This window comes from Pseudoxanthomonas indica (assembly GCF_900167565.1).
GTDB lineage: Bacteria > Pseudomonadota > Gammaproteobacteria > Xanthomonadales > Xanthomonadaceae > Pseudoxanthomonas_A > Pseudoxanthomonas_A indica.
The window spans coordinates 2,000,076-2,115,418 of the sequence record NZ_FUZV01000001.1 but is presented as its reverse complement, the minus strand read 5'-3'; the positions used below and the strand labels follow the sequence as shown (position 1 = coordinate 2,115,418).

General features: G+C 66.2%; 91 protein-coding genes and 1 tRNA gene (2 of these 92 cut by a window edge). 50 read left to right on the top strand and 42 right to left on the bottom strand.

Annotated elements, in window-relative coordinates:
- From B5X78_RS09735 to B5X78_RS09720, 4 genes are all read left to right on the top strand, one after another.
- On the top strand, positions 1-354 hold the final stretch of the coding sequence (locus tag B5X78_RS09735) for a translocation/assembly module TamB domain-containing protein (protein WP_079724200.1). The gene continues 3,450 nt to the left of window position 1, outside the view; the window shows 354 of its 3,804 coding nt (coding positions 3,451-3,804); the start codon falls outside the window, past its left edge; it ends in the stop codon at positions 352-354.
- Between the two features lie 30 nt (positions 355-384).
- Entirely contained in the window at positions 385-1,137 is a 753-nt protein-coding gene (locus B5X78_RS09730) for an SIMPL domain-containing protein (RefSeq protein ID WP_079724199.1), read from the top strand.
- Positions 1,137-2,222, top strand: coding sequence for a winged helix DNA-binding domain-containing protein (locus B5X78_RS09725; protein WP_079724198.1), 1,086 nt, complete (start codon positions 1,137-1,139; stop codon positions 2,220-2,222). The genes B5X78_RS09730 and B5X78_RS09725 overlap by 1 nt, the downstream gene beginning before the upstream one ends.
- 107 nt (positions 2,223-2,329) lie before the next feature.
- Positions 2,330-4,492, top strand: a complete 2,163-nt coding sequence (locus B5X78_RS09720; protein WP_079724197.1) for a S46 family peptidase — start codon at positions 2,330-2,332, stop codon at positions 4,490-4,492.
- 47 nt (positions 4,493-4,539) lie between these two features.
- On the opposite strand, the gene B5X78_RS09715 is transcribed toward B5X78_RS09720, so the two are convergent.
- The 3 genes from B5X78_RS09715 to B5X78_RS09705 all read right to left on the bottom strand — a co-directional run bounded on the left by B5X78_RS09715 (position 4,540) and on the right by B5X78_RS09705 (position 8,385).
- Positions 4,540-5,361 carry a nucleotidyltransferase domain-containing protein gene (locus B5X78_RS09715; RefSeq protein WP_079724196.1) on the bottom strand — a complete coding sequence of 274 codons (822 nt, stop codon included), beginning with the start codon at positions 5,359-5,361 and terminating at the stop codon, positions 4,540-4,542.
- A gap of 46 nt (positions 5,362-5,407) precedes the next feature.
- The gene (gene mnmG / locus B5X78_RS09710; RefSeq protein WP_079724195.1) at positions 5,408-7,297 is read right to left on the bottom strand and encodes a tRNA uridine-5-carboxymethylaminomethyl(34) synthesis enzyme MnmG; all 1,890 of its coding nucleotides are present in this window, start codon (positions 7,295-7,297) and stop codon (positions 5,408-5,410) included.
- Between the two features lie 431 nt (positions 7,298-7,728).
- Entirely contained in the window at positions 7,729-8,385 is a 657-nt protein-coding gene (locus tag B5X78_RS09705; protein WP_176140816.1) for a hypothetical protein, read from the bottom strand.
- A gap of 149 nt (positions 8,386-8,534) precedes the next feature.
- Between B5X78_RS09705 and B5X78_RS09700 the strand changes: the two genes are divergently transcribed.
- Genes B5X78_RS09700 through B5X78_RS09690 form a run of 3 tightly spaced genes read left to right on the top strand, consistent with a single transcriptional unit; the run spans position 8,535 to position 10,593 of the window.
- The gene (locus tag B5X78_RS09700; protein WP_079724194.1) at positions 8,535-9,494 is read left to right on the top strand and encodes a pyridoxal-phosphate dependent enzyme; all 960 of its coding nucleotides are present in this window, start codon (positions 8,535-8,537) and stop codon (positions 9,492-9,494) included.
- Positions 9,491-10,108, top strand: a complete 618-nt coding sequence (locus B5X78_RS09695; protein ID WP_079724193.1) for a YdcF family protein — start codon at positions 9,491-9,493, stop codon at positions 10,106-10,108. The genes B5X78_RS09700 and B5X78_RS09695 overlap by 4 nt, the downstream gene beginning before the upstream one ends.
- Before the next feature lie 56 nt (positions 10,109-10,164).
- On the top strand, positions 10,165-10,593 hold the full coding sequence (locus B5X78_RS09690) for a ketosteroid isomerase-related protein (protein WP_079724192.1): 429 nt from the start codon (positions 10,165-10,167) through the stop codon (positions 10,591-10,593).
- Between the two features lie 4 nt (positions 10,594-10,597).
- Here B5X78_RS09690 and bioC read toward each other — a convergent pair whose 3' ends face one another.
- The 4 genes from bioC to bioB form a co-directional block, all read right to left on the bottom strand.
- Positions 10,598-11,482: a malonyl-ACP O-methyltransferase BioC gene (gene bioC, locus B5X78_RS09685; protein WP_079724191.1), complete on the bottom strand. Its 885-nt coding sequence runs from the start codon at positions 11,480-11,482 to the stop codon at positions 10,598-10,600.
- A gap of 63 nt (positions 11,483-11,545) precedes the next feature.
- Positions 11,546-12,331, bottom strand: coding sequence for a pimeloyl-ACP methyl ester esterase BioH (gene bioH / locus B5X78_RS09680; RefSeq protein WP_079724494.1), 786 nt, complete (start codon positions 12,329-12,331; stop codon positions 11,546-11,548).
- Between the two features lie 12 nt (positions 12,332-12,343).
- On the bottom strand, positions 12,344-13,540 hold the full coding sequence (bioF, locus tag B5X78_RS09675; RefSeq protein WP_079724190.1) for an 8-amino-7-oxononanoate synthase: 1,197 nt from the start codon (positions 13,538-13,540) through the stop codon (positions 12,344-12,346).
- A gap of 132 nt (positions 13,541-13,672) precedes the next feature.
- Positions 13,673-14,743, bottom strand: a complete 1,071-nt coding sequence (gene bioB / locus B5X78_RS09670; RefSeq protein WP_079724189.1) for a biotin synthase BioB — start codon at positions 14,741-14,743, stop codon at positions 13,673-13,675.
- Between the two features lie 60 nt (positions 14,744-14,803).
- On the opposite strand from bioB, the gene B5X78_RS09665 reads away from it, so the two are divergent.
- Positions 14,804-15,508, top strand: a complete 705-nt coding sequence (locus B5X78_RS09665) for a ComFC family protein (RefSeq protein ID WP_079724188.1) — start codon at positions 14,804-14,806, stop codon at positions 15,506-15,508.
- A gap of 6 nt (positions 15,509-15,514) precedes the next feature.
- Here the strand turns inward: B5X78_RS09665 and ubiA are convergent, their stop codons facing one another.
- Complete coding sequence (gene ubiA / locus B5X78_RS09660) at positions 15,515-16,414, bottom strand: 4-hydroxybenzoate octaprenyltransferase (RefSeq protein WP_079724187.1); 900 nt, start codon at positions 16,412-16,414, stop codon at positions 15,515-15,517.
- A gap of 81 nt (positions 16,415-16,495) precedes the next feature.
- Between ubiA and B5X78_RS09655 the strand changes: the two genes are divergently transcribed.
- Positions 16,496-16,572 (top strand) — tRNA-Arg (locus tag B5X78_RS09655).
- 63 nt (positions 16,573-16,635) lie between these two features.
- Here B5X78_RS09655 and B5X78_RS09650 read toward each other — a convergent pair.
- Positions 16,636-19,371, bottom strand: coding sequence for a TonB-dependent receptor (locus B5X78_RS09650; protein WP_176140815.1), 2,736 nt, complete (start codon positions 19,369-19,371; stop codon positions 16,636-16,638).
- 289 nt (positions 19,372-19,660) lie between these two features.
- Here B5X78_RS09650 and B5X78_RS09645 point away from each other — a divergent pair, with 289 nt between their 5' ends.
- Positions 19,661-21,112, top strand: a complete 1,452-nt coding sequence (locus B5X78_RS09645) for a glycoside hydrolase family 30 protein (protein WP_079724185.1) — start codon at positions 19,661-19,663, stop codon at positions 21,110-21,112.
- Between the two features lie 57 nt (positions 21,113-21,169).
- Positions 21,170-22,183, top strand: coding sequence for a LacI family DNA-binding transcriptional regulator (locus B5X78_RS09640; protein WP_079724184.1), 1,014 nt, complete (start codon positions 21,170-21,172; stop codon positions 22,181-22,183).
- A gap of 94 nt (positions 22,184-22,277) precedes the next feature.
- On the opposite strand, the gene B5X78_RS09635 is transcribed toward B5X78_RS09640, so the two are convergent.
- The 7 genes from B5X78_RS09635 to B5X78_RS09605 all read right to left on the bottom strand — a co-directional run bounded on the left by B5X78_RS09635 (position 22,278) and on the right by B5X78_RS09605 (position 30,873).
- The gene (locus B5X78_RS09635; protein ID WP_079724183.1) at positions 22,278-23,843 is read right to left on the bottom strand and encodes a sodium/sugar symporter; all 1,566 of its coding nucleotides are present in this window, start codon (positions 23,841-23,843) and stop codon (positions 22,278-22,280) included.
- 263 nt (positions 23,844-24,106) lie between these two features.
- Positions 24,107-24,571 carry a hypothetical protein gene (locus B5X78_RS18430; RefSeq protein WP_139381482.1) on the bottom strand — a complete coding sequence of 155 codons (465 nt, stop codon included), beginning with the start codon at positions 24,569-24,571 and terminating at the stop codon, positions 24,107-24,109.
- 39 nt (positions 24,572-24,610) lie between these two features.
- Positions 24,611-26,731, bottom strand: a complete 2,121-nt coding sequence (locus B5X78_RS09625) for a S9 family peptidase (protein WP_079724181.1) — start codon at positions 26,729-26,731, stop codon at positions 24,611-24,613.
- A gap of 45 nt (positions 26,732-26,776) precedes the next feature.
- On the bottom strand, positions 26,777-28,597 hold the full coding sequence (locus B5X78_RS09620; protein ID WP_079724180.1) for a hypothetical protein: 1,821 nt from the start codon (positions 28,595-28,597) through the stop codon (positions 26,777-26,779).
- Between the two features lie 19 nt (positions 28,598-28,616).
- Positions 28,617-29,546 (bottom strand): ABC transporter ATP-binding protein, encoded by a 930-nt coding sequence (locus tag B5X78_RS09615; RefSeq protein ID WP_079724179.1) that lies wholly within the window; start codon positions 29,544-29,546, stop codon positions 28,617-28,619.
- Between the two features lie 20 nt (positions 29,547-29,566).
- Positions 29,567-29,977, bottom strand: coding sequence for a GntR family transcriptional regulator (locus B5X78_RS09610; protein ID WP_079724178.1), 411 nt, complete (start codon positions 29,975-29,977; stop codon positions 29,567-29,569).
- 146 nt (positions 29,978-30,123) lie between these two features.
- Complete coding sequence (locus B5X78_RS09605) at positions 30,124-30,873, bottom strand: GntR family transcriptional regulator (protein ID WP_079724177.1); 750 nt, start codon at positions 30,871-30,873, stop codon at positions 30,124-30,126.
- Between the two features lie 132 nt (positions 30,874-31,005).
- On the opposite strand from B5X78_RS09605, the gene zwf reads away from it, so the two are divergent.
- From zwf to B5X78_RS09580, 5 genes are all read left to right on the top strand, one after another.
- Positions 31,006-32,487, top strand: a complete 1,482-nt coding sequence (zwf, locus tag B5X78_RS09600) for a glucose-6-phosphate dehydrogenase (RefSeq protein ID WP_079724176.1) — start codon at positions 31,006-31,008, stop codon at positions 32,485-32,487.
- Between the two features lie 4 nt (positions 32,488-32,491).
- Complete coding sequence (gene pgl, locus B5X78_RS09595) at positions 32,492-33,202, top strand: 6-phosphogluconolactonase (RefSeq protein WP_079724175.1); 711 nt, start codon at positions 32,492-32,494, stop codon at positions 33,200-33,202.
- A gap of 183 nt (positions 33,203-33,385) precedes the next feature.
- Positions 33,386-33,904, top strand: coding sequence for a c-type cytochrome (locus B5X78_RS09590; protein WP_079724174.1), 519 nt, complete (start codon positions 33,386-33,388; stop codon positions 33,902-33,904).
- Positions 33,905-34,059: 155 nt separating this feature from the next.
- Complete coding sequence (locus B5X78_RS09585) at positions 34,060-35,493, top strand: ExeM/NucH family extracellular endonuclease (RefSeq protein WP_079724173.1); 1,434 nt, start codon at positions 34,060-34,062, stop codon at positions 35,491-35,493.
- A 176-nt stretch (positions 35,494-35,669) separates the two neighbouring features.
- Positions 35,670-39,377 (top strand): indolepyruvate ferredoxin oxidoreductase family protein, encoded by a 3,708-nt coding sequence (locus tag B5X78_RS09580; protein WP_079724172.1) that lies wholly within the window; start codon positions 35,670-35,672, stop codon positions 39,375-39,377.
- Between the two features lie 45 nt (positions 39,378-39,422).
- Here the strand turns inward: B5X78_RS09580 and B5X78_RS09575 are convergent, their stop codons facing one another.
- A complete protein-coding gene (locus tag B5X78_RS09575) occupies positions 39,423-40,265 on the bottom strand; it encodes a hypothetical protein (RefSeq protein ID WP_079724171.1) in 843 nt (280 codons plus the stop codon).
- Positions 40,266-40,570: 305 nt separating this feature from the next.
- Here B5X78_RS09575 and B5X78_RS09570 point away from each other — a divergent pair, with 305 nt between their 5' ends.
- Together B5X78_RS09570 and B5X78_RS09565 are read left to right on the top strand one after the other, a co-directional pair.
- Positions 40,571-41,299, top strand: coding sequence for an iron-containing redox enzyme family protein (locus B5X78_RS09570; RefSeq protein ID WP_079724170.1), 729 nt, complete (start codon positions 40,571-40,573; stop codon positions 41,297-41,299).
- A gap of 10 nt (positions 41,300-41,309) precedes the next feature.
- Positions 41,310-41,729, top strand: a complete 420-nt coding sequence (locus tag B5X78_RS09565) for a VOC family protein (RefSeq protein WP_079724169.1) — start codon at positions 41,310-41,312, stop codon at positions 41,727-41,729.
- A 26-nt stretch (positions 41,730-41,755) separates the two neighbouring features.
- Here the strand turns inward: B5X78_RS09565 and B5X78_RS09560 are convergent, their stop codons facing one another.
- The 5 genes from B5X78_RS09560 to B5X78_RS09540 form a co-directional block, all read right to left on the bottom strand.
- A complete protein-coding gene (locus tag B5X78_RS09560; RefSeq protein ID WP_079724168.1) occupies positions 41,756-43,654 on the bottom strand; it encodes a M61 family metallopeptidase in 1,899 nt (632 codons plus the stop codon).
- Between the two features lie 231 nt (positions 43,655-43,885).
- Positions 43,886-44,479 carry a DUF938 domain-containing protein gene (locus B5X78_RS09555; protein ID WP_079724167.1) on the bottom strand — a complete coding sequence of 198 codons (594 nt, stop codon included), beginning with the start codon at positions 44,477-44,479 and terminating at the stop codon, positions 43,886-43,888.
- Complete coding sequence (locus B5X78_RS09550; protein WP_079724166.1) at positions 44,479-45,330, bottom strand: NYN domain-containing protein; 852 nt, start codon at positions 45,328-45,330, stop codon at positions 44,479-44,481. Before B5X78_RS09550 ends, B5X78_RS09555 begins: the two co-directional genes overlap by 1 nt.
- A gap of 138 nt (positions 45,331-45,468) precedes the next feature.
- Positions 45,469-47,568 (bottom strand): M13 family metallopeptidase, encoded by a 2,100-nt coding sequence (locus B5X78_RS09545; RefSeq protein ID WP_079724165.1) that lies wholly within the window; start codon positions 47,566-47,568, stop codon positions 45,469-45,471.
- 111 nt (positions 47,569-47,679) lie between these two features.
- A complete protein-coding gene (locus B5X78_RS09540) occupies positions 47,680-48,159 on the bottom strand; it encodes a winged helix-turn-helix transcriptional regulator (RefSeq protein WP_079724164.1) in 480 nt (159 codons plus the stop codon).
- A gap of 166 nt (positions 48,160-48,325) precedes the next feature.
- Between B5X78_RS09540 and B5X78_RS09535 the strand changes: the two genes are divergently transcribed.
- The 3 genes from B5X78_RS09535 to B5X78_RS09525 all read left to right on the top strand — a co-directional run bounded on the left by B5X78_RS09535 (position 48,326) and on the right by B5X78_RS09525 (position 51,322).
- Positions 48,326-49,633, top strand: coding sequence for a D-amino acid dehydrogenase (locus B5X78_RS09535; protein ID WP_079724163.1), 1,308 nt, complete (start codon positions 48,326-48,328; stop codon positions 49,631-49,633).
- Positions 49,612-50,685, top strand: a complete 1,074-nt coding sequence (gene alr / locus B5X78_RS09530; protein WP_079724162.1) for an alanine racemase — start codon at positions 49,612-49,614, stop codon at positions 50,683-50,685. The genes B5X78_RS09535 and alr overlap by 22 nt, the downstream gene beginning before the upstream one ends.
- A gap of 310 nt (positions 50,686-50,995) precedes the next feature.
- Positions 50,996-51,322 (top strand): I78 family peptidase inhibitor, encoded by a 327-nt coding sequence (locus tag B5X78_RS09525; protein WP_079724493.1) that lies wholly within the window; start codon positions 50,996-50,998, stop codon positions 51,320-51,322.
- A 78-nt stretch (positions 51,323-51,400) separates the two neighbouring features.
- Here the strand turns inward: B5X78_RS09525 and B5X78_RS09520 are convergent, their stop codons facing one another.
- Complete coding sequence (locus tag B5X78_RS09520) at positions 51,401-52,519, bottom strand: DNA topoisomerase IB (protein ID WP_229730896.1); 1,119 nt, start codon at positions 52,517-52,519, stop codon at positions 51,401-51,403.
- Positions 52,520-52,607: 88 nt separating this feature from the next.
- Here B5X78_RS09520 and B5X78_RS09515 point away from each other — a divergent pair, with 88 nt between their 5' ends.
- The 4 genes from B5X78_RS09515 to B5X78_RS09500 all read left to right on the top strand — a co-directional run bounded on the left by B5X78_RS09515 (position 52,608) and on the right by B5X78_RS09500 (position 59,527).
- Entirely contained in the window at positions 52,608-52,985 is a 378-nt protein-coding gene (locus tag B5X78_RS09515) for an I78 family peptidase inhibitor (RefSeq protein ID WP_079724160.1), read from the top strand.
- A gap of 89 nt (positions 52,986-53,074) precedes the next feature.
- Positions 53,075-53,398: an I78 family peptidase inhibitor gene (locus tag B5X78_RS09510; RefSeq protein ID WP_079724159.1), complete on the top strand. Its 324-nt coding sequence runs from the start codon at positions 53,075-53,077 to the stop codon at positions 53,396-53,398.
- 210 nt (positions 53,399-53,608) lie between these two features.
- Positions 53,609-58,066: a glutamate synthase large subunit gene (gltB, locus tag B5X78_RS09505; RefSeq protein ID WP_079724158.1), complete on the top strand. Its 4,458-nt coding sequence runs from the start codon at positions 53,609-53,611 to the stop codon at positions 58,064-58,066.
- Positions 58,067-58,081: 15 nt separating this feature from the next.
- Positions 58,082-59,527, top strand: a complete 1,446-nt coding sequence (locus B5X78_RS09500; protein WP_079724157.1) for an FAD-dependent oxidoreductase — start codon at positions 58,082-58,084, stop codon at positions 59,525-59,527.
- A gap of 85 nt (positions 59,528-59,612) precedes the next feature.
- Here the strand turns inward: B5X78_RS09500 and B5X78_RS09495 are convergent, their stop codons facing one another.
- Positions 59,613-60,674 (bottom strand): NAD(P)-dependent alcohol dehydrogenase, encoded by a 1,062-nt coding sequence (locus B5X78_RS09495; RefSeq protein ID WP_079724156.1) that lies wholly within the window; start codon positions 60,672-60,674, stop codon positions 59,613-59,615.
- A gap of 125 nt (positions 60,675-60,799) precedes the next feature.
- On the opposite strand from B5X78_RS09495, the gene B5X78_RS09490 reads away from it, so the two are divergent.
- The 3 genes from B5X78_RS09490 to B5X78_RS09480 all read left to right on the top strand — a co-directional run bounded on the left by B5X78_RS09490 (position 60,800) and on the right by B5X78_RS09480 (position 63,406).
- Positions 60,800-61,669 carry a methylglyoxal synthase gene (locus tag B5X78_RS09490; protein ID WP_079724155.1) on the top strand — a complete coding sequence of 290 codons (870 nt, stop codon included), beginning with the start codon at positions 60,800-60,802 and terminating at the stop codon, positions 61,667-61,669.
- Positions 61,666-62,832, top strand: coding sequence for a benzoate/H(+) symporter BenE family transporter (locus tag B5X78_RS09485; RefSeq protein WP_079724154.1), 1,167 nt, complete (start codon positions 61,666-61,668; stop codon positions 62,830-62,832). The genes B5X78_RS09490 and B5X78_RS09485 overlap by 4 nt, the downstream gene beginning before the upstream one ends.
- A 121-nt stretch (positions 62,833-62,953) precedes the next feature.
- Complete coding sequence (locus B5X78_RS09480) at positions 62,954-63,406, top strand: PepSY domain-containing protein (RefSeq protein WP_079724492.1); 453 nt, start codon at positions 62,954-62,956, stop codon at positions 63,404-63,406.
- Between the two features lie 79 nt (positions 63,407-63,485).
- On the opposite strand, the gene B5X78_RS09475 is transcribed toward B5X78_RS09480, so the two are convergent.
- The 5 genes from B5X78_RS09475 to folE all read right to left on the bottom strand — a co-directional run bounded on the left by B5X78_RS09475 (position 63,486) and on the right by folE (position 68,131).
- Positions 63,486-64,733, bottom strand: coding sequence for a TCR/Tet family MFS transporter (locus B5X78_RS09475; protein WP_079724153.1), 1,248 nt, complete (start codon positions 64,731-64,733; stop codon positions 63,486-63,488).
- A gap of 54 nt (positions 64,734-64,787) precedes the next feature.
- Complete coding sequence (locus B5X78_RS09470) at positions 64,788-65,663, bottom strand: D-hexose-6-phosphate mutarotase (protein WP_079724152.1); 876 nt, start codon at positions 65,661-65,663, stop codon at positions 64,788-64,790.
- A complete protein-coding gene (locus B5X78_RS09465; RefSeq protein WP_079724151.1) occupies positions 65,660-66,961 on the bottom strand; it encodes a lytic murein transglycosylase in 1,302 nt (433 codons plus the stop codon). Before B5X78_RS09465 ends, B5X78_RS09470 begins: the two co-directional genes overlap by 4 nt.
- Positions 66,962-67,059: 98 nt before the next feature.
- On the bottom strand, positions 67,060-67,455 hold the full coding sequence (locus tag B5X78_RS09460) for a YchJ family protein (protein ID WP_079724150.1): 396 nt from the start codon (positions 67,453-67,455) through the stop codon (positions 67,060-67,062).
- 76 nt (positions 67,456-67,531) lie between these two features.
- Entirely contained in the window at positions 67,532-68,131 is a 600-nt protein-coding gene (folE, locus tag B5X78_RS09455) for a GTP cyclohydrolase I FolE (protein ID WP_079724149.1), read from the bottom strand.
- Between the two features lie 88 nt (positions 68,132-68,219).
- On the opposite strand from folE, the gene B5X78_RS09450 reads away from it, so the two are divergent.
- Positions 68,220-69,422, top strand: coding sequence for a glycosyltransferase (locus B5X78_RS09450; protein ID WP_079724148.1), 1,203 nt, complete (start codon positions 68,220-68,222; stop codon positions 69,420-69,422).
- A gap of 1 nt (position 69,423) precedes the next feature.
- Here B5X78_RS09450 and B5X78_RS09445 read toward each other — a convergent pair whose 3' ends face one another.
- Entirely contained in the window at positions 69,424-70,758 is a 1,335-nt protein-coding gene (locus B5X78_RS09445; protein ID WP_079724147.1) for a HAMP domain-containing sensor histidine kinase, read from the bottom strand.
- Complete coding sequence (locus B5X78_RS09440) at positions 70,755-71,495, bottom strand: response regulator (protein ID WP_079724146.1); 741 nt, start codon at positions 71,493-71,495, stop codon at positions 70,755-70,757. Before B5X78_RS09440 ends, B5X78_RS09445 begins: the two co-directional genes overlap by 4 nt.
- Before the next feature lie 273 nt (positions 71,496-71,768).
- Between B5X78_RS09440 and B5X78_RS09435 the strand changes: the two genes are divergently transcribed.
- From B5X78_RS09435 to B5X78_RS09425, 3 genes are read left to right on the top strand one after another with little or no spacing between them, the layout of a single operon-like run.
- Positions 71,769-72,803, top strand: coding sequence for an alpha/beta fold hydrolase (locus B5X78_RS09435; RefSeq protein WP_229730892.1), 1,035 nt, complete (start codon positions 71,769-71,771; stop codon positions 72,801-72,803).
- 9 nt (positions 72,804-72,812) lie between these two features.
- A complete protein-coding gene (locus B5X78_RS09430) occupies positions 72,813-73,517 on the top strand; it encodes a cytochrome c biogenesis CcdA family protein (protein WP_079724144.1) in 705 nt (234 codons plus the stop codon).
- Positions 73,518-73,519: 2 nt separating this feature from the next.
- A complete protein-coding gene (locus tag B5X78_RS09425; RefSeq protein ID WP_079724143.1) occupies positions 73,520-74,110 on the top strand; it encodes a thioredoxin family protein in 591 nt (196 codons plus the stop codon).
- On the opposite strand, the gene B5X78_RS09420 is transcribed toward B5X78_RS09425, so the two are convergent.
- Positions 74,055-74,879 carry an AraC family transcriptional regulator gene (locus B5X78_RS09420; protein WP_079724142.1) on the bottom strand — a complete coding sequence of 275 codons (825 nt, stop codon included), beginning with the start codon at positions 74,877-74,879 and terminating at the stop codon, positions 74,055-74,057. The genes B5X78_RS09425 and B5X78_RS09420 overlap by 56 nt on opposite strands.
- Before the next feature lie 119 nt (positions 74,880-74,998).
- On the opposite strand from B5X78_RS09420, the gene B5X78_RS09415 reads away from it, so the two are divergent.
- The 5 genes from B5X78_RS09415 (at position 74,999) to B5X78_RS09395 (ending at position 82,274) form a co-directional block, all read left to right on the top strand.
- Positions 74,999-75,427 (top strand): organic hydroperoxide resistance protein, encoded by a 429-nt coding sequence (locus B5X78_RS09415; protein WP_079724141.1) that lies wholly within the window; start codon positions 74,999-75,001, stop codon positions 75,425-75,427.
- Between the two features lie 31 nt (positions 75,428-75,458).
- A complete protein-coding gene (locus tag B5X78_RS09410; protein ID WP_079724140.1) occupies positions 75,459-76,403 on the top strand; it encodes an alpha/beta fold hydrolase in 945 nt (314 codons plus the stop codon).
- Between the two features lie 141 nt (positions 76,404-76,544).
- Complete coding sequence (locus B5X78_RS09405; protein WP_079724139.1) at positions 76,545-77,423, top strand: hypothetical protein; 879 nt, start codon at positions 76,545-76,547, stop codon at positions 77,421-77,423.
- 151 nt (positions 77,424-77,574) lie between these two features.
- Positions 77,575-79,899: an arylsulfatase gene (locus B5X78_RS09400; RefSeq protein WP_079724138.1), complete on the top strand. Its 2,325-nt coding sequence runs from the start codon at positions 77,575-77,577 to the stop codon at positions 79,897-79,899.
- Positions 79,896-82,274 carry an arylsulfatase gene (locus tag B5X78_RS09395; RefSeq protein WP_079724137.1) on the top strand — a complete coding sequence of 793 codons (2,379 nt, stop codon included), beginning with the start codon at positions 79,896-79,898 and terminating at the stop codon, positions 82,272-82,274. Before B5X78_RS09400 ends, B5X78_RS09395 begins: the two co-directional genes overlap by 4 nt.
- A 31-nt stretch (positions 82,275-82,305) precedes the next feature.
- On the opposite strand, the gene B5X78_RS09390 is transcribed toward B5X78_RS09395, so the two are convergent.
- Together B5X78_RS09390 and B5X78_RS09385 are read right to left on the bottom strand one after the other, a co-directional pair.
- Positions 82,306-84,414, bottom strand: coding sequence for a mechanosensitive ion channel domain-containing protein (locus tag B5X78_RS09390; protein ID WP_079724136.1), 2,109 nt, complete (start codon positions 84,412-84,414; stop codon positions 82,306-82,308).
- Positions 84,415-84,533: 119 nt separating this feature from the next.
- A complete protein-coding gene (locus tag B5X78_RS09385; RefSeq protein WP_079724135.1) occupies positions 84,534-84,806 on the bottom strand; it encodes a metal/formaldehyde-sensitive transcriptional repressor in 273 nt (90 codons plus the stop codon).
- A 47-nt stretch (positions 84,807-84,853) separates the two neighbouring features.
- On the opposite strand from B5X78_RS09385, the gene dmeF reads away from it, so the two are divergent.
- Both dmeF and B5X78_RS09375 read left to right on the top strand, forming a co-directional pair.
- Positions 84,854-85,906: a CDF family Co(II)/Ni(II) efflux transporter DmeF gene (dmeF, locus tag B5X78_RS09380; protein WP_079724134.1), complete on the top strand. Its 1,053-nt coding sequence runs from the start codon at positions 84,854-84,856 to the stop codon at positions 85,904-85,906.
- Between the two features lie 143 nt (positions 85,907-86,049).
- Positions 86,050-86,727: a hypothetical protein gene (locus B5X78_RS09375; protein WP_139381481.1), complete on the top strand. Its 678-nt coding sequence runs from the start codon at positions 86,050-86,052 to the stop codon at positions 86,725-86,727.
- 39 nt (positions 86,728-86,766) lie between these two features.
- Here the strand turns inward: B5X78_RS09375 and B5X78_RS09370 are convergent, their stop codons facing one another.
- From B5X78_RS09370 to B5X78_RS09350, 5 genes are all read right to left on the bottom strand, one after another.
- On the bottom strand, positions 86,767-87,567 hold the full coding sequence (locus B5X78_RS09370; protein WP_139381480.1) for a hypothetical protein: 801 nt from the start codon (positions 87,565-87,567) through the stop codon (positions 86,767-86,769).
- A 47-nt stretch (positions 87,568-87,614) separates the two neighbouring features.
- On the bottom strand, positions 87,615-89,465 hold the full coding sequence (gene recD / locus B5X78_RS09365; RefSeq protein ID WP_079724131.1) for an exodeoxyribonuclease V subunit alpha: 1,851 nt from the start codon (positions 89,463-89,465) through the stop codon (positions 87,615-87,617).
- Positions 89,462-93,052, bottom strand: coding sequence for an exodeoxyribonuclease V subunit beta (gene recB, locus B5X78_RS09360; RefSeq protein WP_079724130.1), 3,591 nt, complete (start codon positions 93,050-93,052; stop codon positions 89,462-89,464). The genes recD and recB overlap by 4 nt, the downstream gene beginning before the upstream one ends.
- Positions 93,049-96,333: an exodeoxyribonuclease V subunit gamma gene (gene recC / locus B5X78_RS09355; RefSeq protein ID WP_079724129.1), complete on the bottom strand. Its 3,285-nt coding sequence runs from the start codon at positions 96,331-96,333 to the stop codon at positions 93,049-93,051. Before recC ends, recB begins: the two co-directional genes overlap by 4 nt.
- A gap of 84 nt (positions 96,334-96,417) precedes the next feature.
- The gene (locus B5X78_RS09350) at positions 96,418-101,094 is read right to left on the bottom strand and encodes a putative Ig domain-containing protein (RefSeq protein WP_176140814.1); all 4,677 of its coding nucleotides are present in this window, start codon (positions 101,092-101,094) and stop codon (positions 96,418-96,420) included.
- Between the two features lie 358 nt (positions 101,095-101,452).
- Here B5X78_RS09350 and B5X78_RS09345 point away from each other — a divergent pair, with 358 nt between their 5' ends.
- Genes B5X78_RS09345 through B5X78_RS09320 form a run of 6 tightly spaced genes read left to right on the top strand, consistent with a single transcriptional unit; the run spans position 101,453 to position 105,579 of the window.
- Positions 101,453-102,259, top strand: coding sequence for an ABC transporter ATP-binding protein (locus B5X78_RS09345; protein ID WP_079724127.1), 807 nt, complete (start codon positions 101,453-101,455; stop codon positions 102,257-102,259).
- Positions 102,259-103,011, top strand: coding sequence for an MlaE family lipid ABC transporter permease subunit (locus tag B5X78_RS09340; RefSeq protein WP_079724126.1), 753 nt, complete (start codon positions 102,259-102,261; stop codon positions 103,009-103,011). Before B5X78_RS09345 ends, B5X78_RS09340 begins: the two co-directional genes overlap by 1 nt.
- A gap of 4 nt (positions 103,012-103,015) precedes the next feature.
- Positions 103,016-103,561, top strand: coding sequence for an outer membrane lipid asymmetry maintenance protein MlaD (gene mlaD, locus B5X78_RS09335; protein WP_079724125.1), 546 nt, complete (start codon positions 103,016-103,018; stop codon positions 103,559-103,561).
- 23 nt (positions 103,562-103,584) lie between these two features.
- The gene (locus B5X78_RS09330; RefSeq protein WP_139381524.1) at positions 103,585-104,235 is read left to right on the top strand and encodes an MlaC/ttg2D family ABC transporter substrate-binding protein; all 651 of its coding nucleotides are present in this window, start codon (positions 103,585-103,587) and stop codon (positions 104,233-104,235) included.
- Positions 104,219-104,518 carry an STAS domain-containing protein gene (locus tag B5X78_RS09325; RefSeq protein ID WP_079724123.1) on the top strand — a complete coding sequence of 100 codons (300 nt, stop codon included), beginning with the start codon at positions 104,219-104,221 and terminating at the stop codon, positions 104,516-104,518. Before B5X78_RS09330 ends, B5X78_RS09325 begins: the two co-directional genes overlap by 17 nt.
- Before the next feature lie 29 nt (positions 104,519-104,547).
- Entirely contained in the window at positions 104,548-105,579 is a 1,032-nt protein-coding gene (locus tag B5X78_RS09320; protein ID WP_079724122.1) for an MlaA family lipoprotein, read from the top strand.
- 159 nt (positions 105,580-105,738) lie between these two features.
- Here B5X78_RS09320 and B5X78_RS09315 read toward each other — a convergent pair whose 3' ends face one another.
- A complete protein-coding gene (locus tag B5X78_RS09315) occupies positions 105,739-107,100 on the bottom strand; it encodes a DNA recombination protein RmuC (RefSeq protein ID WP_079724121.1) in 1,362 nt (453 codons plus the stop codon).
- 150 nt (positions 107,101-107,250) lie between these two features.
- Here B5X78_RS09315 and B5X78_RS09310 point away from each other — a divergent pair, with 150 nt between their 5' ends.
- Both B5X78_RS09310 and fabV read left to right on the top strand, forming a co-directional pair.
- Positions 107,251-108,681, top strand: a complete 1,431-nt coding sequence (locus B5X78_RS09310) for an amino acid permease (RefSeq protein WP_079724120.1) — start codon at positions 107,251-107,253, stop codon at positions 108,679-108,681.
- A gap of 101 nt (positions 108,682-108,782) precedes the next feature.
- The gene (gene fabV / locus B5X78_RS09305; RefSeq protein WP_079724119.1) at positions 108,783-110,000 is read left to right on the top strand and encodes an enoyl-ACP reductase FabV; all 1,218 of its coding nucleotides are present in this window, start codon (positions 108,783-108,785) and stop codon (positions 109,998-110,000) included.
- 84 nt (positions 110,001-110,084) lie between these two features.
- Here the strand turns inward: fabV and B5X78_RS09300 are convergent, their stop codons facing one another.
- Positions 110,085-111,254: a class I SAM-dependent rRNA methyltransferase gene (locus tag B5X78_RS09300; RefSeq protein WP_079724491.1), complete on the bottom strand. Its 1,170-nt coding sequence runs from the start codon at positions 111,252-111,254 to the stop codon at positions 110,085-110,087.
- Positions 111,255-111,497: 243 nt separating this feature from the next.
- Between B5X78_RS09300 and B5X78_RS09295 the strand changes: the two genes are divergently transcribed.
- From B5X78_RS09295 to B5X78_RS09285, 3 genes are all read left to right on the top strand, one after another.
- Positions 111,498-112,457 (top strand): TerC family protein, encoded by a 960-nt coding sequence (locus B5X78_RS09295; RefSeq protein ID WP_079724118.1) that lies wholly within the window; start codon positions 111,498-111,500, stop codon positions 112,455-112,457.
- Between the two features lie 85 nt (positions 112,458-112,542).
- On the top strand, positions 112,543-113,328 hold the full coding sequence (locus B5X78_RS09290) for a rhomboid family intramembrane serine protease (RefSeq protein WP_079724117.1): 786 nt from the start codon (positions 112,543-112,545) through the stop codon (positions 113,326-113,328).
- A gap of 88 nt (positions 113,329-113,416) precedes the next feature.
- Positions 113,417-114,550, top strand: coding sequence for a glycoside hydrolase family 18 protein (locus tag B5X78_RS09285; RefSeq protein ID WP_176140813.1), 1,134 nt, complete (start codon positions 113,417-113,419; stop codon positions 114,548-114,550).
- A 58-nt stretch (positions 114,551-114,608) separates the two neighbouring features.
- Here B5X78_RS09285 and B5X78_RS09280 read toward each other — a convergent pair whose 3' ends face one another.
- Positions 114,609-115,343, bottom strand: partial view of a TonB-dependent receptor gene (locus B5X78_RS09280; RefSeq protein WP_079724115.1) — the 3' portion only. The gene runs 1,536 nt beyond the window's last position; only the last 735 of its 2,271 coding nucleotides appear in the window; the start codon falls outside the window, past its right edge — the gene reads right to left on this strand; its stop codon occupies positions 114,609-114,611.

The window sequence follows — 115,343 nt, the reverse complement described above, 5'->3', positions numbered from 1 at the left end:
CTGTCGTACCTGGTCCTGGGTCGTCCGCTGGGCTCGACCAGCACCGACGAATCGCAGCGCATCAACGCGGCCTCGTCGGCTTTGTCGGCCGGCGCCGGTCTGCTCGCCTCGCAGCTGGGCGCCAAGATAGGTCTGGATGATGCCGGCGTGCTGGAATCGCGCACGCTCGGTGGTTCGGTGTTTGGCGTGGGCAAGTACCTCTCGCCCAAGTTGTACGTGAGCTATGGCGTGTCCATGGTCGGCGCCGGCTCGGTGGTCACGCTGAAGTACCTGCTGCGCAAGGGCTTCGATGCGGAAATCGAGTCCAGTACCATCGAGACTCGCGGTTCCATCAACTGGCGCAAGGAAAAATAAGCCACGCGCCATCACACAAAGGGGACGTGTATGGGCAGGAAGTTGCAGGGAAGTGCCGGCGCGCTGTCGGCAGCGATGGTGACAGGGGCGATGGTGTTGACGATGGGATTGGCCGGCACGGCGTGGGCCGGTACGGCGCTGCCGGACGGGCCGCATATTTCGGTGTCCGGCGAAGGCAAGGTAAGTGCGAAGCCGGATCAAGTCCGCCTGGTCTTCGAGTTCGAGAGTCGAAACGCCCAGGTACTGCCTGCCAAGCAGAGCGTCGACAACGCCGTCAACAAAGTGCTGGCCTTGCTGCCGGGATTCGGAATCGAGGATGCCGATGTCACCGCCAGCGAACTCAGCGCCTCGGAAGACATCGACTACAGCAATAGCGGCAGGCGCATCAGCAACGGTTACGAGGCTTCGCGTCGCGTGACCGTGGTGCTCAAGGACATCGGCCGGGTGAACCAGTTGATCGATGCCGGCCTGGCCGCAGGCGCCAGCGGGTTTGGCGGTGTGGATTTTGAATCCTCGCAAGCCGAACAGCTGCGCGAGCAGGCGCGTGCCATGGCGGCGGAAAATGCACGCAGCAAGGCCAGTGCCAGCGTCAAGCACTTTGGCGCCACGCTGGGTCCGATCTACAGCATTGGCAGCGTCAATTCGCAAAGTCCCGATCGCTATGGCGCGACCTTGGATGCCGTTACGGTCTCGGGATCCCGTCGCCGTTCGGAAGGCGTGTACCTGCGACCCAGCGTTGAGTTCGTCGAGACCGTGCAGGTGGTGTTCGACGTGAAGCGCTGATGGCCAGGACGTCCGCCGCGTCTTCGCTGCTGGCCCGGCGCCTGGCAACGCAAGGCGTCAGCCAGTCGCTGGGCGGTAGCGTGCTGGAAAGCGTGCGTCACCTGCTCGCTGTGCAGGCGCAAGATCACTACGCCTCGCTGTGGGCGCTGGGATTGCGCACGCGCGACGCGGACGAAGCCACCGTGGAGCGCGCCGTACGCGATCGCCTGATCGTCCGCAGCTGGCCGATGCGCGGCACTCTGCATCTGGTCGCCGCCGAAGACCTGCGCTGGATGCTGTCGTTGATGGCTGCGCGCATCATTGGCCTGGACCGCGCCCGCATCGAGCGCGATTTCGGACTGCACGAACAGGCCCTGGGGCGGTGTCGAGACGCTGTCGTTCGCGTACTGGAGGGCGGACGTGCATTGTCGCGGCCGACCCTGTACGCCGCTCTGGCCGCGCGCGGCATCGACATCGCCGGCCCGCGCGGCTTGCAGATCCTCGGCCGACTCGCGCATGAGGGATTGATCTGCCAGGGCCCGCGCGAAGGCAAACAACCTACCTTCGTGCTGCTGGATGAGTGGCTGGCGCCGCAGCCGACGCTGGATCGCGACGAAGCCCTGGCCATGCTCGCGCGCCGCTATGTCGCCGGCCACGGTCCGGCCAGCGTGCGGGATCTGGCCTGGTGGTCGGGCCTGACCTTGAGCGATGCCCAGCGCGCGTGGGATCTGGCGAGATCTGATCTGGAAACGCTGCAGCACGACGGGGTCGAGTATGCCTTCGTCGAACGCGGTCTGGCCGAAGCCAAACCCGCTATCTACCTGTTGCCCGCCTTCGATGAATACCTGGTCGGTTATGCGGATCGCGCACCGATGATCCCGCCACAGCATCATCGCCGCGTGGTCTGCGCCAATGGCCTGTTCAATCCCACGGTGATCATCGGCGGCCGCGTGGCGGCGACCTGGAAGCGCGAGCTGCGCAAGGATCGCGTCGACATCACCCTCGCGCCACTGCGCGCTCTCAACGCCAGCGAGCGCAAGGCCATCGCCCGCGCCGCCAGGGACTATGGCCGCTTCCTCGGCCTGCCCGTTCAGCTCGACACCTGATCGCCCACACCATCACGCAACGGCGCACAAGTATCCAAGGCGCAATTGCCGCGCTGGTTGCGGGCCGCTAAGGTCGCAGGCTGACTCGCCTACGGAAAACGCCGCCGATGACTTCGCGCACTCCGCTTTCACTGCTTGCCCTGGGCATCGCCCTGGCCCTGCCCGCCCATGCCTACGAAGGCATGTGGATGCCCTCGCAGTTGCCGGAGTTGGCCAAGCCGCTGCGCGAGGCCGGCTTTGAAGGCGATCCCGCAAGCCTGGCGGATCTGACCCGGCCGCCGCTCAATGCGGTGGTCAAGGTGGGCGGCGCCACCGGCGCGTTTGTTTCGCCCGATGGCCTGGTGTTGACCAACCACCACGTGGCTTACGGGGTGATCCAGTACAACTCCAAGCCGGAGAAGAACCTCATCGACGAGGGTTACACGGCAGCGGATCGCGCCAGCGAACTGCCGGCCAATCCGGACTATCGCGTGCTGGTCACGGTCGGCTTCGATCGCGTCACCGATCAGGTGCTGCAGGCGGCGCAGGGCAAGACCGGCCGCGCCTACTACGATGCGGTGGAAGCCACCAACAAGCGCATCGTCAGCGAGTGCGAGCAGGAAGCCGGCATGCGCTGCAGCGTGGCAACGATGTACTACGGCGCCGACTTCTACCGCATCAAGCAACTGGAACTGCGCGACATCCGCCTGGTCTACGCACCGCCGCGCGCCATCGGCAACTACGGCGACGAAATCGACAACTTCATGTGGCCGCGCCACACCGGCGACTTCACCCTGCTGCGCGCCTACGTGGGCAAGGATGGCAAGCCGGCCGCGTACAGCCCGGACAACGTGCCCTACCGCGCACCCGCACATCTGCAGATCGCCACCGATGGCCCGAAGGAAGGCGACTTCGCCATGCTCGCCGGTTATCCGGGCGTGACCTATCGCCACCGCTTCGCCAGCGAGTTCAAGGAGCGCATCGAGTGGGGCCTGCCCGCTTCGGTGGAAGTGCTCAATGACTTGATCGACATCGTGCAGCAGCGCGGCAAGACCGATCCTGCCGCCGGCGTGAAGTACGCCAGCCAACTGTCCAGCCTGAAGAACAGCAGCAAGCGTTTCAGCGGCGAGCTGGAAGGCCTGCGCCGCTCCAACGCCATCCAGGTGCGCGCCGATGCGCAGCAGGCGATGTATGCCTGGCTGGCCAAGTCCGGTGGCGATGCCAAGGCCACCCGCGCCAACATCGACCAGGCGCAGGCTCTGCTGGATGGCGCCAGCGCCATGCGCGAGCGCGATCTGCTGCTCAACCTGCTGCCGCTGCAGACCCAGTTGTTCAAGACCGCGCTGACCGCGCAGCGTTGGGCGCAGGAGCGCGGCAAGCCGGATGCCCAGCGCGAATCCGGTTACCAGGATCGCGATCTCGCCTTGATCGAAGGCCAGTTCAAGCAGGTGCAGCGTCGCTACGACGCCGGCATGGAGCGCGCCCTGCTGACCGAACTGCTGGGCCGCTACCAGAAGCTCCCCGATGCGCAGCGCCTGCCCGAGTTCGACGCTGCGTTTGGTCGCGACGCCGCCAGCCTGGCGGCGACGCTGGAGCGGGTTTACTCCGGCACCCGGTTGGGCGACGAAGCTACCCGATTGGCCTTGCTGAAAGCCGATCCCGCGACGATTCAGCAGTCGGACGATCCCCTGCTGGCCCTGGCCGCGCAGCTGCAGCCGGCGTTCCTGCGCAAGGAAGAGCAAGGCAAGCAGCGCGAAGGTGATCTGCTGCGCCTGCGCCCGGCCTACATGCAGGCGTTGATGGGTTACTACCGCAGCCAGGGCCGCTCGATCTTTCCGGATGCCAACAGCACGCTGCGCGTCAGCTATGGCACGGTGGAAGCGCTGCATCCACGCGACAGCGTGACCTACTCGCCGGTGACCACGGTAGCCGGCATCGTCGAGAAGAACACCGGCGTGGTTCCGTTCGACGCACCCAAGCCCTTGCTGGCCGCGATCGCCAAGGGCGACTTCGGCAGCACCGCCGATCCCGTGTTGAAGACGCAGACGGTCAACTTCCTGACCAACCTGGACACCACCGGCGGCAACTCCGGCTCACCGGTGTTGAATGCGCGCGGCGAGTTGATTGGCCTGAACTTCGACAGCAACTGGGAATCGGTGAGCGCGAGCTGGATGTTCGACCCGCGCTACAAGCGCGCCGTGCACGTGGACATGCGCTACCTGCGCTGGTTGCTGGCCAAGGTACAGCCGGCGCCGCAGCTGCTCAAGGAATTGAATCTGCCGGCGGAGTAAGCCGGCAAACGGCAGAGGAGCGGCATCAGCTGCTCCCAGCTGTTGCGTCAGGCAAGCAGAATCTCGCGCAGGAATGCATCAAGACGATCATCCAGCGGCTCACGCGCCGGTATTCGCGGGTGGTTCGCTTCCATCATCGCCAGTTCGCGTTCGATGTACGCGCTGATCTCCGGAATGCGCGGTCCATCCTCCACTTCGCGACTGACGCGCTTGACCGCCAGCAGGGCATCGATTGCGTCGCGCAACGATCCGATGGGCAGCAAGCGATCAAGCAGATCCTCGAACGCCATGGGTGGCGGCAGGCTCTCCTGTTCGATCCAGCGGCAGGCGAGGATGGGCCGCAGCACGTACAGGTATTTCTTGGTGCGGATTCGCTCGCCGCGCAGATAGCCGCGGAAGTTCAACTTGGCCATGCTGTGGTAGTGGTGCCAGGCCGCGACGCGCGAGTAGCAGGCCTCGGCAAGCTCATGCAGTCGCGGTGCAATCTTCTCGTCGCTGCGGTAGACGATGGGCGAGCGCAGCCACTCCGACAGAGTCGGGTTGGACTTGGCCAGAAGCCTCAGCGCCTTGCGCAGATCCCAGCCGCTGACATCCAGCTCCGAATCGATTGGCAGTTCGATGACATCGCGTTGCGGCTGCCCGGGGCCAGTGCGTTCATTGACCGAGAGATACCAGGGCAACGAATGCACATAGACGAAGCGGGCATCGTAGTCGCTATCGGGCGATGAGAAGCCCCAGCCACGGCTGCCGGATTCGCACGCAAACACGATGCGCACGTCATGCCTTTGCTCTATGCCATCCAGGGCCGATTGCACGGCTGCCCGCATCTCGGGTGCGATGGGGTGGATATCCGGATTCTCGATGTTCATGCCTTCCCTGGAACGACGCGCGTGCTGCGCGCTTACAGCATAGCGTTCACGCCACCTGTGCGCGTCTGGCGCGCGTCAGGTGCACCAGCAGCAGCGAGATGGCGGCGGGCGTCATGCCCGGAATCCGCTGCGCCTGGCCCACCGTCTGCGGCTGCACGCGGCTGAGTTTCTGCTGCGCTTCGGCGGACAGGCCATGCACGCCGGCAAAGTCGAAACCTTCCGGTATGGGCGTGGCTTCGTTGCGCTGCTGGCGTTCGATTTCCTCGCGCTGGCGATCCAGATAGCCGGCGTACTTGACGCCAATCTCGACCTGCTCTGCCACCTTGGCGTCGTCGACAGCGGGGCCGAAGGACGGCACCTGCATCAACTGGGCGTAATCCAGTTCCGGTCGCTTGATCAGATCCAGAACGTTGGTCTCGCGGCTTACCGCCACGCCCAGGGTGGCCTCCAGATCGCGGCCGAGCGCGTTGTTGGGCGTGGCCCAGAGCGCGCGCAGGCGATCGGTTTCGCGGCTCACCGCTTCGCGCTTGGCGCTGAAGCGCTGCCAGCGATCCTCGTCCACCAGGCCCAGTTCGCGACCGGTTTCGGTCAGGCGCAGGTCGGCGTTGTCCTCGCGCAGCTGCAGCCGGTACTCGGCGCGGCTGGTGAACATGCGGTACGGCTCGTTGGTGCCGTGGGTGATCAGATCATCGATCAGCACACCGATATAGGCCTCATCGCGACGCGGCGACCAGGCCGGCTGGCCCTGTACATGGCGGGCGGCGTTGAGGCCGGCGATCAGGCCCTGCGCGGCGGCTTCCTCGTAACCGGTGGTGCCGTTGATCTGGCCGGCGAAGAACAGGCCGGACACCGCCTTGGTTTCCAGCGAAGCCTTGAGGCCGCGCGGATCGAAGAAGTCGTATTCGATCGCGTAACCGGCGCGGGTGATATGCGCCTGCTCGAAACCGCGGATGCTGCGCACCAGATCCAGCTGCACGTCGAACGGCAGCGAGGTGGAGATGCCGTTGGGATAGATCTCCACCACCTCCAGGCCTTCGGGCTCGACGAAAATCTGGTGGCTGGCCTTTTCGGCGAAGCGCACCACCTTGTCCTCGATCGACGGGCAATAGCGCGGGCCGATGCCTTCGATCTGGCCGGTGTACAGCGGCGATCGATGCAGCGCATTGCGGATGATCTCGTGGGTGCGCTCGCTGGTGTGGGTGATCCAGCACGACACCTGCGCCGGGTGATCGGCCACCTCGCCCAGGAACGACATCACCGGCATCGGCGTGTCGCCGGGCTGCTCTTCCATCACCGAGTAATCGAGCGTGCGGCCATCGATGCGCGGCGGCGTGCCGGTCTTCAGGCGATCCACCACGAAGCGGCCTTCGCGCAGCTTGTGCGCCAGCGCGGTCGCCGGCGGATCGCCGGCGCGGCCAGCGGCGTATTGGGTTTCGCCGACATGGATCTTGCCGGCCAGGAAGGTGCCCGCGGTCAGCACCACGGCCTGGGCATGGAAGCGCAGGCCGGTCTGGGTGACGGCGCCGCGCACGACTTCGCCTTCCAGAATCAGGTCATCGACTGCCGACTGGAACACGGTGAGGTTGGGCTGGGCTTCGACGGCGTGGCGGATGGCCAGGCGATAGAGAGTGCGGTCGGCCTGGCAGCGGGTGGCGCGCACGGCCGGCCCCTTGGATGCATTCAAGGTGCGCCACTGGATGCCGGCGCGATCGGCGGCACGCGCCATGACCCCGCCCAGGGCATCGATCTCCTTGACCAGGTGGCCCTTGCCGATGCCGCCGATGGCCGGGTTGCAGCTCATCGCGCCGACGGTTTCGACGTTGTGGGTCAACAGCAGTGTGCGCGCGCCGGCGCGGGCCGAGGCCAGCGCGGCTTCGGTGCCGGCGTGGCCGCCGCCAATGATGATGACGTCGTAGCGGTAAAAGTCCTGGCTCATGTTCTTTGGGACAAGGTCTCTTGGCCTGCGGCCATGTCAGCGGGGCGCCGGTTCCGGACCGGTCGCCAAAGTTGGCACGCTTCCTGCGATATCTCCGAGGCACCCGATGTGGCAAGCGACAGGGGCGTGGGCTGGGATTGGAACAGGGGCCAGCCATGCGCACTTCGGGGATGCCGGGCCGGTAGTCGGGGGACTACCGGCTCTTTTTTTGTGCGCGAAGGATACCGCGCCCGGCATGAAAAAGCCCGGCAAGGCCGGGCTTGGGTGTTGCTGGAACTAGGCGCCGACGTCCGGCAGGGACCGGAACAGGGGGGATCCAGAAAGCCCCACCGGACGTCGACATTGAACCTTCATTGCGAGTCACGTCAGAAAGCGACGCAACCGGTCAACTCTGGTTCGAGTTTGCCGACAGCCGGTTGGCGGGGCCCCGATCAGTCCTCCAGAACCTTGGCCCGGCCACCTCCGCGTGGCGGATAGGCCCGCGGAGCCGGGGCGTTGCCGCCGGTGGCGCGCGACGGGGACGACGAGCGCGGCATCGACTGCGGGCTGGTGTAGCTGCGCGGCACCGCCGGGTTTGCGGAGTTGGTCCGGGTGCTCGGCGGACGCTGGTAGCGCGGCCGACCCTGGTTGTACTGCTGGCTGTTCTGCTGGCTCGGCGGCGGCGCCTGCCCAGGCACCATCGGATGCTGGCCGGATTCCCGCCACGCGCCGCGGGTGGGATCGCGCCAGGGCGCCGGACGGTTGCCGCCCGGACCGCTGCCCGGCGGATTGGGCCGGTCATGGTCGCCGTTGTGGCCGTGGCCCGGACGCGGCGGTGGATGGTGCGGGCGGTAGTACGGATAGTTGGGGCCGTAGTAGCCGTAGTAGGGATTGCCATAGCCGTAGCGGTACGGGCTGTAGTAACCGCCGCCGTAGTAGCCACCGTAACCGCCATAGGGAACGCCGTAGTTGTAGCCCCCGATATAGCGAACCTGCGGTCGGCCCTGATAGTAGCCGCCCGGTCCGCTGGCGCCTGGCTGTTCGTAAGTCGCGCAGCCGCCCAGGGCGGTCGCAGCGAGAGCAGCAGTGAGCAACAGTCTGAGTTTCATCGGATTCCCCTGTGGATTTCCACGCAGGCAGCTTCGGGCTAAAGCGTTGAATCCGTGCTTAATTCAGCCTGAGGCCTGGCGCGCTCTTTACCCGGCATTGTGACTCAGAAGACAGCAGCGAACGCCTCACTATGCGTTAACCTTTTCGCATGCCGGACTCCACCCCTACGTTCGACGACATCCTCGCCGCTGCCGCACGGATTGCGCCCCACGCCCACACCACCCCGGTGTTGCACTCGCGCGAGCTCGATGCAATGGCCGGTTGCACGCTGCTGTTCAAGGCCGAACCCTTGCAGCGCGGCGGCGCTTTCAAGTTCCGCGGCGCCTGCAATGCGGTGTGGGCCTTGTCCGACGAGGCCGCCCGGCGAGGCGTCGTCACCCATTCTTCCGGCAACCATGGCGCCGCCCTGGCCCTGGCCGCACACACGCGCGGCATCGCCTGCCACGTGGTGGCGCCTGACGGCGCTGTCGCCACCAAGCTGGCGGCCATCGCCCGCTACGGCGCCGTGCTGCACCGCTGCGAAGCGAACACGGCGGCGCGCGAAGCGGCCTGTGCGCGCTTGCAGACCGACACCGGCGCCAGTCTGGTTCATCCGTTCACCGATCCCTACGTGATGGCCGGTCAAGGCACCGCCGTGCTCGAACTGCACAACGCCCAGGGTCCGCTGGATACCGTGATTACCCCGGTAGGCGGCGGCGGTCTGTTGGCCGGCAGCGCGATTGCCATGGCCACGCTGGCCCCCGACTGCGCTGTGTTCGGCGCCGAGCCACAAGGCGCCGACGATGCCGCACGCTCGCTGGCTGCTGGCGAGCGCCTGCCGGATTTCGTGCCCGATACGATATGCGATGGTCTGCGTACGCCGGTGGGCGTGCCCAATTTTGCCGTCCTGCAGCGACACAAAGTGCAGGTGCTGGTCGCCGATGACCGCGAAACCATCGCGGCCATGCGCCTGGTGTGGCAATGCCTGAAGCTGGTGGTCGAGCCTTCCTCGGCGGTCGCACTGGCGGTGCTGCTCAAGCATCGCGAGCGCTTTGCCGGCCAGCGTGTGGGGCTGGTCCTGTCCGGCGGCAATGTGGATCTGGATGCCCTGCCGTGGAGCCACACATGAGCAGCCGTGTCCGTCGCCGCCGACGCACCGGCGCCTGGGGTTGGCTATGGCGAATCCTGCTGGTGCTGCTGCTGTGGTTGGTCGGCGTCGCCGCCTACATCGTCTGGGTGGGCAACCGCGACCAAGCGGCACCGGCCGACGTGATCATCGTGCTGGGTGCGGCGGCCTACGACGCCAAGCCCTCGCCGGTATTCGAGGAACGCATCCGCCACGGCATTGACCTGTACAAGCGGGGCCTGGCCAGCACGCTGATCTTTACCGGTGGCTACGGTGGCCTGGGCGCACGTTTCTCCGAAGCCCAGGTGGGCCGGCGCTATGCGCTGAAACAAGGCGTGCCGGAAAAGGCCATCCTGATTGAATCGGTATCGCGCAACACCCACGAGAACCTGCGCCAGGCCGCGGCATTGATGCAGACCCATGATCTGCACCGCGCCATCGTGGTCAGCGATCCGCTGCACATGGCACGTGCGCTGCGCATCAGCGCGGAATTGGGCATCCCGGCGGTGGGCTCGCCAACGCCGACCACGCGTTTCCGAACGTTTGCCACGCGCTGGCGTTTCCTGCTGGCCGAGGTCTACTTCTTCCATCGCGACCGCCTGCCACAGGCGCGGTGAAAGCAGGCGCGGAGTATTATCCAGCGCATCGCGGCAGGCACCGACGGGGGACTCGCATGAAGATCGACGGTAACCGCAAGCAGGATCGCGCCACCGAGCTGGTGCTCACCTACTACGCCGCGTTCAATCGCGGTGACTGGGACGGCATGCTGGCGCTGCTCAGTGACGACGTCGCGCACGATCTCAACCAGGGCGCGCGTGAAATGGGCCGCGAGGCCTTTGCCGCCTTCCTGGCGCGGATGGACGGCAGCTACCGCGAACAGTTGCGCGACATCGTGGTGCTGGCCTCGCTGGATGGCGATCGCGCCGCGGCCGAGTACGTGGTGCATGGCCAATACCTGCGCAGCGATGAAGGCCTGCCGCCCGCCCAGGGCCAGACCTATGTCCTGCCTGGCGGGGCCTTCTTCGATATCCGCGACGACCGCATCGCGCGGGTGAGCAACTACTACAACCTGCAGGACTGGATCCGCCAGGTCGGCGGCTGACGGTTCAATCGCCCTTGCGGCGGATCGGGATGCGCGACAGCGGCACGCTGGCGATCTCCTCGCCGCCCTGGCGTATCGGCGCACCGGGTTCGGGCGCCCAGGCGTGGGCGTAGATCACTTCCCAGGTGCTCGGCAGCTTGCCATCGGCGCCACGCATGGGTTCGTAGGCGTCGGCAGCGCGTTCGAAGCGACGCCGGCCAGTGAGCGAATGCCGGCGCGACTGCAAGGCGTTGGTGGCGCCCATCGCACGCAGCTCGCGCATCAGCGCGGGCAGGTCCGGATAGGTCAGGGTGAAGCGATCGCGATCCAGCACCGGATCGCGGAAACCGGACATCAGCAAGGCATCGCCAAACTGCGCGATGGGCGTAAAGCGGCTGACATGCGGCGCGTCATCGGCATCGGCAAAGGCCTCGCGCAATTCCTGCAGGGTTTCCGGGCCGAAGGTGGAGCACAACAGCAGGCCGCCGGGTTTGAGCGCGCGGCGGAAGCCGGCAAACACCGCCGGCAGATCATCCATCCACTGCAGGCAGAGATTGGAGAAGATCACGTCGACGCTGGCTTCGGCCAGCGGCAGCGCGCGGGCATCGGCGCAGACGCGCGCGAACGGCTTCCACCAGCCCGCGCGTTTGCCGGCCTGGGCCAGCATGGGCAGCGACAGATCCAGCGCCACCACCTGCGCCTTGGGCCAGCGCTTGCGCATGGCGGCAGCGGCATGGCCAGGGCCGCTGCCCACATCCAGCACGACGCCAGGAGCGCGTTCGCCCAGGTAGTCCAGCGATTCCAGCAGACGTTTTTCCACCTCGTGCTGGAGCACGGCGGCGGCATCGTAGCTGGCGGCGGAGCGCGAGAAGGCGCGGCGGATATGGCGCGGGTCGAATTCGGACTTCATCGTGGGGCTATTTTGACTGATTGACCGACGCCGCACAGCGTGTGGCCGCGACGATGCCGCCGCTCAAGGCGACAGCGGCGCGACCTCGGGATGCAGGGTGCGCACGAATTCCAGCAGCTCGCGCGCCACCTCATCGGCGTGGCCCAGGAACGGCGCATGGCCGCCACCGCGGATGTCCAGGTGATGACTCCACGGCGCCAGCGCGGCGGCATCGCGCATGCCCGCGGGCGACACCAGGCGATCGCGCTGGCCAGAAATCCACAGGCTGGGCACGCGAAGATCGGCCAGATCGGCGCGCAAGTCGCAGGTTTCGAGCAGATGCAGGCCTTGCTGCAAGGCCTCGGCATCGGGCTCGCCGCGCGCGTACAAGGTCTGCTTGAGGCTGCGCAGTTCTTCGCGCGCGTGGCTGGAGCCAATCGTATCCAGCGCCAGGAAACGCTCGAGCGTGCCGCGAAAGTCTCGCTGCAGATCCTGCCCGAACTGGTGGAAGACACTGCTTTCCACCGCGTGCGGCCAGTCGTGCGCGCGCACGAAGCGCGGAGTGGCGGCAATCAGCGCAACGCCCTGCACCTGATCCGACAGCAGCGCCGCGCGCAGCGCGAACAGGCCACCCAGCGACCAGCCCAACCAGATGGCCGCAGGCACCTGCGCAAGCAGTTCGCGCGCGCACGCATCCAATTGCAGGGAAGGATGTGGATCCCGGCTCTGTCCATGCCCCGGCAGATCCACGCAATACAGCGTGCAGCGATCCGCCAGCCGTTCCACCAGCGGCGCGAACACGCCGCCGTGCAGGGCCCAGCCATGAATCAGTACCAGCGCCGGGCCCCGCCCGGTAACTTCGATATGCAACGTCATGACATCTCAGGCGGCGCCGCGGATGCGACGAATCGCCTCCCAGGATCGCGCCAGCACTTCCACCAGCGCATCGACCTGCTGCGGCGAATGCAAAGCGGTCAGGGTAATGCGCAGGCGCGCCTTGCCTTCCGGCACGGTGGGTGGCCGGATCGCCGGCACCCAGAAGCCCGCGCTTTCCAGCGCCGATGCCAACGCCAGCGCATTGGCTTCCTCGCCACACAAGACCGGCTGGATGGGCGTGTCCGAGGCCATCAACTCCAGGCCGCGCCCCTGCGCCGTGCTGCGGAAACGATCGATCAGGGTCTGCAGTTTCTCGCGCCGCCAATGATCGCGCTGCGCATGTTTGACCGCCACCCGCGTGGCAGCCGCCTGCGCCGGCGGCAGGGCGGTGGTGTAGAGATAGGGACGCGCGGTTTCCGACAGATGCTGGATCAAGGCATCGCTGCCGACCACCACGGCGCCATAGCCGCCCAGCGCCTTGCCCAGCGTCACCAGTTGCAGCGGTACTTCTTCCACGCCCATGCGCGCTTCGGCCACGCTGCCGCGGCCATCCGGGCCACGCACGCCTACGCCATGCGCGTCATCCACGTACAGCAAGGCCTGCTGCATGCGCGCCACCAGGCTCAGCGCGCGCAAGGGCGCCACATCGCCATCCATGCTGAAAACTCCGTCCGTGGCCAGCATCGCCGCGCCCTCGGGCGACTGCTTGAGCTGGCGCAACGCGCCTTCCGGATCCAGATGCGGGTATCGCCGCAACTTGCAGCCGGCCAGACGCGAGGCGTCAATCAGGCTGGCGTGGTTGAGCCGGTCCTGCACGCAGACGTCGCCGTCTTCCAGCAGTGCCTGCTGCACCGCCAGATTGGCCATGAAGCCGCTGCCAAACAGCAGCGCGCGCGGATAGCCGAGCCATTGCGCGATGTCCTTTTCCAGGCCGTCGTGCGCCGCGCCGTGGCCACTGATCAGATGCGATGCGCCCGCACCCGCGCCATCGCGCCCGGCGCCGTCCTGCAAGGCACTCACCACTTCGAACTGTTGTGACAGGCCGAGGTAATCATTGCCGGCGAACTCGGTGAGCCAGCGGCCATTGACCTCGACCTTGACGCCGTCGCGGCGGGTCACGGTGCGCCGCACGCGCGCACGGCCTTGGGCGGTGCGCAGCTTGCGCTGGCTCAGGATGCGTTCGAGCAGATCGGGACGGTTCACGGCACGTGGCCTCGGCGAGTGTCAGGGCGGGACAGCGGCATTGCGCCGCAGCCGGATGCACGCCGACGCCAAAAGCGCTGCGCGATGCGCAACGCCGGGCGTACTTTCGTGCTTCCCCCTGGGCTCAACCGACTACGCCGCCCGACCGCAGCAGGTGGCCGGTTCGGTGATGTCGGCATGCACCGTAGCGCTGCCGAGCACATCGTTTCTGTGACCGGCTGCGGCCTTTGCTTCCTGCACCGGCATGGGGCGCAGGCCCAACCGGGCGAACAGGGCCAGATCGCGCTCGGTGTCGGGATTGCCGGTGGTGAGCAGCTTTTCCCCGTAGAAGATGGAGTTGGCACCGGCAGCGAAGCACAGCGCCTGCAGCTCGTCGCTCATCGACTCGCGTCCGGCCGACAGCCGCACCATCGAACGCGGCATGGTGATGCGGGCGACGGCAATCGTGCGGACGAATTCGAACGAGTCCAGTTCGGTGGTGCCGTGCAGCGGCGTACCCGCCACCTGCACCAGCCGGTTGATCGGCACCGAGTCCGGGTGCGCCGGCAGGTTGGCCAGCGCCTGCAGCAGTCCCGCGCGTTGCCCGCGCGATTCGCCCATGCCGACGATGCCGCCGCAGCAGGTTTTCATGCCGGCCTCGCGCACGTGTTCCAGCGTGTCCAGACGATCCTGGTAGTCGCGGGTGTGGATGATGTCGCCGTAGAACTCCGGCGCCGTATCCAGGTTGTGGTTGTAGTAATCCAGGCCGGCATCCTTGAGCGCCAGCGCCTGCTGGCCACTGAGCATGCCCAGGGTGGCGCAGGTTTCCAGGCCCAGCGCTTTGACCTCGCGGATCATCTCGGCCACCTTGGGGATGTCGCGTTCCTTGGGCGAACGCCAGGCTGCGCCCATGCAGAAGCGCGAGGCGCCCGCGGCCTTGGCCTGCCTGGCCCGGGCCAGCACTTCTTCGGTGTCCATCAGCTTCTGCGCGGTCACGCCGGTGTCGTAGCGCTGCGCCTGCGGGCAATACGCGCAATCCTCGGGACAGCCGCCGGTCTTGACCGACAGCAGGGTCGAGACCTGCACTTCGCCGGCAACGAAATGGCGACGATGGATGTCGGCGGCACGGAACAGCAGCTCCGGCAGCGGCAGGTCGAACAGCGCCAGCAGTTCATCGCGCTGCCAGTCATGGCGCGGTTCGGCGGAGGCAATGTGAGCGGACATGGGCGAGATCGCTGAATAAAGTCTGGAAGTCTGAAAACCGCCGGCGGCTCTGTCAACCACATGGAAGCTTCGAAAGTTGACGGCTGGTTGCGCCAGCTCGGGCGCGGTCTGTTGGTCGCGCGCTGCCTGATTTGCGCCGAACTGGGCGCAAACGGCCTCGATATATGCGTCAACTGTCGTCAAAACCTGCCAGTCAATTTGACCGCATGCGCGCGTTGCGCGCTGCCCCTGCCGAATCCGGGCGTCTGTGGCAGTTGCCAGCAGCAAGTCCCGTCGCTGGATCGCTGCCACGCCGCCTTCGTCTACAGTTTTCCCTTGGACCGGCTGGTGCCACGCCTGAAGTTCCATCGCGACCTGGCGGCCGGTCGCTTGCTGGCAGACCTCCTGACCGAGTCGGTGGCCTCGGCACAACTGCCTCGCCCCGCAGCACTGGTGCCGGTGCCCCTGCATGCCGGACGCCTGCGCCAGCGCGGCTACGACCAGGCGCTGGAACTGGCGCGGCCATTGGCGCGTCGGCTGAAACTGTCGCTGCGCGCCGACGGACTGCGACGTACACGCGCCACCGCGGCGCAGTCCGAGCTGGACGCCGGACAACGCCAGCGCAACCTGCAGCAGGCATTTGCAGCGGTCGGCCCCCTACCCGCCCATGTCGCCCTGATCGACGATGTCATGACCACCGGCGCCACGCTTTATGCGGCAGCTGCGGCGTTGCGCCGCGCCGGCGTGCAACGCGTCGATGCCTGGGTGTGTGCGCGTGTGCCTTGAGCGGCGTCAGGAACCCAGTGCGTAGTGGGCGGCGATGCCGACGAAGATCGCTGCACCCACCCAGTTGTTGTGCAGAAAGGCGCGGAAGCACGCTTGGCGATCACGGTGGCGGACCATCACGAATTCCCACGCCACGAACACGGCAGCGATTCCCAGGCCAATCCAGTAGTACAAACCAAGTCCGGCCTGCTTGCCGACCAGCGCCAGGGCCAGCAGCACCAACGTGTACAGCACGCCCTGGATGAGCAGGTCCAGGTCACCGAACAGGATCGCGGTCGATTTGGAACCGGCGCGCAGATCATCTTCGCGATCGACCATGGCGTACCAGGTGTCGTAGGCCGTGGCCCAGAGGATGTTGGCGCCATACAGCACCCAGCCCACCGGCGGCACATGGCCCTGCACGGCCGCGAACGCCATTGGAATGCCCCAGCCGAAGGCCAGGCCCAGGTAGACCTGCGGCAGGTGGGTATAGCGCTTGAGGTAGGGATAGCTGGCAGCCAGGAACAGGCCGACAAAGCTCAACATGATGGTCAGGCGATTGAGCGTCAGCACCAGCGCAAACGCGACGATCATCAGCACCGCGAACACCAGCAACGCCTCGCGGCCACTGACCGCGCCGGTCGCCAGGGGCCGGCCGCGCGTGCGTTCCACCTGCGGGTCCAGCCAGCGATCGGCGTAGTCGTTGATCACGCAGCCGGCCGAGCGCGTCAGCCAGACGCCCGCGGTGAACACGAACAGCACCCACCCCCCCGGCACGCCGCCAGTCGCCAGCCACAGCGCCCACCAGGTCGGCCACAGCAGCAGCAACACGCCAATCGGGCGGTCGCCGCGAATCAGCTTCCAGTATTGGTTCAGTCGCTCCCGCCAGCGCGGCAGCGCGGGGCTCTCGTAGCGTTCGTATCCCATGGCCCGCCGATTTTAGCGTTGCCTCCCCGTCCGCGCGCCGATCTGGGGGAAAACAGCCGCTTCGGGTAAGCTATGCCGACTGCGCCCGTAGCTCAGCCGGATAGAGTAGTGGCTTCCGAAGCCATTGGTCGGGGGTTCGAATCCCTCCGGGCGCGCCAGCAGATTCAAAAGAAAACCCCGGCCTTGGCCGGGGTTTTTTTGTATCACCTGCAGCGGGCCGCTTACATCTCGTAACGGAAACCCAGCAGGAACTGGCGGCCGTACTCGGTGTATTCCTCGGGGAACAGGAAGGTCGGGTCGGCGCCGGAGGCTTCGCTGACCTGGGTGCGGAACGGCTCGTTGTTGACGTTGTTGACCTGGAACAGCAGGGTCAGGCCGTGCAGGCTGCTTCCTTCGGCGAAGTCGTAGCTCAACTGCAGGTCAACCACGCTCTCGGGCATCGTGAAGCGGTACTGGCGTGCACCAAACAGGGAGCTGTACTCGCCGCGGTATTGATCGCGGTAGCGTTCGCTCACGCGCGCCGAGAAGCCATGCTTCTCGTAGAACACGGTGGCATTGGCCACGACCTTGGACAGACCGGGGATGGTGTCGGTGTTGGAGCCGCCCGGGCCATCGGGATCAATCGACGACTCGGTGTAAGAGCCGTTGAGCTGCACGCCAAAGCCATCCAGTGCCGGAGTGAACAGATCGCCAGTCAACGTGGCGCTCAACTCCGCGCCCCGCATGTAGCCGCCTTCGCCATTGGCCCAGGTGGAGAAGTTGCCGAAGTTGGACACCGGGTTGTTGTTGGTGTCGTTGGTGTAGCCACTGAAATCCCAGTTGGGGAAATTCTGCTGGTACACGTAGCTCTCCAGGTCCTTGTAGAACAAGGCCAGGGCGACATAGCTGGCATCGCCCATGTACTTCTCGACCGACAGGTCAACCGCGTTGGCGCGGTACGGCTCCAGCAGCGGATTGCCACCGCTGCCGCTCCACAGGTAAGGCGAGGTGGTGCTGACGCCAGCCGAGCTGGCTGCACTGAGGTAGTTGATCGGCGGACGCATCAGCGTCTTGGCCGCGCCCAGGCGAACTTTCCAGCCATCACTCATTTCCAGCGCCAGGTTAAGGCTGGGCAGGATGTCACCGTAGGAGGTGCCGATGGTCTGGCCACCACGGATGACACCGTCGCGGGCGTTGAAGCCGGTGGATTCCTGATCGGTGTGGATGTACTGCACGCCTACATTGCCGCGCAGGCGCAAGGAGTCGCTGATGTCGATGTCCAGGTTGGCCTTGGCGTACCAGGTCATCACCTCTTCTTCGACGATGTAGTCCTTGAGCAGATCATCGTTGCTCTCGCTGACGTTGACGTCGTAGTAGCGGCCAAGCGCTGCGCGTGGGTCATACGTCAGGACATTGCCCAGGCCGAGGAAATTGAGCGAGGTCGGCGAGCGTAGATCTGCTTGATCCACCTGCATCGGCGTGCGCCCATTGCGCAGATCCGCGAAGTACACCGTCGCGCGCTTTTCCTTGGTGCGCTTGTTGTAGTTCACGCCCAGATCGTAGCTGCGCAGGAAGTCCGAGGACTCGATGTCACGACTGAACTGGAAGCGTGCAGCCTTCAGCTTGTCTTCCTGGGTGGAATTTTCCATGCGGCCATCGTGGCCGTAGTTCTGCGGATCAGACAGCAGCACGGTGGCCGGGTTGGACATGTCCGGCGTCGAGTACCAGCCGAAGCGGTTGTAGAGCGGATTGTTGAAGGTGATGTTGGTCGGGTCCAGCATGCCCGCGTAGGTTTCCAGCACCGACTGATCGCGCTCGGCGCGCGAGTAGCTCAAATCCAGGGTGAAGGTCATCGGGTCCAGCTTGTAACTGGTGTTCCAGCCCACCGAGGTCAACTTGTCTTCGCGGGTGTTGTTGTCGTTGCGCACGATGGGCTGCACGCCAACCAGCGTGCCGCTGGTGACCACGTCGCGCCCGTAGTAGGGGCTGGTGGCCAAGTTCTGGAAGCCCACCGAATTGCCGTCGTCGTTGGTGAACCAGGGGTCGTTGTTGGACATCATGCCGCGCATCAACTCGTTCTGCTCGAACTTCGAGTAGTACATGTCGACGATGCTGTGCAGGTTCTCGTTCGGCTTCCACTCCAACACGCCCATCACGCCGTCACGGGTCAGCTCGCGCGACTTGACCCAGCCTTCCCAGCCTTGCAGGGCGATGGCGTCGTCTAGGCGTCCTTCCTGTGCCGGTGCGCCCCAGCCGTTGAGCGTATTGCCATCAACCCACCACCATTCCTTGTAATGGCGTTCCTGGAACGGGGAGTTGAGACGCGCCACGCCCAGCGCCACGCCGATGGTGTCGTCGGCGAACTGATCCACGTAGGAGGCCGCGGCGCGGTAGCCCTTGTCCCAGCCACCCGAGGTGAGATCGCCCAGCGAGTTCTGTTCGGCCTGGCCGCTGAACACGATGCGACGTTCACCCAGGCTCAGCGGGCGGACCGTCTGCAGGTCGACGGTGCCCGAAATGCCCTGGCCAATGAGCGTGGCGTCGGGCGTCTTGTACACCACGACCGCGTTGATCAGCTCGGAAGGATACTGATCGAATTCCACGCCACGACTGTCACCCGTGCTGACCTGCTCGCGGCCATTGAGCAGCGTGCCGGCGAACTGCTCGGACATGCCGCGGATGTTGATCACCTGCGAGCGGCCGTCGACGCGTTGCGTCGCCAGGCCCGGCAGGCGCGCGATGGAGTCGGCGATGCTGATGTCGGGCAGCTTGCCCAGATCCTCGGCCGAGATGGCCTCGACGATCGAGGTGGACTCGTTCTTCGTTTCGATAGAGGTGGCAATAGCGGCGCGGATACCGGTGACCCGGACCGCATCCAGCGTTTCCACCTGGTTGGTCGGTGCCGGGGTGGCGCCGGTCTGCGCCGGCTGGGTCTGCGCTTCCTGCGCATGCACGCCGGCAATGGAGAAGAGGGCCAACGCGCACGCCGACGCCAGTGCGCGTCGGTGCGGTTGGGAACGGAGTTGGGTGACAGCGGAAGACTTGTGTTTGCGATTCATACGGCCCCTCTCTGACCGGCTGTTGACAGCGCTGTCATACTGTCGCCAAATGCGGAATGTCAAACGACTCGCTTATGAGCCTGACTGCGGAAACCGCAATTTCAACCTTTACAACTAATTAACGAATTCAAGCGACTCACGCGCGCTGCGACGCAGCATCCGGAGTGCGCAAAAAAATCCAGTTGTTTCGTATCACGGGGAGGGCCCGATGAATCGATCCCATGCGACGCGCGTAACGCGCCGTCGTCGTTTGCTGCTGGCGATCCTGCTTGCAGTTTCCGGCCATGCCGTCGCCCATGAACAGGGCCAGGCACGCGTGTGGCTGACGACGTCCGATCATTCCATCGCTTTGGCCGAACAGGCCGCGCTGCCGCTGACGCACGATGCCAAGGGCGAGGTGCGGATTGATGTCGACGCCTCGCAGCGCTTCCAGTCCATGGTCGGGTTCGGCGCGTCGTTGACCGATGCGTCGGCGTGGTTGCTGCAGGAACGCATGAGTCCGGTACAACGCGATGCCCTGCTGAAGGAACTGTTTGGCCGCGAAGGCAATGGCCTCGGCCTGAGCTTCAGCCGCCTGACCATTGGCGCTTCCGATTTCTCCCGCCATCACTACAGCCTGGATGATCCGGCCGATGGCAAGCCCGATCCGCAACTCAAGCACTTCAGCATCGAGCCCAACCGCGGCGATGTGATCCCCGTCGCCAAGGCCGCGCTGGCGATCAATCCGCAACTGCAGATCATGGCCTCGCCGTGGAGCGCCCCGGGCTGGATGAAGTCCAGCAACAGCCTGATCCAAGGCACGCTCAAGCCGGAGTACTACGACGCCTTTGCGCGCTACCTGATCAAATACGTGGATGCCTACGCGGCCGAGGGCATTCCGATCTTCGCGCTGACCGTGCAGAACGAGCCGGACTACGAGCCCAAGGATTACCCGGGCATGCGGCTCAACGCGCCGGCGCGCGCGCGCTTCATCGGCGATCACCTGGGCCCGATGCTGGCCCAGCGTGACACGCGCACGCAAATCTTCGACTGGGACCACAACTGGGACAAGCCGCAGGAGCCGCTCGGCGTGCTGGGCGATGCCAAGGCCAACCGTTACGTATCGGCGGTGGCCTGGCATTGCTATGGCGGCGACGTGTCCGCACAGACGCCGGTGCACGAGGCCTATCCGGACAAGGACGCCTACATGACCGAATGTTCCGGCGGCACCTGGGAACCGGTCGCCAGCGGTGGCCTGACCTTGCAGGCGCGCCAGGAAGTGATCCAGTCGGTGCGCCACTGGGCACGCGGCGTGCTGTTCTGGAACCTGGCGCTGGACGAGAACCGCGGCCCGCAGAAAGGTGGCTGCGATACCTGTCGCGGCGTGGTGACGATTGATTCGCGCACGGGTGAAGTCAGTCGCAACGACGAGTACTACGCGCTGGGCCACGCCAGCCGCTTCGTCCGTCCCGGCGCGCGCCGGATTGCCTCCACCGAGACGAAGCAGGACGTGGACAACGTCGCGTTCCGCAACGAGGACGATGGCTCGCGCGTGCTGGTGGTGACCAATTCGGCGCGGCAGCCGCGCAGCATCCAGGTCCGCGAAGGCAAGCACGCCTTCAGCTACACCTTGCCGGCACGCAGCCTGGCCACCTTTGTGTGGGCGGAGGCAGCGCCATGATGGCGATGCGGGTGCACTGATGAGCGAGTCTCCACAAGGAAGCGGGAAGCCCCATTGATGCGTACGCGGATCGAGGATGTGGCGGCAGCGGCCGGCGTATCAATCAAGACGGTTTCGCGGGTACTGAACCGCGAACCCAATGTGCGGCCGGAAACGCGACGGCGGGTGGAAGAGACCGTCGCCCGGCTGCAGTACCGGCCCAATCCGTCGGCGCGCAGCTTGGCCGGACAGCGTTCGTATGTCATCGCACTGGCCTACGACAATCCGTCGCGCAACTACCTGATGGAAATCCAGAGCGGCGTGCTGGAAGCCTGTCGCGGCGAGCATTACAACTTGGTGCTGGCGCCGGTGCTGTTCGGGCAGGATGGCTATCTGGACGACATCACCACGCTGTCCGAGCATTTTGGTCTGGATGGCGTGGTGCTGATTCCACCGTTGACCGACGATCCGGCGCTGTTGAACCGTCTGGACGAGCTGGGCCTGCCTTACGCGAGCATTTCACCGCGTGTGCATCGGGATCGGATCGGGGTGACGGTGGACGAACATGCCGCGGTCTGCGACCTCATCTCCGAGCTGATCGAGCTGGGGCATACGCGGATTGGCCATATCCTGGGACACGCTTCGCACGGCGCGCGCGACTGGCGCTATTCGGGCTATCGCAATGCGCTGGCCAAGGCCGGCATTGCCTTCGATCCCGCGCTGGTGGTGGAGGGCGAGTTCACCTTCGACTCCGGCGTGCAAGGGGCAGAGGCCTTGCTGGACCTGGCCGATCCACCCACGGCGATTTTCGCGGCCAATGACGACACCGCGGCAGGGGTGATCCGGGTCGCGCGCCTGCGTGGCTTGTCGGTGCCGCGCGATCTGTCGGTGTGCGGGTTCGATGACACGCCCCTGTCGCGACATATCTATCCGGCGCTGTCGACGGTGCGGCAACCCACCCGCGACATGGGGCGCCTGGCCACGCGCGAGCTGCTTGAGCATCTGCGCGATCCGGAAGCCGGCGCCATGGTCGCCATCCGCTACAACCTGGAGTTGCGCGACTCCATTGCGGCAGCGCCGTTGCGGAGCTGAGCGGCCGCGCCCGCCAGCGGTCCTCTGCAGCCCGCGCAAAGAAAAAGGCGCCGGCATTGCCGGCGCCTTTTCCATTTACCCATGCTCGCCCGACTTACCAGAAGCTGGCGTACAGCGCGATCAGGATGGCGACCACGCCCAGCGCACCAACGTTGAACACGCTGTCGGTCTTGTAGACCACATCGTCGGTGCGGATGAAGTCCTTGCCCTCGGCCCGCCGGGTCATCAGCGACACGATCACGGCCAGCGCCAGCGCGAGCAGGAACACCAGACCCACGCGATCGATGAAGGGCAGCGTCGGCCACGCCAGCTTGAGCACGACGGACAACACGAACGAACCAATCGCCGCGCTCAGGGCGCCGGCTTCATTGGCACGCTTCCAGAACAGGCCCAGCACGAAGATCACCACGATGCCCGGTGTGAAGAAGCCGGTGTACTCCTGGATGTACTGGAAGCCCTGATCGAAGCTGCCCAACAGCGGCTTGGCGGTCAGGATGCCCAGCAGCACGGACACGGCCGCGGCGATGCGACCCACCTTGACCAGCTTGGCTTCACTCGGCGCCGCGCCCTTGCGCTTGGCGTAGAAGTCGAGGGTGAAGATGGTGGCGACCGAATTGATCTTCGATGCCAGCGAAGCCACGATCGCTGCCACCAGCGCCGCGAATACCAGGCCCAGGATGCCGGTCGGCAGCAGGCGCATCATGGTCGGATAGGCCTGGTCGGGACGATCCAGACCCGGCGCCAGCACGATCGCCGCGATGCCCGGCAGCACCACGATCACCGGCATCAGCAGCTTCAGGAAGGCGGCGAACAATACGCCCTTCTGCGCTTCGGCGATGTTCTTGGCCGCCAGCGCGCGCTGGATGATGTACTGGTTGAAGCCCCAGTAGCTGACATTCATGATCCACATGCCGCCGATGAGCACGCTGATGCCCGGCAGATCCTTGTAGAAGGGATTGTCCTTGCTAAGGATCATCTCGAAGTGCTCGGGATGTTCCGACCACAATTTCTGGAAGCCGGCGACGATGCCGGCGCCATCGCTGATCTGATTGAGGGTCAGGCCCGCCACCAGCAGGCCGCCCAGCACCAGCAGGGATACCTGCACGATGTCGGTCAACGCCACGGCCTTGAGGCCGCCATACAGCTGGTACATCAGCGCGAACACGCCCAGCAGGGTGAGGGCGAGCATCTGATCCATGCCGGTGACCTGGTTCACCGCAATCGAACCCAGCCACATGATCGAGGTCAGGTTGACGAACACGTACAGGCCCAGCCAGAACACGGCCATCAAGGTGCGGATGCGCGTGCCATAACGCTGTTCGAGGAACTGCGGCATCGTGTAGATGCCGTTGCGCAGGAATACCGGCAGGAAGAACTTACCGACGATCAGCAGGGTCAGCGCCGCCATCCATTCATAGGAAGCGATCGCCAGGCCAATGGCGTAACCGGAGCCGGACATGCCGATGATCTGCTCGGCCGAAATGTTTGCCGCGATCAACGAGGCGCCAATGGCCCACCACGGCAGCGACTTGCTGGCCAGGAAGTAATCCTTGGCGTCTTTCTGGTGGCCGGCCTTCTCGCGCGAGACCCACTGCGCAAGGATGAAGATGCCGGCCAGATAGGCCAACACGATGGTGATGTCGAGTGCGGAGAGTTCCACTGACGGCTCCGGTTTGCGATGCAACGAAAACGATCACCGCACGGCGCCATGACTCTGGCGCGGCGAGTGATCGGCGGGATGCGACATCATCGGCTGGAGATTTCCCCCGCCAGCGATGACAGCGCTGTCAGAATACGCATCGGAGTTTCGATTGCATCGTGCGTTGCACAACGCGTGCGATTCAGCACGCAGGGTAACGGGTTGGAGCGGGTCTGCGGCGTCCGGATGGGTTTGGATCGGTCCATACGCTCGCAATCCTTGCTCTAGTCGGCGCCGGTTGCCTTGCCGGATTCCAGTGACGCGCATGCCATGACGTGGTTGTAGTCGCTGGACATGCAGCGATAGAAATCCAGGCGTCCGCCCTGCGCTGCCTGGCAATCGGCCAGCGTGGTGGTCGCCAGGCGTTCCCGGATCGGAGCGGCCGAGCGATCGAATTCCGCCGCGCTCAGGTAGCCGCCATCGCGATTGCGCTGCCCCACTTCCAACATCGTTTCCATGCCGTAGCGCGCGTTCTCCACCGCCTTGTCGCACGCCAGTTCACTGTCGCTGTCCTGCACCTTGAGCAGCTGCGTGGCGATGGCTTCGACATCTTCCCTGACCTGTGCGGGCAACTGCTTGGTTGCACTCTCCTGGCCGGCCGCCTGGTCCTGCGCCTGCCCTCCCGCCACCACGCCCAGACACACCAGCATCAGGCCCATGCGCGATGCGCGGCCGTGAGTGTTTTTCATGCGCGAAACTTCCCCGAATCGACGGCCGAGTATACGGCCTCATTGCACGCGCAAATGATCCCCGTCCAGCAGCAGGTTGCGCGCCAGTACCTCGCGCAGGGCGCGGCTGGGCGGCGCGGGTGCAGGGCCACCCAGGTGACGCTGGAACATCGCTTCCAGCAGATACAGGTAGGCTTCGCGCGTCAGCGGATTGACCAGCTGGTGGCGGCCTTCGGCATCGACAAACAAGCTGACCTGCTTGCCCTGCGCTTTCAGCTGTGCGGCGTAATGGACGACGCTGCGGATCGGCACGCGTTCGTCGTCGCCGCCGGCCAGCAACAGCACCGGTCGCCGCAGTGCAGCGGCGTTGGCAATGGGCGATTGCACGCGCAGGCGCGCGGCCAGGGCGCCATCGGCCGGATCCAGCGCCAGCAGACGCATGGTGCTCGCCATCGGCACGCCGCGTGACATTTGATCCGGACCGCGCGCGTACCAGCGCAACACCCAGCCGAAGTCGGCGGGCGGCACCGCGGCGACGCCGACCTTGAACAGCGCCGGCTGGAAGGTCACGCCCTGCAATGCCGAGTAGCCGCCGAACGAGGCCCCGACGATGCCCACCTTGCCCGCATCACCCACGCCCTGCGCCAACAGGTGGCGCACGCCCTCGACGATGTCCTGCTGCACGCGGCCGTTGCCGAAGTCGCCTCCGGCCGCCAGCAGGTAGTCACGCCCCAGGCCGGTGGAGCCGCGGAAGTTCGGCTCGAACACCACGTAGCCGCGGTTGGCCAGCAGCTGCGACTGTGCACCAAACTCGGGCCGGAACAGGTTGAACGGACCGCCATGGATGTTGGCCACCAGCGGCGCGCGGCGCGCATCCACCCCAGGCGGCAGCAGCACGAAGCCGTGCAAGAGCATGCCGTCGGAGCCGCGCCAACTCACCGGCAGCTTGCGCGCCAATTGATCACTCGGCAATGGAGTGACGGCTCGCCGCTCGTGTTCGAAACCCAGCTCGCCCAGGATCTCGTGCAGCTGGCCATTGCCCGGGTTGTACAGATACAGACGCTCGCCCTTGGCGTCGGCTTGGCGCGCATGGATCAGCCAGCGCGCGTCGGCGCCGCGACCCACTTCGATGCGCAGATCCGGTTGCGCCAGCTGGCGGCGGATGCGTGGCCATTGCGCACGCGTGCCGGCATCCAGCGGATGGCTGGCGGCGATGGTCGAACGGTAGTTGGCAAAGAGCGGTTCGCCCGTCAGCGGATCCAGGCTGACCTGCTGCAGGTCGGCTTCGCCGCGCGGATCCTGGTGCAGCGTGTCGAGCTGGCCGCTGGCCTGCAGGCGGGCCAGCCGCCCGAAGCCGGACGCGCTGTCCGTATTGAGATACACCGCCTGGCCGTCCGCGCTGCTGGCCAACAGCAGGCAGCGCTCCACGCGCACGCAGCGCAACTGCTGCAACAGGCGGGTGCCGCTGAGCCGATAGAGCACATGCTGATCGCCTTCGGCGCGCAGCAGCCAGGCCAGGCGACCGTGTGCGTCCACGGCAAAATCGACGATGGGCCGGGTGTCCTGCCACAGCAGTTGCTGCGCGCGGGTGACGTCAATCCGCAGGATCCGCCAGTAGGGCGTCTGGCGCGACACGCTGGGCGGGCTCTCCAGGATCAGCGCCGCCTCGGCGCGACTGCGATCCGCACCTGCCAGGCGTCTCACTTGCTTGCCGCTTTCGCCGAGGATCAGGCCTGAGCCCGGACGCTGGTCCATGGCGACCGCGTGGATGCCCGCCGCATCCTGCAGGAAGATCCATTGACCATCGTGCGACCACACCACATCACTCGCTTGCGTCTGCGCCAGCATCCGTTGCGGCTTGCCACCGCGCGCATCCAGTCGCCACAGCGAACGTCGCCCGCCCTGCTCCTGCAGATACGCCACCCCGCGTCCATCCGGCGACAGCCAGGCGCCGGCCATGACCGGCGTGGCCAGGAACTGCGCCCGGCTGAAACGCGGCGGGCGCGGCCGGGCCTGTTCGCTCCGCACGGCGGCGTGCAATGCGGCATCCGACTCTGCCGGTGATTGCGCAGCAGCAGCGTCTTGCAACGAAATCAACAGGAGGGCGGCGAGCAGGCTGCGGCCGCACGAACTGCGGACGCAGCGGGCCAGCGCGCGGCAACGAGGCGCGAATGGAGTCATCTGTTTCTCCTGGCAGGGCGCGCGATCGCGCCATGCGTCAATGGGTCAGGCAGTGGCCAGGGCGGCGGTCTGTGTGGTGGGTTGCCAGTCTTCGCGTCGCGGATGGATCAACCACAAGCTGACCAGCGCCGGCAGGCTGAGCAGGCCGCAGGCGGCAATCCAGGCCCAGCGCGCCGGCGGCGACAGGTCGGTGCGTCGCGTATGCCAGATGGCCAGTCCGAACGAGGTCAGCATCAGCCCCAGAGCCAGCACCGCGATGCTCGTGGGTATCGGCGGCCGCTGCTTGTCGGCGTCGGGACGATAGCCGGCAAACAGATTCAAGAGCGCGCGCTGGGTCTCGTAGATCGCCGGCGCGGGATACCAGTTCTGGAAACGCCATGCTGCGGAATAGTCCAGCTTCAACTGGCGCTGACCCACCACTTGGCTGTCACCGTCGTCACTCACGTGGATCACGCTCTGCAACGGCAGGGCGCCTTCGGCGTTGTAGGAAGCACGGGTGAACAAGAAGGAGACCAGATGCCCGTCCAGCAATTCGATCATGTCGATGCGCTGCAGATCGCCGGTCCGGCCCGGCAACGCCACGCGCTGGCGCGGTGTCAGCAGGCCGTCACTGTCGGCAAACTCGCGTGCGTCGTAGAAATACAGCGCGCGATTGCTGAGCAGGGCCACGCTGTCACCGGCCAGCTCCACATCGGTGATCTGTTCGTTGGCCGGCACTTGCAGGCGCGGGATGATCACGCGCTGCTCGCCGTCGTACTGGTACACGCTGCGCCGCGACACCAGCGTCTCGGCGGGGCCGGGCATGACCGGGTCGGCAAAGGCCGCATTCCCCTCCTCACCCAGCTCGCCTACCGCACGCTGGTCGACCAGGCTGTAGCCGACAAAGCGCATGCGGTCGTGACTGAAGACCCAGCGCAGGCGTCGTTCGTTGTCATCGAATTCCATCGGCGCCAGATTGGTGAGCTCGTTGCGCGTAGGCATGTCGCGCAACACCGGCGCGGCGCCAAACACTTCCGAAATCTGCGCCTGTTCCCGCCACAACGCCGCCTGCGGGTCGCGGCTGCCTTGCAGGCCCATGACGATCAGATCCTTGCCTTCAGCGTTCTCCGCTTCCTTCTCACCACCGGCCAGCGGCACCGCGCGATTGTTGGGATGAGAGCCTTGCGCTATCCAGACAAACTCCACGCCAAAGCCCACCATCACCAGCGCAAACCACATCGCGAACTGCAATGGCGCGGCAGTCAGCAGCGTGGCGGACAGGCCGGTCGGTGCGGCCGACAGATCCGGCTTGAAGGCGACCAGCACCATCGCCAGCAGCAAAGCCAGCAGCAGCAGCTGTATCACCACCGCACCGAGACCGGTCGCGTGGCCGAAGGGCAGGATCAACAGCAGTGCCAAGCCGGCAAAACCGTAGCGGCGGCTGGCCAACATGGCGTAGGCACCCGCCAGGTACGCACAAACCGCGATCAGCCAGGCCGAACCGCACAGAACCCAGTGGCGCCCATCCACCACCCGCGCAGTCATGCTGTCCTGCCAGCTGGCGATCACCAGCAAGGGCAGCAACACGGCGATCGCCAGGACCACGGCTGCCGCCGCGATCAAGGCAAGCGCTAGGCGTGCGTGCGGCAAGGGGCGGTGCAGCAGGTTGAGCCAGACATTGCCACGGCGGTAGCCACCCATTTGATACGCTCCCAACAGCAGGCCGGTCAGCGCGAACACACCGCCAAAGACCTGATAGACGGTCAGCGGTTGCTGCGCCAGATCCACCACCCGGGTCAGGAATCCGAGCACTACGATCTGCACCACGGCGTAGGCGAATGCCCAGATCCGGAAGCGGCCCAGTTCGGCCTTGAAGATGTCCCACATGCTGATGTCTCCTTCGCGCTCAGGCGGTGGCGGCCGTAGCCGGCGCGGCGTGGTTCTTGCTCAGGAATCCGTTGACCGCGCGGTCCAGGCTGACCGGCATGCTCTGGATGCTGCGGGCACCGCTGGCACGGAGGAAGTCGGCGAACTGCTCGTCCTGATCCAGCACCAGGTAGTGATGCAGGCCATCCAACCGTTGCAGTTGCAGCAGGCCGGGCACGCTGGCGGCGTCGGGCCCCTTGAACGGAATGTCAGCGACCCAGTGCGTTACCCGCGCACAGAAGTCTTCCGGCGCGGACATGTTCTTCAGCTGGCCGCGCTCCAGGATGATCAGGTTGTCGGCGATGCGCTCGATCTCTTCCATCTGGTGCGAGCAATAGATCACCGTGCATTGTTCGGCGGCGTTGGAATACATCAGCGATTCCAGGAACGCGCGCTTGGCCACCACGTCCAGGCCCAGGGTGGGCTCGTCCAGCACCAGCAGTTCCGGACCCTGCGCCAGCGCCAAGGCCAGGTTCAAGCCGGCGCGCTCGCCGCGCGACAGCTGGCCGACTTTCTGCTCGGGCAGCACGTAGTAGTGGCCAATGACTTCATCGAAGGCCGCCTGGTTCCAGGCGCCGTACTGATGCTTCTGCATGGCCACCACGGCCGCCACCTTCATCCAGCCGGGCAGCGTGTGTTCTTCGTTGACGAAGCCGATGCGACTGCGATCCTGCGGGCGCAGTTGCTGGCTGTCGCGACCGAGGATGCGCGCCTGCCCCGACGTGGGCGGCAGGAATCCCAGCAGGATCCGGAACAAGGTGGACTTGCCGGCGCCGTTGGCGCCGACGATGGCGTGGATGCGCCCGCGCGGGATGCGCAGGTCGAGCTGGTCCAGTGCGAGCTTGCGGCCATAGCGTTTGCTCAGGCCGATGGTTTCGATGACGCAGTCGCTATCCGCGTGCACGTTCATGGGGTGTCCGATGACCGGCGTCAGGCGGTCTTCTTGTGCGCGAGCGCGCGCAGTTCGTCTTCCAGCCGCGCGAGGGCGCGCTGGGGCGGATAGTCCAGGGCAATGATTTCGTGGACGAAGCCCTGCACGGCGTCATCCATGCGGCGTTCGCGCTCGGCCTCGCTCAGGCGTTGCCTTGGCGTGGACACGAACAGGCCCAGGCCTTGTCGCGATTCCAGCCAGCCGTCGCTGGTGAGCTCGGCATACGCCTTGGCCACGGTGTTCGGGTTGATCATCAGTTGCTGCGCCAGCCCGCGCACGCTGGGCAGCTGTGCGCCGGGTTGCAACTCGGCCGTGGCGATCTTCATGCGCACGCCATCGACGATCTGTTTGCTGATGGATCGGGCATCGCCGGTGGCGATCTGGATCATCAGGGCCTGGGTCCGGGCCATGCGCACCTCGACTGAACTGTACTAGGACAGACAGTACAGTTGGGCCGCGGCAAAGATCAACAGGCCGGCGACGAAAACCGGTTGTGCGGCGACGGGATGGGGGGAAGCGGGGACGAAGCGGGAGAGCTTCGGGCCTGAAGGCCCTGCTACTCGCTTTGCAGCTCGGCCACGAAATCGTAGGCGTCGCCGCGGTAGTACGAGCGCGTGGATTCCACCACCCGGCCGTCATCCAGGAACGCGCGCCGCTCGACCAGCAGGCCCGGGCTGCCGACCGGCAGTTCCAGGTGTCGGGCGGCTTCCTCATCCAAAGCCACTGCACGCAGGCGCTGCAAGGCGCGCTTGGGCCGGTTGCCGTAGGCCTCCAGGGCTTCGTACAGCGAGGTGGTCACGCTGTCCGGATCCGGCAGCAGCGAGTAAGGCACCAGCGTGCGTTCGATTGCGATCGGCGAGCCGTCCACATGGCGCAGGCGGTACATGCGCACCACCCCGCTGCCGGGCGACAGGTTGAGCGCCATCGATTCTTCCGGCGTGACTTCGCCGACCGTACGTTCCAGGAACTTGACCTGCGGATTGAGGCCGCGCTCGCGCAGATCATCGGTAAAGCTGGTCAGGCGCGAGAACTGGCGCAGGATGCGCTCGGCCACGAACGTGCCGGCGCCCTGGCGCTGCACCAGCAGGCCCGCTTCGATGAGCCCGGCCAGTGCCTTGCGGATCGTCACGCGGGACAAATCCAGCAAGTTGGCAAGATCACGCTCACTCGGCAGGGCCTGGCCGGGGCGCAGCACCCCCGCATCCATCAGGTTCTGCAGGGCGCGGCGCAGGCGCAGGTAAGCCACTGCACGGGTGGACTCACCGGTCTGCAGGCGCTGGTATTCATCGAACAGGGCTTTTTGCATGGGCGATAAAATACCAGTGGAAGACCATTACATGCAATATCCCTGCCCAACAACGTAATTGGCCTGTCCAGTTGGCCTAATGTGGTAGCCCGGTGGTATTGTTTCCTCTCACATTCGGAATCGAGATTCGACGTGACTGCCAAGACCCTGCCTGTCGACCCCTTCGACCTGGTGATATTCGGTGGCACCGGTGACCTGGCCCTGCGCAAGCTGCTGCCGGGCCTGTTGCGCCGCTACGCCGACGGCCAGATCCCCGACGACAGCCGCATCATCGGCGTGGCCCGCGACAAGCAGTCCGACGCCGATTACCGCGCCAAGGTCGGTGACGCCCTGTCCCGCGCGTGCGCCAGCGATGAAGTGGCCAAGGCCAAGCTGCCGGCGTTCCTGGAAAAGCTCGGCTACCACGCGCTGGACGCGACCAAGGACGAGGGCTGGGAAGAATTCGCCAGCGAACTCAAGGCGCACGGCGAGGACCGCATCCGCGTGTTCTACCTGTCGACCAGCCCCAGTCTGTTCGTCAACCTGTGCGACCGCCTGCGTGCGCATGGGCTCAACCGCGGCCAGTCGCGGGTGGTGATCGAAAAGCCGATTGGCCATGACCTGGCCAGCGCCGCGGTGATCAACGACGCCGTCGGCAGCGCCTTTGCCGAAAGCCAGATCTTCCGCATCGATCATTACCTGGGCAAGGAAACGGTGCAGAACCTGTTGGCGCTGCGCTTTGCCAACATCCTGTTCGAGCCGCTGTGGAACGCCAATCACATCGACCACGTGCAGATCACCGTGGCCGAAACCGTCGGCCTGGAAAAGCGCGCCACCTATTACGACACCTCCGGCGCGCTGCGCGACATGGTCCAGAACCACCTGTTGCAGCTGCTGTGCATGGTGGCGATGGAACCGCCTGCGGCGCTGCAGGCCGATGCGGTGCGCGATGAAAAGCTCAAGGTGCTGCGTTCGCTGCGCCCCATCGAAGCCGAAGAAATCGGCCAGCTGACGGTGCGCGGCCAGTACCGCGCCGGCGCCGTCAACGGCGCGGCCGTACCCGGCTATCTGGACGAACTGGGCCGCGAAGACTCGCGCACCGAAACCTTCGTCGCGCTCAAGGCCGAAGTGGATAACTGGCGCTGGGCCGGCGTGCCGTTCTATCTGCGCACCGGCAAGCGCCTGCCGGAGCGGGTGTCGGAAATCGTCATCAGCTTCCGCCAGATTCCGCATTCCATCTTCGAGAACAGCGCCGGCCCGGTGATGGGCAACAAGCTGGTGCTGCGCCTGCAGCCGGACGAAGGCGTCAAGCTGTGGATGATGATCAAGGACCCGGGCCCGGGCGGCTTGCGCCTGCAGCAGGTGCCGCTGGACATGAGCTTTGCCGAAGCTTTTGGCGTGCATCAGCCGGAAGCCTATGAGCGCCTGTTGATGGACGTGGTGCGTGGCAATCCCACCTTGTTCATGCGCCGCGATGAAGTGGAAGCGGCATGGAAGTGGATTGATCCGATCCTGGCCGCGTGGGAAAGCAAGCGCGAATCGCCCAAGGCCTACACGGCCGGTTCCTGGGGCCCGAGTGCGGCGGTGGCGCTGGTCGAGCGCGACGGTCGTACCTGGCACGAGGACACGGTGTAAGCGCATGACGGACTCCCCCACTCCGCCGCTGCGCGCTGAAACTGTCGCCTTCGCCGATGGCGAAACCCTGGCCGTGGCCCTGGCCGCACGCGTGGCCGAGGATCTGCGCACGGCCATCGAAGAACGCGGCGCTGCGGTGCTGGCCGTCTCCGGTGGCACCACGCCCAAGCGCTTCTTCGAACACCTCTCGCGCCAGCCGCTGGCCTGGGACAAGGTCAGCGTGACCCTGGTGGATGAGCGCTGGGTCGGCCCGGATCACGATCGCTCCAATGCGCGCCTGGTCCGCGAGACCTTGCTGCAGGATTCCGCCGCTGCCGCCACCTTCATGCCGCTGTATCGCGATACCGCCGAGCCGGAAGAAGCGCTGCCGGAACTGGAACGGCGCCTGGACAGCCTGCCCGCCGATATCGACGTGATGGTGCTGGGCATGGGCGCCGATGGACACACGGCCTCGTTCTTTCCCGGCGGCGATTACCTGGCGGCGGCGCTGGAGCCGGAAGGTCGCGCACGTCTGCTGCCGATGCGCGCGCCTGGCGCCGGCGAGCCGCGCATCACCTTCACCCTGCCGGTGCTGCGCGCCGCCCGCCACCTGTACCTGCATATCGAAGGTGCGCAAAAGCGTGCGGTGCTCGAAGCGGCGCTGGCGGGGGCCGACCTGCCCATCCGCACCGTGCTGGAGCAGGCGCCGGCCACCACGGTCTACCTCACCGCCTGAGCCGGCCGGACGGGCGCGGCGGGCGCGGTCTATGCCTGCCATCGCCCTCCCTGCTTATAATAGGCACCCCGCGCGCGGCCTCCGCGTCGGGTGCCTGTCAGCGAAACCCGCCTCGGCGCGGTTTCCAGACCTGTTTTTCGTAGCCATGCGCGGTCCCCCCGACCGTGCTGCCAAAGGTGGAAAGTGCGTAACTACGACCTCGAATTCCTCAAGCATTTCTCGATGGTGATCGGCTTCCTGGTGCTGGTCACCCTGGGCCTGATCGTCGGCGCGCACTTCCTGCACGGCTCGATTCCGCCGGAAGCCAACCCCAATGCGGTCAAGCAGACCGAAGCGCGCATCGCGCCGGCGGGCGCGGTCTATGCCGGTGAAACCGGTGCCGCGGCCCAGGCTGCCGCGCAGGCCGCCGCTGCTGCCGCCGCCGCTTCGCAGGTCGCCTATGGCGGCAGCACCGATGGCCAGGTGATCTTCGACAGCCTGTGTGGCGCCTGCCACAAGAACGGCACCGGTGGCGCTCCCACCCTGACCGCCGCTGGCATGGGCGCCCGCGCCGCCAAGGGCAAGGACACCCTGTACAAGCACGCCATCGAAGGCTTCACCGGCCCGGATGGCGGCATCATGCCCCCGAAGGGTGGCAACCCGGCGCTGACCGAAGAGCAGATCCACGCCACGGTCGACTGGATGCTGGACCACGCCAAGTAAGCGCGGACCCGCGTCGCGAAAAAAGCCGCCTTGTCAGGCGGCTTTTTTTTGGGGGGCCGACGGAGTAGCGAAGCCGAGGCCCCGACCATGCGCACGAAATCCGTCATCTCTAGCTCGTTACCATATGCGCCTGTCAATGCCGCATCGGACTCTGCATGCCCGCTCAACGCCTGACCCTTTTGTCCGCTGCGCTACTGGCCTTCTGCCTGCCTGACGCTTACGCCGCTGAACCCGCTGCCACGCCCGCAGGATCCGAGGTCGTCGAACTGTCCGCCCCGCCCCCCCACTGGCAAGCGCTCAAAGGCAAACGCGTGCGCATCGTCGTGCCGCTGACCGTCACCGGCACCGATCAGGCCGAACGCTTCGGCGAACTGACGGTCGCCTTTGACGGCCGCCTCTGGCAGCCCAGCGAGGTGGCCACCCCCGGCAGTGCCGCCTTCAAGCAGGTCGTCAGCGACAACGCCCGCCGCCGGCTGGTGCTCGACGATGGCAGCAATGAGCGGGATCCCAAGACCATCAGCTGGCTGGGCGATCAGGCGCTGCCGCGCGTGGGCGCGCAACTGCGCGGCGTCGAAGGCATCGTCGACGAACGCCATGGCAGCATCCGCCTGCAACTGACCCGGCCGCTGGAACTGCCGATGCTCAAGCGCGCCGGCGCGCCGCAGGTGCCCGGCACGCTCAAGATCGCCGCGTTCAATCTGGAGAACCTGTTCAACGGTGATGGTCACGGCGGCGGCTTCCCGACGCCGCGCGGCGCCAAGACGCCTGCTCTACTGCAGGCGCAGTTGGCCAAGCTGGTGGCCACGGTGCGCGGCCTGGACGCCGACGTCGCCGCATTGATGGAGCTGGAGAACGACGGCTATGGCGCAGAGTCGAGCCTGGCCCAGTTCGTCGCCGCATTGAATGCGCCGCGCGATGGCCAGCCTGCGCTGGACTGGAAATTCATCGATGCCGGCCAGGGTCCGGGCGGCGACACGATTCGGGTGGGCATCCTCTATCGCGCCTCACGCGTCGCCCCGCTGGGTGCGCCTGCGGTGCTGGAAGGCGGCCCGTTCGGTGATCGCAGCCGTGTCCCGCTGGCGCAGGCGTTCCGGCGCGGCAGCGGCAAGCCGTTCGTGCTGGTGGCCAACCACTTCAAGTCCAAGGGCTGCACCGAAGCCAGCGGCGCCGACGCCGATCAAGGTGATACCCAAGGTTGCTGGAATGCGCTGCGGCTGGATTCGGCACGGCGCCTGGATGCATGGTTGAAGCAGGACCCGACCGGCCAGGGCGGCGAGCGCACGATCCTGCTGGGCGACTTCAATGCCTATGCCATGGAAGATCCCGTGCGCTGGCTGCGTGATGCGGGCTGGCGTGATGCCTTTGCCGTCGCCAGGGTCCAGCAGCCTTACAGCTACGTCTACAACGGACAGAGTGGTCGCCTGGACCACGCCCTGCTCAGCGCCGGCATGGCCAAACGCCTGCGCGGCGCGGCCGAGTGGCACCTCAATGCCGATGAGCCGGACCGTGCCGGTTACGCCACCGGCGATGCCAGCCAGCCGTGGCGCAGCTCGGATCATGATCCGCTGTTGCTGGGGTTTGATCTGTAGGCCCCTCCCCCGCAGGCGGGGAAGGGAGCAAAGGCACCGCAGACCATTTGCGCGCCACTGCTACAATTTGCGCCTTCATCCGGTCCCTGCCGGATCATCCCCCGCTTCCGGCGTTCGCCGGGAACCCTCAGTTTTCCGGCATCCGCCGGATTGCCAGCCGCTTGCCAGGCCAGCCCATGACCAGCACCGCCGAACTGACTTCGCCGTCGTCCGCCAACACGCCCCAGATCGGCGTGCTCGACAACGACTACACCCTGGAACACAAGTACACCCGCACCGATGGGCGCATCTATCTGAGCGGTGTGCAGGCGCTGGTGCGTCTGCCGTTGATGCAGCGGCTGCGTGATCAGGCCGCCGGCTTGAATACCGCCGGCTTCATCAGCGGCTACCGCGGCTCGCCGCTGGGCGGCTTCGATCTGGAACTGTGGCGCGCGCGCAAGCATCTGGAAGCCGCGGCGGTGAAGTTCACCCCGGGCCTCAACGAGGATCTCGGCGCCACCATGGTCTGGGGTACCCAGCAGACCAACCTGTTCCCGGGCGCCAAGGTCGATGGCGTGTATTCGATGTGGTACGGCAAGGGTCCGGGCGTGGATCGCTGCGGCGACGTGTTCAAGCACGGCAACGCCGCCGGCACGTCGCGCCATGGCGGCGTGCTGGCGCTGGCGGCCGATGACCACGCCTGCCGCAGTTCGACCCTGCCGCATGGCTCGGAAGACGAATTCGTCAGCGCGATGATGCCGGTGCTCAATCCGGCCGGCGTACAGGACATCCTCGACCTGGGCCTGGTGGGCTGGGCGATGAGCCGCTACACCGGCCGCTGGGTGGGCTTCAAGACAATCGCGGAAACCGTTGAGTCATCGGCCTCGGTGGAGGTCAATCCGTTTGCGCGGCAGATCCTGTTGCCCGGCGATTTCGAACTGCCGGTGGGCGGGCTCAACATCCGCTGGCCGGATCCGCCGCTGGATCAGGAAATGCGCCTGCACCGCTATGCGGTGAAAGCCGCGCAGGCCTTCGCCCGCGCCAATGGCGTGGACAAGATCGTGCTGGACTCGCCGCGTGCGCGGCTGGGCATTGTCACCACCGGCAAAAGCTACCTGGACGTGTTGCAGGCGCTGGAATACCTGGGCCTGGACGAACGCGCCTGCGCCGACATCGGCATCCGCGTGTACAAGGTCGGCATGACCTGGCCGCTGGAGCCGATTGGCATCTCCGAGTTCGCCAGCGGCCTGGACGACATCGTGGTGGTGGAAGAGAAGCGCGCCTTCATCGAGCGGCAGATGAAGGAATACTTCTACAACTGGCCCGAGTCGCTGGGACGCCGTCCTTCGATCATCGGCAAGTACGACGAAGCCGGCGAGTGGATCCTGCCCTCCACCGGCGAACTGACCCCGGCCACCATCGCCGGCGTGATCGGCCGTCGCATCCAGCGCTTCTACAGCAACGAGTCGATCGAACAGCGCCTGCGCTGGATGGACGAGAAGGAAGCCGAACTGGCGCTGCCGCGCGCCAATTTCCCGCGCGTGCCGCATTACTGCAGCGGCTGCCCGCACAACACCTCCACGGTGGTGCCGGACGGTTCGCGCGCGCTCGGCGGCATCGGCTGCCACTACATGGTGACGTGGATGGATCGCGACACCGACACCTTCACCCACATGGGCGGCGAAGGCGTGACGTGGTCGGGCCAGGCGCCCTTCACCGAAACCCAGCACGTGTTCCAGAACCTGGGCGACGGCACGTTCTTCCATTCCGGTTCGCTGGCGGTGCGGCAGTCGATCGCCACCGGCGTCAACATCACCTACAAGATCCTCTACAACGACGCGGTGGCGATGACCGGCGGCCAGCCGGTCGACGGCACCCTGAGCGTGCCGCAGATCGCGCACATGATGCGTGCCGAAGGCGCCGACACCATCGTGGTGGTCAGCGACGATGTGTCGAAATGGAGCAAGCGCGAACTGTTCCCCGGCGGCGTGGAGTTCTTCGACCGCAAGCAGCTCGATGACGTGCAGAAGCAGTTGCGCACGGTCAAGGGCGTGTCGATCCTGATCTACGACCAGGTCTGCGCCACCGAGAAGCGTCGCCGTCGCAAGCGCGGCAAGATGGTCGATCCGGCCAAGCGGGTGATGGTCAACACGCTGGTCTGCGAAGGCTGCGGCGATTGCGGCGTGAAGAGCTTCTGCGTGTCGGTGCTGCCCAAGGAAACCGAGTTCGGCCGCAAGCGCGAGATTGATCAGTCCAACTGCAACAAGGACTTTTCCTGCGTCAACGGCTTCTGCCCGAGCTTCGTCACCGTGCACGGCGGTTCACCGCGCAAGGGCAAGAAAGCGAACGCAGCCGAACTACTCAACACGCTGCCGGCCCCGCAGGTACGCACGGATCTGAGCCAGCCCTGGAACATCCTGATTACCGGCGTCGGCGGCACCGGCGTGGTCACCATCGGTGCGTTGCTGGGCATGGCTGGCCACCTGGAAGGCAAGGGCGCGAGCGTGCTGGATCAGACCGGCCTGGCGCAGAAGGGCGGCGCGGTCACCACCCATATCCGCATCGCCCGCACGCCGGAAGACATCCACGCCATGCGCATTGCCGCCGGTGAGGCGGATCTGGTGCTGGGCTGCGACATGGTCGTGGTCAACGACTACTGGGCGCTGTCCAAGGTGCGCGGCGAGCGTTCGCACGTGGTGCTCAACACCTACGAAGCCATGCCCGGCACCTTCACCACCCATCCGGACATGCAGTTCCCGGCCACCGACATCATCGCCGGCGTGCGCGTGGCGCTGGGCGGCCGCGAGCCGATGCTGATTGACGCCACCCAGCTGGCCACCGCGCTGATGGGCGATGCGATTGCCGCCAACCTTTTCATCATGGGCTACGCCTGGCAGCAGGGCCTGGTGCCGATTTCCTTCGATGCGCTGATGCGTGCGGTGGAGTTGAATGGCGCGGCGATCGAGATGAACAAGACCGCCTTCGCCTGGGGTCGCCTGGCCGTGGTCAATCCGCAAGCCGTGCAGGAAGCCGCGGGCCTGATCCGCAATACCCAGACTGAAGCCGAACGCACCCCGCGCAACCTGCAGATCCTGCCGCCGGGCGAGTGGGAAAGCACCGAGTGGGGCGCCAACGCGGCGCCGCGCAACCCGGGCAGCGAAAGCGAACTGCGTGGCCTGCCCGAAGGCAACGGCGGCGACGGCGACGTGGCGTTCCTGCCGCTGGATGATCTGCGCCTGTCGCGATCGCTGGACGAATTGATCGCCCGCCGCGAGCGCTTCCTTACCGACTACCAGGACGCGGCGTATGCACGTCGCTATTCGGACCTGGTGGCGCGCGTGCGCGCGGCCGAGCAGCTCAAGGCGCCGGGTTCCACCGCGCTGACCGAAGCGGTGTCGCGCTACTTCTTCAAGCTCATGGCCTACAAGGACGAGTACGAAGTGGCGCGCCTGTACACCAGCGGCGAATTCCAGCGCCGCCTGCAGCAGCAGTTCGACGGTGACTACCAGGTGCACTTTCACCTGGCGCCGCCGTTGTTCGCCAAGAAGGATGCGCAGGGCCGCCTGCAGAAGAAGGAATACGGCCCCTGGATGTTCAAGGCCTTCGGCCTGCTGGCCAAGCTGCGCTTCCTGCGCGGTGGCCCGCTCGACGTGTTTGGCTACACCGCCGAGCGCAAGGGCGAGCGCCAGCTGATGGCCGATTACGAGCGCACCCTGGCGCAGTTGTTGAACGGCCTGGATGTCGACAAGCTCGGCCTGGCAGTGGAAATCGCCAGCATCCCCGAGCACATCCGCGGCTATGGTCACGTCAAGGAACAGCACCTGCACGCGGCCAAGCAGCGCGAAGCCGAATTGCTGGCGACCTGGAACAATCCGCGCGGCATCCGGATCGTGCAGTCGGCTTGAAGCTTCCGGGTTCGGACGGCGGCGCGATGGCGCCGCCGTCCAGCGTCAACTTCGCCGCATCGTCGCCAACGCCGCGCGCAGTGGCGGCTTGAGCGGCAGGGCGAACTTTCGATACAGCCACGTCAGCGCGCGCCGCTGCCGTGGCACGCGCCAGGCCATGCCCTCTTCGATGGCGTAGACGCAGGGCGCGCAGGCGCCGCAGGGTTGGCCGCGCCACGGGCGATGGCAGAACCAGGTCATGTGCATGTAGTCCGACCAGCCTTCGCGCGCGGCTTCGTCCTGCATCGCGCGCTTGTCGATGGCGAACAGGGGAAAGCTGAAGTAGCGGAACAGCGCGTACTCGGGTCGGTCTGCATGGCGAGCATCGACGCGGTAGCTGCGGTAGCAACCGGCTTGCTGGAAGTCGCTGACCATCGATGAGAGCAAGGCCTGCACCTTGTCGTCCACATGCACGCTCAGTTCGATGTCGTCCAGGCGCTGGCGTTTGCAGAATGCCGGCAGCCAGGCGTATTGATCGCCGATGTACGAACGGCGGCGCACCTCGCGCAAGGCCTGCTGCATGGCGGGATCGCGCGGAATATCGGCGACGAGGAAGCGGCGCAGCGGGCGCAGCAAGCCGCGAACGTGTTCGTGCTCGCGCCGCAGGGCGTCGGAAATCGCCTGGATGGTCGCCAGCTCGACGGCCGTGGACGCGCGCGTTGCGTCTTCCAGGTAATAAGGCACCACCGGCAGGCGATGCTTGAGCAACAAGCGCAGCACCTGGAAGGTGGAATCCCAACCACCGGTCCACAACACCGCCACCGCGCGGGGCGATGAATCGCGGAACAGTGGACTGTCCGCCTCCACGTGCATGTCGGACTGCATCATCGCCTCGTGCGCTTCATCCACGCATGCTAGCGCTCGACGTCGGCAAGGCCGTGCACGCCATCTCGGCGAACGTGAATACGCCTGCCACGTGCGCTGTTCTTCTTCAGCCTGTTGTCACCTTCGTGACCGCGATCGTGATCGGGTTCGCGCCTTTGGTCCGTTGACCGCAGGTTCAATGCAGGAAAAGTGAACCCGTCACGCGTGTGAAGCTTGCTTGTGCACATTCTGCTCACATGCGCGGCAACCATCATCCGGGCTCAAGCGACGCGCATGCCGTGCTGTGCGTGCTTGTCCTCGAATAAAGAAGCCACGAATAGGAAATCCTCATGCTGCAAGAAACTGCACCGATGACGCGGGACGCGTTCTGGCGCTTTGCCGATGAGGCCAAGGAGGCCACCGAAGCCCTGGCCGCCCAGAAAATGGGCGTGCTTGAACAACTCCCCATCGATGCACTGCGCCAGGTGTGCGTGCAGTATCGATTCTTCACCATCGACTACATCAGCGATCTGGCCTTGCTGGTGGCGCGCCTGCCGTTTGGCGGCCTGCGCAGTCTGCTTGGACAAATCCTCGCCGAAGAACTGGGCGAAGGCGATCCGGGCAAGGCGCATCCCACCGTCTACGATCGCTTTCTCTCGACCATCGGCGTGGACGAGGAACAGTGGCGGCATGCGCTGCCCACCAACGAGCGCATCCTCAAGGGCCTGACCCGTGACATGGCCGCCAATCCCATCGCCTACGGCGTGGGCCTGCGTGGGATGGGCGGTGAATGCCTCTGCCAGACGTACTTGTCGGTGATGTTCGAGCACATGAAGAACAACCCGTACTTCCTCGAGCATGCCGACAGCATCGACTGGGAGTTCTGGACCATCCACACCGGCGAGGAAGACATCATCCACGGCGAGCTGACCCGCAAGGCCATCGATGACTACCTGCAGGAAGATCCCAGCGTGTTGCCGGAACTGGCCAAGGGTTACTCGCGCAGCATCACCGCCTGGAACCTGTTCTGGCAGAACATCTTCGAAGCCTGCGTGCCACCGCTGCGCGTGGCCTCGTGAGGAACCGGCGATGAGCGCGGTCAACAAGTTCCACCTGGCCTTTCCCGTGCGCGACCTCGACGAGGCGCGCCGATTCTATGGCGACGTGATCGGTTGCCCGCAGGGGCGCAGCGACGTCAATTATCAGGACTTCGACTTTTTCGGCCACCATCTGGTCGCGCATATCGCCGACCAGACCCAGGCGTTGCACGACAGCAGGTTCGATGGCGAAGCCGTGCCGGTGCCGCACTTCGGCATGAACCTGGATCGCGTGTCCTGGGAACAGCTGGCCGCGCGCCTGACCCGCGCGCAAGTGGATTTCGCCGAACCGCCGCACCTGCGTTTGAAGGGCAAGCCGGGCCAGCACGTCACGATGTTCCTGTTTGATCCTTCCGGCAATGCGCTGGAGTTCAAGTCGTTCGACGATCCCGAACAGACCTTCATTCCCTGACGCCCGCCGCAAGATGACGGGCGCCCTCAGCGTGGCGCCAGGATCTCGCTCAGGTGATCGTGGCTTTGGGCGATGCGTTGCAGATGCGGATAACGCAGGCCGCCCTGGTAGTCGAGGCGCAGGCTGCTGTACTGCTCACCCTGCCGCAGGATCAGTTCGATCGGTTGTCCGGCTCCCTTGGCCGTGGTGATGGCGCGCTTGAGCCGCTCGGCGCTGTAGGCCAGTCCGTTGACGGCCAGCACCTGCATGTCCTTGACGATGCCGGCCTGGTACGCCGCTGAGTCCCAGAGGGTTTCGGCCACCTTGCCGTCGCCGTCGATGCGCAGTCCGATCGAGTAGCGGAAATCGTCGTAGCCGCCGGCGCTTTCGGCGTCTTCGATCGCCGCATTCGGAGTGTCGTTGTAGATCAGCGTCCAGCCACTGCGCTCCAGGCCATCCAGCGGCGCCTGCTTGCCCAGTCCGCTCAGGCGCGCTTGCAGGAAACCACGCCAGTCGTCGTGTTGCACGTTGTCCAGGGTATTCACCACCGCCTCCTGGTCATACGTGGACACCGGCGCCTGCGCGCTGGCGCCGGCATGGAAGCGCTGTGCGAAATCGTCCAGCGTGCGCCGGCCGCCACTGAGCTCGCGCATGCGTGCGTCGACCGCCAGCCACAGCAGCGAGCCTTCGGTGTAGAAGTCGTAGCCGCGCTGCCAGCTGCCCCAGGCCTGCGGCGCATCGTTGAAATCGACGATGCCCTGGTGGACGGTGTCGCCCAGATCGCGCCAGTCACGGCCGGGCTGCGTGGCTGCGGTGGCCAGCGTGTTGGCCAGCACCTCGCGCGCCTGCTCCTGCGTCCACAGCCCGGAGCGCGCCGCCAGCACCACCGCCCAGTACTGGGTCTGGCCTTCGTAGACCCACAGCAGCGAGTTGTCGGCGGGCACGTTGTAGTGAGGCGCCCAGGTGCCGACCGGACGGCGGAACTTGCCACTCCACGCATGCACGTATTCGTGCGGCAGCAGATCGTTGTCGATGAAGGCTGCGCTGCCGAGCAGATAGTCGGCGTAGGTGCCGTTCTCGCTGGACTGGCGATGCTCCAGGCCGATGCCGCTGAAGCTGTCGGACACCGCCAGCAGGAAGTCGTAATGGGCGAAGGGACGCGGACCGAACACGTGATCCGCTTGCGTCACCAGCGCGCGATGCGCCTGGATCATCGCCGGCGTGGCCTGCAGTTGTTCGGCGGTATCGGCCATCGCGTTCAGGCGTACCGGCGTCCTGCCCTCGTCCAGCGGGAAGCTGCGGAAATGCTGGCCGGCGTAGAGCGGCGAATCCACCAGCGTCATCAGATCCGTCGGTGCGAAGCGCAGCAGGCCGCCGGCATTGCCGGCGGCTTCCAGCGCCGTGGCATGCTGCCAGCCGGACGGCAGGCGCAGGCTCGCGGCGATGCGGATGCCACGCGCGTCCACGCCGGCCGGATACAGCAGCACGCGGTGCCATTGCAGCGAGAGCATGCGCGCCGTCATCGCCACCCGGCCTTGATCGCTGGCGGTGGGCGAGAGGTAGTCGAACGCAATTTCCAGCTTGCTCACGCCTGCGGGCACGTCGAGCTGGAACGCATACATGTCGCCGGGATCGCGGCGCCAGGCGATGGGCCGATCGTTGCCGCGGATGACCAGGCCGGCGATCTGATTGATCGGGCCGGTCGGCGCGTGGTTGCCGGGAATCCATTTCGGATACCACAGCGTCAACCGCCCGGGCTGCACGGGCAGGATTTCGCGCACGCGCTGGATGCGCCGGGTGACGTCGCTGGCGTCGACGTCCAGGGTGATCACACCGGGGTAGGTGTCGGCCAGCGATGGCACGACGACCTGCTGTGGCGATTGCGCCAGCGCATGCGGCGAGACGATCAGGGCGGCGAGAAAAAGGAGCCTGGCGAGTCGGGTCATGCGATGGATTGTCCGTGGCAGTGCAGGGAGTGGCGCGTGCGAATGGGATCGCCTGTCCTTGTGGTGACGAAGGAATGGGCGGGATCCCGTCTTCGCCTTGCCCTCACCCCAACCCTCTCCCGCAAGCGGGAGAGGGAGCAGATGGCGCAGCGGGAGCAGATGGCACCGTGGTTCTCCTTCTCCCGCAAGCGGGAGAAGGTGCCCGCAGGGCGGATGAGGGCGCTCTTCGCCTCACACCTTGCGCCAGACCAGGCAGCGGTTGTTGGCGGGCATGGCCACGTCATCGATCAGCAGCAGGCCCTGCTCATGGGCCAAGGCATCGACGGCTTCGAAGTCGCGGATGGCCGATTGCGGATCGCGCGCTTTCAACCACGCATCGAACTCGCGGTTGCTGTCGCTGCTGTAGCGGCCTTCGTAGTTGAAAGGACCGTACACCACCAGCGAGCCGCGCGCGGAAAGGTGCTGGCCGACCCCGCGGAAGAATGCCTGCACGCTGTCCCAGCCCATGATGTGCAGGCTGTTGGCGCTGAACATCGCGTGGTAGCGCTGCTCCGGCCACGGGCCATCCACATCCAGCATGATCGGCGGCGGCGTGTTGGGCAGCATCGCCTCTTCCAGCCATTGGCGAATGCCGGGCAGATTCTCTTCACGATCCGAGCATTGCCAGGTCAGCCACGACATCTTCAGCGCGAAGTACACCGCATGCTGGCCAGTGCCGCTGCCGATCTCCAGCACGCTGGCCACTTCGGCAAAGTGGTGCCGCAATACCGCCAGAATCGGATCGCGGTTGCGATCACAGCTGGGCGCGTGCGGCTTGTCGTCCATCATGCCGGCGACGATTCCCGCCAGCGCACATAGATGCGCTTGCTGGTGCCGCCGTCGCCACCGCGCTCTTCCATTTCGAAGTGCTGGCGATCCTGCTTGAGCAGATCGCTCAGCTTCTTCTGTCCGTACAGGCGCGGATCGAAGTTCGGCCGCACCTTGACCAGGTAACTGCCGACACTGCCGAGGAACGCCCAGCCCTGATCGTCGGATGCTTCCTCGATCGCCTGGCGAATCAGCCGCAGCGGCAGGTTGTCATTGCGCGCCGGTTCGGCCGCGGGCGTGGCGGTCGGCTCGGCGATTGGCGCAGCGGATTTCTTCGCCGCCGGCTTGGCGGTCTTTTTGGTTGCCTTGGCCGGTGCCTTGGCGGGCGGCATCGTCGGTGGCGGCGCTTCGCTGCGCAGCACCTCGGTGTAGACGAACTTGTTGCAGGCCTGCACAAAAGCGTCCGGTGTCTTCTGCTCGCCAAAGCCATAGACGGTCATGCCGCCTTCGCGCAAGCGCTGCGCCAGGCGGGTGAAGTCGCTGTCGCTGGAGACCAGGCAGAAGCCATCGAAGCGCTGCGTGTACAGCAGGTCCATCGCATCGATGATCAGCGAACTGTCGGTGGCGTTCTTGCCACTGGTGTAGGCGAACTGCTGCACCGGCGCGATGGAGTGCCTGAGCAGTGCCGCCTTCCACTGGGTCATGCGGGTGCTGGTGAAGTCGCCGTAGATGCGCTTGACGCTCAGCTCGCCGTACTTGGCGATCTCGGAGAGCAGGCCTTCGATGACCGACGGTTGCGCGTTGTCGGCGTCGATCAACACCGCCAGGCGATCCTCGTTGTCGGTACGTGCGGAGTTCTTGGACTTCATCGTGGGCGGATCCGCTGCGCTTGCTGCAAGCACTTGCCGCCGACTATGCCCGCGCGGCCGTGACGCCGCAATCGCCCCGGGCCGGCATGGCCGGCCGGGACACGCCACGGAGACGCGCGTCTCCGTGGCGTGCGAGGGTCACCAGATCTTGACCCGATCCTTGGGTTCCAGATGCAGCTTCTCGCCGGCCTTGGACGGGAAGGCGTCGTACCAGGCATCCAGGTTGCGCACGGTCTGCGCGCGGAAACGGCCCGGTGCATGGCCGTCGCCAATCACCTGCGCGCGCAGCGCCGCATCGCGGGTCTTTTCGCGCCAGGCCTGCGCAAAGGCCAGGAAGAAGCGCTGATCACCGGTCAAGCCGTCAATCACCGGCGCCGGCTTGCCGCCCAGCGACTTCTTGTAGGCCACGTAAGCCGCCTGCAGGCCGGCGACGTCGGCGATGTTCTCGCCCAGCGTCTGTTCGCCCTTGACGTGCAGACCGGGCAGCGCCTCGTAGGCGTCGTACTGTGCGATCAGGCGATCCCCGGCGGCCTTGAAGTGCTCGGCATCTTCCTTGGTCCACCAGTTGGCCAGGCGCCCCTGATCGTCGAAGTCCGCGCCGGTGTTGTCGAAGCCGTGGCTGACCTCGTGGCCAATCACCGCGCCGATGGCGCCGTAGTTGGCGGCCGGGTCGGCCTTGGGATCGAAGAACGGCGCTTCCAGGATTGCGGCCGGGAAGTTCATCGCGTTCTGCAGCGGCAGCTGCACGGCGTTGACCTGCTGCGCCAGCAACCACCATTCACCGCGATCCGGCGCCTGGCCCAGCTTGGCCAGCTGGTGGCGGTATTCGTGCTCTTCGGCGCGCAGGCGATTGCCCAATGCGTCGTCGGCCTTGATCTCCAGCTTGCCGTAGTCGCGCCAGGTGTCCGGATAACCCACGCTCACGCGCATGGTGGCGGCCTTGGCTTTGGCCTTTTCCTTGGTGGCCGGGGTCATCCATTCCAGCTTGTCGACGCCTTCGCGGAACGCGGCCAGGATGTTGCCGACCATGTCTTCCACCTGCGCCTTGGACGAGGCCGGGAAGTACTGCTTCACATACAGCTGGCCGACCGCATCGCCGAGCGCGGCATCGGTGGCGCTGAGCGCGCGCTTCCAGCGATCACGTTGCTTGGGCGTGCCGTTGAGGGTCTTGCCGTAGAAATCGAACGACAGATCCGCATAGGCCTTGGGCAACAACGCGGCGCTGTGATCGATCGCGCGCAGGCGCAGGTAATCCTTCCAGGTCTGCAGCGGCTGGCTGGCGACCAACGCCGAGAGCTTGCTGATTGCTTCGGGCTGCCAGGCATAGAGGGTCTTCTCCTGGCTCAGACCGGCGCCTTCGAAGAACGCGGTCCAATCGATGCCCGGCGCCTGCTTGGCGTAGGCGGCGGTTTCCCATTGCTTGGGCAGGCGCACGTTCTGGCTGTCGACGATGCTGGCCTGGGCCTGGGCGATCTTCATTTCCAGATCCATGATCGCCTTGGCCTGCTTGACCGCATCGGCCTCGGCCGTGCCGGCCTGCTGCAGCAGCTTGGCCATGTAGGTCTGGTACTGGTCGCGATACGCGGCCATCTCCTTGTCCTTGGACAGGTAGTACTCGCGATCCGGCATGCCCAGGCCGCCCTGCATCAGGTAGCCCACGTTGTGCGAGGGATCCACCAGGCCCTGGGCGACAAAAAGACCGAACAGGTTTTCGGTGGCGTAGTTGGTGGCGTTGAGCGGATCAGTATCCGAGCGCACGCTGGCGCCCAGGTAGCGCGACAGATCCGCCGGCGTGGCGATGGCGGCGATCGCATCGAGCTTGGGCTGCAACGGCGCCAGGCCGCGCTGTTCGATGCCGGCCTCGTCGAGGAAGGCGGTGTAGTAGTCGGCGATCTTGCGTTCGTTGCTGCCGGCCGCGGCATTGCCCTTGGCCAGGCCCTGCACCAGTTCGGCCTCGCGCTTCTCTGCGGTCTGGAACACCTGCAGGAAGATGCCCGTGCTGGCGCGGTCATCCGGAATCTGGGTATTGCGGCGCCAGGTGCCATTGGCGTATTCGTCGAAGTCGTCGCCCGGAGCGACGGCCTTGTCGATGCCGGCCAGGTCGACACCTGCGTTCGGCGCGGCGGCCGGGGCGGTGGCGCTGGCCTGCGGCGCGTCGGCCGCCGGCTCGGGGCTGCGGTTACAGGCGGTGATGGCGCAAATGGCGGCGCTGAGCAGGAGCCAACGGGGTGCTTGCATGGACGGGCCTCGGTACTGCGGGAAAAGTCCCGCACGATACGCCTGCCTGTAGCCCGGACGTCATGTGCTTGAGGTCATCCCCCGCCCTTCAGCAAGCTCAAGGCGCCGGTATCAGTCCGGCACCGGCAGGCTCAGGGTTTCCTTGACCTCTTCCATCACGATGTAGCTCTTGGATTCGCGCACATGCGGCAGGGTCAGCAAGGTGCTGCCCAGCAGCTTGCGATACGAGGCCATCTCCGAGATGCGCGCCTTGATCAGGTAGTCGAAGTCGCCTGAGACCAGGTGGCATTCCAATACGTTGGGCAGGCGCAGGGCCGCGCGGCGGAACTCCTCGAAGATGTCGCCGGACTTGTAGGACAGGCTGATCTCCACGAACACCAGCAGGTTGGCCTTGAGGAACTGCGGGTCCAGGCGGGCGTAGTAGCCGGTGATCACGCCCTCGCGCTCGAGCCGGCGCACGCGCTCGGTGCAGGGGGTGGTGGACAGGCCGACCCGTTCGCCCAGTTCGGTGAAGGAAATCCGACCCTCTTCCTGCAGCACGCGCAGGATGTTGCGGTCGATCTTGTCGAGCTCGCGGCGGCGGCTGTTCATGGGCGTCTCCGGGAACGAATGTGTTTTTGGGGATTTCCCCCAAGTCTGCCTGATAAAACGGAAAAACTCCCTACTTGACCGTCTCTATACTCGCCGAACTCCGGAGCCCGGGCATCCAGCCCAGGGAAATGTCTCGGAGGCTTCTCGGAAACCTTTCGGAGCGGTCATGCGGGTACTGGTATTGGGCAGTGGCGTCATTGGCGTGACCAGCGCGTGGTATCTGGCGCGCGCCGGCTTTGAAGTGACGGTGATCGATCGCCAGGCCGGTCCGGCCGACGAAACCAGCTTTGCCAATGCCGGCCAGATTTCGCCTGGCTATGCCTCTCCCTGGGCCGCGCCCGGCGTGCCGTTGAAGGCATTGAAGTGGCTGTTCTCCAAGCACGCGCCGCTGGCCATCAGGCCCGGCCTGGATCCCAACCAGTACCTGTGGCTGGCGCAGATGCTGCGCAACTGCACCCAGGACCGCTACGCGATCAACAAGGCGCGGATGGTGCGGCTGTCCGAGTACAGCCGCGACAGCCTGGACGAACTGCGCAAGGAAACCGGCATCGACTACGAAGGTCGCCAGCTCGGTACCACCCAGCTGTTCCGCACCCAGTCGCAGCTCGATGGCGCGGCCAAGGACATCGCCGTGCTGCAGGAATACGGGGTGCCGTTCGAATTGCTGGACCGCGCCGGGATCGCCCGCGTCGAGCCCGCGCTGGCCAGCGTCTCGGACAAGCTGGTGGGCGCGTTGCGCCTGCCGAACGACCAGACCGGCGACTGCAACCTGTTCACCCGTCGGCTGGCGTCGATGGCCGCCGCGGCCGGTGTGGAGTTCCGCTACGGCCAGGATGTGCAGGCGCTGGAGACGCAGAACGGCCGCATCAGCGGCGCGATCATCAACGGTCGCCGCGAAACCGCCGACCGCTACGTGCTGGCGCTGGGCAGCTACACCCCCAAGCTGCTGGCGCCGCTGGGCATCCGCCTGCCGGTGTATCCGCTCAAGGGATACTCGCTGACCCTGCCGATCACGGACGCGGCAATGGCCCCCACCTCGACCATCCTGGACGAGAGCTACAAGGTCGCCATTACCCGCTTCGACCATCGCATCCGCGTGGGCGGCATGGCCGAAGTGGCCGGCTACGATCTGTCGCTGCCGGCGCGGCGCCGCGCCACCCTGGAAAAGGTGGTGGGTGGTCTGTATCCGCGCGGCGGTGATCTGGCGCGCGCCGAATTCTGGACCGGGCTGCGTCCGGCCACGCCCGACGGCACGCCGGTGGTGGGTGCGACCGGGCTGTCCAATCTCTTCCTCAATACCGGTCATGGCACACTGGGCTGGACCATGGCGTGTGGCTCCGGCCGCTACCTGGCCGACCAGATGGCCTCGCGCATGCCGCAAATCAGCGGCGAAGGCCTGGATATTTCCCGCTACGGCGCGCGCCGCCGCGGCCATGACCCACTGCCCGAACCATGCGCCCAGCCCGCGCGCTGATCGATCTTCCTGCGCTGCGCCACAACTATCGGCTCGCCCGGCAACTGGCCGGCGGCCGCGCCCTGGCCGTGGTCAAAGCCGATGCCTACGGGCACGGCGCCGTGCGTTGCGCGCAGGCGCTGGGGGCTGACGCTGCCGATGGCTTTGCGGTGGCCTGTTTGGAAGAAGCCCTCGCCCTGCGCGACGGCGGTATCCGCGCGCCGATCCTGTTGCTGGAAGGTTTCTTCGAAGCCGCCGAGCTGCCGCTGATCGCGCAACACAATCTGTGGTGCGTGGTGCACTCGCACTGGCAGATCGACGCGCTCGAACGCACGCCGCTGCCGCGACCGTTGCGGGTATGGCTGAAGCTGGATTCGGGCATGCACCGGGTCGGCCTGTCGCCCGCCGACTATCGCGCCGGCTGGGAACGACTGGTCGCGTTGCCGCAGGTGGACTCGCTGGTGGCGATGACCCACTTCGCCCGCGCCGATGAGTTGGACAGCGCGCGCACCGACGAGCAGGCGCAGGCCTTCATCGCCACGGTCGCCGGTTTGCCCGGCGAACACAGCGTCAGCAATTCGCCCGGCTTGCTGGGCTGGCCGACGCTGCGCAACGACTGGGGCCGCGCCGGCCTGATGCTGTATGGCGCCACGCCGTTCAACACCGTGCAGGCGCAGGCCAGCCAGCTGCAGCCGGTGATGACGCTGGAGTCGAAGATCATCAGCGTGCGCGAGCTCGCCGCGGGTGAGCCGATTGGCTACGGCGGCAGCTTCGTCACCGATCGCCCCACCCGCGTGGGCGTGGTCGCGCTGGGCTACGCCGATGGCTACCCGCAGTTCGCCCCCACCGGCACCCCCGTCAGCATCGATGGCCAGGCCAGCCGGCTGATCGGCCGCGTGTCGATGGACATGCTCACCGTGGATCTGACCGACCTGCCTGCGGCCGGCCTGGGCAGCCAGGTGGAACTGTGGGGCCGGCAGGTGCCGGTGACCGAAGTCGCCCGGCATCTCAATGGCAGCGCGTACTCGCTGCTGTGTGGTCTGAAGCGCGCGCCGCGGGTGTACGTGGAGTGATCCAGAGGCGATTCCCTTACCAATGAGCCGGCTTGTCAATCGGCTCCTTTCGTGTAGGAACACGTTGGGAGAGTTGGCAGGAGTTGCGGGCATGAAAAAACCGCCTTGCGGCGGTTTTTTCGTCCCAGGCCGTTGGGCCAACCTAATGGCGACGACGAGGGCGGAGTGGTGTTGCAGATTGGACCAGTCGCTGGCGGGCTCGTCAACTTACAAATGAGTGGGCGCCCTCTTGCCGTCTGAGCTTGGCGTGCCCGACCGAAAGGCTCATTGCGGCGGTACGATGCAGGCTCCCGTCAGCGAGGAAGCTGCCATGTCCCTGATCCGCTTCAGCGTGTTGCCCCTGATCGCGGTGCTTGCCGCCTGTGCATCCACCCCGCCCGAGTCGTCGCCGGGCGCCGTCACCGGCGGCAACCAGCCGGCGCGTCCCGGCACCGGCAAATGCAATGCGGACGCCGTGCAATGGGCGATTGGACAACCGAACAACCAGGCCAACTTTGATCGCATCTGGAAGGAAAGCGGCGCCGGCCTGGTCCGTCCCATCTCGCCGAACCAGGCGGTGACCATGGACTACCGCGAGGACCGGGTGAACATCCACCTGGACGCGGCGAACAAGATCGTCCGCATCAGCTGCGGCTGACGGCTATCGACTGACACGTCATGGCACGCCTGCGAACGTCGGCGTGCTGGGGTTGATGGGCAAGCGTGCGCGCGTCGGCTATGGCTGCCTGGACTTCGTGCGGGCGCTCGCGGACGGCTTCGTCGCAGACTTCTTCGCCGCGGGGCGATGCGCTCGCGTCAGGAATCGCAGCGCCGCCGCCTCCCACTGGCGTGCCCCACGCGCGCCCTCGGCGTCGCGTTGCAGCTGCCCGCTCTGCCAACCGTCGAAGACCGCCGGGTCGATGTAGGACTTGCGGCACACCGCCGGCGTATTGCCCAGCACTTCCGCCGCCTCGCAGGCCACCGCCTTCTGCACCTGCGCGATGGCGCGCTGGCTCAACCGCTCCGGCAGCGGCGTCGCCGCCAGTTGCTGGAACGCGGCCAGGGTGCCGCCCCAGGTGCGGAAGTCTTTGGCGGTGAAATCTTCGCCCATGGCCGCGCGCAGGTAGTCGTTGACCTCGCCCGAGTCGACCGGGCACAGCGCGCCCTCGTCATCGCGATACTGGAACAGCGCCTGGCCCGGCAGCTGCTGGCAGGCGCGCACCAGTTTGACCAGGCGCTGGTCGTCCACTTCGATGTCGTGTTCCTGGCCGCCCTTGCCGCGGAAGTGCAGGCGCACCCGGCCCCCACTGACGAACTCGGCATGCCGGTTGCGCAGAGTGGTCAGGCCAAAGGAGCGGTTGCTGCGGGCGTACTCGGCACTGCCGATGCGCACCAGCGTGGTGGCCATCAGCGCCACCACGATCGCCAGCACCTTGTCGCGCGGGAAGCCCGGCAGGGCCAGGTCGGCGCGCAGCCGCCGGCGCAGCCGCGGCAGCGCGCGACCGAAGGCGACGATGCGGCCGAACTTGCCGTCGCCGCGCAGTTGCGTCCATTGCGCGTGGTAGCGGTACTGCTTGCGCCGCCGGGCGTCGCGGCCGGTGGCCTGCAGGTGCCCGCGCGGGCGCGCGCAGATCCACACATCGGTGTAGGCCGGGGGAATGGCCAATGCGCGGATCCGCGCCAACGTATCGCGGTCACGGACCACCTGCCCGGCCGCATCGCGATAAGCAAACCCACGGCCCGCGCGTCGGCGCTGGATGCCGGGATCGGCATCACTGACATAGACCAGGCCCGCAGCGCGCGCCTCTTGCTCGGCCATAGGCATGTCTTTGTCTTCTTGTCGGCTGCTGGACATCGCCGGATTCTCACGAACCCGCCGGTTAACGACATGCGAATGTCGCGTCGGCGATGCTTGCTCCATTCACCTTCGTCCAGGAGCCTGCATGTTTCGTCCCGCCCTCCCCGCCTTGTTGATCTGCCTGAGCGTGGCTGCCTGCTCGGCGCCCGCACCGGACGAACAGACGGCCGCCACCGAACAGTCGCAGGCCGCCGCCGCCGAGGTGGCACAAGCGCCGGCGCCCACCGAAGCCGCCGCCACGCCGGCCGCCGTACCGGAAGGCAGCTGCGATGACACCCAGGCGCAATGGGTCATCGGCAAGGCGGCGACGCCGGCCGAACTGGAACAGGCCGGCAAGGACGCCAACGCCGCCAACGTGCGCAGTCTCAAGCCGGGCGAAGCCGCGACGATGGATTTCAATCCCAATCGCCTGAACATCGATCTGGACGAAAAGGGCGTGGTCACCGCCGTTCGCTGCGGCTGATCCCCACCCACGCGATCGACTCCCTCGCGGCCTGGCCGTGCGCGTCCTAGAATGCGCACGGCCCTTTCGGGCCCACGCTGGAGCGGCGCATGCATCACCTCATCCGGTTGTCCGCTGGCGTGGTGGCTTTGCTGCTGGCCAGTTGCAGCTCCAGCCCGCCTCCGCGAGCCGCGAGCAGCGCGCGGCCACCGGCTTCCGCGCCGCAGCCACCCCGCTGCAATACCGTGCCCGCGCAGTTCGCCGTCGGCCAGCCCGTCAATGCCGCGCTGCTGGAAAAGGCCCGCGCCGCCGCGCAGGCCGATCTGGCCCGCGCCGTGCGCAACGATCAGGTGATCACCCAGGAATTCCGTGCCGGCCGATTGAATCTGCATCTGGATGCCAATGGGCGTGTCACCCGGGTCAGCTGTGGCTGAGCAGCCAACACGCGCGCACAACGATCGTCTCGCTTGCAGACCAAAGAAACGCCACTGAAAAGTTGCGACTGCAACTAAACACGCATCAGTCGGAAGCCGGTTGCGGCACCGCAACAACTGTGCTCTATTCGGGGTTCCGGTGACATTTTGAAGTGCCGCTGCGTGGGCAGGGCACGGTGTCGCCGTCAGTACGATTCAGAGGCAAGAGAGATGGCCCCTCGCAGTCGCCAAGGGCTTTACGACCCGAACGACGAACGCGACGCATGCGGCTTCGGCATGATCGCGCAACTGGACGATCAACCTTCGCGTGCGCTCGTGGACACCGCTATCGCGGCGCTTTCGCGCATGACCCATCGTGGCGGCGTCGCCGCCGATGGTTTGACCGGTGACGGCTGCGGCCTGCTGATTCGAAAACCCGAACCCTTCCTGCGCACGCTCGCGCAGGAAGCCGGCATCAGCATCGGCGCGCGCTTTGCCGCCGGCCTGGTGTTCCTGCCACACGAGGCGGCGGATGCCGCGCGATGTCGCGAGACTCTCGAAGCCGAACTGACCCGCGCCGGCGCCATCGTCCGCGGCTGGCGCGTGCCGCCGACCGATGACAGCGTCTGCGGCCAGTTGGCCCGCGACACCTTGCCGCGCATCGAACAGGTCTTTGTCGATGCCGGCGACAAGCAAGACGATGATCGCTTCAACCTGACGCTGTTCCTGGCCCGTCGTCGTGCCGAACAAGCCTTGCGCCAGAGCCAGCCGGACTTCTACGTGGTCAGCCTGGCCGTGCATGCGATCGGCTACAAGGGCATGGTGCTGCCGGACAAGCTGCCGATCTTCTTCCCGGATCTGCAGCGCAGCGATCTGGCCAGCAGCGCGGTGGTGTTCCACCAGCGCTTTTCCACCAACACCCTGCCGCGTTGGCCGCTGGCGCATCCGTTCCGCTTGCTGGCGCACAACGGCGAAATCAACACGATTGAAGGCAACCGCCGCTGGGCACAGTCGCGCAGCAAGGTCTGGAAGACGCCGCGCTTCGACATCGCCGAATTCGATCCGGTGATCTCCATGCACGGCTCGGATTCGCAGAGCCTGGACAACATGCTGGAGCTGCTGGTGGCGGGCGGCATGGATCTGCTGCAGGCGCTGCGCATCCTGGTGCCGCCGGCGACCCAGTCGTTGGAGTTCAAGGACGCCGATCTCGCGGCTTTCTACGAGTACTACGGCTTGAATACCGAGCCGTGGGATGGCCCCGCCGGCATCGTCGCCTGCGACGGCCGCTATGCCGCCTGCATGCTGGATCGCAATGGCCTGCGCCCGGCGCGCTGGATGCTCACCAGTGATCGTCACTTCCTGGTCGCCTCCGAAGCCGGCGTGTGGGAAGTGCCGGCCGAGCGCGTCAGCCGCAAGGGCAAGTTGGGCCCGGGCGAGATGATGGCCATTGATCTCAAGCGTGGCGATCTTCTCGACAGCGAGGCGGTGGATCGGATCAACCGTGGCCGCGCGCCCTACAAGCAGTGGCTGCACCAGGGCGTGACCTACCTGCAGACCGAGTTGATCGATCCGTCGCTGACCGATGCGCCGTTCGATGAAAAGACCCTGCGCGGCTTCCACAAGCTGTTCCAGCTGACCAGCGAGGAAGTGGAACAGGTGTTGCGCCCGCTGGCCGAGACCGAGCAGGAAGCCACCGGCTCGATGGGCGATGACACGCCGATGGCGGTGCTGAGCCGGCAGACGCGTCCGCTCTACGACTACTTCCGCCAGGCGTTTGCGCAGGTGACCAATCCGCCGCTGGATCCGCTGCGCGAAGACTGCGTCATGTCGCTGGCCACCCAGCTGGGCCGGGAGACCAACATCTTCCACGCCGGCCCGGAGACGGTGAACCACGTCATCCTCAACTCGCCGGTGCTCAGCCAGCGCAAGCTGCGCCAGCTGTTGAAGATGGCGCCGTACGATCAGAAGCATCGCTACATCGATCTGTCCTACAGCATCGAGGAAGGCCTGAAGGCGGCGATTGAACGCATCTGCGCCGAAGTCGAAGCCGCCGCCCGCGATGGTCAGGTGATGGTGGTGCTCAGTGATCGCCGCCCGCAACAGGGCCGGCCGATGGTGCATGCGCTGATGGCCACCGGCGCGGTGCATCACCACCTGTGCCGCGAAGGCCTGCGCTGCGACGTCAACCTGATCATCGAAACCGGCACCGCCCGCGATGCGCACCATATCGCCTGCCTGATCGGTTACGGCGCCACCGCGGTCTATCCCTACCTGGCCTATCAGACCCTGTTCGATCTGGGCCGGCGCAACATCCTGCACCTGAAGAAGGGCGGCGAGCAGACCCAGATCGGCCGCAGCTACCGAAAGGGTATCTACAAGGGTCTGTCCAAGATCATCTCCAAGATGGGCATCTGCACCATCAGCAGCTATCGCGGTGCGCAGCTGTTTGAAATCGTCGGCCTGGAGCCGGACGTGGTGGAGTTGTGCTTTGCCGAAACGCCGGCGCGCATCGGCGGCGTGGGTTTCGAGCGGCTGGATCGCGAGGCACGCGAGCTCGACGCACGCGCCTGGGATGATGGCCAGAGCCAGGAAGTAGGCGGCCTGCTCAAGTACGTGCATGGCGGCGAATACCACATGTACAACCCGGACGTGGTCATGACGCTGCAGCGCGCCACCCGCACCGGCGACAGCCGTGACTGGCAGGCGTATGCGGATTCGGTGAACTCGCGTCCACCTTCGGCCTTGCGCGATCTGTTGCAGCTCAAGCGCGCGGAAACGCCGACGCCGCTGGACGAAGTCGCCGATGCCAGCGATCTGCTGCGCCGTTTCGACACCGCCGCGATCAGCCTGGGCGCTCTTTCTCCGGAAGCGCACGAAGCGCTGGCCATCGCGATGAACCGCCTCGGCGGCCGCAGCAACTCCGGCGAAGGTGGCGAGGATCCGGTGCGCTACGGCACCGAGAAGCGCAGCAAGATCAAGCAGGTCGCCTCGGGCCGTTTCGGCGTGACCCCGGAATACCTGGTCAATGCCGAAGTGCTGCAGATCAAGGTCGCGCAGGGCGCCAAGCCCGGCGAAGGCGGCCAGCTGCCCGGCCACAAAGTCAATGAACTGATCGCCCGCCTGCGCTATGCGCGTCCGGGCATCGGTCTGATTTCGCCACCGCCGCACCACGACATCTATTCGATCGAGGATCTGGCCCAGCTGATCTACGACCTCAAGCAGGTCAATCCGCAGGCGCTGGTGTCGGTCAAGCTGGTCTCGCATGCCGGCGTCGGCACGATTGCTGCCGGCGTGGTCAAGGCCGGGGCGGATCTGATCACCATCTCCGGCCATGACGGCGGCACCGGCGCCAGCCCGGTCAGTTCGATCCGCTATGCCGGCGTGCCGTGGGAACTGGGCGTGGCCGAGGCGCACCAGGCGCTGGTGTTCAACCAGCTGCGCGAGCGCACCGTGTTGCAGATCGACGGTGGCCTGAAGACCGGCCTGGACGTGGTCAAGGCGGCGCTGCTGGGTGCGGACAGTTTCGGCTTCGGCACCGGCCCGATGATCGTGCTGGGCTGCAAGTACCTGCGCATCTGCCACCTCAACAACTGCGCCACCGGCGTGGCCACCCAGGACGAACGCCTGCGCTCGCAGTACTTCACCGGCCTGCCGGAGCGGGTGGAGAACTTCTTCCGCCTGCTCAGCGAGGAAGTGCGCCAGTGGTTGTCGTACCTCGGCGCGCGTTCGCTGGATGAAATCGTCGGCCGCACTGAACTGCTGGAACAGATCACCACCTCGCCGCGTGCCGGCGTCAACGTCGATCTGTCGCGGCTGTTGCAGGGTGCGCATGTGGACAACAGCAGCTGCGCGGCGCAACGCCTGTACGAATCACCTGACAGCTTGGCCACCCAGCTCGATGGCCTGCTGGCCGAGCCGATCCGCAACAAGAGCGGCGGCGAGCATCGTTTCCTGATCCACAACACTGATCGCTCGATCGGTACGCGCCTGTCTGGCGCCATCGCCCGCACCCACGGCAACCAGGGCATGGCCGATGCGCCGCTCAACCTGCGCTTCCGTGGCACCGCCGGCCAGAGCTTTGGCGCGTTCAACGCCGGTGGCCTGCTGATGGAACTGGAAGGCGAAGCCAACGACTACGTCGGCAAGGGCATGGCCGGCGGCCGGCTGGTGGTACGTCCGCCGCGCGGCGCGCGCTTCGAGGCGCGCAACACGCCGATCATCGGCAACACCTGCCTGTACGGCGCCACCGGTGGCGAGCTGTTTGCCGCCGGTCGCGCCGGCGAACGTTTCGCGGTGCGCAACTCCGGCGCGCTGGCGGTCATCGAAGGCGCGGGCGATCACTGTTGCGAGTACATGACCGACGGCATCGTGATGGTGCTGGGCCGGGTCGGCCTGAATTTCGGTGCCGGCTTCACCGGTGGCCTGGCCTACGTGCTGGATCTGGATCGCGATTTCGTCGACCGCTACAACCACGAACTGATCGACATCCATCGCATTTCGCCGGAAGGCTTCGAGAGCCATCGCCAGCATCTGCACAAGTTGATCCAGCGTCATCGCGAACTGACCGGCAGCATCTGGGCGCAGCAGATCCTCGACGAGTTCCGCGACTACGTCGGCAAGTTCTGGCTGGTGAAGCCGAAGGCAGCCAGTCTGGAATCGCTGACGGATTCGCTGCGGCGCGCGGCGTAAGGGGCACAAGAGATCATGAGCAAGAAGAACGTCTTCCAGTTCCTCGACCTGCCGCGCACCATGCCGCAGCGCATTCCTTTGGAACTGCGCACCTCCGGCGACTGGAGCGAGTTGTACGGCAAGTTCGACAAGCCCGATGCGCAGTACCAGGCCGGACGCTGCCTGGATTGCGGCAATCCGTACTGCAGCTGGAAATGCCCGGTGCACAACGCCATTCCGCAGTGGCTGCAGCTGGTGCAGGAAAACCGCATCACCGAAGCGGCCGAACTGTGCCACTCCACCAATCCGCTGCCGGAAGTGTGCGGCCGCGTCTGCCCGCAGGATCGCCTGTGCGAAGGCGCCTGCACCTTGGAGGAATTCGGCGCCGTCACCATTGGCGCGGTCGAGAAGTTCATCACCGACACCGCACTGGCCGCGGGCTGGCGACCGGATCTGAGCGATGTGCAGGCCACCGGCAAGCGGGTAGCGGTGATCGGGGCGGGTCCGGCCGGCATCGGCTGCGCGGATCGGCTGGTGCGCGCCGGCATCCATGCGGTGGTGTTTGATCGCTACGAGCAGATTGGCGGCTTGCTGCAGTTTGGCATCCCGACCTTCAAGCTGGAAAAGAGCGTGATCGCCAAGCGCCGCGAAGTGCTCGAAGGCATGGGCGTGGAATTCCGCCTGGGCGTGGAAATCGGTCGCGACATCACCCTGGAACAGCTGCTGGAAGATTTCGATGCGGTGTTCCTGGGCACCGGCGCCTACCGCTATACCGATGGCGGCCTGATCGGCCAGGATCTGGAAGGCGTGCTGCCGGCGCTGCCGTTCCTGGTGCAGAACGGTCGCATCGTCGGTGGCAATGACCCCTGGGGCCGGCCGATTGCCGGCTGGGAAGACAAGCTGGCGGTGCCGGATTTGGCTGGCAAGCGCGTGGTGGTGCTGGGCGGTGGCGACACCGGCATGGACTGCGTGCGCAGTGCGATCCGCCTCGGCGCCGCGCGGGTGACCTGCGCCTATCGTCGCGATGAAGCCAACATGCCCGGCTCGGCGCGCGAAGTGGCCAATGCACGCGAGGAAGGCGTGCGCTTCCTGTTCAATCGCCAGCCGCTGGCCATCGAAGGCGATGCCGACGGCAAGACCATTGGCGTGCGGGTGGTCGAAACCCGCCTGGGCGAGCCGGATGAGCGCGGTCGCCAGAACGCGGTGCCGATCGAAGGCAGCGAATCGCTGCTGGACGCGGACGTGGTGATCATCGCGTTTGGCTTTTCACCGAGCGTGCCGGAATGGCTGGCCTCGGCCGGCGTGCAGGGCACGCCCAACGGCCGCATCGTCGCCGGTGGCGATGATCGCCTGCCGTTCCAGACCCATCACCCCAAGCTGTTTGCCGGGGGTGATGCGGTGCGTGGTGCGGATCTGGTGGTGACGGCGGTGGCCGAGGGACGGGATGCGGCGGGCAGCATTGCGCAGCTGGTGCTGCGCTAAGCGCGAAGAGCGCCCCCATCCCAACCTTCCCCCGCAAGCGGGGGAAGGGGCAAGAGTGGGGGCAGACGCTCGCGCGGAGCCCGACTTACTCAGCCGCGCCCAGCGTCGCCATATCAATCACGAAGCGATACTTCACATCACCCTTGAGCATCCGCTCATAGGCCTCGTTGATCTCGTCCATGCGGATCATCTCGATGTCCGAGACGATGCCGTGGCGCGCGCAGAAGTCCAGCATCTCCTGGGTTTCGCGGATGCCGCCAATCAATGAGCCTGCCAGCGAGCGGCGCTTGAGAATCAGGTTGAACACGTTCGGCGAGGGATGCGGTGTGGCCGGCGCGCCGACCAGCACCATGGTGCCGTCACGCTTGAGCGTGGCCAGCAACGCGTCCAGATCGTGCGGCGCGGCCACGGTGTTGACGATGAAGTCCAACTGGCCGGCCTGCGCCGCCATCTGATCCGCATCGCGCGACACCACTACTTCGCTGGCGCCCAGGCGCCGCGCGTCGTCGCGCTTGTTGGCCGAGGTGGTGAACAACACCACGTCGGCGCCCATCGCCTTGGCGATCTTCACCGCCATGTGGCCCAGGCCTCCCAGACCGACCACGCCGACCTTCTGGCCGGGGCCGACCTTCCAGTGCGCCAGCGGCGAATAGGTGGTGATGCCGGCGCACAGCAGCGGCGCGACCGCGGCCAGCTGCGCTTCGTCGTGGCTGATGCGCAGCATGTACTTCTCATCGACCACGATCTGGTCGGAGTAGCCGCCGTAGGTGTTATGGCTGCCGCCGAAGATCGAGCCGTTGTAGGTGCCGGTGAAGCCGTTCTCGCAGTACTGCTCTTCGCCGTCCGAGCAGGACGCGCAGGTGCGACAGCTGTCGACGATGCAGCCCACGCCGGCCATCTGGCCGACCTTGAAGCCGGTGACCGCCGAGCCGACCGCACTTACCCGGCCGACGATTTCATGGCCCGGCACGGACGGAAACAGCGTGTTGTTCCACTCGTTGCGGGCGGTGTGCAGGTCCGAATGGCAGACACCGCAGTAGAGGATTTCGATCTTGACGTCGTTCGGGCCGGGCTCGCGGCGTTCAAACGAGAACGGGGCGAGGGCCTGATCACCGGACAGCGCGGCGTAGCCGTGGGCGTGGCTCATGGGGAGATCTCCTGGTGGGGTGACGCATTTTAGGCCTCGGGTGTGTTGCAGTTGCGACGGGGTCTATCCCATTAGTCCGCATTGCTTGCCTTAAACTCCAGCGACCTCCTCCAAAGGGTTACGCGATGCGCCTGGGCCTGGCGGCGAACCGCCTGCATCACCACACCGAAGACGCTGCCCTGTTCCGCTGGCTGCGTGCCTGCGAACCGGGCATCCGCGAGCTGCAACTGGGCCTGCATGCGGTCGGCCGCACCTACGACGCCATTGCCGCCGCCGGCATGCTGCGCGGCCACGATGTGTTGAAGCGCTATCCCTACGGTCGCGACGGCGGGTTGATGAAACTGGTCGCCGAAGTCGTCGGCATGGAAGGCGCCGAGCGCCATCTGGATGGCGCCATCTACCTGATCGATCCGGTCGACCCGTCCTCGATTTTCCCCGAGGCGATTGCGCTGAAGCGGCAATGCGTGATCCATGGCAAGCCGTTCCTGTCGACGGTGGCCTCGGCCCGCGACTGGGTGGAAATGGAGCGCCTGCATGCCGGGCTGCCGGCGGATCGCGGTGCGGATGTCTTCCACGCACTGGAATCGCAGACCCTGGCGCTGATTGCCCACGATGCGATGAAGCCGCAGATGATCGCCTTTGCCGGCGAACATTTCGACGTGCTCTCGCGCTTCGCCCATCGGGTGGCCACCGGCACCACCGGCCAGCGGCTCAATGAACTGGCCTGGAGCCGCGGCTGGCCGCAGGATCGGCCGTGGGCAGAGCGCTACCAGAGCGGCCCGATGGGCGGCGACGCGCAGATTGCCGATCGGGTGCTGGAGCGGCGCTGCCAGCGCGTGATCTTTTTCGAAGACCCGCATGTGGCGCGCCAGCATGAAGCCGACATCCAGTTGCTGGAGCGGGCGGTGACGACGGTGACCGATGAAGCCGTCTGCATGACCTCACCGGCGGTGGCGCGGCGCTGGTGCGTGGCCGCCGAGCTGCGCAAGCCATGAGCCGGTTTTTTCGCGACCTGTCGGTCTCCGCCATCGCCGCCGGCTTTGTCACCGTGCTGGTGGGCTTTGCCAGTTCGGCGGTGATCGTGTTCCAGGCCGCGCAGTCGCTGGGCGCGACGCCTGAGCAGATCAGTTCGTGGATGTGGGCCTTGGGCCTGGGCATGGGCGTGACCTGCATTGCGCTCTCGTTGCGCTATCGCATGCCTGTGGTGACCGCCTGGTCCACGCCCGGCGCGGCGATGTTGATCAGCAGCGCGGCCGGCCTGCCTCTGAGCGAAGCCATCGGCGCGTTCCTGATCTCGGCGGCGTTGATCACGGTGGCCGGCTTCTCGGGCATCTTCGAGCGGATGATCAGCCGCATCCCGGTGTCGCTGGCCTCGGGCATGCTGGCCGGCGTCTTGCTGCGCTTCGGCCTGGATGCGTTCGTGGCCATGAAGACGCAACTGGCGATGGCGCTGACCATGTTCGTGGTCTACCTGCTGACGCGTCGCTGGCTGCCGCGTTACGCAGTGATCCTGACCCTGCTGGCCGGCATTGGCTTTGCTTCGGCGCTGGGGTTGCTGCATACGCAGGGCCTGCACTGGCAACTGGCCAGGCCGAATTTCATCATGCCCGGCTTCTCGCTGGCGGCGCTGTTCGGGATTGCGCTGCCCTTGTTCGTGGTCACCATGGCGTCGCAGAACGTGCCCGGCGTGGCGGTGATTCGCGCCTCGGGGTATTCGATTCCGATTTCGCCCGTCATCGGCTGGACCGGGCTGACCAACCTGCTGCTCGCGCCATTCGGCGCGTTTGCGTTGAATCTGGCGGCGATCACTGCGGCAATCTGCATGGGTCGTGAGGCACACGAGGATGCGCAGCGACGCTACGTGGCGTCGGTGGCGGCCGGTGTGTTCTACGTGTTGGTTGGTTTGTTCGGCGCTACGGTGGCGGCCTTGTTCGCCGCGTTCCCCAAGGAATTGATCATGGCCATTGCCGGCATCGCGCTGTTGGGCACGATCGGCAACAGCCTGGCTGCCTCGCTGCGCGATGAGCAGCAGCGCGAGCCGGCGCTGATCACTTTTCTGGTCACCGCCTCGGGCCTGTCCATCGCCGGTATCGGCTCGGCGTTCTGGGGCTTGATCGCCGGTGCGCTGACGCTGTTGTTGTGGAAGCGTGCAGCTTGATGTGCACGGATCTCCACGTGGCTTAATGAAGCCTGCTTGCGAGCAAGCCTCTCGTCCTGTTTTCACCTGCGGGTGATCGCCGGCTGCCTAGCATCGGTTCACCCCAATGCAGGAGTGCTTCATGCGCAAGCCATCGACCCTACGCAACGCCTTGCTGATTGGCCTGCTGACCGCCACCCCGCTGCTGGCACAGGCGCAGGCCGCCGATCCGGCCAAGGCCGCGCTGACCGAACCGCAGGTGCGCGCGCTGCTGGCCGAACAGGGCTATACCCGCATCGATGATCTGGATTTCGAAGACGGCATGTGGGAAACCGATGCCACCAGCGCCAACGGTGATCGCGTGGACGTGCGCGTCAACCCGGCCACGCGCGACATCAAGGCAGAAAAGTTGGTGTCCAAATTCAGCGAGAACGACATCAAGGCCAAACTGGCCGCCGCCGGCTATTCCAAGGTGCATGACATCGATTTCGACGATGGCGTCTGGAAGGCCGAGGCCGAGCGCGCCGACGGCAATGACGTGGAGATCCATCTGGATGCCACCACCGGTGCGGTGATCCACGTCGAAAACGATTGACGGCGGGAGGCCGGAGTCGTGCGTGGTGGCGCGGCTCCGGCCTGATGCGAATGCGGTGTGCTGACAGTCCGCTGGCGGGTCAGTGATGCGGCGCCGGCGCGCGGGCAAAGCGCCAGGCCACCAGCCAGCCCACGAACAACAACACCGAGGCCAGGATCCACGGTGCGCCCGGCACATGCGCCGGCGCGCTATCGCCGATGAACCAGCCAAAGGTGCCGGCGAACATCAGCGGGCCGAAGATGCCGGCCAGGCTGACCAGGCTCATCAACGCACCCTGGATGCGCCCCTGCACGTCGGCGCCCACCTGGCGCGTGATCAGCGCCTGCGTGGCAGGACCGGCCAGGCCCCACAGCGCGCTGATCGGCAAACCGATCAGGAAGATCCAGCCCACATCCGCCAGGCCGTAGATGAAGAAGCCGACCACGCCGCAGGCCAGGCCAAACAACAGCGTGCGGCGCTCGCCGAACTTCGGCACCACCTTGCCGACCAGTCCGGCCTGCACGATCACGCTGAACACACCGACCAGGGCCAACACCCACGCCACCTGCCGCTCGTTCCAGCGGTACTGGTACTCGGCAAACAAGACGAACACGCTGGGATAGACGTAGTGCGCCAGGTTGGCGATCAGCACGACGGCCGCCAGGCCGAACACCTGCGGGTAGCGCTTGAGCAGGAACAGCGAGCCGATCGGATTGGCATGCGACCAGTCGAACTTGGGCGTGCGCTTTTCTTTGGGCAGCGACTCAGGCAGCACGAACCAGCCGTAGAGGAAGTTGAGCAAGGCCAGGCCGGCGGCGAACCAGAACGGAAGCCGCAGATCGATTGCGCCCAACTGCCCGCCAATCACCGGGCCGATGATGAAACCCAGGCCGAACGCCGCGCCGATCATGCCGAAGGCCTTGGCACGCTGGTCCGGCGGGGTGATGTCGGCGATGTAGGCATTGGCGGTGGTGAAGCTGGCCGAGAACACGCCGGAGAAGATGCGCGCGATCAGCAGCCAGGGCAGCGATTGCGCCAGCGCGATCAGGATGAAGTCCACGCCCAGGCCGAAGCAGGACAGCAGGATGACCGGGCGGCGGCCGAAGCGATCCGACAGCGCACCCTGGATCGGCGAGCAGACAAACTGGATGGCGGCAAACAAGGTGCCGAAGATGCCGACCCACCACGCGGCCTCGGCAAAGTCACCACCCACGAACTCGCGGACCAAGCCGGGCAGCACCGGGATGATCACGCCGAACGAGAGGATGTCGATCAGGACGGTGATGAAAATGAAGATCAGCGCGGCACGGCGGCCGCTGACAGCCTGGGTTTCTTGGGTCACGGGCAAGGGTTCTGATCGAAAGCGGGGCAGTGTAGTCGATGGACGGCGGCCGTGCGGCGATTACGGCAGTGGCAGCAGGCGCACGCGTTGGCCGAGCCGATGCTGGGCGCCGGGGGCCAGCACGATGACGTCATCACCGGCATTGGCCACTTCGATGCAGACGAACTCACGCCAAGCCGTGTCCGGCACGTCGGCCATCGCCGCCGCACCGACGGCGCCCGGATTCCAAACCACTAGGGTGCGGCTGCCCTCGGTGTCCAGTTCGATGCGACGACCCTGCGCCGGATCGTGCAACACGAAAGCACCGCCGTCGGTGGCGTAGAGGCGATCGCAGCGACCCGGGTCGCGCGCCTCGTCCAGGCGCCAGTCGCCGGCCTGCCGGTAGGCCCCACCGTCGAGCTTGTCGGCGTAGGCAAGACCGTCCACACCATGCAGGCGCAGTTGCATGGCGTCGCCCACCGCGAAATAGCTGTGCAGGGCCTGGGTGAATTCAACGGCCTGGTCGCCGGGGTTATCGGTGATCAGCGTCTGGCCCAGTTCGGCACCGATGTGCAGGCGCTGGCGCAGGCGCAGCGGCGTGCGCGGATCGGCGGGCAGGGCGAGATCCACGACCACGTCGCCGTTGTCGGTTTCGACCGCATCGACCCAGCGCCACTGCGCCAGGCGCGCGTGGCCATGCTGCACGGCATCGGCAGGCTGGCCCTGCTTGCCGAAGTACGGCCAGCACACCGGCACACCGCCACGGATGGCCGAAGGCGCGCTGCGCGTGATCGGCGAGAGCCATAACACCTCCGCCTGGCCATGCGGCTGCCAGGCAAGCAGCTGGCCGCCTTGTGAAGAAATCACCGCCGTCGCCTTCTCACTGCGGATCACCCAGGCCGGCACGCCCTGCCATTCGGTCAGTTCAACGGAGAAGGAAGGCGCAGAGTCGTTCATGGCGAGGCATTCGGTGGCAGGACGGGCGGGCCGGCGCGCTCGAGCGCGAGCAGGATCTTTTGGCCGGCGCGGCCATCGGCTGGCAGCAGGCCAAGTTGGATCTGTTCGCTCTGGATCGCGCGCCGGGTCTGGTTGCCGATCATGCCATCGGCCGCGCCGATGGCGTGACCACGTGCCAGCAACAGGGTTTGCAGGTGTTTGCGCTGCTCGCGCGACAAACCGGGATCGTCGGTAGGCCAGGCGGTGATCAGGCCCGCGCCACCACGCAGGCGATCCGCCAGCAGGGCGATGGCCAGGGCATAGCTCTCGGCGGCGTTATAGGCGTAGATGGCGTCGTAGTTGCGGTAGACCAGGAACGCCGGACCCTCCACGCCCGTGGGCAGCAGCACCGAGGCCGCAGCATCACTGGGCAACAGCGGCACGCCGTCGGCGCGGACAACGCCGCGTGCCAGCCAGTCGCTCAAGGGTCGTCGCTTCGTGCGACCGGCCAGGCTGGCATCGAAGCCGGCAGGCAGGCGCACTTCGTGGCCCCAGTCCTGACCGGTGCGCCAACCGGCCAATTGCAGATAACGCGCGGTAGAGGCCAGTGCATCGGGAATGCTGGCGACCAGATCACGGCGGCCATCGCCATCCTGATCCACCGCCACGCGCGCGTAGGTGGATGGCATGAACTGGGTATGCCCGAAGGCGCCGGCCCAGGAACCGGTCAGGCCTTCGGCGCGCAGGTCACCTGCACCGAGCAACTGCAACAAGGACAGGAACTCGCCGCGGAAGTAGGCCTGGCGACGCCCGAAGCACGACAACGTCGCCAGTGACTGCCGCAACGGACGCTTGCCGAACACGCGTCCGTAGTCGCTCTCCACGCCCCACACCGCGACGATGGTTTCAGCATCGACGCCCGATTGCGCCGATACCCGGGTCAGCAGATCCCGATGCAGCAGCAACTGCTCGCGACCGTCGCTGACGCGCTGCTCATCCACCAGCCCGGACAGGTAATCCCATAGCGGCGTGGTGAACTCCGGCTGCGCGTCGAGCAGATCCAGCACGCTCATGTCCGGCGCCAGGTCGGCGGTGTAGCGGTCGAAGTCCGCCGCGCCCACACCCTGGGCCGTGGCGCTGCTGCGCAGCGATTGCAGGCAGCGATCGAAGATCGGATCGCGCTGCACGTTGACCGGCGGTGGCGTTGGCTGCACCGGCGCGATCACGGTCGAGGACGTAGCGGGTGGCGAGGGAAGCGCCGGCGACACCGCGGGTGAGACCGGCGCCTCCTGCGCCGCAAGCAATGCAAACCAGAGCATGGACTTCATCGACGGCCTCCCTGGCCTGGGGGAGTCCTTACTTTGCCGCGTGTTGAAGCGCTTTGCGACCGCCTTGTGGCGGCGTCATCCGAACGTGTTCAGCGATGTGTTCCATCGACGTAGTACCAGCGACCTTCGCGCCGGACGAAGCGGCTGCGTTCGTGCAGGCGCACCGCGCTGCCGCCGCCGATGCGATAGCGGGCGACGAATTCGACCTCGGCGGTGTCCTCGCCCGTGCTGCGGTGATCCTTGATGTCCAGACCCAGCCAGTGGGTTTGCGCGCCTTCGCCGTCGAAGCCGAGGTCGTCGGGGCAGGTGGCGGGATCCCAGCTGCTGCGCAGGTAGGCTTCGTCACGCAGCACGTAGGCGCTGTAGCGTGAGCGCATCAGGGCGAGTGCGTCGGCTGCGGGTGCGCCTGCGTGCAGTGGGCCGCAGCAGGCGGTGTAGGGCTTGCCGGTGCCGCAGGGGCAGGGATTCGGGGAGGTCGGTTTCATGGTGCGGATGGATGGCCGGGTTCGGGGCTGGCTCTAAACAGACGAATGTCTGGTCAGCCCCGACCCCGGCAAACTCTCAGCGCTTGCCGCTCTCAAGAAAGCGCAGGAACTCCGAACGCGTGCGCGCATCCTCGCGGAACTCACCCAGCATCTTCGAAGTGACCATGCTCACGCCGCGCTTGTGCACGCCGCGGGTGGTCATGCACTCATGCGTGGCTTCGATTACCACGCCCACGCCGCGCGGCTGCAGCACATCCTGGATCGCCTGGGCGATCTGCGCGGTGAGCTTTTCCTGCACCTGGAAGCGGCGCGCATACACATCCACCACGCGCGCCAGCTTGCTGATGCCCACCACCTTGCCGCTGGGCAGGTAGCCGACATGGGCGCGGCCAATGATCGGCGCCATGTGGTGCTCGCAGTGGCTTTCGAACTCGATGTCGCGCAGCACGATCATCTCGTCGTAGCCGGCCACTTCCTCGAAGGTGCGCGCCAGGTATTCACGCGGGTCCATCTGGTATCCGCTGAACCAGTCGCGGTAGGCCTTGGCCACGCGCTTGGGCGTATCCAGCAGGCCTTCGCGCTGCGGATTCTCACCCGCCCATTCGAGCAAGACGCGGATGGCGTCTTCAGCCTGCGCCTGCGAGATCTTGCCGGAGGGGTCGTTGGGTTCGCTCATCGTGGTACTCCCGTGCGGGGCAGCGATGTTAACGCATTGCGGCGCGGCAGGTTTCGGAAGCTGACCGGCCGCACGCTATCCTGTGGCGATGAAGCTGCTGATCCTCACCTACGGCACCGAGGGCGATACGCGCCCGCTGGCCGCGCTGGGGCATGCCCTGATGCAGGCCGGCCACACAGTGGAACTGCTGGGCGACGCCTCCACGCTGGGCATCGCGCGATCGCTGGGTGTGCCTTGCAGTGCATTGGCAGGCGACATCCGCGCGACGCTGGCAGCCGAAGGTGGCATGCGCGACATCAACCGCAACCTGGCCCGGCTGGCCACGCAACGCAGCGCCGAGTGGATGCGGCAGGCGCTGGAGCATGGAAGCGATTGCGATGCGCTGATCGTGTCCGGGCTGGCGGCGTTCGTCGGCCTGTCCGCCGGCGAAGCGCTGAATGTGCCGGTCATTGGCGCCATGCTGATCCCGATTTCGCCGACCCGCGAGTTCGCCACGCCGTTCCTGCCTTTCGCCGTGCCGCAAGCGTTCAACCGCGGCAGCCACCAGCTGTTCAACCAGCTGACCTGGGCGATCTTCCGCAAGGCGACCAACCGTGCGCGCGCCGATGTCGGTTTGCCGCCGCGCAAGTCGCTATGGCAAACGCATCCAGTGTTGTACGGCATCTCCCCTGCGCTGGTGCCGCGACCTCGGGACTGGCCGGACAACGCGCAGATCTGCGGGCAATGGATTCCGCCGGCGGAAGCGCAAGGCTGGACAACGCCGGATGAGCTGGTGGCCTATCTGGATGCCGGCGAGCCACCGATCTATATCGGCTTCGGCAGCATGGCCGGCTTTGACCATGCGCGCCTGCTGGAGGCGGTGGTTGGCGCCGTAGGCTCACGGCGCGCGCTGTTCAATGCCGGCTGGAGCGGCATCGATGCAGGCCGATTGCCGGCCAACTTCCACGCCGTCGGCCATGTGCCACATGACTGGCTGCTGCCGCGCGTGGCGATGGCAATCCATCACGGCGGATCGGGCACCACCCATTCGGCCTGCCGCGCGGGCGTGCCGTCGATCATCGTGCCGTTTGCCGGCGACCAGTTCTTCTGGGGTGGACGCCTGCGTGCCGCCGGGATCATGCGCGAGACCTTGAAGGGTTCATCGATCACTGCCACGCAGTTGTCGCGTGCGATTGAATTTGCCGATACCGATGCGGCACGCATGTCGGCTGCTCGCCTGGGAGAGAGCATGCGACAGGAGGATGGACTGGCTGAAGGTGTGCGGTGGGTGGAGCGGTACGCGCGTAGCTGATTCAGGCGTTCGTCGTTGGTGGCAAAGTCACCCTCGCCTGCAATCCGCCGCCATCACGATTGCTCAAGCTCAGTGTTCCGCCCAGTGCCTGGCTCAACTGCTGCGCAATCGCCAGCCCCAGGCCGGTGCCACCGGTGCTGCGGCTGCGCGAGCTTTCCAGACGATGGAACGGTTGCAGCACGGCCTTCAGTTGATCCTCGGGAATGCCGGGGCCGCGATCCAGTACTTCGATGGCAACGCCACCGTCGGCCTGCTGGCGTAGCCGCGTTTCAGCACTACCGCCATAGGCAAGCGCGTTGTCGATCAGGTTCTGCACGATCCGGCGCAGCACCTGGGGATGAGTCTGCACTGACGCGCTGGCGCCTTCGATGCGCTGTACCGGTTTGCCGGTGTCCTGATAGTCAGCGACCACGCTGTCCAGAAAGGACGGCAGATCCAGGCGCACTGATGGCCCCAGGCTGGCATGCGCCCCGCGTGCGTAGTTGACGCCCTCGCGTACCAGCTGGCTGATCTGCTGTACGTCTTCCAGCAGACGCGCCTGCTCCGGCGTTTCTTCCATCGCATCCAGGCGCAGGCGCATGCGGGTGATCGGCGTCTGCAGGTCATGCGAGATGGCCGCCAGAATCTGCGTGCGCTCTGCCACATGTGCGCTCACCCGCGCTTGCAGGGCGTTGAGCGCGGTGGCGGCGCGGGCGACTTCGCTAGGCCCTTCCTGCAGCAACGGCTGGCCGGGCTGCGCCGGGTCCAGCCGGTCTGCAGCATCCGCCAGGCGCGCCAGCGGGCGCGTGGCCAGACGCACGGCCCACCATGAGCAGCCCAGCAGCAGCAAAACCTGTGCGGCCAACACCCACGGCAGCCAGCGGGCGATCGGCAGCGGCGCTGGCGTGACCTCGATGGTCAATGGCTGACCATCGGCCAGGTTCAGTTCCACTTCGAAGCGTTCCGGTGAAGCGCCAACCGCGCGCGGACGCAACGCGTAGCGATGCATCAGCGCATCATCGATCAGCGCCGTCACCTGGCGCGCGCGATCGCTGGCCAGCGGTGTGCCTGCCCGGGCGGGCCGCAGCAGGTAGCGATACGTACGTCGCTCCAGTTGCGGCAGCCACTGCGTTCGCTCGGTGGCGGGCAGATGTTCCAGCAAGGCCACGCTGACCGGGATGTCCTGCTCCAGGTTGGTCAGCATCATCGAGCGCGTGGCGCTGGCGCGTTCGTAGAACAACAAGGCGAACGACAGGGCATGGGCGAGCAACAGTCCGCCGGCCAGGGTCAGCAGGATCCGCGCCGACAAGGTACGTGGCAACCAGGAAGGACTGAGCGCGGCAGATGCGATGCTCATGCGTCATCGCCGATCAGGGTCACGGCCTGACTGAAAACATAGCCTTCGCTGCGCACGGTCTTGATGTAGGTCTGCTCGCGCGCGCCATCGCCCAGGCGCTGGCGCAGGCGACTGACCAGCAGATCGATGGAGCGGTCGAACAGTTCCGCCTCGCGGCCCTGGGTCAGGCTCAGCAGCTGGTCACGGCTGAGCACGCGCTGCGGATGATCGATGAACACCCGCAGCAGGCGGAACTCCGCCCCGCTGAGCGGATAGGCCGTTCCGCCCTCATCGAGCAGATGCCGCGCGGTCGTGTCCAGCTTCCATTGGCCGAATCCGATCAGTCGTGTCGCCTCGCTGACCTGCAAATTCGGCGGCAGCATGCGTGCGCGCCGGATCACGGCGTTGATGCGGGCCAGCAGTTCGCGCGAGGAGAACGGTTTGATGACGTAGTCGTCCGCGCCCATCTCCAGGCCGATGATGCGATCGGTCTCGTCATCACGTGCCGTCAGCATCACCACCGGCACCGCGCGATGCTTGCCGGCGCGAAGGTTGCGGCACAGGGTGAGCCCGTCTTCGCCCGGCATCATCACGTCCAGCACGATCAGATCGACATCGCTGGCCTCCAGCGCCGCGCGCATTTCGCGACCATCGGCGGCGAGCGTGACCCGCAGGCCGTTCTTGCGCAGGTAGTCGCCCACCATCTGGCGGATGTCACGGTCGTCATCGACAACCAGGATGTGATCGGTGGGGGTCATCGTGTACTCGGGCTCCGGGCGAGCCCACGCAAATGGGGGCTGAGGAGATGGTAGCGCGCAGCCAGCGCGCGCGAGCCTGGCTTTGTATGCCAAAGCGTCCGCCGGCGCCGTGGATACATTCCGATACAAATCCCCCGCTTCCCGGACACGCAGCCGATAAACCGGCGGCGCGAAATGGCCTCCGTCGCCAACGGGCCCTTCCGCTGGCATGAACCTGAAAAAGGAAGCGCCATGCAGACTCCGTCCTCCCTCCCCCAAAAAACCGCCCTCGTCTTGGGTGGTTCCCGCGGCATCGGCGCCGCCATGGCGCGCCGGATCTCGCTCCTGCGCTTCGGACCCATGCTGCTGGCGATGGCCGGCGCCATGTCCGGCCAGGCGTTTGCCGCGGAAACCCCGGCAAGCCTGCCGCCACCGTTGCTGGCCACCAAGCACGTCGAGGCCGGCGATCTCGACATCGGCTACGCCGAGCTGGGCCCGGCAGGCGGCGAGGTGATCATCCTGCTGCACGGCTGGCCCTACGACATCAACAGCTACGCGGCCGTCGCCCCGCAACTGGCGGCAAAGGGCTATCGCGTGATCGTGCCGCACCTGCGCGGCTACGGCAGCACCCGTTTCCTGTGGGCGCAGACGCCGCGCAACGCGCAGCCGGCGGCGCTGGCCTCGGACGTGATTGCGTTGATGGACGCGCTGAAGATCGAACGCGCGACGCTGGCGGGCTTTGATTGGGGCGCGCGCTCGGCCGACATCGTCGCGGCGGTATGGCCGGAACGGGTCAAGGCGCTGGTGTCGGTCAGTGGCTATCTGATCGGCAGCCAGGAAGCCAGCAAGAAGCCGCTGACGCCGCAAGCCGAGTTGCAGTGGTGGTACCAGTTCTACTTCACCACCGAGCGCGGCCGCGCCGGCTACGCCCAGTACACCCACGACTTCGCCAAGCAGATCTGGCAGCTGGCCTCGCCGCAGTGGAAGTTCAGCGATGCGGAGTTCGATCGCAGCGCCGCCGCGCTCGACAACCCCGATCACGTCGCCATCGTCATCCACAACTACCGCTGGCGCTTGGGTCTGGCAGAAGGCGAGGCCAAGTATGACGCGCTGGAAAAGCGGCTCGCGCAGGGTCCGACGATCAGCGTGCCGACGATCAGCATCGAAGGCGATGCCAATGGCGCGCCCCATCCGGCGCCTGCGGCCTACGCCGCCAGGTTCACCGGCAAGTACCAGCACCGCACCTTCACCGGCGGTGTCGGCCACAACCCACCGCAGGAAACCCCGGCCGAGTTCGTGCAGGCCGTGATTGACGCCACCCGTCTCTAGGGAGCCGACATGTTCGACTACGCACTCGCCATCGCCGCCGGCATGGCCACGATTCTTTCGCCGTGCATCCTGCCAGTGTTGCCGATCGTGCTGGCCACCAGCGCCGGCCGTGGCCGGCGCGATCCGCTGCTGATCATCGCCGGCTTTGTGGCGACGTTCGCTGCCGGCGGCGTGTTGATTGGTTGGTTGTCGGCCTCGTCCGGTGAGCTGCAGGGCCACATCCGCACCGCTTCCATCGTGGTGCTGCTCGTCGCCGGCCTGGCGTGTTTCTGGCCTGCACCGTTCGACTGGCTGGTGGCGCGCGTGCAGCAATGGCGTGCGGGACGTGCCTACGTTCCCACGCAGGCGAAGGAACCGCGCGGTGGATGGGGCCTGCTGCTGGTAGGCGCATCGCTGGGGCTGGCATGGACGCCGTGTGCGGGTCCGGTGCTGGCTTCGGTGTTGTCGCTGGCAGCCAGCTCGCAGGCACCGACACATGCCACCGCCCTGCTCGCGCTGTACGCCATCGGCGCGGGCCTGCCGATGTTGGCCATCGCCTATGGCGGCCACTGGGTCACCGCCCGCCTGTCATTCCTGCAACGCCGTGCCGTGCTGATCCGACAGCTGTTTGGCGCTCTCGCCGTGGCTGTCGCGCTGCTGCAGTTGTTCCAGTACGACGTGCTGGTGTCTGCCTGGGCCACGCAATGGCTTCCCTCCGTTTCCCAAGGATTGTGATCATGAAGTTCTTCAAACCCACCGTGACCCTGCTCGCGGCCTGTCTGTTTGCTTCGGCGTGCTCGCCCAACGTGGCGGCCGATCCGGTAGAACCCAACCACACCTCACCCGCGCCGATGGCGCCGGAGTTCACCGGCATCGGCCAATGGATCAACAGCACGCCGCAGACCCTGCAGCAGCTGCGCGGCAAGGTGGTGCTGGTGGAGTTCTGGACCTACTCCTGCATCAACTGCATCCAAGTGCTGCCGCATACCAAGGCCTGGCACCAGCAGTACGCCGACGATGGCCTGGTGGTGATCGGCGTGCACACGCCCGAGTACGGCTACGAGAAATCGTTGCCCAACCTGCAGGCGGCGGTGAAACGCTTCGGCATCAGCTATCCGGTGGCGCAGGACAACGACTACCGCACCTGGAATGCCTACAACAACCGCTACTGGCCGGCGCTGTACTTGATCGATCAGGACGGCCGCATCGTCTACCAGCACTTTGGCGAAGGCGAGTACGAAGCGACGGAGGCGAAGATCAAGCAGCTGCTGGCTAAGCGGCCTGCGCCTTCTTCCACTCCCGCGGCGAAGCGCCCAGCTGCGCCTTGAACGCGCGCGACAGCGCGGCTTCACTGCCGTAGCCCACGTCCGACGCAACGACCTTGAGCGGCTTGCCGTTGCGCAATGCCTGCTGGGCCAAGCCGACACGCCAACCCTGCAGGTATTGCCCCGGCGTCATGCCCAACGCGTCGCGGAAGCTGTTGGCGAACACGGTGCGCGACATGCCGGCCGCAGTGGCCAGCGCATCCAGCGTCCAGTCCTTCGCGGGTGACTCATGCATCGCCACGATGGCATTGCGCAGACGTGGGTGCGACAGGCCGGCGAGCATGCCGCCCTTGACGTCGCCGGTTTCCATCAACTGGCGCAGCACCTGGATCATCACCACTTCGAACAAGCGGTTGACCAGCGCGCTGCGCCCGCAGCGTTGGGTGAAGGCTTCTTCGAACAGCAGCGCCAGTACTTCGCTGGCGCCGTGGATCTCATCCAGCGGCAGGCAGATGACCTCGGGCAAGGCCGCGCAGATCGGGTTCTGCGCGCCGCCTTCGAAACGCACGTTGGCGCAGGCCATGTCGGCACCGCTGTCGGCATCACTGACAAAGCGATGGGTGGTGGCGCGCGGATACAGCAACAGGCTGGGCTCAGCGATCTGCAGCGAGGTGTTGCCATGGAAGACCTCGAGCGGGCCGCGCTGGATCAGATGCAGCTGACCCAGGCCTTCCTCAGCCTCCAGGGTGTTGATGCCGCACAGCGCGCCGGCGTGGAAGACCTGGGCAGTGACCGAAAAGCGCTCGAGCAGGACGGCGAGGCGGTCGACCATCTTCGTACTCCAAATCAAGTTTTCTGGACTCTACATCATCTTGCGTACGGGTTGGGCGCGCAAAGTACACCTCACCGGACGGCACCCCGCCGCCCCGCCCTCCCAGAAAGGAACCCGCCATGTCCATCGAGAAAGTCCTCTACACCGCCACTGCCACCGCCACCGGCGGCCGTGAAGGCCAAGCCACTTCGTCCGACGGCGTGCTGGCCGTCAAGCTGTCCACCCCGCGCGAGCTGGGCGGAGCCGGCGGCGACGGCACCAACCCCGAGCAACTGTTCGCGGCCGGCTACTCGGCCTGCTTCCTCGGCGCGCTGAAGTTTGTCGCAGGCAAGCAGAAGGTCGCCCTGCCCGCCGAGACGACGGTCACCGGCAAAGTCGGCATCGGCCAGATTCCCACCGGCTTCGGCATCCAGGCCGAACTGACCATCAGCGCGCCGGGCGTGGACCGCACGCAGCTGCAAGCGCTGGTCGACGCCGCCCATATCGTCTGCCCTTACTCCAACGCCACGCGCGGCAACATCGACGTGTCGCTGGTCATCGCCGAATAAGCCCCCTGGCCACCCCACAGGAACCTTCGCCATGAACCTGATCACCCGCGCTATCGCCGCCAGCCTGCTGGCCGTCGCCACCCAGGCCGCCTTTGCCGGCAACGTACCCAGCTCGGTACCCGAGCCGGTCGCCGTTGAACGCACCGCCTCGTACATCACCACTGCCGACGGCGTGCAGCTGTACTACAAGGATTGGGGCCCGAAGAACGGTCCGGTCGTCACCTTCAGCCACGGCTGGCCGCTGTCCTCGGACAGCTGGGAATCGCAGATGATCTTCCTGGCCTCGCAGGGCTATCGGGTAATCGCGCACGATCGCCGTGGCCATGGCCGCTCCAGCCAGCCTTGGGATGGCAACGACATGGATCACTACGCCGATGACTTGGCCACGGTGATCAACACCCTGGATCTGAAAGACGTCACCCTGGTCGGCTTCTCCACCGGCGGCGGTGAGGTGGCGCGCTACATCGGCCGCCATGGCACCACCCGGGTCAAGAAGGCCGTGTTGATCAGCGCCGTGCCGCCGCTGATGCTCAAGACCGCCGACAATCCCAACGGCCTGCCGATTGAAGTGTTCGACGGCATCCGCGCCGGCCAGCTGGCCAATCGCTCGCAGCTGTATCGCGACATCCCGTCGACCATCTTCTACGGCTACAACCGTCCCGGCGCCAAGCCCTCGCAAGCGCTGATCGACAGCTGGTGGGCGCAGGGCATGCAGGGCGGTCACAAGAACACCTACGACTCAATCGCGGCGTTCTCGGCCACCGACTTCCGCGGCGACCTGAAGAAGTTCGACATCCCGACCCTGGTGATCCACGGCAGCGACGACCAGGTGGTGCCGATCGACATCTCCGGCAAGGCCTCGGCCGCGTTGATCACAGGCGCCAAGTTGCTGGTCTATCCGGGCGCGCCGCATGGATTGACCGATACGCACAAGGATCGGGTGAACCAGGATCTGCTGGCGTTCCTGCGCGAGTAAGCCGTCAACCATCCGAAACAGGGGTCGGAGTAGTCTCTGACCCCTGTTTTGCCGTTTCTCGCGCGTAGCATGAGCCCATGATCCCTGGCCGCTCCCGCACCGCGATCACCGTTGTAGGTACACCCGAACGGAGGATGGCCCATGCAACTGCAACGGATCTATTCGAGCTGGGAAGCGGTCAAGGAAGCCACCGGCACGCCGTCCAGCCGCAAGCGCAAGGTGTGGCGTGAGGTATTGGCCAGGCGGCCGGCCATCGCCTACTGGGGCGACTCGTGGTTCAGCACGCCGCTCTACAAGAACCTCTACTGGCACAGCTTCAGCCGCATCGACGGCATCTCGCTGCGCCTGGGCGGACCCGGTAGGACCGCAGCCAAAATGATCACCGAGGCCGAGTGCCGCGACTATGCCGAGCGCTTCCTGTCGCGCGAGTTCGATCTGGTCTGCCTGAGCATCGGCGGCAACGACTTCCTGGATGCACGCTTGGAAAAGATGTTCCGCAAGAGTCAGCGCATGTCGCCGCAGGAAGCGTTTGAACACGTGGTAAATCTGGGCACCTTTGAACGCTTGCGCGAGATTTATTTCACTGCGATGACCGAGCTCAGCGCCGTCGGCGGCAACTTCAAGGTGGTGGGCCATGGTTATGCGCCGATCCAGCGCATCGGCGAGCGGGGCAAGACCGACATCAAGAATCTGGGCCTGGCCGCGCCCTTGATCGGCAATGTCGGCCCGTGGTTGTGGCCGACGATGCAGCGCGTGCTCGCCTCTCCGGCGGAAGCGCGGACCTTCGCCCATTCATTGCTGACCGATGGCTTCCGGGATCGCGTGCTGGCACCAACGGCCAAAAAGTTCCGTCCGCTGTTTTCCTTCGTCGACTTCAACCGGGTGCCGGAGGCACAGGAAGAGAGCTTTTGGTATGACGAGATCCATCCGACCGAGGCGGGATTTGCGGTTCTGGCCAATCCATACAACGCTGCCATCCGCGAGGCGCTGCCTGCGACCAAGCGTGCTGCGGTCGGCTAGTTCGCGGGCGCCTCGCTAGTCAGTTTCGTGGCTCAGTAGAAATACCCAGCGCCGGCTGGGTGGTTTTACGCTGGCTGGCCCATGCCCTGCGCGCCTACGTTCTGCGTTCGCGCCGCCCCCGCGGCGCGCACTGACGCAGAAGGCGCCGACGATGGCCAGCAAGAAAGACACTTCCCCCACCGGAACGCCCGACATCCTGCCGCGGCCCGACTTCCACTTCACCGGTGAAACCGGCCGCACCTATCTTGATTCGGATCCGGCGCAGTTCCCGCAACCCGTGCAGCCGCCGCCCGGCGCACCCAACATCGTGCTGATTCTGCTGGACGATGTCGGCTTCGGCCAGTTCAGCACCTTTGGTGGCGGCGTCAGCTCGCCCACCATGGATCGCTTGGCCGCTGAAGGCCTGCGCTACAACTACTTTCATACCACCGCGCTGTGCAGCCCGACCCGCGCGGCGCTGATCACCGGCCGCAACCATCATTCGGCTTCGTTTGCCGGGATCACCGAATGCGCCACCGGCTTCGACGGTTACTGCTGCGTGCTGCCGCGAAACTGCGGCACGGTCGGCGAGGTGTTGCGACAGAACGGCTACGCCACGGCGTGGATCGGAAAGAACCACAACACGCCCACCTGGGAAACCAGCGCGGCCGGACCCTTTGATCGCTGGGCCAACGGGCTGGGCTTCGACTATTTCTACGGCTTCAATGCCGGCGACATGAACCACTGGAACCCGCTGCTGTTCGAAAACCGCGACTTGGTGCCGGCGCCGACCGACCCGGAGTACCACCTGACTGAAGATCTGGCCGACAAGGCAATCAACTGGGTGCGCAAGGTCAAGAGCATCGCGCCGGACAAGCCGTACTTCCTGTATGTCGCGCCCGGCGCCACGCACGCGCCGCACCAGGCGCCGAAAGAATGGATCGACAAGTTCAAGGGGCAGTTCGACATGGGCTGGGACGCGTACCGCGAACAGACCCTGGAACGGCAGAAGAAGCTGGGCGTGGTGCCCAAGGACACGCAGCTGACCGTGCGCTCGGCCGGTCTGCCGGCCTGGGACGGATTGAACGACGATCAGAAGCGCTTGTACGCGCGGATGATGGAAGTCTTTGCCGGCTACGGTGCGCAGGTGGATGCGGCGATGGGCCGGGTCATCGACGCGGTCAAGGCGCTGCCCGACGCCGACAACACGATCATCATCTACATCGCCGGCGACAACGGCTCCAGCGCCGAAGGCGGCCTGGAAGGCTCGCTCAACGAGAACCTGTTCTTCAACGGCTTCGTCGAGAAGTGGCAGGACAACCTGAAAGCCATCGACGAACTCGGCGGCCCCAAGCACTTCAACCACTTCCCGTCGTCCTGGGCGCATGCGATGAACACGCCCTTCCAGTGGACCAAGCAGGTCGCCAGCCATTTCGGCGGCACCCGCAATCCGATGATCATCAGTTGGCCCAAAGGCATCACCGACAAGGGCGGCCTGCGCCAGCAGTTCCTGCACACCATCGACATCGTGCCGACGCTGTACGAAGTCTGCGGCATTACCGCGCCGCGCCAGCTCAACGGCATTCCGCAGAAGGACATCGAAGGCATCAGCTTCGCCTTCACGTTTACTGATGGTAAGGCCGCAAGCAAACGGCGCACCCAGTACTTCGAACTGGCCTGCAATCGCGGCCTGTACCACGACGGCTGGATGGCGTCGGCGCCTTCGTTCGCGCCTTGGCAAGCCACGCGCCCTGAAGACTGGAATCCCGACAAGCAGATCTGGGAACTCTACAAACTGGACGAGGACTTCTCGCAAGCCAACGATCTGGCGGCGAAGTACCCGGACAAACTGCGCGAGTTGCAGGATCTGTGGTGGGTGGAAGCGTCCAAGTACAGCGTGTTGCCGCTGGACTGGCGCGGCACCATCCGTATGAATGCCGAGGCGATGGGCCGGCCCAGTCTGGTCGGCAAGCGCACCTCGGCCACCTACTACGAAGGCATGGTCGGGCTGGTGGATGCCGCCTGCCTGCCGATGCTCAACAAGTCCTGGACGATCACCGCCGAGGTGGACGTCCCCGACAAGGCGCAGGGAATGATCATCACCCAAGGCGGATCCGAAGGCGGCTACGGCCTGTACCTGCGCGATGGCAAGCCCACCTTTGTGTACAACTTCCTCGGCGTGGAGCGGCCCACCTTCGCGGCGGATGCCGCCCTGCCCGCCGGCAAGGCCACCATCGTGGCTGCGTTCAAGTACGACGGCGGCGGCATGGGCAAGGGCGGCACGATCACGCTGAGCGTCAACGGAAAGCAGTCCGCACAGGGGCGGCTGGAGCGCACGGTGCCCATCCAGTTCTCGATCGGCGAAGGCCTGGACGTGGGCATGGACAACGGCTCGGCGGTGGACTGGACGTACCAGATGCCGTTCAAGTTCACCGGCAAGATTGATCAGGTGACGGTGGAAATCCATCCGGAAGCCAAGAAGGAAGCCACGACATGAGCAACAAGACCGCCGCCGCACCCTCGGAGTTCGACACCCTCGGCCGCTCCATCCTGCCCATTCCGGATCGCGCCTTTGTCGGGCTGACCACCTACGACGCCAAGGATCCCAACACCGCCTATCCGCCGATCAAGGCATTGAGGCCTCCGAGCAAGGCGCCCAACGTGCTGGTGATCCTGGTGGATGACGCAGGCTTTGGCTCGTCGTCGGCATTCGGTGGCCCCTGCCACACGCCCAATTTCGAGAAGCTGGCCGCCGGTGGGCTCAAGTACACGCGCTTCCACACCACCGCCTTGTGCTCGCCGACGCGACAGGCGTTGTTGACCGGACGCAACCATCACTCCGTGGGCATGGGCGCGATCACCGAGATGGGCACCTCGGCGCCGGGCAACAGCGGCGTGCGGCCAAAGAACAAGGCGCCGCTGGCGGAGATCCTGAAGCTCAACGGCTTCTCCACCGCACAGTTCGGCAAATGCCATGAGGTGGCGCTGTGGGAAGTCACCCCGGTCGGGCCGTTCAACCAATGGCCAACCGGCTCGGGCTTCGAGCACTTCTACGGCTTTGTCGGCGGCGAGGCCAACCAGTACTACCCGGGCCTGTATGAAGGCACCAAGGCGATCGAACCGGACAAGACGCCGGAAGAGGGCTATACGCTCAACAATGATCTGGCCAACCGCGCGATCACCTGGATTCGCCAGCAGAAGGCGTTGATGCCGGACAAGCCGTTCTTCGTCTATTACGCGCCGGGCGCCACCCACGCGCCGCATCACGTGCCAAGGGAATGGTCGGACAAGTACAAAGGCAAGTTCGACGCCGGCTGGGACAAGCTGCGCGAGGAGACCTTTGCGCGACAGAAGAAGCTCGGCGTGATCCCCGCCGATGCCACGCTGACCGAACGGCATGCGGAAATCCCGGCCTGGGACGACATGGATCCGCAGCTGCAGCCGGTGCTGACGCGGCAGATGGAGGTGTATGCCGGCTTCATGGAGCAGACCGATCATGAGATTGGTCGCGTGCTGGATGCGGTGCGCGATCTGGAGCTCATGGACGACACCCTGATCTATCTGATCATCGGGGACAACGGCGCCTCCGCCGAAGGCACCATCAATGGCTGCTTCAATGAGCTGCCCACGCTCAACGGCATGCCCGATATCGAAACGGTGGAGTTCCTGCGCAGCCGCGTCGACGATTTCGGCACGCCCAAGGCCTACAACCATTACGCCGTGGGCTGGGCACATGCACTGTGCACGCCGTATCAGTGGACCAAGCAGATTGCCTCGCACTGGGGCGGCACCCGTAATGGGCTGATCGTGCACTGGCCCAACGGCATCCAGGCCAAGGGCGAGCTGCGCCACCAGTTCCATCACGTGATCGACGTGGCCAAGACCGTCCTGGAAATCTGCGACCTGCCCGAGCCGACCATCGTCAACAGCATCGCCCAGGCGCCGCTGGAAGGCGTGACCATGTTGCCGACCTTCAGCGATGCCAAGGCCGAAGAAAACCATGTGGTGCAGTACTTCGAGATGATGGGTAATCGCGGCCTGTACCTGAAAGGCTGGACCGCGTGCACGCGACATCGCACGCCGTGGAAGGCCGACGTACCGCCGCCGTTCGATGAGGATGTCTGGGAACTCTATTCGCCCGATGACTGGACCCAGTCCAACGACATCGCCGCCAAGGATCCCAAGCAGTTAGCCTACCTGCAGCGGCTGTGGCTGATCGAGGCGACCAAATACAACGTGGTGCCGCTGGATGACCGCGGCTTTGAACGGGTCAATCCGGATATTGCCGGGAGGCCGCAGCTGATCGTGGGCAAGAGCCAGTTGCTGTTCCAGGGCATGCGGGTCAGCGAGGCCTGCGTGCTCAACGTCAAGAACACCTCGCATACGGTGACGGCGCAGGTGCAGATTCCCGACAAGGGCGCCGAAGGCGTGCTGATCACGCAGGGCGGCGAGTACGGTGGCTGGACCTTCTACTGCAAGGACGGCAAGCTGAAGTACTGCTACTGCTTCTTCGGCATCGAGCACTACATCATCAGTTCGGACGACAAGCTGCCCAGTGGCGCGCATCAGCTGCGCATGGAGTTCAAGTACGACGGCGGTGGCCTGGCCAAGGGCGGTGACGTGTCGCTGTACTGCGACGGCAAAGCCATCGGCAAGGGCCGGGTGGAGAAGACCCAGCCGATGGGCTATTCCGCGGACGAAGCCTGCGATGTCGGCGGCGATACCGGCTCGCCGGCGTCACCGGAGTACGGCAACTCCGGCAACAGTTTCACCGGCACGATTGACTGGGTGCAGCTGGATGTCGGCGAGGACAACCATGATCACCTGATCAAGCCAGAGGACCGGTTGCGGCTGGCGATGGCGCGGCAATGAACTCGATGGGCGCGGGCCGGCACGGCGCCCGTCAGCCGGGTTCGCTGCCGGCGCTGGCGCTCGTGTGGCCCCGCGACGAGGTCGGGTCCAGGGTGCTTGCCTGGCGTATGCCGGCCTCGGCAAACGCACTCAACACCATCAGGCGCAGGTCGCTGGCGATGCGCTGCTGGTCCACGCCGGTCTCGATCTCCAGCCAGTAACGCATGACAAAGGTGAGCGCATCGCCGCTGGTGGCGACGAGTTGCACCACCGGCGTCGGCGCTTCGAGCAGTTGCCCGTGGCGCTGCATGACTTCGCGCAGCGTGTCCATGACCTCGCGCGGCTCGCTGCGCGGGTCGACCAGGATCGTCATGGTCTGGCGCACGCTGCGGGAACGGAAGGTCAGGTTGCGCACGCTCTGTTCGACCAGGATGGAGTTGGGGATCAGGATCTCGGCGCCGTCGCCGTCGCGCACCACCGAGGTACGCAGGTCGATATCGATGACGGTGCCGCGCAACGCACCCACTTCGATCACATCGCCGAGCCGGAACGGGCGCTCGATCAAGACCAGGATGCCGCTGATCAGGTTCTTGAACAGATTCTGCGTGCCAAAGCCCACGCCGATCGCAATCGCACCACCGGCAAAGGCGAAGGCGGCGAGTGGAATGCCGGCCAGGGCCAGGCTGGCCAGCGTCCATGCGCATACCAGCACACCCAGGGTCCAGCGCCGCACCAGACGTGCGCGCGCTTCATCCACACCGCGCCGGCGCGCGCGACGCTCGGCCCACGCGGTCAGGCGGAAGCTCAGCAACAGGCCCAGCACCAGCAGCAGCGGGGCCTTGACCAGTTTGCCGACCGTGACGCCGCGGGCGACGGTGGTCTTGCGGCCATCCACGTCGACCGACTGGTTGACCGCAAACAACTCGAAATCCCAGAGCTTTTCCAGCCATGCGCCGAAGGCGGCGGTGCGCAAGGCCAGTTGTTCGCGCCAGCCGGCCCTGCCCAGGCGTTCCTCGAAATCCTCGCGCAGGCGTTCCAGCAGGCTTTCGGTCTGGCGCGCATCGCGCACGGCCAGCTGCAGGCGCCGCAGGCGCAGATCCAGCACCGCGCGCAACGCCGCCTGCTCGACACGCTCCGAATCGGACACCGCGGAATGCAGGGTGTCGAGCGCACCCATGCGATCCATCAACTGGCTGGCCGTCACCGTCAGGAAGTCGCGACGCCGTTGCAGCCGCTGCTGCAGGCGCGGTCCCTGTTCGCGCGCTTCGATCAAGGCCGACGCATCGGCATCGCGATGCAGGCGCAGCGCCAGTTGCCAGGCCGCCTGCTCGATGGAGAGATTGGTCTGTGCTTCGCGGGTCAGGTCCAGCTCCATGTCGGCATTGACCAGGCGCTCGGCCGGCACTTTGGTGCCGGCGGTGCCGGATCGGCTGGCGGCTTGCCAGGCCGCGCGCGCGCGTTCGCGCTCGGCCATCGCCTGCTCCAGTCGCAACTGCAGCGCGTGCTGGCGATCCTGCAGGCGCCGGGAAAGCTCGGCTTCGTCGCGGGCCGTGGGGACCAGGGACGCTCCCGCCGCGACCAACGACAGACGTCGGCTCAGCTCGCTGCGCTGGCGCTTTGCCTCATCGCGTTGCAGCGCCAGCACACCGGCCAGCAGATCGATTTCCGCCACCACCGATTCGGACAACTGCATGTCCAGGTGCGCCAGTTCGCGCTTGATCGGGGGCGTATCACCGGCATCGGCCAGGCTGCGCCAGGCGGCCACCCGATTGGCCAGGCGCAACGCCGCGCTGTCGCGTTCGTCCTTCAGCAGTTCCAGCCGCTGGCTGTCGCCCTGCGCGGTCGCCTGCTGTTCCTGCACCTGCCGGCGCAGGTCGTCGCGCTCCAGCAAGCCGCCCAGCGGGGCCGATGCAGGCAACGGCGCAGCCAGCACCCGCGCCGCATCGGCGCGCGATTGCTCCAGATCCCGCCGGCGCTCCAGCGAAGTGAGCAGCTGGCGTTGCATCAATGCCAGCAGCTTGGCGTCGGCCGACGCATCACCGGGCGCCGCTTGCTGCTGACGCAGCGCGGCAATGCGCGCATCCAGCGTGTCGCGCGATTCCTGCGCCATGACCGGCATGGCACAGACCAGGACGATGACCCACAGCGCACGCATGATCATGCACCCGCCTCCCTGATTGCCCAGCCAGCGGCCTGCCGCAGCATCCGCCCGCCCATGATGGCGCAGGCCATGCCTGCCGCAAGCGCAATCAGACCAACGGATTCGCCCCGACCCGGGGACTAGCGGGCGTAGCGGCCCAGCAACTGCATGATGGCCTCGGCCTCGCGGGCGCGTACCGCCTCGGTCTTGCCTGCCACGACATGCTCGTTCAAGTGGCCTTTGAGCACTTCGATCATCAGGGCCTGCATCGCGCCCTTGGCGGCGGCGATCTGGACGAGTACGTCGGAGCAGTCCGCCTCGCCCTGCAGCGCGCGCTCGAGTGCGGCCACCTGGCCACCGATGCGGCGGACGCGGGTGAGCAGCTTCTTCCGATCGCGGTGCACATGGGACATGAGCGGATCGTATACCCTATGGGGGTATCTAGCCAATCCGTTCTGTCATGAATCTCGAAGCCGTCGCCGCCGCCCGTCGCCACTCCCACGCCTTTGACGAGGGCAATCCGCTGGCGGAGCGCAATACGCGTCGCGCGATGTGGCTCACCGTCATCATGATGGTGATCGAGATCAGTGGCGGCTGGTGGTTCAACTCGATGGCGGTGCTGGCCGATGGCTGGCATATGAGTTCGCATGCGCTGGCGCTGGGACTGTCGGTGTTCGCCTACGCCTGCGCCCGACGCTTCGCCAACGATCGCCGTTTTGCCTTCGGCACCTGGAAGATCGAGATCCTCGGCGGCTACACCAGCGCCATCCTGTTGCTGGGCGTGGCCGGGCTGATGGTGTATCAGTCGGTCGAGCGACTGTTCCATCCCGGCGTCATCCACTACGAGCAGGCCATCCTGATTGCCATCGTCGGCCTGGCGGTCAATCTTCTGTGCGCGTGGTGGCTGCGCGATCACCATGATCATGATCATGGGCACGGACATGGACATGGACATGGATATGGACATGGACATGGACACGGTCACACGCACCACGCCGGGCACATGCCGCATGACCCACACCGGCACGACCACGATCATGATCATGACCATCACCATGATCACGACCATGCCCACAGCCACCACCACCACGACTTGAACCAGCGCTCGGCCTATCTGCATGTGTTGGCGGATGCCGCCACGTCGGTGCTGGCGATCGTCGCCCTACTGGGGGGGCTGTTCTTCGGCGCGGCCTGGCTGGATCCGGTGATGGGACTGGTCGGCGCCGCGCTGGTGTCCGTGTGGGCGTGGGGCCTGGTTCGCCAGACCGGCCGCGTGCTGCTCGATGCACAGATGGATGCACCGGTGGTCGCCGAAGTTCGCGAGGCCATCGAGGAAGGCCCGTGGGCAGCGCGCATCAGCGACCTGCATGTCTGGCAGGTGGGCCGCGGCAAGTTCGCCTGCGTGGTGGAGGTGGTGGCTGCGCCTGGTGTCAGCGCGGAGGACTTCAGGCAGGCGCTGGCCGTGCATGAGGAGCTAGTGCATGTGACGGTGGAGTTGGTGGAGGCGGCATAGCGCTGCCAACGGGTGTCCGGGACATCCGTACCGCGTCGTATCTGGCATGGTGCCGGCATGCCGCCCATGCCAGGATGGCGTTGGGTAGACTGCCGCTATGGCCGCGCACCAGCGGGCCGCAAGTACAGGGAGGATGGCTTCGCATGAAACCACGTACTTCGATGATGCTGTTGCTGGGCGTGGTGATCGCCGCCATGGCCGTGTGGCATGTGGTGGACGAGCGTGCGCCCTTCCGCAGTCGCAGCGCAGGCGCTGATGCCCTGGCTGCCACGCACGACCCGCAGATCGCCAACGGAGAACAAGACGCGACGGATGGATTTGCCGTCGGCGCCTTGGGCGCAACGCAGGAGCAGGTCGCCGCCGACGTCGCCGTGGCGGCAGCTGGCCCTGCAACACGTTTCCATCCGCGCCCGCTCAGCGCGGACAACCAACAGCGCGTGGATGCCGCCCTCGCCCAGTTGCAGGGGCCGGATGCGCCCACGTCCGACTTCGTCAAGCGCATCACCGATCGCCTTGCCAACGAAACGCCTGATGTCGACTGGGGACGTCGCGTGCAGATGGACCTGGAGGACGACTTCGCCAAGCGCGCCAGTGTCCTGCACAACCTGGAGATTGCCGACGCGCAATGCGCCCAGAGCGTGTGCGCGCTCTACGCGGTCGCGCCCGGCGACAACCCCCAGGCGCCCGGTGCGGACTGGCAGCGTTTCATGAGCGATACCTTCGGCCAACCGCAGCGGCGTAATCAGCTGACGCCGCAGATGACGTCGGTGATGGTGATTGATGGGCGCGTTGTCTACGTGACGTTTGTGGAGCGGAAGTAACGCCGACCTGCCGTCAGTCGACGAGTGCAACCCTTACCGTCATGCAGGCGCGGCCCCGGAGGCCTGACTGGTCGGCATGCTGGGCGGATACGCCGAGACGACTCCCGTCAGGCGCAGCTGCGACAACGGCAGCCACGCGGTGGCGCGATTGAAGCGCAGGCTGAAGACTTGGCCGTGTACTGCGGTCAGCGTGGCCTGCAGTGGTTCGCTGTGACCGAGCACGGTGGCCGTCAGGCGTGCCAACGGGGCCTCCACCGCCGTCATGGGCAAGCGTGGCGCGGGCGATGGGTCGCGCGAGCGATGCACAAAGATCAGCAGGCTGCCGTCCGCCTCCAGGCGCACATCATCGAAGCTGCCGAACTGCCGATCGACCAAGCCCTTGATGTGTACGGGCAAGGCGCTCTGCAACAGTTCCAGCGCCCAGTCCTGTACAGGATTGAGCGATTTGCCGGACAAACTGAGCCGCGCCAGCAATCCGCCAATGCCCGGCTTTTGCGTGTACTGAGGCGGGATCGCGCCACGCTTCCAGCGTCGCCAGGCCGCCCAGATCAATGCTGCGACGGTAAAGGAGATGCACACTGCATAGACGGTCAGGCTGATTTGGCCTGCACTCGACTCCAGCGCGTAGTAGCCACGCGTGATGCGCCCCGGCATGGGTACCCGTCCGCTCACGACAGGCATGCAGACGAGTTCCATGGCGGAACTGGCCAGAAGCGGCAGGAAGGTCACCAGCAGGAGGACGGCGTTCGCCCGCGATGGGATATCGCGCTTTTTTCTGTAGCGCAGCATCGGCAGGGTCAGCACGCCGACCAGCACGCCCACGCAAGCGGCGATCAGCAACAGCCCGCGCAATGCTTCGAGTACGCCCATCTTTCCTCTCCCTGGAATTACAACCGCGCCTGCAGCCCCGACACCCGGCTGGCATGCCGCCCCAACGCCTCGCGTATTACCGCCTCGCTGCCCAGGACATGCAACTCGCGCTTGGCGCGGGTGATGCCGGTGTAGATCAACTCGCGCGAGAGTACCCGATTGCCGTGCGCCGGCAACACCAGCCAGACCGCATCGAACTCCGAGCCCTGCGCCTTGTGCACGGTCATGGCGAAGGCGCTTTCGTGCGCCGGCAACGTGGCCGGATGGAAGGCGCGCAGGCTGCCTTCCTCGCCGCCGGGGAACCAGGCGACCAGCACGCCATCGGCATCGCGCAGGCACACGCCGATGTCGCCGTTGAACAGGCGGTGGCGGTAACTGTTCTCGGTGATCTGCAACAACCTGCCGGCAAAGTAGCTCGAGCCCGGCGCATCACCGGCGCGGGCGATGCCGCCACGCTGGCCGAGCAGGCGCGCTTCAATGCGCGCGTTCAATCCGCGCGCACCCTGCGGACCTTCGCGCACGGCGGTGAGCAGGCGCAGTTGCGAAGCCAGGTGCAGGGCTTGAACGGGATCGCTCTGCGTCGCCAGCGCTTGCCAGTGAGCCAGCAGCGGATCGCCGTCACGCTGCAGGGGATCGCTGGCGTCTTCGTGGAAATGCACGCCGTGCAGCTCACCCCTGCGCAGCAACGACAGGCTGCGTGCGGCGTCGCCTTCGCGCACGGCCTGCGCCAACGGTGCCAGATCGAAGCCGGCGTGTTGGCGATAGCCGGTCTGCAGATGAAGGCGACGACCGGCGAAGCCGGATGTTGCAGTGATAACCGGGGCGCCAGTGCCCAGCAGAGGCGACAGCGCTTCGGCATCGTCGGCAGGCAGGCCTTCGCCGCTGCCTGCCGCACGCAGGATCGCGGCCAGCACATCGCCGGCTTCCACCGAAGGCAGCTGATCGGGATCGCCCAGCAGGATCAGGCGCGCGCCGTCCGGCACGGCTTCCACCAGCTTGGTCATCAAGGGCAGGTCGACCATCGAGGCTTCGTCGATCACGATCACATCGAACGCCAGCGGGTTGTCGGCATCGTGACGGAAGCGTGGCGAATCGGGGATGGTGCCAAGCAGGCGGTGCAGGGTGCTGGCGCTGGCGGGCAGCGCGGCGATGAGTTCTGCATCCATGCCGGGTGCGTTCTGCAGCACCTCGCGCGCACGGCGCAGGCTTTCGGCCATGCGTTCCGCGGCGCGTCCGGTGGGGGCGGCCAGGGCGATACGCGGCGCGGCTGCATGATCCTGCTGCGCCTGCGCGGCCAGCAGCACCAGCAGACGGGTGATGGTGGTGGTCTTGCCGGTGCCCGGGCCACCGGTAATCAGCAGCAGGTTGTGGCGCAGCGCCAACGCGGCGGCCTGCGCCTGGCGATCCGTGGATCGTTCTCCGCTGGGGAACAACTGGGCGAACAGCGGCGCCAACGTCGTGATCGCTGTCGTTGCCGGCGCGCTCGCGGCGATACGTTGCAGTCCGCTCGCCAGGCGGCGTTCGTACTCGCGATAGCGGCGCAGGTAGACCAGGCCATTCTCCAGCACCAGCGGTGCGGCCTCACTTGCCACTTCCTCCAACACCGCCGGGGTTGTGACCCAGGGCGAGGCGGTCAGTTCGGCCAGCCAGGTGTCCGCGGAGGGCCAGTCAAATTCGCCCTCGACGATGCTTGCTGGTGCAGCGGGATCGAATCCCGCATTGCCCTGCGCCACTGCCAGCGAGGCCAGCGCGGCGGCCACCAGCACGCTGTCGGTTGTTTCGGCACGCAAGCGCCGCAGGCTCTGCGCCAACGCATGGTCGAGGGTGCGCAGCGCACCGGCGCGCCAGAGCTGATCGAACAGGCTCATGCGGCACCTGCCTGGGCGGCGAACAGCGCATCCAGTGCATGCACCAGCTCGGGCGCGAACTGTTGTGCGTGGATACCCGGCGCATCGGCACGGGTGACATCCAGGCCACGGCAGAACAGATAGCGGATGCCGCCGAAGTCGCGGGCGTAGTCGTAGCCGGCGCCCAGGCGGAAGCGCAGCCAGCGGTGCAGCGCCAACGTGTACAGCAGCGCCTGCAGATCGTATTCGCTGTGCTGCATGGCCTCGGCCAGGGCGCGCGTTTCATAGGACGGCAGGCGATTGGACTTGTAGTCCAGCACGTACCAGCGACCTTCGTGCTGGTAGGTCAGATCGATCTTGCCGGTCATCAGTCCTTCCAGCTGCCGGCGCAGGCCGAAGCCGCGGCGATCGGCCACCACGCCGTGCGCATGCAGCAGGTCCAGCAAGGCGTCCACGCGGGTGGGCTCGAGTGCAAAGTGGAACTCGATTTCGGCGCGGCGTGACTGCGGCGGTTGATCAGCCAGGCGCAGTCCTTCCGGCAAGGTCACGGTCAGGGTCTGGCCGATCAAGGGCGTGAGCGTGACCACGCCATCGTCGATGTCTTCCTGCGCGTAGCCGCGACCGCGCAAGGCCGCCGCCAGGATCTGTGCCTGACCCTCGGGCGCGGCCTGCTCCGGCTGCCAATCCGCCCAACGCTGGAAGTCGGTGCGCTCGAAGGCATCGTGCAGGGTCACGCCGAAGCGGGTGCTGGTGAAACGCGGATCCACCGGCGCCAGTACGGGTGCGGTGTCGTCCTCACTCACTGGCGGTTCGTCATGGCCGCCTTGCGGCTCCACGGTGGCTTGGGCCAGCACGGGTTCCGCACCGGCATCGGCATGGCTGAGCTGGGTGAAGCTGTAGACCCACCAGTCGCGCGCAATCATCCGATGCGCGCTGCGGGCGGGCGGCACGGGCTCGTCGTCGGGTTCGCGCCAGCGTGGCGGGCGCGGTTCCGCCGGGCCTTCGATCACGGCGATCTCCGGTTGCGAACGCAGCGCGTCCAGATCGCGCAGCATCGGCGCAACGGCACTATCCGCAGCCTGGTAGAACGGGCCACTGGCGATCCACAGCGCGTGTTCGGCGCGGGTCAGTCCGACATACAGCAGGCGCGCGTCTTCTTCGGCATCTTCCTGCGCCTTGGCTTGCACCACCGCCTGCCAACGCGGCTCGTCCTTGGCCAGTTTCCAGTGCAGCACGCGCTGACCCTGCTCATGCACGGTGCAATGGCGACCACGCTCACTGCGCCCACCACCGATGCCGATGAAGGGCAGGAACACCAGCGGATACTCCAGGCCCTTGCTCTTGTGCAGGGTGACGATCTGCACGCGGGCCGCATCGGACTCCAGCCGCAGCAACTGCGCCTCGTCGTCGATGTCGGCTTCGGCGATGCGTTGCTGCAACCAATCCGACAGGCCTTGCGGGCCCAGCGTGTGGGTGCTGGCTTCCTGCAGCTGTTCGGCCAGTTGCAGGTAGTTGGTCAAGCGGCGTTCGCCGTCCACCAGCTCCAACAGGCGCGGTGCGTGTTCGGCGCAGAGATCGGTGATCAAGGCCAGGGCGCCGTCCTGCTGCCAGCGTGCGCGCCAGGCCAGCGCGGCATGCTGGTGGCGTTGCCACGGCGTGCCGGCATCGCGTAGTGCGGCCAGTTGCGCCGCGTCCAGCCCCAGCAACACCGTCGCCAGCGCCGTACGCAGACGCCCGTCGTCGGCCGGATGCAGCAGCGCTTGCAGCAGTGCATCCAGCTCCTGCGCTTCATCGGTGGCGAACAGGCTCTGCCGGCCCGCCGCCACGGCGGGAATGCCGACGGCGGCCAGCGCACGCTGGATGCGCGTGGCCTCGCCATGCTTGCGCACCAGTACGGCGATGTCGCCGGGTCGCACCGGCTGGCCGTCAATCTGCGCACGTCCCTGCTGGGCGAGGCTGAGCCAATCATGGATTGCGGCCACGCACGCTTGGGTGGCGCGCTGGCGCGAGAGCTCGGCGTTGAAGGCGCCGACGGGATCCGTTTCGCCGGGTGTGATCACGCGCAGCGTCAGGGCCGGAGCCGCGCGGTCGTCGCGCAACAGATCCCGATCCTGGCGTTTGTCGCCGGCCTGCACCGGTTCAAAGCGGATGCCTGGTTTGAGGAAGGCCTCCTCGCCGGCGTTGGCATACAGCGCATCGATCGCGCGCAACACCGATGGACGCGAACGGAAGTTGCGGTCGAGCCGGGGAGCCAGCGTGGCCTCGTCGCGCGCACGCAGGTAAGTGTCGACGTCGCCGCCGCGGAAGCCGTAGATCGCCTGCTTGGGATCACCGATCAGGAACAGTGCGCGATCCTCACCCTCCTGCGCAGACGCGGCGAACAGCGTGCGGAAGATATCCCACTGGCGCTCGTCGGTATCCTGGAACTCATCCACCAGCGCCGTGCGGTACTGCGCCCGCAGGCGCTGGATCAACACGGGCCCCTGCGGGCCCGCCAGGGCCTGGTGCACGCCTTCGATCAGATCATCGAAGGTCTGCACCCGTCGCTGCGTCTTGAGCACATCCAGCCGCCCGTGCGCCTGCGTGCGCAGGGCATGCAGCAAGGCCAGGCGGCGCTGATGCTGCCAGGCCTGCCAGCGATCATCGGCCTGCCACCACTCATGCAAGGCGTCGAACAGCGGCGATGCGGGCGCCGCGCCACGCTGGTCTTCCCTGCAGAAACCGGGCAGGTTGTGCGGCAGCAGTTTTTCCAGATGGCCGTCGCGTGGCCAGGTGCCGGCGCGGCGGCCCGCCTGCAGATCGGCGAAGGCCTGGGCAAAGCTGGGGCGGCGCGCGCGGCGGCCATCGAAGATCCTGCGGTCGAAGGCGGCCTCGATCAGCGCCGCCGCGTCTTCGGCATGGATATCGATGGCGTCAGCCAAGGCCTGCGTCGCCTCGATCAGCGCCGCGCTCGGGTCTTGCGTTTCCACCGGCAACGGCAGCAGTGGCAGAGGTTGCAGCAAGGCGCGCAGATCCTCGGCCAGTGCCTCGGGATTGGGCCAGGTCTGCGCCAGCAGGCTGACGTAGTCGCTGTCTGCGGCGTAGTGGCGCCAGAGATCGGCGGCCAGTTCTTCGCGCAGCGCGCGATCACCGCCCAGCAACTCCGGAGCGTCCAAGGCCTGCCCACTTTCCAGCGCAAGTTCGCGCAGCACGCGTGCGCAGAAGCCGTGGATGGTGAAGATCGCCGCCAGGTCGATCTCGTCCGCCGCTGCACGCAAGCGCTTGCCCAGCGCGGCGCTGGATTCATCGCCGACCAGCAGGTGGCGGCGCAGGATCTGCGCGCTGAGCTGCGACTCGGCGTCGGCAGACGGTACTACCACCAGATCGGGATTGCGTTCCAGCTCGCGCGCGGCCAGCGACAGGCGTTCGCGGATGCGCTTGCGCAGTTCCTGCGTGGCGGCTTCGGTAAAGGTCACGGCCAGAATCTCGCCTGGTCGCAAGCCCTGCTCCACCACCAGCCGCGTATACAGCGTGGCCAGGGTGTAGGTCTTGCCGGTGCCGGCGCTGGCTTCGATCAGCTGCACGCCGTGCAGCGGCAGGCTCAGATAGGGATCGATGCGCGCGCTCATGCCGGCGCTCCGCCATGCAGCAGCAAGCCGTAGATGTGCTGGCTCAGGCCGACAAAGGTGTCGGTGACCACCTCATCCTCGAACAGATCGCGACCGCGCAACGCCAGCCGCCAGGCCGGATCGTCGCCTTCGCTCCAGCGATCACCCTCGCTATGCCACTGCGCCTGCGCCGCTTTCAATCCGCTTTCGGCGCTGCGCGCCTGCAGCAGCGCCCAGCCGCTGTACGGCGCGAACGGCAACGGCTCTTCCAAGCCTTGCTTGTATAGACCGATCAGCTGCGCAAGCGCCGCATGTGCCTGCTGCGGATCCAGCGGCGCGCGCGGATGCGGACCGACATGCTCGTCCTGGTGGAAGCGCACCATCGGTTGCGCCAGTCCTGCCGCGCTGGCCAGCAACCAGTCCAGGCCCTGGCGGATGACCGCCGGTCCATTGAGTTCGCCAAAGCGCAGACGCGCATAGCCGTGTGGATAGACCGACTCCAGCCGCGCCTGCAGACGCACGCCGTCGACGTCGACCGCCAGCAGCGGCGCCTGCATCTGCGCATCGCCACGCCAGCCGGCAAAGGCTTCGGCATAGGGCGCGATTTCTTGCTGCAGCGCTTGCAGCTGGCGCTGGCCCAGCGGGCCGGAAGGCAGCAGTCCGCGTGCGCGAAGCGTCGGATACAAATCGCGGTCCGGATCTTCAAGCAGGCCCTGGAAAATGGCCTGCTGCAGGCGTTGGCGGTCCAGGCCGCCGCCGGCCACGCTCAGCGGCTCGCGATCGTCGGCCAGTTCCGCCGCCTCGGGCAGGCGCAGGGCCAGAGTCTGGCTGAGGTAATGGGCGGCAGGCGACATCAGGAAGCGACGCAGCTGATGCAGCGGCATCACCGTCTCATCCGCCGGCGGCGTCTGCGCGCTGCCATCGAACCAGGGTGCCAGGCGTTGGCGTTCACCGCGTCCGGCCAGCGCTGCCGGGCGCCAGTTCTGTCGATAGCTGAAGCGTCGCGGTTCCCCGGCCTGGCCGAACGCGCTGGCGGCGAAAGGCTGCAGCGAATGACGCACCACCATCTGCGTCGCGGCATCGTCGCGATCCTGGTGGTAATCCGCAGCGGCCTCGATCAGTTCGCTCACCAGCACCGAGGGCTCGCGCACGCTGCCGTCGCGAGGGTCCGCGCCCAGGTAGCTCAGATAGAACACGTCCTGCGCCGAGGCGAACAGCTGCAGGAACAGGAAACGATCGTCCTCGCGGGTGGAGCGATCACCGTGGCGGCGACGTTCGCTGCCCAGCTCCGCGGTCAGGCGATTGAGTCCGGCGGCAGGGTCACGGCGCGGATAGTCGCCATCGTTGAGGCCCAGCACGCAGATCGCACGGAACGGCAGCAGCCGCATCGGCACCATCCGGCCAAAGCTGATGCCACCGGTGAGCAGTGGCGCGCGGGTGTCGGCTTCGGCAAGCAGGCCGGCGAAATGGCTGCGCACCACTTCCGCCGGCACGCTGCCGACGTAGCCGGCTTGTACGGCGTTGTCGGCGAAATCATTGATCAGGCTGCGCAGACGCTCGAGCGTGCGCGCGGCGACGGGATCGCGCGGCGTGCCGGGAATCAGGGCTTCCAGCAGCGCGAGCAGGCGCTCACGCCACTGCGCCGGGTCCAGCGCCTCGGCAAGCGTGCGTTGCTGGCGCGCGAGGACGCGCAGCAAACGAATCAAGGTATCCAGCGCAGCCAGCGACCCGCCTTCCAGTTCCGGCCACGGCGCCACGCCGGCGATCTCGCCTTCGCTGCCGCTGGCGTGTCCCAGCAGCAAGCGCTCCAGCGCGAAGGCCCAGGTGTAGGCGTCATCGCGCGGCGCCTGGTGTTGCGCGCGGTGCGCGGCATCCACGCCCCAGCGCGCGCCGGCGGCATGCAGCCAGCCGCGCAGGCGCTCCAAGGCATCGCTGTCCAACTGCGCGGCTTCGGCAATCGGCGGACTGGCCAGCAGGTCGAGCATTTCGTGCAGGCCAAAGCGCGACAGCGGCAGGCCAAGCAGGCGCAGGAACACATCGGCCAGCGGCTCGCCGGCCAGCGCACTGGTATCGGCCAGCGCATACGGCAGGCTCTGCCCACCCTGCCCGCCGAACACCGCTTCCAGGTAGGGCACGTAAGGATCGATATCCGGCGCCAGCACGGCGATCTCGCGTGGCTGCAGTGGCGGCTGGAAGCGTTCGTCTTCCAGCAGCGCGCGCAGCTGATCGTGCAACACCTGCACTTCGCGCAGGCGGGTATGGCAGGCGTGGACCTGCAGACTGGGATCCTGGCGATCCACTTCGCTGCGCTGCACCGAGGGCAGCGCGTTGCGGTGGAACAGATCCCGCTGCAACTGCTGCAGCAAGGTCAGCGGCGCGTGGGCATCCGCCGGGCCCGGCTCGGCATAGGCGCCAAACTCACCGCGCGGATGCACCACCTCGTAGCTGCCCAGTACCGCCATGAAATCGCGACCGGCCGCGCCCCAGGCTTGCAGCAGGCGACTCTCGCCGCCGGCCTCGGCAAAGGGATCAGCCACGCCCGCGCGCAGACGCTCGCCCAGGGTTTGCAGATCGCCCCAGTAAGCCTGGGTGGGTGTGGGCAGATAGAAATGGGTGGTGCCCACCCGCCCCTGGGTGGCGATCACGCGCAGCACGTCCGGTGAAATGTTGAGCGTGGCGAAGGCGAACAGGCGCGCGGGCAGGCCGGCCGGCAAGGCCGATCCCGGCTCGCCATGGCGATCCAGATAGGCCTGGATGCGACGCGCACGATGCGATTGGCCGCCGGCAATACGCCGCCACAGGATGGCTTGCGGATCATCCGGGTCCGCGCCGGCCTCCCAGCGCAGCAACCAATCGCGGCGCCAGGCTTGGTACTTCTCGAACACACCGGCCAATTCGTTGGCCAGGGCCCAGGGTTTGACCGGATCCTCGTGCGACAGATACGCACGCATGCCGGCCATGGCCGGCATGGCCAGCACCACCGGATCGCGCAGGGCCGCGTACAGGCGCCAGCTCAAACCTGCGGCATCCAGATCGTCTTGTTCGCCGGCGACGTTGGCATCCAGGGCCTGGCGGACAAACTCACCCGGGGTCAGGAATTCCAGATTGGCCGCCACGCCGTACTGCTTGGCCAGTGTCGCCTGCAGCCAGCGGCGCATGGCCACCTGCGGAATCAGCACGGTGTCCGGTGTCAGCAGCGATTGCCCGGGCGCGGGCTGGCGCAATTCGGCGGCCAGCAAGCCAGCCAGCACGTCCAGCGAATTGGAGTGATAGAGGCGGAAGTCGGACGGCGATCCCTGCATCGCGCCATTGTGCCGCACAAAAACCAACGGCGTCCCACATCTACATGGGGACGCCGTTGGCGGGTGCTGCTGGCGGGTGAAAACTCAGTAACGCTTTTCGATGTTGAGCATCACGCCGTGGTCGGTGCCGTTGCTGTCATCCACCACGCCGTTGTACTCGATGCGTGTGGACAGGCCGTTGTCCGCGTTGAAGCCTAGGCCGATACCGAGCAGGAAGCGGCTGCGGTCGAACACCGGCAGGCTGGTGCGGTAGAACGGGCCGGACATCAGGTCGGCGTACTGCATGGTGGCGCTGCCGTTGCCCTGGAAGTCGTACTGGTACTCCAGACGTAGCTGCGGCGTCAGCGCACCCCAGCTCGTGGTCTTCTGGAAATCCATGCGCAGGCCCAGGTTGCCGGTGCTGCTGTCCACGTCCATGTCCTGGTAGTGCAATGCGTACAGCGCATCGCCCTGCTCGGTGTAGCCATCGAGCGTGGCACGTGCCAGGTCCAGGCGTGCATACGGGGTCAGCTTGAAGCTGGCGTACTGCAGGTCGGCACCGGTGGACAGCGAAGCAAACCACTGGCCACCATCGCGCGAGCCGCTGACATGGCCACCGTTGGCGGTGACGTAACGACGCAGTTCGTACGACAGGTCCTGATAGCCGACCAGCGCATCCAGGAACAGCTTGCCCGGGTGGTAGCTGGCATAGCCGGCGAGCGTGTAGGCCTTGCCCTCGCTGCGGCTGCCCTGGTTGCCAATCTCGCTGTCGTCGCGACCCCAGCCCAGACCCAGGCCAATGGCGAAGCGGTCATTGACGCGATAGTCGCCACCGACACTCAGGCCATCGGTCTCGAAATCCACGCGCGCGCGATTGTTGCGGCTGTCCTGGTTGCCGCTGCGGATGGCGCCGCCGGTCCACAGGCCGAACGGGTTGTTGGATTGCGAGGCATTGCCCGCGTCCACCGCCGACGCATCACGCAGACCCGGATTGACGCCATCGCGTTCGCTCGTCTGCTGGTTGCATAGCTGGTTGGGCAGGCTTTGCGCACCGGCCGCACCCTGCATGCCATCGCGGCAATGCGGCGTGTTGGCCTGGAAGGTGACGCCATTGCTGAAGCCGGTGCCGCCGTGATGCAGGCTCTCCAGGCGGCGCTGGAAATTGTTGAGCTGCGCGCTGGCAAAGCGACGGGTTGCCTGTGCCTGCGCGTTGAGCAGGCCCTGCACTTCCGCATCCAGAGTCGGGTCGGGGCGTGATGTCACCTGGAACTCGATGCTCGCCTCGGCCGAGGTGGCAAACGCGTTGTCGAGGGTGAAGGTCGCCGTGGCCACGCCGGAGAACGCAGCCGCAGGCGTAAACGTCAGCACGTAACGCGCATCGTCGCCGGTTCCCTGCTGGGCGATGGTCGCCGTGCCGGCCTGCGCCGGCGACAACGACACCAGCGCCGCGCCGGTGAACGGACCGCCGGTCGCGCCTTCGGTCAACTCCACTTCCACGGCGATGCCTGCCGCGGCATTGATCGTGCGCGACACCGCCACCGGCACGGGATTCACCGTCACCGTCACCGTGGCCGCGGCAGACGTGCCGCCCGGACCCGTCGCGGTGTAGGTGAAGCTGTCCTCGCCCGAGTAACCGGCCGCCGGCGTGTACTCCACGTTCAAGCCGTTGACCGTGGCCGTGCCATGCGTCGGCGGCGTGACCACCGCGATGCTGGTGATGACGCCAACGTCGTTATCGGTGACGTCGATGCTGACGCTCGCCCCCGACAAGACGTGTGCAGTGTCTTCGGCTGTCGTCGGCGGTGCGGCCGCGATCGTCCAGGCATAGGCCTGCGCACCCGTGAAGCCGTAGGCATCGGTCGCGGTGACGGTGAAGTTGAACGCGCCATCCACCGTGGGTGTTCCGCTCAACACGCCGGCATTGCTCAGGCTCACGCCGGCGGGCAAGGCGCCGGCACTCACCGCAAAGGAGTACGCGCCAATTCCACCACTGGCGCTCAGTGCCTGCGAAAACGCGGTGCCGCGCACGCCGTTGCCGAGGGTGCCCGGTGCAACGGTGATGGCCGGCGCCGCGATGGTATAGGCAAATGTCTGCTCGCCTTCGTTGTCAAAGCGGTCGGTCGCGCGCAGAGTCAGGTTGAAGCTGCCGCTGACGACGGGTGTGCCGCTGAAGACGCCGCTGGAACTCAAGCTCATGCCCACCGGCAGGGCGCCCGCCACCACGCTGTACCGATACGGGCCGGTACCGCCGGTGGCCGTGATCGTGCTCGACTGCGCCGCACCCACGACGCCGTCGAACGGAGCAGACGCCGCCAGCGTAATCGTGGGCGCGGAGATCACGATCGTGTAGGCAACAGTGGTGTTGTAGCCGGCGTTGTCGGTGGAGCGGATGTTGGCGGTGTAGGAGCCCGGCGTGGTGGGTGTACCGGAGAGAACGCCGTTCGAGCTGAAGCTCGTGCCGACGGGCAGATTGCCGGAAGCGATCGCGTAGGTATAGGGCGCGATTCCGCCGGCGCTGGTCAGGGTGTAGCTGTACGGTGTGCCCGAAGTGCCGCCCGGCAAGACGGGCGGCGTGACGATGATCGTGGCCGGCGCAATCGTGTAGAGGAAAGTGCGCTCGCTGAAACTGCCCGTTTGATCGGTGGCGCGCACCTGCAGCGAATAGTTGCCATCACTGCGTGGCGTACCGGTCAACACGCCGAGCGAGTTGAAACTGACACCAAGGGGCAACGTCCCCGAGATCAACGCGAAGCTGTAGGGCGCAATGCCGCCGCTGGCGGTGATCGTGGCCGACAGCAGTGAACCTGCAGTGCCGTCGAGCGAACCCGAAGACGACAACGTGATGGCCGCCGGATTGACCACCCACGTATAGAGCGCCTGGGTAGCGAGGTTGTTGGCGTCCTTGGTTTCAATGGCAATGTTGAAGGTGCCTGACTCGGTCGGCGTGCCGCTGATCACACCCGACGCGCTCAAGGTCACACCCTGCGGCAACGGGCCATTGAACAGCGAGTAGCTATACGGCCCGATACCTCCGCTGGTGCTCAACGCCTGGTTGAAATAGGTTCCGGCCGTGGCCACGGGCAAGCTGGCAGGCGAGATCGTGAAGACGGGTCCGGTGACCTGCAGCGAGTAGTTCTGGGAGGTCGAGAAAGGCCCCATGCCAGTGCTGCTGTCGGACACACTGACGGTGAAGTTGAACAGGCCCACTTGCTCGGGTATGCCAGACAACTGGCCGGTGGCGGTATTGAACGACAGGCCGGCGGGTAGCGAGCCGGAGATGCCGTAGGTATAGGGGCCGACACCGCCGCTGCTGCTGAATCCCTGTGCAAAGGCGGCGCCGTAGGTGGCGGCGGGGAGCGCGCCGGCGCCCGGAAGCAGATTCAGTGTGGGCGCGGCGACGAACATCGGAAAGAGCTGGTCGACCGTGAACGGTCCTGCGCCGGTACTGCTGTCGCGGGCACGGGCGTTGATGTTGAAGGGGCCCGCCGCGGTGGGCGTGCCCGAGATGGTCACGCTGTTGGCCGTGGTTCCGGTGACGGTCACGCCGTCGGGCATGCCGGTCACATCGAAACTGTCATACGGCGACGTGCCGCCGGACCATACCAGCGTCTGCGTAAAAGGCTGGCCGACCTGGGCACTCCAGGAGCCCTGCGCATTGACCACGATGTTGGGATAGTCAACCACGATGCTGACGGTCGCGGGTGACGAGGTGCCGCCTGCATTGGTGGCGGTGTAGGTGAATGCGTCCGGTCCCGTGTAGCCATTGGCGGGTGTATAGGAGATGGTCGTGCCGACCGCCGTTGCCGTGCCATGCGTCGCCTGGGTGGCCACTGCCACCGACGTCGCCGGCGGCGTGGCCGAGATGGACAGCGTGATGGGATTGCTGGTGGAGTTCTGGGCTACGGTGGCGAAGGCCATGCCCACCATCGGCGGTGACACCGCCACCACCCGCAGACTGATGCCACGTGGCGCTGAGGTGTACGGACCGGTGCCGCTGCTGCTGTCGGTAGCAACGACTTCGAAGTTGAAGTCGCCTGACTGGCTGGGAGTTCCGGTAAGCGTGCCATTGCTGTTCAAGCTCAGGCCGGCCGGAAGCGCACCCGTGGTGACGGCATAGGAATACGGCTCTGTGCCGCCGCTGGCGCTGTTGAGTGCGGCCGAGTACGGCGAGCCTTGCATGGCGTCGGACAGCGTGGTGCCCGGCAGGGTGACCATGGCTGCACTGATGGACATCGTGTAACTGCGCGAACCGCCATGCGGCGCGCCTGCGCCGGTACTGCTGCCGTTCGCGCTGATCGTGAAGGTGTAGGTGCCGCCGGCCGTGGGCATACCGGTCAGGTTTCCGCTGGAACTCAAGGTCAAGCCTGGCGGAAAGCTGCCGCCCGAGACGTGGAAGGAGTAAGGCGCGATGCCGCCGCTGGCGGTGATGCTCTCGCCGTAGGGCACGCCCACCGTTGCGTTGGACAGCGAGACGGGGTTGAGGAAGGTCGTGGGTGGATCCACCACCAACAAGTAGGCTTGCGCGCCAATCGTCGCGTTGGAGTCGGTGGCGACGAGGGTGAAGCTGAAGGTGCCGGCTTCCGTGGGCAAGCCGCTCAACACACCCGTGGAGCTCAGGCCGACGCCCGCAGGCAGGGTCCCGGTGTATTGGTAGCTGTACGGCGCGCTGCCACCCGAGCCGGTGAAGGTCTGGCTGTAGAACGAATTGACCGTGGCCGCCGGCAAATTGGCCGGGGTGATGACAATCTGCGCCCAGGCCGAAGCCGTCAGGAACAGCGACATCAGCGCGACGGCGCCGACGAAAAACGCGCGGACACGGCCACGCGGCCGGTTCGGACTGGACCGATACATAGATTGGAATCCCCTGTTGCCATCCTGCGGCGAATCGGTCGCGCATACGTCCTGCGAGGGCGCGACCCCAAATGGCAGGCCCCCCCATTCCGGGCCCGCACCGCATTGGAACAGGAATTACACATTTCTTAAAGTTGTATCGGCCGAATAGGGAAACCCCGGCCGCTCCGGGAGGGCATGCAGGCGGGTGCGAGCTGGGGCACAATACCTGTACCGGACAGTTCGGTTTTGTTCAGCCGTGAACTGTGACTCTTCCTCGTTGGTTTTCCGTTAATCCCGATATCACGCGATGACTGCCGCCACCGCCGCCGCCCCCCTGTCCGCGCCTGCCGTGCGCCTGGCGGGCGTGCGCCTGGACCGCGGCAATCGCACGATTCTTCGCGACATTTCGCTGAGCGTGCCGGTGGGCAGCATCACCGCGGTGCTGGGCCCCAGCGGCAGCGGCAAGTCGACCCTGCTCTCGACCCTGACCGGCGAACTGCCGCCCGTCGCGGGCCAGGTTGACGTGTTCGGGCAGGCCGTGCCCGAGCGCAGCCATGCCCTGCTGGAGATGCGCAAAGGCATAGGCGTATTGCTGCAAGGCAATGGCCTGTTGACCGATCTGACCGTGGCCGAGAACGTCGCTCTGCCCCTGCGAACGCATACGCGCCTGGGCGACGCGCTCGTCCGGCGCATCGTCGACTTCAAGTTGAATGCCGTGGGCCTGCGTGCCGCCGCGGACCTGTATCCGCGCGAATTGTCCGGCGGCATGGCCCGCCGCGTTGCTTTGGCGCGCGCGCTGGCACTGGATCCGCCGCTGATGATCTACGACGAGCCACTGACTGGCCTGGATCCCATTGCCAGCGGCGTGATCATGAGCCTGATCCAGCGGCTCAACCGCACCCTGGGCCTGACCAGCATCATCGTTACCCACCACGTGCACGAGACCTTGCCGATTGCCGATCACGCGGTGGTGATCGCCAATGGCGGGCTTGTGTTCACTGGTACGCCGGCGGAACTGGAGAACACCACCGACCCGCTGGTGCGGCAATTCCTGCGCGGCGAGCCCGATGGTCCGATCGCCTTTGATGCGATCCAGCGCGGAGCCACTGCCTGATGCCGTTTGTTGCCGCCACCCGTTCGCTGGGCCGCGCCGGCCTGTTCTCGCTGTCCGTGCTGCGCGCTTCGCGCCCCACCCGCGACTTCTTTGCCGAGCTGACCCGCGAGATCTACAAGATTGGCGGCCGTTCGCTGCCGATCATTGCCGTGGGCGGCGCTTTCGTCGGGCTGGTGCTGACCCTGCAGGGTTTCCGCACGCTGTCGACCTTTGGCGCCACCGATGCGCTGTCCACCCTGCTCGGGCTCTCGTTGTATCGCGAGCTGGGCCCGGTACTGACGGCGCTGTTGTTCATCGGCCGCGCCGGCAGTTCGATCGCCGCCGAGCTGGGGCTGATGCGCGCCACCGATCAGATCAAGGCGCTGGAACTGATGGCCATCGATCCGGTCGCCAAGGCGGTGGCGCCGCGCTTCTGGGCGGCGGTGCTGACCGTGCCGCTGTTGACCGGCTTCTTCTGCAGCCTGGCCATCGCCGCCAGCTACTTCGAAGCCGTGCATGTCCTGGGTTTGGACAACGGCACCTTTTGGTCGGCATTGCAGAACAGTGTGGACTTCTGGGATGACTTTGGCGTCGCCCTGTTGAAGTCGGCCGTGTTCGGCGGCACCAGCGCGCTGGTCGCCGCTTACGTGGGCTACCACGCCGAGCCCACCATCGAAGGCACCTCGATCGCCACCACGCGCGCGGTGGTCAACGCCTCGCTGCTGGTGCTGATGTTCAATTTTGTCCTTTCCGCTTTGCTTTTCCGGAGTTGATGCCATGGCCGTCCGTGGACCCCGTCTCGAATTCGCCGTCGGCGCCTTCCTCCTGCTGGCCCTGGCCTCGTTGCTGGTGCTGGCGATTGCCTCGACCAACAAGCGTTTTGGCATCGGCGGCGGCAGCTACGAGCTGAGCGCGCGCTTCACCAACCTGGGCCAGCTGCGCAAGCAGGCGCCGGTCAAGATTGGCGGCGTGGTGGTGGGACAGGTGGCCGACATTCAGTTGGATCCGGTCAAATTCGAGTCCATCGTGACCCTGTCCATCGACAGCAAGTTCAAGGATCTGCCTGCCGATACCTCGGCCGGCATCTTCACCAGCGGCCTGCTGGGCGAGAACTACATCGGCCTGTCGCCGGGCGGCGACCCGGAAGTGCTCAAGCCCGGCGAGGAAATCGCCTTTACCACGCCGTCGGTGGATCTGCTCCAGCTCGCCGGCAAATACATGTTCAGCGGTGGTGGCGGCAACGCCGGTCCGGGCGACAACGCGCCTGCTGCCGGCACCGAACCCGCCCCGGCCGACCAACCTACGGAAACACCGACCCCATGAAGACCCATTCCAAGACTCCCCTGCTGCAGCGCGCGCTGCTTCCCGTGATGCTGGCCTCGGCGCTGTTTGGCGCCACGCCGATGCTCGCCGTGGCGCAGACCGCGCCCGCGCAGGCGGCGCCGAGTTCGGCCAGCCAGGTCGTGCTGGTCAACAGTTCGCGCATCATCAGCAACCTGGAAAAGCGCCGCACCGAGTTCAAGGGCAACCCGAGCGTGCTGCGCCAGTACGTGGCCAGCGAGTTCAACAATCTGTTTGATCGCGACTACGCCGCGCGCCTGGTACTGGGCGTGCACGGCCGCGGCGCCGCCGATGCCGACGTCAAGGCATTCGCCGATGCGCTCAGCGACAGCCTGATGACCCGCTACGGTTCGGCCCTGCTCGACTTCAACACCCAGCTCAAGGTGCGGGTGAAGTCGGAATCGGCGCTGCCGGGTGGCCGCGGCGTCAAGGTCGCCAGCGAAATGCAGCGCCCGGATGGCGAGCCGATTCCGGTCGACTACCTGCTGCGCCAGGTGGGCGGCCAGTGGAAGGTGTTCGACGTGATGGTGGAAGGCGTGTCCTTCGTGCAGACCTTCAAGACCCAGTTCGACGCGCCGCTGCGACAGAAGTCGATCAGCCAGGTCGCGGCCGATCTGCGCGCCGGCCGCACCCAGACCAATGCCAGCGGCAAGTAGGGCCAGCGTCAACCGCGAAGGCGACGCCCTGCGTTTCGAGGGCGCGCTGGATCGCGCCGCCGCCGTGGCCTTGTGGCCGCAGCTGGCTGGCGCGACGGCGGTGCAACGCATTGTCCTGACCAATGTCACTACCGTCGACAGCGCCGGACTGGCACTGTTGGCCGAACTCGCCGCGCGCCTGCGCGCCGGCGGCACCGCGCCCCGCTTCGAAGGCCAGCCCGCTGGCTTTGCGGAGTTGTGCGCGGCGTATCGCTTGACGCCGGAACTGGAATACCCCGGCTGACCTCCCCCCGCGTCATCCAAGGAATCGGAATGCACCTGTTCCGCCTCAGCACCGTGCTGTTGTTCGCCGCGCTGGCTACCGCCTGCGCGTCGGCGCCGCCCGGTCAAACGACGGCCGTACCCGCCGCCACCCCGGTCGTCGACGGCAGCGTCACTGCGGGCGCCCAGGACGCCGTGCCGGTGCCGCCGGTCGCGGCCGACTCGCCGGTCGACAGCGCAGCCGTCGCCAGCAGCGATGCAGCGGACGGAACGGTCACCGCACCCACCGCCGCCGAAGACGACTTTGCCGCCATCTACGGTGGCGCCAGCGATGCGGTGGCCGACCCCACCCTGCCCGCCGCCGCCGTCTCGCCACACGCGTATGACCCGTGGGAGAAGTTCAACCGCAAGGTGCACACCTTCAACAACGCGGTGGACCGCGCGGTCGCGCGTCCGCTGGCGCGGGCGTACACCAACGTGGTGCCGCGGCCGGTGCGGCTGGGCGTGAGCAATTTCTTCGACAACCTGGGCCAGCCGATCACCGCGATCAACCAGCTGCTGCAGGGCCGGCCGAAGGAAGCCGGACAGACCGTGGCGCGTTTCCTGGTCAATTCCACCCTCGGCATTGGCGGCATCTTCGATCCGGCCAGCGATCTCAAGCTGCCACGCCGCAGCGAGGACTTCGGCCAGACCCTGGGTGTCTGGGGCTGGAAAAAATCGCGTTATGTCGAACTGCCGCTGTTCGGCCCGCGCACCGTGCGCGACACCCTGGGCATGAGCGGCGACATGCCGATCGGCGTGGTGCGCCAGATTGAAATGGACAAGGTGCGGATCTTCCTGCAGGGCTTGAACCTGGTGGATACGCGCGCGCAGTTGTTGTCGGTGGACAGCCTGCGCGAAGGCGCGGTCGATGATTACGCGCTGGTGCGCGATTCGTGGATGCAACGCCGCGCGTACCAGATCGAAGGCTCGCGCAAGCAGGACGAGGACAAGGATCTGCCGGACTACCTCAACGACGAGGATCCGGACCCGACGGTGCCGGTGGATGCGATGCCGATGCCGGAGCTGGTGCCGGGCAGCTGAGGCGGTCCCCACCCCAACCCTCCCCCGCAAGCGGGAGAGGGAGCAAAAATCCGCCCTCACCTTTCCCGCTCGCGGGAGAGGGGGCAAAGAAAAACCCGGCCTTGGCCGGGTTTCTTTTTGCCTGCTTGCCTGCGTCGGCGCCGGAGCGCGCGGTTGGGATCAGTCTTTCGATTCGTCTGAGTCCCTCGTCAACGCCGGCGCATCCGCGCTGGGCAGTGATTCCACCTCGCGCAGGCTGCGCTCGATGGCGCGCGTGCGTACGCCGGTCTGATCGATCTGCTTGCTGGCCTGGTCGAGCTTGTTCTTGACCGAGTCCAGCACGTCGGCGAACTTGCCGAACTCGCGCTTGGCGCTGCCGAGGATGTTCCAGACCTCGGCCGAACGCTTTTCGATGGCCAGCGTGCGGAAACCGACCTGCAGGCTGGTGAGCAGGGCCAGCAGCGTGGTCGGCCCGGCCAGGGTGATGCGGTGTTCGCGCTGGATGGCCTCGAACAGGCCCGGGCGGCGCAGCACTTCGGCATACAGGCCCTCGGTGGGCAGGAACATGATCGCGAACTCGGTGGTATGCGGCGCGGCGATGTACTTGCGGATCTCCTTGGCCTGCACGCGGATGGCGCGCTCCAGCGCGTCGCTGTACTGGCGCACGCCTTCCACGTCGGCCTGTTCCTGCGCATCCAGCAGGCGCTCGTAGTCTTCACGCGGGAACTTGGCATCGATCGGCAGCCAGACGGTGCCATCGTCGGAGACGCCGGGGAAGCGCACGGCGAACTCCACCCGCTCACTGCTGCCCGGCACGGTCGCGACGTTGGCGGCGTACTGATCCGGTGCGAATACCTGTTCGAGCAAGCCGGCCAGCTGCACTTCGCCGAACACCCCGCGCGTCTTGACGTTGGTCAGCACGCGCTGCAGGCCGCCCACGTCGGCGGCCAGCTTGGTCATGTCGCCCAGGCCCTGGTGCACCTGCGCCAGCATGCGGGTGACGTTGCCGAAGCTTTCGGTCAGGCGGGTCTCCAGGGTGGCGTGCAGCTTCTCGTCCACGGTCTGCCGCATCTGCTCGAGCTTGGCGGTGTTGTCGGCCTGCAGCTCCTTCAGGCGCGCTTCCAGGGTGGTGCGCATTTCGCCGATGCGCTGCTCGTTGCGCTGGGTCAGCTCGGACAGGCGCTGGCCCAGATTGTCGGCGAAGCGCTGCTGCGACTCGGCCGATTCCAGCCGGCCCTTGCGCGCGTCCTCGGTCAGGCTGTCGCGCAACACATCCAGGCGTTGATCGGTGCGCGTGCCCAGATCGGCCAGGTTGCGGCCGAAGCCGTCGATGCGGGTCTCCTGCTGGCGCGACAGGCCTTCGAGCTGCTCACGCAGTTCGCCGCGGCCTTCGCGGTGCTCGTCGCGCAGTGCGCGCTCAAGCTGCTCGCCCAGCTTGTCGGCCGGGTTGCCGGACGGCTTGCGCAGCAGCATCACCAGCTGCAGGACCACCGCCAGCGCGGCCAGGAAGACGAGGATCAGGAGCAGGGTCTGGGAATTCATGGCGACAGTGTAGCCGTGGCGATCTCAGGGGATGCGGCGGGAACGGTTGCCAGCCGGCGGGGCGGGCCATTAGCCTGCACGCGCGCCGTGGCCACCTCGCCACGGCCTCGTGCCGGCGACACCGGCGCCACCGCCTTCCCAGGATCACCCATGCATAGCTTGCTCCGGCGCAAATCCATCGATCAGGTCACCGTGCATGAGGAAGGCCGACGGCTGGTTCCCACCCTGTCCTGGCCGCACCTGGTGGCGCTGGGTATCGGCGCCATCGTCGGCACCGGCATCTACACGCTGATTGGCGTGGGCGCGGACAAGGCCGGGCCGGCCGTGCTGCTGTCGTTCGTGATTGCCGGGATGATCTGCGCCTGCGCCGCGCTGGCCTATGCCGAAATGTCGACGATGATGCCGGCGGCCGGCAGCGCCTACACCTACAGCTACGCAGTGCTCGGCGAATCGATCGCCTGGATCGTCGGCTGGAGCCTGATCCTGGAATATTCGCTGGTGGTCAGCACGGTGGCGGTGGGCTGGTCGGGCTACTTCGTCGGCTTCCTGCAATGGATCTCGCAGAACACCGGGGTGGACGTGACCTTGCCGCAGGCGCTGGCCGCCGGCCCGCATGCCGGTGGCGTGCTCAACCTGCCGGCGATTGTCATCACCTTCCTGGTCGCTGGCGCGCTGATGGCCGGCACCCGCGAGAGCGCCACCATCAACGCGGTGCTGGTGGTGTTCAAGCTGATTGCGCTGGGCGTGTTCATCGCGGTGGCGTTGCCGGCGTTCGATTCGAACAACCTGCATCCCTTCATGCCCTACGGCTTCCCCAAATCGCTGAGCGCCGACGGTGTCGAGCGTGGCGTGATGGCGGCGGCGGCGATCATCTTCTTCGCCTTCTACGGCTTCGACGCGATCTCCACCGCTGCCGAGGAAACCAAGAATCCCGGGCGCAACCTGTCCATCGGCATCGTCGGTTCGATGGTCGGCTGCACGCTGATCTATCTGGTGGTGGCGCTGGCGGCCGTCGGTGCGATGAGCTACACGGTGTTCGGCAAGAGCGCCGAGCCGCTGGCGCTGATCATGCGCGAACTCGGCCAACCTACCGCCGCCTTCATCATCGGCATCGTGGCGGTCATCGCCTTGCCGACCGTGCTGCTGGCGTTCTTCTATGGCCAGAGCCGGATCTTCTTCGTGATGTCGCGCGACGGCCTGCTGCCGCGCGGCCTGTCCAAGGTCAATGCGCGCACTGGCACGCCGGTGGCCATCACCGTGTTCACCGCCATTCTGGTGGCCGCACTGGCCGGCGTGGCGCGGCTGGATGAAATCGCCGCGCTGGCCAATGCCGGCACGCTGGCGGCGTTCGTGGCGGTGTCGGTGTGCCTGCTGGTGCTGCGCGTGCGCGACCCGTCGCGGCCGCGCGTGTTCCGCACACCGCTGGCCTGGGTGGTGGGACCGCTGGCGATCGGCGGCTGCCTGTATCTGTTCTGGAGCCTGCCGCACAAGACGCAGCTGTGGTTCCTGGCCTGGAACGTGGTGGGTGTGCTGGTGTATTTCCTCTACAGCCGCCGCAACAGCGTATTGGCCAGGAACTAACCCATACGCCCCCGTCTGTCATGGTGATCGTCCTGTCCGGGCTTCAATCGCCGGCCCATGCGCACTAAGATGCCGCGCAGACATACACAAGGTAGACGACGTTGATCATCCAGCCCAAGGTTCGCGGCTTCATCTGCACCACCACGCATCCGCTCGGTTGCGAGCTCAACGTGCGCGATCAGATCGCCGCCACCCGCGCACAAGGCGTTCGCACTGACGGACCGAAGAAGGTGCTGGTGATTGGCGCATCCAGCGGCTACGGCCTGGCCGCGCGCATCAGCGCGGCGTTCGGCTTTGGTGCGGACACGCTGGGCGTGTTCTTCGAGAAGCCCGGCACCGACAAGAAGCCGGGCACGGCCGGCTGGTACAACAGCGCCGCGTTCGACAAGTTCGCCAAGGCCGAAGGCCTGTACAGCAAGTCGATCAACGGCGATGCGTTCTCCGACGAAGCACGCGCCAAGGTCATCGAGCTGATCAAGAACGAGATGGGCGGCCAGGTGGATCTGGTCATCTACTCGCTGGCCTCGCCGGTGCGCAAGCTGCCGGGCACGGGCGAAGTGAAGCGCTCGGCGCTCAAGCCACTCGGCAAGACCTACACCTCCACGGCGATCGACACCAACAAGGACACCATCGTCCAGGCCTCGATTGAACCGGCCACCGAGCAGGAAGTGGAAGACACCATCGCCGTGATGGGCGGCCAGGACTGGGAGCTGTGGATCAACGCGCTCGACCAGGCCGGCGTGCTCGCGCCCGGTGCGCGCACGGTGGCCTTCAGCTACATCGGTACCGAGATCACCTGGCCGATTTACTGGCACGGTGCGCTGGGCAAGGCCAAGGTGGATCTGGACCACACCGCGCAGCGGCTGGACAAGCGCCTGGGCGAAAGTGGCGGCAGCGCCAACGTGGCGGTGCTCAAGTCGGTGGTGACCCAGGCCAGCTCGGCGATTCCGGTGATGCCGCTGTATATCTCCATGGTCTTCAAGATCATGAAAGAGAAGGGCCTGCACGAAGGCACCATCGAGCAACTCAATCGCCTGTTCCGCGAGCGCATGTACCGCGAAGACGGCAAGCCGGGCGAGACTGATGACGAACACCGCCTGCGCCTGGACGACTGGGAACTGCGCCCGGATGTGCAGGACACCTGCAAGCAGTTGTGGCCGCAGGTCAGCACGGAGAACCTGTTCGAGCTCACCGACTACGCCGGCTACAAGCACGAGTTCCTCAAGCTGTTCGGCTTCGAGCGCGATGACGTGGACTACAACGCCGACGTCAATCCGGAAGTGGACTTCGATGTGATCGAGCTGTCGCCGGAGAGTTGAGCCAGCACGCTTACGTGTGAAAAAGGCGACCCAGGGTCGCCTTTTTCATTGCAGGTCCAGCGGGGAGAACTGCCGTGGCCGTCCTCAATCCAGCACGCGGCAGAACACCGCCTTGAGATAGCGCGATTCCTGCACGTGCGCCATGAACGGATGGTCCGGGCCGGCGCCGGACACCTTGAGGATCTGGATCGTGCGCCCTGAGAAGTAGGCCGCGCGGCGCAGCATGTCCAGGAACTGTTCCTCGCTGACCAGGCCGGTGCAGGAGAAGGTGGCCAGCAGGCCACCGGGCTTGACCACGCCCAGCGCGAGCTTGTTCATGTCCAGGTATTTCTTGAGCGCGTTGATCACCTGCTCGCGATCGCGGGTCATCTTGGCCGGATCCAGGATCACCACGTCGTACTGATCGCCGCGGTTGGCGGCATCGCGCAGGTACGGAAAGATGTCCGCCTGGACGAACTTCGGCTTGACCTCGTTCAGGCGCGCATTGCCCTTGGCGATCTCGATCACGTCTTCGTCGATGTCCACGCCCACCACTTCGCTGGCGCCGCGCGCGGCCGCGTACACCGCAAAGCCGCCAGTGTTGCAGCACAGATCGAGCACGCGCTTGTCCTGGCACTGGTGCGAGAGCCACTCGCGGTTCTCGCGCTGATCGGCGAAGAAGCCGGTCTTGTGCGCGCCGGCCGGATCGGCGCGGAACTTGATGCCGTTCTCGCTAATGACCGAGGGTGGCACCGGATCCGGCGCGCGGAAGTCGAAGCTTTCCTGCTTCTGGATGTGCTCTTCGGCAAAGCTGTAGAAGCGTGCGCCGGGGAACTGCTCCAGCAGGGCCTCGTAGATCCACTCGCGGTGGCGGAACATGCCGGCGCTGAAGAACTCCACCACCAGCAGATCGCCATAGCGATCCACCACCAGCCCGGACAGGCCGTCGCCTTCGGCATGGACCACGCGCCAGGCGTTGGTGATGCCGTCCAGCTTGAGCAGGTCGCGGCGCAGCGAAACGGCCTCGGCAATCTTGCGCGAGAACCAGCCGGCGTCGACCGGCACCTCCGGATGCGTCTCCAGGATGCGCACCGCGATCCGCGAATGGCCGTTGTAGAAGCCGCGGCCAATCCACTCGCCGTCCACGCCGACGACCTCGACAATGCTGCCGGGCTTGGGTTTCTGGGCGGGCTTCTCCACCAGTTTCTGGAAAATCCACGGGTGGCTGGAGCGCCAGGCGTTCTTCAGGCGGACAACGGGGTTTTGACTGTTCATGCCGCACATTTTACCCGCCACGGTTGACCGCGACCGCCATGACCGGGAGAATCGCCGGCAGAAGGGGAGTAGCTCCCAAGCGTGAAGGCCGTCAATTCGAGCGTAATGCTCCGGTCCCACGGCAATCGTCCCGGACGGTTGTGAGCGAGACCTTCGCCGTTTTGGCGAAGGTCTGTCCGGAATCCCCTCGATTCCCTGCTTGACCGTCCCTGCGGCCCACCCTTCACCTGTCTGGGAATCGCAATGGAATCTATCGGTAATCCGTGGTTATGGGCTGGCTTTGCCGGCGTGGTCCTGGTGGCCCTGCTGGCCGACCTGGTGCTGATGCGCCACGGTGGCGCGCACAAGGTCACCTTCAAGGAAGCGCTGTGGTGGAGCCTGGGCTGGATAGCCCTGGCGCTGCTCTTCAACGGCGGCCTGTGGTGGTACCTGCATGAGACCGCTGGCGCGGCGATGGCCAACAAGGTCGGCCTGGAATTCCTGACCGGCTATCTGGTCGAGAAGTCGCTGGCGGTGGACAACATCTTCGTGTTCCTGATGGTGATGAGCTACTTCGCCGTTCCGGAAGAGCAGCGCCAGCGTGTGCTGGTGATTGGCGTGCTGGGCGCGATCGTGTTGCGCGGCATCCTGATCTTTGCCGGCGCCGCGCTGCTGGCCAAATTCCATTGGCTGCTCTACGTGTTTGGCGCGTTCCTGCTGCTGACCGGCATCAAGATGTGGTTTGCCGCCGGCAAGGAGCCGGACCTGGAGAAGAACCCGGTGCTGCGCTGGATGCGCAACCATCTGCGCCTGACGCCCGACTATCACGGTGCGGATCTGAGCGTGCGTCGCGACGGCGTGCGCTGGTATACGCCGCTGTTCGTGGTGCTGGTGCTGATTGGCGTGACCGACGTGATCTTCGCGGTGGACAGCATCCCGGCGATCTTCGCGATCACCTCGGACCCGTTCATCGTGCTGACCTCAAACGTGTTCGCGGTGCTGGGCCTGCGCGCGATGTTCTTCCTGCTGGCCGGCATGGCCGATCGTTTCCATCTGCTGCCCTACGGCCTGGCGATCGTGCTGGCTTTCATCGGCAGCAAGATGTTGCTGATCGACGTCTACAAGATTCCCGTGCTGTGGTCGCTGGCCGGCGTGGCGATGATCCTGGGCGTGACCATCGCGCTGAGCCTGGCGCGCCCGGCCAAGGCCGCCCACGGCGGCTGAGCCGGCGGACCGTCCCGCCTGCGGGATGCTCCGTCCAGGTCGCCGCGCCCTTGCAATCGCCAGGGCGCGGCGCCATGGATTTCGCATGGACCTTCATCATCCCGATCATCCGGCCTTCGATGCCGAACACCAGCGGCGGCATGACCGCCGCCGTCTGCTCCGGGGCTTGAACCTGAGCCTGGCGTTCGTGTTGTTGCTGGTCATCGTCTACTCGGCGCAGTCCAGCTTCGACTGGTCGCCGTTTGCCATTGCACCGCTGCAGGCCTCGGGGCTGCTCGGCATCCTGACCGCGCCGCTGCTGCATGGCTCGGTGGAACACATCGCCGCCAATGCCACCGCGCTGCTCATCCTGGGCACGCTCGCAGGCAGCGTGTATCCGCGTGCGACCTTGTGGGCGGTGCCGGTGGTGTGGCTGGGCGCGGGATTGGGACCGTGGTTGCTCGGCGATCCGGGCACCCATCATCTGGGCGCCAGCGGGCTGACCCATGGACTGATGTTCATGATCTTCATGCTCGGACTGTTGCGGCGTGATCGCGCGGCGATCGCGGCCGGGATGATCGCGTTCCTGTTCTATGGCGGCATGATCCTCAGCGTGTTGCCGCAGGAGGCCGGCGTGTCGTGGCAGGCGCACATGGGCGGTGCGGTAGGTGGGCTGATCGCGGCGATTCTGTTCCGCAAGCTGGATCCGCCCTTGCCGCGCAAGCGCTACAGCTGGGAAGAAGAAGAAGACGTGGAGATCTCGCGCTTGCATGACGAGTTGAAACCGCCTGCGCCGCGCGAGGTGCCGGTGTTGTGGGTACGACCGCAGGACAGCGATGGTTCGCGCGGCGTGGTGTTGCGGTTTCCGCCACCGCGTGATCCGCCGGGCTGAGCCCGCTACAGCTTCGCGCAATGGGGTTTTTCTTGCTTCGGGGCTGAAGCCCCTCCTACAGTGCCCCTTCCCCTGGAAGGAGCTTGGCATGCGCAAGGCTTGGCAAGGTGTGGGCGCGATGGCGCTGGTGATGATGCTGGCCGCAACGGCGGGTAGCGCAATCGCGGCAGAGCCCGCCGCGCCGCAGGATTACCGCATCATCGGCTATGTCGCCGACGGGCCGACCCTGCCCGCGATCAGCGCCGGCAAACTGGACGTGATCAATTTTGCGTTCGCCCACGTCAACGCCGCGCACGAAGTGTTCCTTCCGCACGAGATGGCGACCGCGTCGCTGGCCGGGCTGGTCAAGCTGCGCGACGACAATCCCCAACTGAAAATCCTGTTGTCCGTGGGCGGCTGGGGCGCGGGCAATTTTTCCGAAGCGGCCGCCAGCGAGACGGCGCGCGCGCGTTTCGCCGACACCGCGGTGGAGCTGGTGCGCCGGCATGATCTGGATGGACTGGATATCGACTGGGAGTATCCCGGCCATCCCGGTCCCGGCATCAGCCACAGCCCGGCCGACAAGCACAACTTCACGCTGATGCTGGAAGCCGTACGCGCGAAGCTGGATGCGCTGGAGCAGGTCAATCCCGGCCGCGAATACCTGCTGACCATTGCCGCCGCCGATGGTGAGGCCGCGCGTGGCCTGGAGATCAAGCGCATCGCGGAGATCCTGGACTGGATCAACCTGATGACCTACGACTTCTACGGCAGCCTGACCGCGACCACCGGCCATCACGCCGGCCTGCATCGATCCGCCGTCGCGCCTGCCGGCAGCCGCACCACTGAACAGGCCGTCGACGAGTTTCTCGCGGCCGGCGCACCGCCCCGCAAGATCAACATCGGCGCGGCGTTCTACGGGCGCACGTTTGCCGATGTGGGCGCTGCGCACGATGGCCTGCAGCAGGCGTTCGGAGGCGATGGCGGCTTTGTGGCATGGCAGGAGATCGCCGACAACCATCTGGACCGCAACGGCTTCCAGCGCCACTGGGATGAGCAGGCGCAGGCAGCATGGCTGTGGAATCCAAGCACGCGGCGGATGATCAGTTACGAAGATCCTCAGGCCCTGCGCGCCAAGGCGGCGTTCGTGCGTGAGCGCGGCCTGGGCGGGATCATGTACTGGGAGCAGCGGCAGGATCCGAAGGAGCAGCTGCTGGATGTGCTGGTGGAAGGATTGAAGTAAAGAAAAACGGCGAGCCTGGGCTCGCCGTTTTCTGTTTCTGCAGCTCGCTTGCGCGTGCTCAGAACTTCATCGTGAACTCGGCGCCCACCGAGCGCGGCTCGTTGATGAAGCCGGTCAGGTTGTTGAAGTCGATGCCACCGACGATGCGGGTCTGGTCGGTGATGTTGCGCCCGAACAGGGCCACTTCGTAGTCACCGTAGTTCCAGCCGTAGCCGATGCGCAGGCCACCTTCCAGCGAGGACTTGCCGGTGAATTCCACCGACTCGTACAGGAAGAAGTTGACCTCGCTGCGGTAGGCCCAGTCGGTGTAGAAGTACAGCTCGTTGCCCTCGCCCATCGGGATGCTGTAACGCGCGGTCAGGTTGTGCACCCACTCCGGCGCTTGCGGCAGCGAGTTGCCGTTGATGCGGGCGAAGCCATCGACGATCGGATCGGTCACGGTGCAACCACCGCCGCATGGCGCAACGCCCAGGTCGGCGTCCTTGATCTCGGTGTCGTTGTAGCTGCTGCCCAGGGTCACCAGCAGGTTGTCGATGACATAGGCTTCCAGATCCAGCTCGAAGCCCTGGCCACGGGTCTTGTCGGCGTTGAGGAGCGTGGCGATGTTGGCGCCGCCGCCGACCGCGATGATCTGCTGGTCTTCCACGTCGTAACGGAACACGGTGAAGCCCAGGCGCGCGCGCTTGTCCCACAGATCCGCCTTGACGCCGGCTTCGTAGGAGATGACCGTTTCCGAATCGGCGGTCGACACGCCACCATTGGGGGCGGCGGCGTTGGCGAACAGCAGGCGACC

Bases quoted from the DNA above. Each gene is read 5' to 3' on its own strand.
- mnmG (WP_079724195.1), bottom strand. From the start codon at position 7,297: ATGAGCCAGGACTTTTACCGCTACGACGTCATCATCATTGGCGGCGGC.
- B5X78_RS09565 (WP_079724169.1), top strand. From the start codon at position 41,310: ATGAGCGCGGTCAACAAGTTCCACCTGGCCTTTCCCGTGCGCGACCTC.
- B5X78_RS09580 (WP_079724172.1), top strand. From the start codon at position 35,670: ATGACCAGCACCGCCGAACTGACTTCGCCGTCGTCCGCCAACACGCCC.
- B5X78_RS09445 (WP_079724147.1), bottom strand. From the start codon at position 70,758: ATGAGCATCGCATCTGCCGCGCTCAGTCCTTCCTGGTTGCCACGTACC.
- bioC (WP_079724191.1), bottom strand. From the start codon at position 11,482: ATGAAGTCCGAATTCGACCCGCGCCATATCCGCCGCGCCTTCTCGCGC.
- B5X78_RS09615 (WP_079724179.1), bottom strand. From the start codon at position 29,546: ATGAACGTGCACGCGGATAGCGACTGCGTCATCGAAACCATCGGCCTG.
- B5X78_RS09495 (WP_079724156.1), bottom strand. From the start codon at position 60,674: ATGAGCCACGCCCACGGCTACGCCGCGCTGTCCGGTGATCAGGCCCTC.
- B5X78_RS09570 (WP_079724170.1), top strand. From the start codon at position 40,571: ATGCTGCAAGAAACTGCACCGATGACGCGGGACGCGTTCTGGCGCTTT.
- recB (WP_079724130.1), bottom strand. From the start codon at position 93,052: ATGAGCGCGCGCATCGATCCCTATCTGAGCCTGCCGCTGCACGGCGTG.
- B5X78_RS09320 (WP_079724122.1), top strand. From the start codon at position 104,548: ATGCACCTGTTCCGCCTCAGCACCGTGCTGTTGTTCGCCGCGCTGGCT.
- B5X78_RS09350 (WP_176140814.1), bottom strand. From the start codon at position 101,094: ATGTCGCTGTTCCTGACGGCTTCGGCCTGGGCGCAGATTGTCATCACC.
- B5X78_RS09390 (WP_079724136.1), bottom strand. From the start codon at position 84,414: ATGATCATGCGTGCGCTGTGGGTCATCGTCCTGGTCTGTGCCATGCCG.
- B5X78_RS18430 (WP_139381482.1), bottom strand. From the start codon at position 24,571: ATGAAAAACACTCACGGCCGCGCATCGCGCATGGGCCTGATGCTGGTG.
- B5X78_RS09665 (WP_079724188.1), top strand. From the start codon at position 14,804: ATGGAAGCTTCGAAAGTTGACGGCTGGTTGCGCCAGCTCGGGCGCGGT.
- B5X78_RS09285 (WP_176140813.1), top strand. From the start codon at position 113,417: ATGCGCAAGGCTTGGCAAGGTGTGGGCGCGATGGCGCTGGTGATGATG.
- B5X78_RS09465 (WP_079724151.1), bottom strand. From the start codon at position 66,961: ATGCTCTGGTTTGCATTGCTTGCGGCGCAGGAGGCGCCGGTCTCACCC.
- B5X78_RS09610 (WP_079724178.1), bottom strand. From the start codon at position 29,977: ATGGCCCGGACCCAGGCCCTGATGATCCAGATCGCCACCGGCGATGCC.
- recD (WP_079724131.1), bottom strand. From the start codon at position 89,465: ATGAGCCTGTTCGATCAGCTCTGGCGCGCCGGTGCGCTGCGCACCCTC.
- B5X78_RS09520 (WP_229730896.1), bottom strand. From the start codon at position 52,519: ATGTCCAGCAGCCGACAAGAAGACAAAGACATGCCTATGGCCGAGCAA.
- B5X78_RS09400 (WP_079724138.1), top strand. From the start codon at position 77,575: ATGGCCAGCAAGAAAGACACTTCCCCCACCGGAACGCCCGACATCCTG.
- B5X78_RS09340 (WP_079724126.1), top strand. From the start codon at position 102,259: ATGCCGTTTGTTGCCGCCACCCGTTCGCTGGGCCGCGCCGGCCTGTTC.
- B5X78_RS09385 (WP_079724135.1), bottom strand. From the start codon at position 84,806: ATGTCCCATGTGCACCGCGATCGGAAGAAGCTGCTCACCCGCGTCCGC.
- recC (WP_079724129.1), bottom strand. From the start codon at position 96,333: ATGCAGGGATCGCCGTCCGACTTCCGCCTCTATCACTCCAATTCGCTG.
- B5X78_RS09485 (WP_079724154.1), top strand. From the start codon at position 61,666: ATGAGCCGGTTTTTTCGCGACCTGTCGGTCTCCGCCATCGCCGCCGGC.
- B5X78_RS09310 (WP_079724120.1), top strand. From the start codon at position 107,251: ATGCATAGCTTGCTCCGGCGCAAATCCATCGATCAGGTCACCGTGCAT.
- B5X78_RS09550 (WP_079724166.1), bottom strand. From the start codon at position 45,330: ATGAAGTCCAAGAACTCCGCACGTACCGACAACGAGGATCGCCTGGCG.
- B5X78_RS09345 (WP_079724127.1), top strand. From the start codon at position 101,453: ATGACTGCCGCCACCGCCGCCGCCCCCCTGTCCGCGCCTGCCGTGCGC.
- B5X78_RS09620 (WP_079724180.1), bottom strand. From the start codon at position 28,597: ATGTGGGACATCTTCAAGGCCGAACTGGGCCGCTTCCGGATCTGGGCA.
- B5X78_RS09525 (WP_079724493.1), top strand. From the start codon at position 50,996: ATGTCCCTGATCCGCTTCAGCGTGTTGCCCCTGATCGCGGTGCTTGCC.
- B5X78_RS09715 (WP_079724196.1), bottom strand. From the start codon at position 5,361: ATGAACATCGAGAATCCGGATATCCACCCCATCGCACCCGAGATGCGG.
- ubiA (WP_079724187.1), bottom strand. From the start codon at position 16,414: ATGGGATACGAACGCTACGAGAGCCCCGCGCTGCCGCGCTGGCGGGAG.
- B5X78_RS09700 (WP_079724194.1), top strand. From the start codon at position 8,535: ATGCCGGACTCCACCCCTACGTTCGACGACATCCTCGCCGCTGCCGCA.
- B5X78_RS09405 (WP_079724139.1), top strand. From the start codon at position 76,545: ATGCAACTGCAACGGATCTATTCGAGCTGGGAAGCGGTCAAGGAAGCC.
- B5X78_RS09300 (WP_079724491.1), bottom strand. From the start codon at position 111,254: ATGAACAGTCAAAACCCCGTTGTCCGCCTGAAGAACGCCTGGCGCTCC.
- B5X78_RS09545 (WP_079724165.1), bottom strand. From the start codon at position 47,568: ATGCAAGCACCCCGTTGGCTCCTGCTCAGCGCCGCCATTTGCGCCATC.
- B5X78_RS09555 (WP_079724167.1), bottom strand. From the start codon at position 44,479: ATGGACGACAAGCCGCACGCGCCCAGCTGTGATCGCAACCGCGATCCG.
- B5X78_RS09695 (WP_079724193.1), top strand. From the start codon at position 9,491: ATGAGCAGCCGTGTCCGTCGCCGCCGACGCACCGGCGCCTGGGGTTGG.
- B5X78_RS09515 (WP_079724160.1), top strand. From the start codon at position 52,608: ATGTTTCGTCCCGCCCTCCCCGCCTTGTTGATCTGCCTGAGCGTGGCT.
- B5X78_RS09640 (WP_079724184.1), top strand. From the start codon at position 21,170: ATGCGTACGCGGATCGAGGATGTGGCGGCAGCGGCCGGCGTATCAATC.
- folE (WP_079724149.1), bottom strand. From the start codon at position 68,131: ATGAGCGAACCCAACGACCCCTCCGGCAAGATCTCGCAGGCGCAGGCT.
- B5X78_RS09480 (WP_079724492.1), top strand. From the start codon at position 62,954: ATGCGCAAGCCATCGACCCTACGCAACGCCTTGCTGATTGGCCTGCTG.
- B5X78_RS09440 (WP_079724146.1), bottom strand. From the start codon at position 71,495: ATGACCCCCACCGATCACATCCTGGTTGTCGATGACGACCGTGACATC.
- B5X78_RS09535 (WP_079724163.1), top strand. From the start codon at position 48,326: ATGCGGGTACTGGTATTGGGCAGTGGCGTCATTGGCGTGACCAGCGCG.
- B5X78_RS09460 (WP_079724150.1), bottom strand. From the start codon at position 67,455: ATGAAACCGACCTCCCCGAATCCCTGCCCCTGCGGCACCGGCAAGCCC.
- B5X78_RS09450 (WP_079724148.1), top strand. From the start codon at position 68,220: ATGAAGCTGCTGATCCTCACCTACGGCACCGAGGGCGATACGCGCCCG.
- B5X78_RS09375 (WP_139381481.1), top strand. From the start codon at position 86,050: ATGAAACCACGTACTTCGATGATGCTGTTGCTGGGCGTGGTGATCGCC.
- B5X78_RS09725 (WP_079724198.1), top strand. From the start codon at position 1,137: ATGGCCAGGACGTCCGCCGCGTCTTCGCTGCTGGCCCGGCGCCTGGCA.
- B5X78_RS09705 (WP_176140816.1), bottom strand. From the start codon at position 8,385: ATGAAACTCAGACTGTTGCTCACTGCTGCTCTCGCTGCGACCGCCCTG.
- B5X78_RS09325 (WP_079724123.1), top strand. From the start codon at position 104,219: ATGCCAGCGGCAAGTAGGGCCAGCGTCAACCGCGAAGGCGACGCCCTG.
- B5X78_RS09415 (WP_079724141.1), top strand. From the start codon at position 74,999: ATGTCCATCGAGAAAGTCCTCTACACCGCCACTGCCACCGCCACCGGC.
- B5X78_RS09410 (WP_079724140.1), top strand. From the start codon at position 75,459: ATGAACCTGATCACCCGCGCTATCGCCGCCAGCCTGCTGGCCGTCGCC.
- B5X78_RS09425 (WP_079724143.1), top strand. From the start codon at position 73,520: ATGAAGTTCTTCAAACCCACCGTGACCCTGCTCGCGGCCTGTCTGTTT.
- B5X78_RS09395 (WP_079724137.1), top strand. From the start codon at position 79,896: ATGAGCAACAAGACCGCCGCCGCACCCTCGGAGTTCGACACCCTCGGC.
- B5X78_RS09560 (WP_079724168.1), bottom strand. From the start codon at position 43,654: ATGACCCGACTCGCCAGGCTCCTTTTTCTCGCCGCCCTGATCGTCTCG.
- alr (WP_079724162.1), top strand. From the start codon at position 49,612: ATGCGCCCAGCCCGCGCGCTGATCGATCTTCCTGCGCTGCGCCACAAC.
- dmeF (WP_079724134.1), top strand. From the start codon at position 84,854: ATGAATCTCGAAGCCGTCGCCGCCGCCCGTCGCCACTCCCACGCCTTT.
- B5X78_RS09315 (WP_079724121.1), bottom strand. From the start codon at position 107,100: ATGAATTCCCAGACCCTGCTCCTGATCCTCGTCTTCCTGGCCGCGCTG.
- B5X78_RS09720 (WP_079724197.1), top strand. From the start codon at position 2,330: ATGACTTCGCGCACTCCGCTTTCACTGCTTGCCCTGGGCATCGCCCTG.
- B5X78_RS09730 (WP_079724199.1), top strand. From the start codon at position 385: ATGGGCAGGAAGTTGCAGGGAAGTGCCGGCGCGCTGTCGGCAGCGATG.
- B5X78_RS09690 (WP_079724192.1), top strand. From the start codon at position 10,165: ATGAAGATCGACGGTAACCGCAAGCAGGATCGCGCCACCGAGCTGGTG.
- bioB (WP_079724189.1), bottom strand. From the start codon at position 14,743: ATGTCCGCTCACATTGCCTCCGCCGAACCGCGCCATGACTGGCAGCGC.
- pgl (WP_079724175.1), top strand. From the start codon at position 32,492: ATGACGGACTCCCCCACTCCGCCGCTGCGCGCTGAAACTGTCGCCTTC.
- B5X78_RS09500 (WP_079724157.1), top strand. From the start codon at position 58,082: ATGAGCAAGAAGAACGTCTTCCAGTTCCTCGACCTGCCGCGCACCATG.
- B5X78_RS09540 (WP_079724164.1), bottom strand. From the start codon at position 48,159: ATGAACAGCCGCCGCCGCGAGCTCGACAAGATCGACCGCAACATCCTG.
- B5X78_RS09510 (WP_079724159.1), top strand. From the start codon at position 53,075: ATGCATCACCTCATCCGGTTGTCCGCTGGCGTGGTGGCTTTGCTGCTG.
- B5X78_RS09585 (WP_079724173.1), top strand. From the start codon at position 34,060: ATGCCCGCTCAACGCCTGACCCTTTTGTCCGCTGCGCTACTGGCCTTC.
- B5X78_RS09430 (WP_079724144.1), top strand. From the start codon at position 72,813: ATGTTCGACTACGCACTCGCCATCGCCGCCGGCATGGCCACGATTCTT.
- B5X78_RS09470 (WP_079724152.1), bottom strand. From the start codon at position 65,663: ATGAACGACTCTGCGCCTTCCTTCTCCGTTGAACTGACCGAATGGCAG.
- B5X78_RS09295 (WP_079724118.1), top strand. From the start codon at position 111,498: ATGGAATCTATCGGTAATCCGTGGTTATGGGCTGGCTTTGCCGGCGTG.
- B5X78_RS09490 (WP_079724155.1), top strand. From the start codon at position 60,800: ATGCGCCTGGGCCTGGCGGCGAACCGCCTGCATCACCACACCGAAGAC.
- B5X78_RS09420 (WP_079724142.1), bottom strand. From the start codon at position 74,879: ATGGTCGACCGCCTCGCCGTCCTGCTCGAGCGCTTTTCGGTCACTGCC.
- mlaD (WP_079724125.1), top strand. From the start codon at position 103,016: ATGGCCGTCCGTGGACCCCGTCTCGAATTCGCCGTCGGCGCCTTCCTC.
- gltB (WP_079724158.1), top strand. From the start codon at position 53,609: ATGGCCCCTCGCAGTCGCCAAGGGCTTTACGACCCGAACGACGAACGC.
- B5X78_RS09645 (WP_079724185.1), top strand. From the start codon at position 19,661: ATGAATCGATCCCATGCGACGCGCGTAACGCGCCGTCGTCGTTTGCTG.
- B5X78_RS09605 (WP_079724177.1), bottom strand. From the start codon at position 30,873: ATGCAAAAAGCCCTGTTCGATGAATACCAGCGCCTGCAGACCGGTGAG.
- B5X78_RS09290 (WP_079724117.1), top strand. From the start codon at position 112,543: ATGGACCTTCATCATCCCGATCATCCGGCCTTCGATGCCGAACACCAG.
- B5X78_RS09625 (WP_079724181.1), bottom strand. From the start codon at position 26,731: ATGACTCCATTCGCGCCTCGTTGCCGCGCGCTGGCCCGCTGCGTCCGC.